Annotated in this window: 109 protein-coding genes, 2 tRNA genes, 2 pseudogenes and 1 riboswitch (2 of these 114 cut by a window edge); of the genes and pseudogenes, 69 read left to right on the top strand and 44 right to left on the bottom strand. The window is 71.7% G+C overall.

The annotated features are described in order from the left end of the window. The 6 genes from AB9M23_RS04595 to AB9M23_RS04570 form a co-directional block, all read left to right on the top strand. Positions 1–1,102, top strand: the 3' portion of a protein-coding gene (locus tag AB9M23_RS04595; RefSeq protein WP_372422897.1) for an O-antigen ligase family protein. The gene continues 185 nt to the left of window position 1, outside the view; 1,102 of the gene's 1,287 nt are visible here — the last part of the coding sequence; the start codon falls outside the window, past its left edge; the stop codon is at positions 1,100–1,102. Further along, the gene (locus tag AB9M23_RS04590) at positions 1,080–2,537 is read left to right on the top strand and encodes a GumC family protein (protein WP_372422895.1); all 1,458 of its coding nucleotides are present in this window, start codon (positions 1,080–1,082) and stop codon (positions 2,535–2,537) included. Before AB9M23_RS04595 ends, AB9M23_RS04590 begins: the two co-directional genes overlap by 23 nt. Positions 2,538–2,661: 124 nt before the next feature. Beyond that, positions 2,662–4,548: a sugar phosphate nucleotidyltransferase gene (locus tag AB9M23_RS04585; protein ID WP_372422894.1), complete on the top strand. Its 1,887-nt coding sequence runs from the start codon at positions 2,662–2,664 to the stop codon at positions 4,546–4,548. Then, positions 4,548–5,738: a DegT/DnrJ/EryC1/StrS family aminotransferase gene (locus AB9M23_RS04580; protein WP_372422892.1), complete on the top strand. Its 1,191-nt coding sequence runs from the start codon at positions 4,548–4,550 to the stop codon at positions 5,736–5,738. The genes AB9M23_RS04585 and AB9M23_RS04580 overlap by 1 nt, the downstream gene beginning before the upstream one ends. Further along, complete coding sequence (locus AB9M23_RS04575; protein WP_372422890.1) at positions 5,735–6,934, top strand: glycosyltransferase; 1,200 nt, start codon at positions 5,735–5,737, stop codon at positions 6,932–6,934. The genes AB9M23_RS04580 and AB9M23_RS04575 overlap by 4 nt, the downstream gene beginning before the upstream one ends. Beyond that, a complete protein-coding gene (locus AB9M23_RS04570) occupies positions 6,935–8,638 on the top strand; it encodes a glucosamine inositolphosphorylceramide transferase family protein (RefSeq protein ID WP_372422888.1) in 1,704 nt (567 codons plus the stop codon). A gap of 59 nt (positions 8,639–8,697) precedes the next feature. On the opposite strand, the gene AB9M23_RS04565 is transcribed toward AB9M23_RS04570, so the two are convergent. After that, positions 8,698–9,498 (bottom strand): WecB/TagA/CpsF family glycosyltransferase, encoded by an 801-nt coding sequence (locus AB9M23_RS04565; RefSeq protein ID WP_372422887.1) that lies wholly within the window; start codon positions 9,496–9,498, stop codon positions 8,698–8,700. Positions 9,499–9,635: 137 nt separating this feature from the next. On the opposite strand from AB9M23_RS04565, the gene AB9M23_RS04560 reads away from it, so the two are divergent. After that, the gene (locus tag AB9M23_RS04560) at positions 9,636–10,664 is read left to right on the top strand and encodes a right-handed parallel beta-helix repeat-containing protein (RefSeq protein ID WP_372422885.1); all 1,029 of its coding nucleotides are present in this window, start codon (positions 9,636–9,638) and stop codon (positions 10,662–10,664) included. On the opposite strand, the gene AB9M23_RS04555 is transcribed toward AB9M23_RS04560, so the two are convergent. Further along, positions 10,651–12,066, bottom strand: coding sequence for an exopolysaccharide biosynthesis polyprenyl glycosylphosphotransferase (locus tag AB9M23_RS04555; RefSeq protein WP_372422883.1), 1,416 nt, complete (start codon positions 12,064–12,066; stop codon positions 10,651–10,653). The two genes, AB9M23_RS04560 and AB9M23_RS04555, sit on opposite strands and share 14 nt — an antisense overlap. A gap of 416 nt (positions 12,067–12,482) precedes the next feature. Between AB9M23_RS04555 and speB the strand changes: the two genes are divergently transcribed. The 6 genes from speB to AB9M23_RS04525 all read left to right on the top strand — a co-directional run bounded on the left by speB (position 12,483) and on the right by AB9M23_RS04525 (position 17,857). Next, positions 12,483–13,526 (top strand): agmatinase, encoded by a 1,044-nt coding sequence (gene speB / locus AB9M23_RS04550; protein ID WP_372422881.1) that lies wholly within the window; start codon positions 12,483–12,485, stop codon positions 13,524–13,526. Positions 13,527–13,631: 105 nt separating this feature from the next. Then, positions 13,632–14,477 carry a transporter substrate-binding domain-containing protein gene (locus AB9M23_RS04545; protein WP_372422879.1) on the top strand — a complete coding sequence of 282 codons (846 nt, stop codon included), beginning with the start codon at positions 13,632–13,634 and terminating at the stop codon, positions 14,475–14,477. A 214-nt stretch (positions 14,478–14,691) separates the two neighbouring features. Next, positions 14,692–15,549 carry a transporter substrate-binding domain-containing protein gene (locus AB9M23_RS04540; protein WP_372422877.1) on the top strand — a complete coding sequence of 286 codons (858 nt, stop codon included), beginning with the start codon at positions 14,692–14,694 and terminating at the stop codon, positions 15,547–15,549. Positions 15,550–15,604: 55 nt separating this feature from the next. Further along, complete coding sequence (locus AB9M23_RS04535; protein ID WP_372422876.1) at positions 15,605–16,327, top strand: ABC transporter permease; 723 nt, start codon at positions 15,605–15,607, stop codon at positions 16,325–16,327. After that, positions 16,327–17,067 (top strand): ABC transporter permease, encoded by a 741-nt coding sequence (locus AB9M23_RS04530; protein ID WP_372422874.1) that lies wholly within the window; start codon positions 16,327–16,329, stop codon positions 17,065–17,067. The genes AB9M23_RS04535 and AB9M23_RS04530 overlap by 1 nt, the downstream gene beginning before the upstream one ends. 25 nt (positions 17,068–17,092) lie before the next feature. Then, positions 17,093–17,857 (top strand): ABC transporter ATP-binding protein, encoded by a 765-nt coding sequence (locus AB9M23_RS04525; protein WP_372422873.1) that lies wholly within the window; start codon positions 17,093–17,095, stop codon positions 17,855–17,857. Here the strand turns inward: AB9M23_RS04525 and AB9M23_RS04520 are convergent. Then, entirely contained in the window at positions 17,838–18,152 is a 315-nt protein-coding gene (locus tag AB9M23_RS04520) for a hypothetical protein (protein WP_372422871.1), read from the bottom strand. The genes AB9M23_RS04525 and AB9M23_RS04520 overlap by 20 nt on opposite strands. Positions 18,153–18,397: 245 nt before the next feature. Here AB9M23_RS04520 and AB9M23_RS04515 point away from each other — a divergent pair, with 245 nt between their 5' ends. The 3 genes from AB9M23_RS04515 to AB9M23_RS04505 all read left to right on the top strand — a co-directional run bounded on the left by AB9M23_RS04515 (position 18,398) and on the right by AB9M23_RS04505 (position 22,435). Further along, entirely contained in the window at positions 18,398–19,000 is a 603-nt protein-coding gene (locus AB9M23_RS04515; protein WP_372422869.1) for a YcbK family protein, read from the top strand. Positions 19,001–19,203: 203 nt separating this feature from the next. After that, positions 19,204–19,989, top strand: a complete 786-nt coding sequence (locus AB9M23_RS04510) for a DUF3750 domain-containing protein (RefSeq protein WP_372422868.1) — start codon at positions 19,204–19,206, stop codon at positions 19,987–19,989. A 46-nt stretch (positions 19,990–20,035) separates the two neighbouring features. Further along, positions 20,036–22,435 (top strand): ATP-dependent helicase, encoded by a 2,400-nt coding sequence (locus tag AB9M23_RS04505; protein ID WP_372423760.1) that lies wholly within the window; start codon positions 20,036–20,038, stop codon positions 22,433–22,435. A gap of 30 nt (positions 22,436–22,465) precedes the next feature. On the opposite strand, the gene argC is transcribed toward AB9M23_RS04505, so the two are convergent. Beyond that, positions 22,466–23,386, bottom strand: coding sequence for an N-acetyl-gamma-glutamyl-phosphate reductase (gene argC, locus AB9M23_RS04500; RefSeq protein WP_372422867.1), 921 nt, complete (start codon positions 23,384–23,386; stop codon positions 22,466–22,468). Between the two features lie 267 nt (positions 23,387–23,653). Between argC and AB9M23_RS04495 the strand changes: the two genes are divergently transcribed. Then, positions 23,654–24,163, top strand: coding sequence for a hypothetical protein (locus AB9M23_RS04495; protein WP_372422866.1), 510 nt, complete (start codon positions 23,654–23,656; stop codon positions 24,161–24,163). Positions 24,164–24,217: 54 nt separating this feature from the next. Here AB9M23_RS04495 and arsJ read toward each other — a convergent pair whose 3' ends face one another. The 5 genes and pseudogenes from arsJ to AB9M23_RS04470 form a co-directional block, all read right to left on the bottom strand. Beyond that, complete coding sequence (gene arsJ / locus AB9M23_RS04490) at positions 24,218–25,456, bottom strand: organoarsenical effux MFS transporter ArsJ (RefSeq protein ID WP_372422864.1); 1,239 nt, start codon at positions 25,454–25,456, stop codon at positions 24,218–24,220. Between the two features lies 1 nt (position 25,457). Further along, entirely contained in the window at positions 25,458–26,507 is a 1,050-nt protein-coding gene (locus tag AB9M23_RS04485; protein ID WP_372422862.1) for an ArsJ-associated glyceraldehyde-3-phosphate dehydrogenase, read from the bottom strand. 19 nt (positions 26,508–26,526) lie between these two features. After that, a complete protein-coding gene (arsB, locus tag AB9M23_RS04480; protein WP_372422860.1) occupies positions 26,527–27,588 on the bottom strand; it encodes an ACR3 family arsenite efflux transporter in 1,062 nt (353 codons plus the stop codon). A gap of 2 nt (positions 27,589–27,590) precedes the next feature. Beyond that, the gene (locus AB9M23_RS04475; protein WP_372423759.1) at positions 27,591–28,133 is read right to left on the bottom strand and encodes an arsenate reductase ArsC; all 543 of its coding nucleotides are present in this window, start codon (positions 28,131–28,133) and stop codon (positions 27,591–27,593) included. A gap of 96 nt (positions 28,134–28,229) precedes the next feature. Beyond that, positions 28,230–28,619: pseudogene (locus AB9M23_RS04470) on the bottom strand (metalloregulator ArsR/SmtB family transcription factor); the annotation flags it as partial. Here AB9M23_RS04470 and AB9M23_RS04465 point away from each other — a divergent pair. Then, a complete protein-coding gene (locus tag AB9M23_RS04465) occupies positions 28,612–29,142 on the top strand; it encodes a DUF6653 family protein (protein ID WP_372422858.1) in 531 nt (176 codons plus the stop codon). The pseudogene AB9M23_RS04470 and the gene AB9M23_RS04465 overlap by 8 nt on opposite strands. Here AB9M23_RS04465 and AB9M23_RS04460 read toward each other — a convergent pair. Together AB9M23_RS04460 and AB9M23_RS04455 are read right to left on the bottom strand one after the other, a co-directional pair. Next, positions 29,126–30,187, bottom strand: a complete 1,062-nt coding sequence (locus AB9M23_RS04460; protein ID WP_372422856.1) for an SDR family oxidoreductase — start codon at positions 30,185–30,187, stop codon at positions 29,126–29,128. The genes AB9M23_RS04465 and AB9M23_RS04460 overlap by 17 nt on opposite strands. 82 nt (positions 30,188–30,269) lie before the next feature. Then, on the bottom strand, positions 30,270–30,977 hold the full coding sequence (locus AB9M23_RS04455) for a thermonuclease family protein (protein ID WP_372422854.1): 708 nt from the start codon (positions 30,975–30,977) through the stop codon (positions 30,270–30,272). 218 nt (positions 30,978–31,195) lie between these two features. Here AB9M23_RS04455 and AB9M23_RS04450 point away from each other — a divergent pair, with 218 nt between their 5' ends. The 16 genes from AB9M23_RS04450 (at position 31,196) to AB9M23_RS04375 (ending at position 44,193) form a co-directional block, all read left to right on the top strand. Beyond that, the gene (locus AB9M23_RS04450) at positions 31,196–31,759 is read left to right on the top strand and encodes a hypothetical protein (RefSeq protein ID WP_372422852.1); all 564 of its coding nucleotides are present in this window, start codon (positions 31,196–31,198) and stop codon (positions 31,757–31,759) included. Positions 31,760–31,945: 186 nt separating this feature from the next. Further along, positions 31,946–32,155, top strand: coding sequence for a hypothetical protein (locus AB9M23_RS04445; protein ID WP_372422850.1), 210 nt, complete (start codon positions 31,946–31,948; stop codon positions 32,153–32,155). Between the two features lie 258 nt (positions 32,156–32,413). Beyond that, positions 32,414–33,694: a tyrosine-type recombinase/integrase gene (locus tag AB9M23_RS04440; RefSeq protein ID WP_372422848.1), complete on the top strand. Its 1,281-nt coding sequence runs from the start codon at positions 32,414–32,416 to the stop codon at positions 33,692–33,694. Next, on the top strand, positions 33,691–34,476 hold the full coding sequence (locus AB9M23_RS04435; protein ID WP_372422846.1) for a hypothetical protein: 786 nt from the start codon (positions 33,691–33,693) through the stop codon (positions 34,474–34,476). The genes AB9M23_RS04440 and AB9M23_RS04435 overlap by 4 nt, the downstream gene beginning before the upstream one ends. 61 nt (positions 34,477–34,537) lie before the next feature. Then, complete coding sequence (locus AB9M23_RS04430; protein WP_372422844.1) at positions 34,538–34,801, top strand: helix-turn-helix transcriptional regulator; 264 nt, start codon at positions 34,538–34,540, stop codon at positions 34,799–34,801. A gap of 1 nt (position 34,802) precedes the next feature. Then, on the top strand, positions 34,803–35,033 hold the full coding sequence (locus AB9M23_RS04425) for a hypothetical protein (RefSeq protein ID WP_372422843.1): 231 nt from the start codon (positions 34,803–34,805) through the stop codon (positions 35,031–35,033). Beyond that, positions 35,030–35,428, top strand: a complete 399-nt coding sequence (locus AB9M23_RS04420; protein WP_372422841.1) for a DUF6074 family protein — start codon at positions 35,030–35,032, stop codon at positions 35,426–35,428. Before AB9M23_RS04425 ends, AB9M23_RS04420 begins: the two co-directional genes overlap by 4 nt. Then, on the top strand, positions 35,425–36,000 hold the full coding sequence (locus AB9M23_RS04415) for a hypothetical protein (protein ID WP_372422840.1): 576 nt from the start codon (positions 35,425–35,427) through the stop codon (positions 35,998–36,000). Before AB9M23_RS04420 ends, AB9M23_RS04415 begins: the two co-directional genes overlap by 4 nt. A gap of 466 nt (positions 36,001–36,466) precedes the next feature. Then, positions 36,467–36,895 (top strand): hypothetical protein, encoded by a 429-nt coding sequence (locus AB9M23_RS04410; RefSeq protein ID WP_372422838.1) that lies wholly within the window; start codon positions 36,467–36,469, stop codon positions 36,893–36,895. Continuing rightward, the gene (locus AB9M23_RS04405) at positions 36,892–38,157 is read left to right on the top strand and encodes an AAA family ATPase (protein ID WP_372422836.1); all 1,266 of its coding nucleotides are present in this window, start codon (positions 36,892–36,894) and stop codon (positions 38,155–38,157) included. Before AB9M23_RS04410 ends, AB9M23_RS04405 begins: the two co-directional genes overlap by 4 nt. Positions 38,158–38,679: 522 nt before the next feature. Further along, complete coding sequence (locus tag AB9M23_RS04400; protein ID WP_372422834.1) at positions 38,680–39,207, top strand: hypothetical protein; 528 nt, start codon at positions 38,680–38,682, stop codon at positions 39,205–39,207. An 82-nt stretch (positions 39,208–39,289) separates the two neighbouring features. Further along, positions 39,290–39,802 carry a hypothetical protein gene (locus AB9M23_RS04395; protein ID WP_372422832.1) on the top strand — a complete coding sequence of 171 codons (513 nt, stop codon included), beginning with the start codon at positions 39,290–39,292 and terminating at the stop codon, positions 39,800–39,802. Beyond that, positions 39,799–41,436 (top strand): phage major capsid protein, encoded by a 1,638-nt coding sequence (locus tag AB9M23_RS04390; protein WP_372422831.1) that lies wholly within the window; start codon positions 39,799–39,801, stop codon positions 41,434–41,436. The genes AB9M23_RS04395 and AB9M23_RS04390 overlap by 4 nt, the downstream gene beginning before the upstream one ends. Positions 41,437–41,619: 183 nt before the next feature. Further along, positions 41,620–42,465, top strand: a complete 846-nt coding sequence (locus AB9M23_RS04385; protein ID WP_372422829.1) for an HK97 gp10 family phage protein — start codon at positions 41,620–41,622, stop codon at positions 42,463–42,465. A 124-nt stretch (positions 42,466–42,589) separates the two neighbouring features. Next, positions 42,590–42,868 (top strand): hypothetical protein, encoded by a 279-nt coding sequence (locus AB9M23_RS04380; protein ID WP_372422827.1) that lies wholly within the window; start codon positions 42,590–42,592, stop codon positions 42,866–42,868. A gap of 839 nt (positions 42,869–43,707) precedes the next feature. Continuing rightward, the gene (locus AB9M23_RS04375; RefSeq protein ID WP_372422825.1) at positions 43,708–44,193 is read left to right on the top strand and encodes a hypothetical protein; all 486 of its coding nucleotides are present in this window, start codon (positions 43,708–43,710) and stop codon (positions 44,191–44,193) included. Between the two features lie 154 nt (positions 44,194–44,347). Here the strand turns inward: AB9M23_RS04375 and AB9M23_RS04370 are convergent, their stop codons facing one another. From AB9M23_RS04370 to AB9M23_RS04345, 6 genes are all read right to left on the bottom strand, one after another. Beyond that, positions 44,348–44,623, bottom strand: coding sequence for a hypothetical protein (locus AB9M23_RS04370; RefSeq protein ID WP_372422823.1), 276 nt, complete (start codon positions 44,621–44,623; stop codon positions 44,348–44,350). Positions 44,624–44,721: 98 nt separating this feature from the next. After that, positions 44,722–44,798, bottom strand: a tRNA-Arg gene (locus AB9M23_RS04365). A gap of 71 nt (positions 44,799–44,869) precedes the next feature. After that, positions 44,870–45,175: an ETC complex I subunit gene (locus AB9M23_RS04360; protein WP_372422822.1), complete on the bottom strand. Its 306-nt coding sequence runs from the start codon at positions 45,173–45,175 to the stop codon at positions 44,870–44,872. Between the two features lie 31 nt (positions 45,176–45,206). Then, positions 45,207–45,283, bottom strand: a tRNA-Pro gene (locus AB9M23_RS04355). Positions 45,284–45,370: 87 nt separating this feature from the next. After that, positions 45,371–45,847 carry a DUF192 domain-containing protein gene (locus AB9M23_RS04350; RefSeq protein ID WP_372422820.1) on the bottom strand — a complete coding sequence of 159 codons (477 nt, stop codon included), beginning with the start codon at positions 45,845–45,847 and terminating at the stop codon, positions 45,371–45,373. A gap of 25 nt (positions 45,848–45,872) precedes the next feature. Beyond that, positions 45,873–46,532, bottom strand: coding sequence for a cold-shock protein (locus AB9M23_RS04345; RefSeq protein WP_372422818.1), 660 nt, complete (start codon positions 46,530–46,532; stop codon positions 45,873–45,875). A 192-nt stretch (positions 46,533–46,724) separates the two neighbouring features. Between AB9M23_RS04345 and AB9M23_RS04340 the strand changes: the two genes are divergently transcribed. After that, positions 46,725–47,714: a heparan-alpha-glucosaminide N-acetyltransferase gene (locus AB9M23_RS04340; RefSeq protein ID WP_372422817.1), complete on the top strand. Its 990-nt coding sequence runs from the start codon at positions 46,725–46,727 to the stop codon at positions 47,712–47,714. A gap of 62 nt (positions 47,715–47,776) precedes the next feature. On the opposite strand, the gene efp is transcribed toward AB9M23_RS04340, so the two are convergent. Beyond that, positions 47,777–48,346, bottom strand: a complete 570-nt coding sequence (efp, locus tag AB9M23_RS04335) for an elongation factor P (RefSeq protein ID WP_372422815.1) — start codon at positions 48,344–48,346, stop codon at positions 47,777–47,779. A gap of 145 nt (positions 48,347–48,491) precedes the next feature. On the opposite strand from efp, the gene epmA reads away from it, so the two are divergent. Beyond that, positions 48,492–49,562 carry an EF-P lysine aminoacylase EpmA gene (gene epmA / locus AB9M23_RS04330; RefSeq protein WP_372423757.1) on the top strand — a complete coding sequence of 357 codons (1,071 nt, stop codon included), beginning with the start codon at positions 48,492–48,494 and terminating at the stop codon, positions 49,560–49,562. Further along, the gene (locus tag AB9M23_RS04325) at positions 49,559–50,632 is read left to right on the top strand and encodes a lysine-2,3-aminomutase-like protein (protein ID WP_372422814.1); all 1,074 of its coding nucleotides are present in this window, start codon (positions 49,559–49,561) and stop codon (positions 50,630–50,632) included. Before epmA ends, AB9M23_RS04325 begins: the two co-directional genes overlap by 4 nt. Positions 50,633–50,636: 4 nt before the next feature. Here AB9M23_RS04325 and AB9M23_RS04320 read toward each other — a convergent pair whose 3' ends face one another. The 3 genes from AB9M23_RS04320 to AB9M23_RS04310 all read right to left on the bottom strand — a co-directional run bounded on the left by AB9M23_RS04320 (position 50,637) and on the right by AB9M23_RS04310 (position 53,613). Further along, on the bottom strand, positions 50,637–51,014 hold the full coding sequence (locus AB9M23_RS04320; protein ID WP_372422812.1) for an SH3 domain-containing protein: 378 nt from the start codon (positions 51,012–51,014) through the stop codon (positions 50,637–50,639). Between the two features lie 3 nt (positions 51,015–51,017). Next, a complete protein-coding gene (locus tag AB9M23_RS04315) occupies positions 51,018–52,724 on the bottom strand; it encodes a cation:proton antiporter (RefSeq protein WP_372422810.1) in 1,707 nt (568 codons plus the stop codon). 556 nt (positions 52,725–53,280) lie between these two features. Next, positions 53,281–53,613, bottom strand: coding sequence for a hypothetical protein (locus AB9M23_RS04310; RefSeq protein WP_372422808.1), 333 nt, complete (start codon positions 53,611–53,613; stop codon positions 53,281–53,283). A 138-nt stretch (positions 53,614–53,751) separates the two neighbouring features. Between AB9M23_RS04310 and AB9M23_RS04305 the strand changes: the two genes are divergently transcribed. Further along, a complete protein-coding gene (locus AB9M23_RS04305; RefSeq protein ID WP_372422806.1) occupies positions 53,752–54,081 on the top strand; it encodes a helix-turn-helix domain-containing protein in 330 nt (109 codons plus the stop codon). A 77-nt stretch (positions 54,082–54,158) separates the two neighbouring features. On the opposite strand, the gene AB9M23_RS04300 is transcribed toward AB9M23_RS04305, so the two are convergent. The 3 genes from AB9M23_RS04300 to AB9M23_RS04290 all read right to left on the bottom strand — a co-directional run bounded on the left by AB9M23_RS04300 (position 54,159) and on the right by AB9M23_RS04290 (position 61,179). Then, positions 54,159–56,462 carry a UvrD-helicase domain-containing protein gene (locus tag AB9M23_RS04300; protein WP_372422804.1) on the bottom strand — a complete coding sequence of 768 codons (2,304 nt, stop codon included), beginning with the start codon at positions 56,460–56,462 and terminating at the stop codon, positions 54,159–54,161. After that, positions 56,459–57,073 carry a hypothetical protein gene (locus AB9M23_RS04295; RefSeq protein WP_372422803.1) on the bottom strand — a complete coding sequence of 205 codons (615 nt, stop codon included), beginning with the start codon at positions 57,071–57,073 and terminating at the stop codon, positions 56,459–56,461. The genes AB9M23_RS04300 and AB9M23_RS04295 overlap by 4 nt, the downstream gene beginning before the upstream one ends. A gap of 380 nt (positions 57,074–57,453) precedes the next feature. Beyond that, the gene (locus AB9M23_RS04290) at positions 57,454–61,179 is read right to left on the bottom strand and encodes a vitamin B12-dependent ribonucleotide reductase (protein ID WP_372422802.1); all 3,726 of its coding nucleotides are present in this window, start codon (positions 61,177–61,179) and stop codon (positions 57,454–57,456) included. A gap of 721 nt (positions 61,180–61,900) precedes the next feature. Between AB9M23_RS04290 and AB9M23_RS04285 the strand changes: the two genes are divergently transcribed. From AB9M23_RS04285 to AB9M23_RS04250, 8 genes are all read left to right on the top strand, one after another. After that, positions 61,901–62,455: an SH3 domain-containing protein gene (locus AB9M23_RS04285; RefSeq protein ID WP_372422800.1), complete on the top strand. Its 555-nt coding sequence runs from the start codon at positions 61,901–61,903 to the stop codon at positions 62,453–62,455. 20 nt (positions 62,456–62,475) lie between these two features. Beyond that, positions 62,476–62,958 carry a DUF1643 domain-containing protein gene (locus tag AB9M23_RS04280; protein ID WP_372422799.1) on the top strand — a complete coding sequence of 161 codons (483 nt, stop codon included), beginning with the start codon at positions 62,476–62,478 and terminating at the stop codon, positions 62,956–62,958. A 170-nt stretch (positions 62,959–63,128) separates the two neighbouring features. After that, complete coding sequence (locus tag AB9M23_RS04275; protein ID WP_372422798.1) at positions 63,129–64,163, top strand: LacI family DNA-binding transcriptional regulator; 1,035 nt, start codon at positions 63,129–63,131, stop codon at positions 64,161–64,163. A gap of 104 nt (positions 64,164–64,267) precedes the next feature. Then, positions 64,268–65,545, top strand: a complete 1,278-nt coding sequence (locus AB9M23_RS04270; protein WP_372422796.1) for an ABC transporter substrate-binding protein — start codon at positions 64,268–64,270, stop codon at positions 65,543–65,545. A gap of 192 nt (positions 65,546–65,737) precedes the next feature. After that, positions 65,738–66,583 carry a carbohydrate ABC transporter permease gene (locus AB9M23_RS04265; RefSeq protein ID WP_372422794.1) on the top strand — a complete coding sequence of 282 codons (846 nt, stop codon included), beginning with the start codon at positions 65,738–65,740 and terminating at the stop codon, positions 66,581–66,583. 89 nt (positions 66,584–66,672) lie between these two features. Beyond that, positions 66,673–67,452 carry a carbohydrate ABC transporter permease gene (locus tag AB9M23_RS04260; protein WP_372423755.1) on the top strand — a complete coding sequence of 260 codons (780 nt, stop codon included), beginning with the start codon at positions 66,673–66,675 and terminating at the stop codon, positions 67,450–67,452. Positions 67,453–67,917: 465 nt separating this feature from the next. Beyond that, a complete protein-coding gene (locus AB9M23_RS04255) occupies positions 67,918–68,958 on the top strand; it encodes an ABC transporter ATP-binding protein (protein ID WP_372422792.1) in 1,041 nt (346 codons plus the stop codon). Between the two features lie 23 nt (positions 68,959–68,981). Then, positions 68,982–70,268 (top strand): MGH1-like glycoside hydrolase domain-containing protein, encoded by a 1,287-nt coding sequence (locus AB9M23_RS04250; RefSeq protein ID WP_372422790.1) that lies wholly within the window; start codon positions 68,982–68,984, stop codon positions 70,266–70,268. A 21-nt stretch (positions 70,269–70,289) separates the two neighbouring features. Here AB9M23_RS04250 and AB9M23_RS04245 read toward each other — a convergent pair whose 3' ends face one another. From AB9M23_RS04245 to msrB, 8 genes are all read right to left on the bottom strand, one after another. After that, a complete protein-coding gene (locus AB9M23_RS04245; RefSeq protein ID WP_372422788.1) occupies positions 70,290–71,096 on the bottom strand; it encodes a ferredoxin--NADP reductase in 807 nt (268 codons plus the stop codon). Between the two features lie 148 nt (positions 71,097–71,244). Next, complete coding sequence (gene phoB / locus AB9M23_RS04240) at positions 71,245–71,961, bottom strand: phosphate regulon transcriptional regulator PhoB (protein WP_372422786.1); 717 nt, start codon at positions 71,959–71,961, stop codon at positions 71,245–71,247. 22 nt (positions 71,962–71,983) lie between these two features. Continuing rightward, the gene (gene phoU, locus AB9M23_RS04235; protein WP_372422785.1) at positions 71,984–72,721 is read right to left on the bottom strand and encodes a phosphate signaling complex protein PhoU; all 738 of its coding nucleotides are present in this window, start codon (positions 72,719–72,721) and stop codon (positions 71,984–71,986) included. Between the two features lie 43 nt (positions 72,722–72,764). Beyond that, positions 72,765–73,616, bottom strand: a complete 852-nt coding sequence (gene pstB, locus AB9M23_RS04230; protein ID WP_443726243.1) for a phosphate ABC transporter ATP-binding protein PstB — start codon at positions 73,614–73,616, stop codon at positions 72,765–72,767. Between the two features lie 17 nt (positions 73,617–73,633). Further along, positions 73,634–74,923, bottom strand: a complete 1,290-nt coding sequence (gene pstA / locus AB9M23_RS04225; RefSeq protein WP_372422783.1) for a phosphate ABC transporter permease PstA — start codon at positions 74,921–74,923, stop codon at positions 73,634–73,636. Continuing rightward, the gene (pstC, locus tag AB9M23_RS04220) at positions 74,916–76,298 is read right to left on the bottom strand and encodes a phosphate ABC transporter permease subunit PstC (RefSeq protein WP_372422782.1); all 1,383 of its coding nucleotides are present in this window, start codon (positions 76,296–76,298) and stop codon (positions 74,916–74,918) included. Before pstC ends, pstA begins: the two co-directional genes overlap by 8 nt. Before the next feature lie 98 nt (positions 76,299–76,396). Further along, entirely contained in the window at positions 76,397–77,449 is a 1,053-nt protein-coding gene (locus AB9M23_RS04215) for a substrate-binding domain-containing protein (protein WP_372422781.1), read from the bottom strand. 205 nt (positions 77,450–77,654) lie between these two features. After that, a complete protein-coding gene (gene msrB, locus AB9M23_RS04210; RefSeq protein WP_372422779.1) occupies positions 77,655–78,197 on the bottom strand; it encodes a peptide-methionine (R)-S-oxide reductase MsrB in 543 nt (180 codons plus the stop codon). 102 nt (positions 78,198–78,299) lie between these two features. Between msrB and AB9M23_RS04205 the strand changes: the two genes are divergently transcribed. Further along, the gene (locus tag AB9M23_RS04205; RefSeq protein ID WP_372422777.1) at positions 78,300–79,442 is read left to right on the top strand and encodes an FUSC family protein; all 1,143 of its coding nucleotides are present in this window, start codon (positions 78,300–78,302) and stop codon (positions 79,440–79,442) included. A 7-nt stretch (positions 79,443–79,449) separates the two neighbouring features. Here the strand turns inward: AB9M23_RS04205 and AB9M23_RS04200 are convergent, their stop codons facing one another. Then, complete coding sequence (locus tag AB9M23_RS04200; RefSeq protein ID WP_372422776.1) at positions 79,450–80,679, bottom strand: hypothetical protein; 1,230 nt, start codon at positions 80,677–80,679, stop codon at positions 79,450–79,452. Between the two features lie 150 nt (positions 80,680–80,829). On the opposite strand from AB9M23_RS04200, the gene rimO reads away from it, so the two are divergent. After that, complete coding sequence (gene rimO / locus AB9M23_RS04195) at positions 80,830–82,149, top strand: 30S ribosomal protein S12 methylthiotransferase RimO (protein WP_372422774.1); 1,320 nt, start codon at positions 80,830–80,832, stop codon at positions 82,147–82,149. 35 nt (positions 82,150–82,184) lie between these two features. Here the strand turns inward: rimO and AB9M23_RS04190 are convergent, their stop codons facing one another. From AB9M23_RS04190 to cobD, 3 genes are all read right to left on the bottom strand, one after another. Beyond that, a complete protein-coding gene (locus AB9M23_RS04190) occupies positions 82,185–82,493 on the bottom strand; it encodes a type II toxin-antitoxin system RelE/ParE family toxin (RefSeq protein WP_372422772.1) in 309 nt (102 codons plus the stop codon). A 1-nt stretch (position 82,494) separates the two neighbouring features. After that, complete coding sequence (locus tag AB9M23_RS04185) at positions 82,495–82,806, bottom strand: ribbon-helix-helix domain-containing protein (RefSeq protein ID WP_372422770.1); 312 nt, start codon at positions 82,804–82,806, stop codon at positions 82,495–82,497. Between the two features lie 94 nt (positions 82,807–82,900). After that, positions 82,901–83,911, bottom strand: coding sequence for a threonine-phosphate decarboxylase CobD (gene cobD / locus AB9M23_RS04180; protein ID WP_372422768.1), 1,011 nt, complete (start codon positions 83,909–83,911; stop codon positions 82,901–82,903). Positions 83,912–83,924: 13 nt separating this feature from the next. Between cobD and cbiB the strand changes: the two genes are divergently transcribed. Further along, complete coding sequence (gene cbiB / locus AB9M23_RS04175; RefSeq protein WP_372422766.1) at positions 83,925–84,908, top strand: adenosylcobinamide-phosphate synthase CbiB; 984 nt, start codon at positions 83,925–83,927, stop codon at positions 84,906–84,908. Here the strand turns inward: cbiB and AB9M23_RS04170 are convergent. Genes AB9M23_RS04170 through cobU form a run of 3 tightly spaced genes read right to left on the bottom strand, consistent with a single transcriptional unit; the run spans position 84,883 to position 87,471 of the window. Then, the gene (locus tag AB9M23_RS04170; protein WP_372422765.1) at positions 84,883–86,361 is read right to left on the bottom strand and encodes a cobyric acid synthase; all 1,479 of its coding nucleotides are present in this window, start codon (positions 86,359–86,361) and stop codon (positions 84,883–84,885) included. The two genes, cbiB and AB9M23_RS04170, sit on opposite strands and share 26 nt — an antisense overlap. Further along, positions 86,361–86,972, bottom strand: a complete 612-nt coding sequence (cobO, locus tag AB9M23_RS04165) for a cob(I)yrinic acid a,c-diamide adenosyltransferase (protein WP_372422763.1) — start codon at positions 86,970–86,972, stop codon at positions 86,361–86,363. Before cobO ends, AB9M23_RS04170 begins: the two co-directional genes overlap by 1 nt. 1 nt (position 86,973) lies before the next feature. Next, a complete protein-coding gene (gene cobU / locus AB9M23_RS04160; RefSeq protein WP_372422761.1) occupies positions 86,974–87,471 on the bottom strand; it encodes a bifunctional adenosylcobinamide kinase/adenosylcobinamide-phosphate guanylyltransferase in 498 nt (165 codons plus the stop codon). A 71-nt stretch (positions 87,472–87,542) separates the two neighbouring features. Next, positions 87,543–87,731: riboswitch (cobalamin riboswitch) on the top strand. A 120-nt stretch (positions 87,732–87,851) separates the two neighbouring features. Between cobU and AB9M23_RS04155 the strand changes: the two genes are divergently transcribed. Genes AB9M23_RS04155 through cobJ form a run of 8 tightly spaced genes read left to right on the top strand, consistent with a single transcriptional unit; the run spans position 87,852 to position 96,873 of the window. Beyond that, a complete protein-coding gene (locus AB9M23_RS04155) occupies positions 87,852–88,484 on the top strand; it encodes a HupE/UreJ family protein (RefSeq protein ID WP_372422759.1) in 633 nt (210 codons plus the stop codon). An 8-nt stretch (positions 88,485–88,492) separates the two neighbouring features. After that, a complete protein-coding gene (locus AB9M23_RS04150; protein WP_372422758.1) occupies positions 88,493–88,909 on the top strand; it encodes a DUF1636 family protein in 417 nt (138 codons plus the stop codon). 11 nt (positions 88,910–88,920) lie between these two features. Then, on the top strand, positions 88,921–89,955 hold the full coding sequence (gene cobW, locus AB9M23_RS04145) for a cobalamin biosynthesis protein CobW (RefSeq protein ID WP_372422756.1): 1,035 nt from the start codon (positions 88,921–88,923) through the stop codon (positions 89,953–89,955). A 19-nt stretch (positions 89,956–89,974) separates the two neighbouring features. Next, positions 89,975–93,292 (top strand): cobaltochelatase subunit CobN, encoded by a 3,318-nt coding sequence (gene cobN, locus AB9M23_RS04140; protein ID WP_372422755.1) that lies wholly within the window; start codon positions 89,975–89,977, stop codon positions 93,290–93,292. Continuing rightward, positions 93,289–94,725 (top strand): precorrin-3B synthase, encoded by a 1,437-nt coding sequence (cobG, locus tag AB9M23_RS04135; protein ID WP_372422754.1) that lies wholly within the window; start codon positions 93,289–93,291, stop codon positions 94,723–94,725. Before cobN ends, cobG begins: the two co-directional genes overlap by 4 nt. Continuing rightward, the gene (locus tag AB9M23_RS04130) at positions 94,722–95,351 is read left to right on the top strand and encodes a precorrin-8X methylmutase (protein WP_372422752.1); all 630 of its coding nucleotides are present in this window, start codon (positions 94,722–94,724) and stop codon (positions 95,349–95,351) included. Before cobG ends, AB9M23_RS04130 begins: the two co-directional genes overlap by 4 nt. Next, a complete protein-coding gene (locus tag AB9M23_RS04125) occupies positions 95,348–96,097 on the top strand; it encodes a precorrin-2 C(20)-methyltransferase (protein WP_372422750.1) in 750 nt (249 codons plus the stop codon). Before AB9M23_RS04130 ends, AB9M23_RS04125 begins: the two co-directional genes overlap by 4 nt. Next, complete coding sequence (gene cobJ, locus AB9M23_RS04120; protein WP_372422748.1) at positions 96,094–96,873, top strand: precorrin-3B C(17)-methyltransferase; 780 nt, start codon at positions 96,094–96,096, stop codon at positions 96,871–96,873. Before AB9M23_RS04125 ends, cobJ begins: the two co-directional genes overlap by 4 nt. Here the strand turns inward: cobJ and AB9M23_RS04115 are convergent. Beyond that, complete coding sequence (locus tag AB9M23_RS04115; protein ID WP_372422746.1) at positions 96,855–97,604, bottom strand: cobalt-precorrin-6A reductase; 750 nt, start codon at positions 97,602–97,604, stop codon at positions 96,855–96,857. The genes cobJ and AB9M23_RS04115 overlap by 19 nt on opposite strands. Between AB9M23_RS04115 and cbiE the strand changes: the two genes are divergently transcribed. The 3 genes from cbiE to cobM are packed head-to-tail and all read left to right on the top strand — an operon-like array spanning position 97,603 to position 99,970. Beyond that, entirely contained in the window at positions 97,603–98,826 is a 1,224-nt protein-coding gene (gene cbiE, locus AB9M23_RS04110) for a precorrin-6y C5,15-methyltransferase (decarboxylating) subunit CbiE (protein WP_372422744.1), read from the top strand. The genes AB9M23_RS04115 and cbiE overlap by 2 nt on opposite strands. Further along, positions 98,823–99,203 carry a cobalamin biosynthesis protein gene (locus AB9M23_RS04105; RefSeq protein ID WP_372422742.1) on the top strand — a complete coding sequence of 127 codons (381 nt, stop codon included), beginning with the start codon at positions 98,823–98,825 and terminating at the stop codon, positions 99,201–99,203. The genes cbiE and AB9M23_RS04105 overlap by 4 nt, the downstream gene beginning before the upstream one ends. Continuing rightward, the gene (cobM, locus tag AB9M23_RS04100; protein WP_372422740.1) at positions 99,200–99,970 is read left to right on the top strand and encodes a precorrin-4 C(11)-methyltransferase; all 771 of its coding nucleotides are present in this window, start codon (positions 99,200–99,202) and stop codon (positions 99,968–99,970) included. Before AB9M23_RS04105 ends, cobM begins: the two co-directional genes overlap by 4 nt. Positions 99,971–100,131: 161 nt before the next feature. Here the strand turns inward: cobM and AB9M23_RS04095 are convergent, their stop codons facing one another. Then, positions 100,132–101,301, bottom strand: a complete 1,170-nt coding sequence (locus tag AB9M23_RS04095; RefSeq protein ID WP_372422738.1) for a cobalt-precorrin-5B (C(1))-methyltransferase — start codon at positions 101,299–101,301, stop codon at positions 100,132–100,134. A gap of 74 nt (positions 101,302–101,375) precedes the next feature. Here AB9M23_RS04095 and cobA point away from each other — a divergent pair, with 74 nt between their 5' ends. The 4 genes from cobA (at position 101,376) to AB9M23_RS04075 (ending at position 104,845) form a co-directional block, all read left to right on the top strand. Further along, entirely contained in the window at positions 101,376–102,173 is a 798-nt protein-coding gene (cobA, locus tag AB9M23_RS04090; protein WP_372422737.1) for a uroporphyrinogen-III C-methyltransferase, read from the top strand. Then, positions 102,170–103,501: a cobyrinic acid a,c-diamide synthase CobB gene (locus AB9M23_RS04085; protein ID WP_372422735.1), complete on the top strand. Its 1,332-nt coding sequence runs from the start codon at positions 102,170–102,172 to the stop codon at positions 103,499–103,501. Before cobA ends, AB9M23_RS04085 begins: the two co-directional genes overlap by 4 nt. Before the next feature lie 124 nt (positions 103,502–103,625). After that, positions 103,626–104,021 carry a VOC family protein gene (locus tag AB9M23_RS04080; protein ID WP_372422733.1) on the top strand — a complete coding sequence of 132 codons (396 nt, stop codon included), beginning with the start codon at positions 103,626–103,628 and terminating at the stop codon, positions 104,019–104,021. Between the two features lie 71 nt (positions 104,022–104,092). Then, positions 104,093–104,845 carry an NUDIX hydrolase gene (locus AB9M23_RS04075; protein WP_372422732.1) on the top strand — a complete coding sequence of 251 codons (753 nt, stop codon included), beginning with the start codon at positions 104,093–104,095 and terminating at the stop codon, positions 104,843–104,845. On the opposite strand, the gene AB9M23_RS04070 is transcribed toward AB9M23_RS04075, so the two are convergent. Both AB9M23_RS04070 and parA read right to left on the bottom strand, forming a co-directional pair. Then, a complete protein-coding gene (locus AB9M23_RS04070) occupies positions 104,842–105,264 on the bottom strand; it encodes a phasin family protein (protein ID WP_372422730.1) in 423 nt (140 codons plus the stop codon). The genes AB9M23_RS04075 and AB9M23_RS04070 overlap by 4 nt on opposite strands. Continuing rightward, entirely contained in the window at positions 105,261–105,905 is a 645-nt protein-coding gene (gene parA, locus AB9M23_RS04065) for a ParA family partition ATPase (RefSeq protein WP_372423751.1), read from the bottom strand. Before parA ends, AB9M23_RS04070 begins: the two co-directional genes overlap by 4 nt. A gap of 157 nt (positions 105,906–106,062) precedes the next feature. On the opposite strand from parA, the gene AB9M23_RS04060 reads away from it, so the two are divergent. The 4 genes and pseudogenes from AB9M23_RS04060 to modC form a co-directional block, all read left to right on the top strand. After that, positions 106,063–106,470 carry a winged helix-turn-helix domain-containing protein gene (locus AB9M23_RS04060; RefSeq protein WP_372422728.1) on the top strand — a complete coding sequence of 136 codons (408 nt, stop codon included), beginning with the start codon at positions 106,063–106,065 and terminating at the stop codon, positions 106,468–106,470. A gap of 57 nt (positions 106,471–106,527) precedes the next feature. Beyond that, complete coding sequence (modA, locus tag AB9M23_RS04055; protein ID WP_372422726.1) at positions 106,528–107,325, top strand: molybdate ABC transporter substrate-binding protein; 798 nt, start codon at positions 106,528–106,530, stop codon at positions 107,323–107,325. A gap of 6 nt (positions 107,326–107,331) precedes the next feature. After that, entirely contained in the window at positions 107,332–108,033 is a 702-nt protein-coding gene (modB, locus tag AB9M23_RS04050) for a molybdate ABC transporter permease subunit (protein WP_372422724.1), read from the top strand. Continuing rightward, a pseudogene (gene modC / locus AB9M23_RS04045) lies at positions 108,030–108,716 on the top strand (molybdenum ABC transporter ATP-binding protein); the annotation flags it as partial. The gene modB and the pseudogene modC, both read left to right, overlap by 4 nt. Positions 108,717–108,790: 74 nt before the next feature. On the opposite strand, the gene AB9M23_RS04040 reads toward modC, so the two are convergent. Next, positions 108,791–109,660, bottom strand: coding sequence for a substrate-binding domain-containing protein (locus AB9M23_RS04040; RefSeq protein WP_372422722.1), 870 nt, complete (start codon positions 109,658–109,660; stop codon positions 108,791–108,793). Positions 109,661–109,760: 100 nt separating this feature from the next. On the opposite strand from AB9M23_RS04040, the gene AB9M23_RS04035 reads away from it, so the two are divergent. Then, positions 109,761–110,158 carry the 5' portion of an ABC transporter permease gene (locus AB9M23_RS04035; RefSeq protein WP_372422720.1) on the top strand. 316 nt of this gene lie beyond the right edge of the window, so only the first 398 of its 714 coding nucleotides appear in the window; the start codon lies at positions 109,761–109,763; its stop codon lies beyond the right edge, outside the window.

Raw genomic sequence — 110,158 nt, 5'->3', positions numbered from 1 at the left:
GGCGGTGCTGCTCGCGACGGCGCTCCTGTCGATCGTCTGCGCCCGACGCGCGTACCTGCCCGGCGCGATGATCGCGCTGCCGATCCTCGCGAGCGTCTACATCGCCCTCTCCTACGCCGGCGCGCTGCCCGCGGCGTGGACGCAGGTCTACGATCGCGGTGCCATCGCGCAGCAGTCGGTCGGCTACATCGCCATGCCGATCCTCGTCTCCGCGAACGTCAACGCGCTGATCGTGCTCGCGCGCTACCCCGCGCTCGTCAAGCGCGTCCTGGTGCCGGCGGGCGTGATCGGCGGACTCGTGATCAACCCGCTCGTGCTCACCCTCTACGGCGAGCCGCTGGAGGGTGGGCACAGCTACTTCCTGCTCAACAGCTTCTCCGGCGCCGAGCTGATCCTCACCGCGCTGATCGGCTGGTGGGCCTTCCACTCGCTCTCGGGCATCGCGCCGCTCGTCGTCGTGCCGATCCTGATCGCGCTCACGACCCACCTCAACACCGCCCTCGCCTACCTCGCGCTCCTCGTCTTCCGGACGCGCCGCCTGCTCGTGCTCGGATCGCTGGCGGGGCTGCTGCTGTTCCTCGCGACCGGCTTCGTGGCGCCGCTGTTCTGGGAGCCGCTGCTGGCGCTCGACGCCAACAACGGCATCCGCGCGGTGTTCTGGGGCGACGCCTGGCTCGCGGTGCGCGACACCTGGGGCGTGGGCGTGGGCTTCGGGCGCGAGGCGATCCGCGGCGTCTACTATTTCTACGCCGAGCCCTGGTCCCTCAAGCGCCCGGACGAGCCGGACTTCCTGTTCATCGGGGTGCACAACTCCGTCGTCCAGGCCGGCTTCCGGCTCGGCATCCTCGGCGCGGTGCTCGTCGTCCTGCTCATCGCCCGCCTGCGGCCCCGCCGCAGCCCGCGCACGCCCACCGAGCAATTCGATGCCTGGCTGTTCTTCGTCTTCGTCATGATCGTCTGCTCGAACGTCGCGATCACGGGCATGTACCACCTGCCCGGCGTCACCGCCGTGTGGGCCTGGCTCGCCCTGCGCCACGACCCCGCCTGCATCCGCACCTTCGCCATCAAGGGAGAAGCCCATGTCGGCCCCACCGATCGATGAGCGTGACCGCGTGTTCTCGCTGCCCCGCCAGGTCGAGGCCGCGGACACCCGCTCGCTGGGCGACGACCTCGCGTCGGCGGTGCGCGACGCGGCCGGCCTCGTCGGGCGGCTGCGCCGGCGGCTCCTCCCGATCCTCGCGCTCGCCCTCGCGTGCGCCGCGATGGGTGCCGCATACGGCGTCCTGACGCCGCCGACCTACAAGTCCACGACGCGGGTGATGATCGATCCCCGCGAACAGGCGGTCGTGCCGGGCGCCTTCGCGCCGGGCGCGCAGACGCCCGACATCGTGCGCCTGGAGAGCCAGGCGGCGATCATCACCTCCTACAACGTGCTCGCCGCCGCGCACGCCGCGCTCGGTCCCGCCGCCGAGAGCCCCGGCCTCGTCGCCCGGCTGCGCGCCCTCGTCTCGGGCGAGGCGGCCCGGGAGGGCGGCTCCGCGGATCGCGCGGTCGAGGCGCTCGCGCGCGCGGTCGCCGTCGACCGGGTTCCCGGAACCTACGTGCTCGAGGTCTCCGCGCTCGCGCAGACGCCCGAGCGGGCGCAGGCGGTGGCGCGCGCCGTCGTCGCCGCCTACCTCGACGACCAATCCCGCACCGAGGCGGAGGAGCTCGGCCGCGCCGGGCGCCTCCTCGACGAGCGCCTCGACAGCCTGCGCACCCGGGTGCGCGAGGCGGAGGCCGCCGTCCAGGACTTCGCCCGACGAAACGGGATCGTGCGCGCCGGCGAGACCGAGATCGACGGCCAGCAGCTCGCGCTCCTGAACCAGGAATACGCCGCGGCCCGGGCGGACGCGTCCGCGGCGCGCGCGCGGCTGGAGGCCGTGGAGCGGGTCGCGCGCGGCGAGGCGGGAATCGACGCCCTGCCGCAGGCGGTCTCGTCCGGCACCGTCCAGAGCCTGCGCGCCGCCCTCACGGAGGCGCTCGACCGCGAGGCGGCACTCGCCAGCGAGCTCCTGCCGAACCACCCGCGCATGGTCCGCGCTCGCGAGCAGGTCGAGGGGCTGGAGGCGCAGCTGCGGCGCGAACTCGCCCGTGCCGCCCAGAGCGTGCGCGACGAGTTCCGCATCGCCGAGGACCGCGAGCGGGAGATGCTGGCGCGCGTCGAGGAGGCCGCCTCGCGGACCACCGCGCTCGACGAGCGGATGATCGAGCTGCGCGCCCTCCAACGCGAGGCGGTGGCGAGCCAGGGCGTGCTCAACGACTACCTCTCGCGCATGAACCAGGTCACCGAGCAGGTGGGCCTGCAGTTGCCGACCGCGCGGGTCCTCTCCCCCGCGAGCCTGCCGCGCCGCCCGGCGAGCCTGCCGCCCGTGATGCTGGCGCTGCTGGCGGCGATCGGCGGCGCCTGCCTCGGCGTCGCGATCGCGCTCGCGGCGGAGGTCCTCGCGCCGGCCCGCACGCCGCAGCCGCAGCAGCGGGCGCTACGCACCGCATGACGTAGAGGAATTTTGCGATCGAGACGCCGAAAATGGTGCTCGATTTGCACTGGTTCCGGCAACGGAGCGGCGAGTGTCGGATCTCGTATCGCCCTGGGACAGATCAGCGTGGGAGTTCGTACCAATGTGGACTAGCCAGACCCCGAGCGCCCCGTTCGCGCCGATCGGCGGGGACGAGCGCGCGCTTCCCGGCGACGTCGTGACCGCGATCGAGGCGGAGGAGGAGCGGCGTCGCGCCCAGCGTGGCGACGGCGGCGCCCGCACCGTGCTCGTCGTCGGCGGCGGCGGCTACGTCGGCATTCCCGTCATCGAGCACCTGCTCGCCCGCGGCTACCGCGTGCGCAACCTCGACCTCGGCGTCTACCGCAACGGCCCGGCCTCGATGGGGCTCGCGGCGCGCGAGGGCTACGCGTTTCTCCACGGCGATTTCGGCGATCGCGAGGTCGTCGCGCGGGCGCTCGAGGGCGTGAGCGACGTCGTCGTCCTGGGCGGCCTCGTCGGCGACCCGATCACCAAGAAGTTCCCCGACGAGTCCGCCGCGATCAACGAGCGCGGCATGCTCTCCTTCATCGCCGCACTCGACGGGCGCGCGCTCAACAAGGTGATCTTCGTCTCGACCTGCTCGAACTACGGCATGATCTCGGAGGACCGGATCGCCGACGAGAGCTTCGAGCTGCGCCCGCTGTCGCTCTACGCCAAGGCCAAGGTCGGCATCGAGCGTCATCTCGGTTCGCTGCGGGGCGAGGTCGACTACGACGTCACGATCCTGCGCTTCTCCACCGCCTTCGGGCTGGCGCCGCGCATGCGCTTCGACCTCACGGTCAACGAGTTCACCCGTGAGCTCTTCCTCGGCCGCGAACTCGCCGTCTACGACGCCACGACCTGGCGGCCCTATTGCCACGTGCGCGACTTCGCGCGCGTGATCGACCGCGTGTTGCGCATGCCGCGGGAGACCGTGAGCTTCGAGACCTTCAACGTCGGCGCGGACCGCAACAATCACACCAAGCGCAGCATCGTCGAGCTGATCCGCCAGCGCCTGCCGCAGGCCCGGGTGACGGAGGTCAGCGCCTCGAACGACCCGCGTAACTACCGCGTCAGCTTCGCCAAGATGCGCGACACGCTGATGATCGAGCCGATCCACTCCGTCGAGGACGGGATCGACGAGATCCTCGAGGCGCTCTCCAACCGTGTCTTCGAGGACGTCGAGGAGCGGCGCGACTTCTACGGCAACTACGCGCTTCCCGGCCTGCGCGGCGGGGCGGCGGCGATCGCCCGCGGCACGGCGGGCAAGCCCCGCGCGGTGATCCTCGCCGGCGGCAAGGGCGTGCGGCTGCGGCCCTACACCGCGAGCCTGCCCAAGCCCCTCGTGCCGCTCGGCGACAAGCCGATCCTCGAACTCGTGCTCCACCAGCTCGCCGCCTGCGGCTTCGGCCGCGCGACGCTGACGCTGGGCCACCTCTCGGGCCTCATCCGCGCCTTCGTCGACCAGCAGGCCTCGCTGCGCGCGAAGATCGACATCGACTTCGTCGACGAGGAGGCGCCCACCGGCACCGCCGGCTCGCTGGCGAGCGTCGGCGGGCTCGACGAGCCCTTCCTCGTCATGAACGGCGACGTGCTCACCGACATCGACTACGGCGCGGTGCTGCGCGACCACGCGGCATCGGGCGCGGCTCTGACGATCGCGGCACACAACCGCAGCATCAAGATCGACCTCGGCGTGCTCGAGGTCGACGACGGCGGCAACGTGGTCGGCTACCGCGAGAAGCCGGAGATGTCCCACGACGTCTCCATGGGCATCTACGCGTACAGCCCCCGCGTGCTCGCCCACATCCGCGCCGGCGAGTACCTCGACTTCCCCGATCTCGTGCTGCGGCTGATCGCGGCGGGCGAGACGGTGCGCGTCTACCGCAATGATGCGATGTGGCTCGACATCGGCCGCCCCGAGGACTACGCCCGGGCGCAGGAGCTCGTCGAGACCCGCGCGGCCGACCTCAACCTCGGAGCCGCCTGATGAGCGACTGGATCCATCCGCTCTCCACCCCCGACCTCGGACGGGCGGAGGAGGAGGCGCTCGTCGCCTGCGTGCGCTCCGGCTGGCTCTCGACGGGGCCGCGGGCCGCCGCCTTCGAGGCGCGCTTCGCAGAGCTCCACGGCGTGCGCCACGCGATCGCCGTGACGAACGGCACCGCCGCCCTCCATCTCGCCTACGCCGCGCTCGGGATCGGGCGTGAGCCCGGCGAGGAGGTGATCCAACCCTCGATCAACTTCATCGCCGCCGCCAACATGACGGTGGCGAGCGGGGCGACGCCGGTCTTCGGGGACATCGTCTCCCTCGACGAACCGACCCTCGATCCCGCCGAGGTCGAGGCTCGCATCGGCCCGCGCACCGTCGCCGTCGTCGCCATGCACTACGCCGGCTACCCGTCGCGGATGGCGGAGCTCGAGGCGATCTGCCGGCGCCGCGGGCTTCGGCTGATCGAGGACGCCTGCCACGCCCCGCTGCAGACGGCGCCGGACGGCCGATTCCTCGGCACGATCGGCGACGTCGGCTGCTTCTCGTTCTTCTCCAACAAGAACATGACCTGCGGCGAAGGCGGCATGGTCGTGACGAACGACGACGCGCTCGCCGCCCGTATCCGCTCCCTGCGGTCCCACGGCATGACCTCGCTGACCTGGGAGCGCCACTCTCGGCGGCTCGGGACCTACGACGTCGTCGACACCGGCTTCAACTACCGGATGGACGACCTGCGCGCCGCGCTCGCCACCGTCCAACTCGAGCGCCTGCCGGAGGCGAACGCCCGCCGGCGTGCGCTCGCGCGTACCTACGCCGAGGCGTTCGCGGCTGCCCCCGAGGGCGCGCGCTACGTCTTCGGCGCGGCGGCGCGGGACGGCGCCGGGGCGGCCCACGTCGCGGCGATCGTCGTCGACCCGGACGTGCGCGACGCGGTGCGCGCCGGCCTCGCGACGGCCGGTATCCAGACGAGCCTCCACTACCCGCCGGCCCACGAGATGACGGCCTTCGCCGGCGTCGCCTCGTCGGGCCTCGCGCGCTCGGAGGTGTTCGCGCGCAGCGTGATCACGCTCCCGCTCTACCCGACCATGCCCGACGCGGCCCCCGCCGAGATCGCGGCCGCGGTGTCGCGGGTGCTCGACGAGGCACGGGCCGCGGGCGCGCCCTTGAGGACCGGAACCGACGCATGAGCACGCCAGAGCATCGCCGGTCGAGCCGCGTCGGCAGGAAGGCGACGTCGCTCTTCCTCGTCCAGCTGCCGCCGCCGCGCCACGGCGCGACCCTCGTCGCGGACGCGATCCGGCGCCTGCTCGAGGCGGACGGACGCGTCGCCGTCGAGCACCTGTGGGGCGGCAGCGCGCGCACGATCGCCGACATCGGCAGGAAGACGCCCGGCAAGCTCCTCGGCTTCGCGGCGCTCCTCGCCCGCCTTCTCGCGCGCCGGCTCGTCGGCAGGCGCGCGGACACCGCCTATCTGTCCTTCACGCCCTGGGCGCACACGGCCGTGCGCGACGCGCTGGTCGCGGTGCTGGCCAAGGGCGTCGCCGAGCGCGTGCTCGTGCACGTCCACTGCGAAGGGCTCGACGCGACGATCGAGGGCACGAGCCGCAAGGACGCCTTCCTGCGCCGCGCCTTCGCGGGAACCGAGCTCGTCGCGATCACCGGCGAGACCGCCCGGATCGGTCGCGAGAGCGGGCTCTTCCGCGACGTGCATCTCCTCTACAACCACGCGCTCGATCCCGGCGAGCCGGTGCTCGCCCGCGAGGGTCCGCTGCGGGTCGGCTGGTTCGGGCGCTTCGACCCGCGAAAGGGCGTGCTCGCCGCCATCGACGCCGCCGCGACGGCGCGCGCGGCGGGGCACGACATCCGCCTCGCCATCGGCGGCAGCCCGACCGTCGAGCTCGACGAAGCGGCGCTCGAGGCGCGCCTGCGCGCCGCCGGCCTCTCGGACGTCACCGAGACCCGCTACAACCCCGACGAGGACGGAAAGGCCGAGTTCCTGAGCCGGCTCGACGTCTTCGTCTACCCGAGCGAGCACGACCACGCGCCCCTCGCCCTCATCGAGGCCCTCGCCCACGGGCTCGTGCCGATCGTGCTCACACAGGGCGGCATTCCCGAGATGGTCGGCCCACGCTTCGCCGACGACGTCGTCGACCGCGGGCTGCCTCCCGAGGAGCGCGTGCGGCTGATGGCGGCGCGAATCGCGGCGCTCGCCGCCGACCGGGACGGCCTCCTGGCCGACCGTCGCGCCGCTCGCACGCGCTACCTCTCCGCCTTCAGCGAGGAGGCGTTCGAGGCGCGGCTCCTCGACATCTTCGGCGTCGAGCCGGGTCCAGGCGCGGCACCGCACGAGACCGTGACCGGGGCGGAGCCGACGGAGGTATAGATGGCGCCCGACGATCGCCTGCGCGTCCTCCTCCTCGTCGACGCGCCGCGCATCCCACGCTGGCAGGGCGACGTGATCGAGCGGCTGCGCGCCGACGCGCGCGTCGCGCTGCACGTCGCGGCGTTCCCGGCCCGATCCGCGGGCCGCGGCCGGCGGCGCCGGCCGGGACCCGGCTTCCGTATCGCCGACGCGATCGAGCGCGTGGTGTCGCGTCGGGTCTGGCACCCGCCGCTCCTGCGCCAGGGCTACGACGGCGACGCCTTCGTGCCCGTGGCCCCCGGCGCCGGCGTCCCGCCCGCGCGGCCGGACGTCGTGCTGACGCTGAGCGCCAACGCCCCCGGGAACCGCGACGTCGCGCCGCGCTTCGGTGTCTGGACCCTCGAGGTCGATGGCGTCCCCGTGCCGGATGCCGGCCCCTTCGGCTACTATTCGGTGGCCTCCGACGACCCGCTCTCACGGCTCGCGATCGTCGCGACCGGCGGCGAGGCCGGCTCGGCGGCCGCGGGCATCACCATCGCTCAGGCGCTCTGCAAGACCTTCCGACCGTCCTGGAACGAGAACCGCCGGCGGCTGGAGGCCCGTGCGGCGACGCTCGTCGTCGATGCGCTGGTGGCCCTAGCCGCCGAGCGCCGCCTACCGGCTCCCGTCACGGGCGCCCCGCCGCCGGCTTGGCTGCGGCCGCGCCCGATCTACCCCTGGGTGCTGGCTCGCTGCCTCGCCCGGCTCGGCCTGCGGGTCGCCCAGAAGCTCGTCTACGACGAACGCTGGCAGCTCGCGCTGTTCGACCTCGACGAGACCGCGACGACGGGCGCGCCCCCGCGCCCGCGCTTCGTCACCGGCCCCTTCCGCGCAGACCCGTGCCTGGAGGAGGACGGGGAGGACGTCTACGTCTTCCACGAGACCATCGGCGGCACGCCGGAGAAGGGCGAGATCTCGGTCCTGCGCCTGCGCGACGGGGACATCGAGGATCTCGGCGTGGCGATCGCGCAGCCGTATCACATGTCGTTCCCGATGGTGTTCCGGGTCGACGGGGAGCGCTGGATGATCCCCGAGAGCAGCGCCAACGGCACGATCGAGCTGTGGCGCGCGGAGAGCTTTCCCCTGGGCTGGGTCAAGGACCGCGACCTGATGACGGGCGTTTCGGCGTCGGACACCGTGCTCTGGCGCGGCGCCGACCGCTGGTGGATGTTCACCAACGTCGACCGGCGCGCCGCCCCCGACCATTGCCACGAGCTGCACCTGTTCTGGTCGGACGACTTCCGAAGCGGCACGTGGCATCCACATCCGCTGAACCCGGTCGTGCGCGACGTCTCGCGCGCGCGCATGGCGGGGCGCATCTTCGAGGACGAGGCGGGCGGGCTGGTGCGCTGCGCGCAGGACAACCGGTTCTACTACGGCGACCGGCTGCGGTTCATGCGGATCGACGAGCTCTCTCCGCAGTCCTATCGCGAGCACGAGATCGACGCCGTCGACCTCGGCTGGGTGCCGGACGCCAACGGCCAGCACCACATCGACCGGCTCGGCTCCCTCGTGGTCACGGACGTGCGCTTCCGCCGGCCGCGCTGGCGCCGGCTGGGGCCGATCGCGCTCGACCAGGGGGTGGTCCGCCCGCTCGCCGCCCGCCTCGGTGGGCTCGAACCGTCGGGCTGCGGGCGCACCCCGGCGGGGCGCCGCCGACGTGGTCCGTCGCTCGGGTCGGCATAGCGCGCGCTTCACGCGGCGCTCTCCCCTTTCCCTCGCCGAGAGGGGAGCCTCTCCCGCCTTCACCCAGACATGCGCGGATCGGCCGGCGGCAGCCGCGCGCGGCCGCTGCGGGATTCCATCAGCGTCGCGAGCACGAAGCGCGGGGCGAGCACCAGGTAGCGGCGCCACAGCCGGCGCGGCTCGCTCGCGAGACGATGCAGCCATTCGAGCCCGAGCCGGCGCATCACGCGGGGCGCGCGGCGCACCCGGCCGGTGGCGAAGTCGAATGCGGCGCCGACGCCCAGGCAGACGATGCCCTCCAGCGCCGGGCCGTTGTCGTGGAGCCACTTCTCCTGCTTCGGGCAGCCGAGCCCGACCCACAGGACGCGCGCGCCCGATGCGCGGATGCGCGCGAGGGTCTCCTGCCGCTCCTCCTCCGAGAGCGCGCGGAACGGCGGTGTCTCCGCGCCCGCGACGACGAGGCCCGGCGCCTGCGCGGCGAGCCGCTCGGCGAGCGCATGCGCGACGCCGTCGGCGCCGCCGTAGAAGTAGTGCCCCCAGCCCTGCGCCGCGGTGGCGCGGCAGAACGCGGTCAGGAAATCCGGGCCGCAGACGCGCTCGACGCCCGCGTGGCCCCGCAGCCGGCCGGTCCAGGCGAGCGGCTGGCCGTCCGGCATGACGAGGTCCGCGGCCGCGAGCGCCGCCCGGTGCGCGGGGTCTTCCTGCGCGCGCATGATGGAGTGCACGTCGCTGAAGCAGACGGTGCGCGTCTCCCGGCGCGCGACGAAGCCCGCGACCTCGTCGAGGGCGCGGCGGACGTTGACCATGGCGACGTCGACGCCGAGGATGCGGCAGCGGGGCGGGGGCGTGTGCGTCTTCACGGCCGGAACCTCGATCGCGAGTGGGACGGGTGGGGGTCGAGACGATGGAACGGGGCGGACGGTCGAAGGCTCTCTGCGCCGCCGCGTTCGCGGCGCTCGCCGTGTGCGCCCTCCCCGCGCACGCGCAGACCGATCGCGTGAGCGCGCTCGCCGACGCGCTCCTGCGCGAGCGGCCGGCGAGCGGCTGCGGCGAGGCCTGCACGCGAGCCGGGCCGATCGTCGTCGCGGGCCGCCAGGACGTCGTCCTGCGCGACATCCGGATCGAGGGCGCGGACGGGGACTGCGTGATCGTGCGCGGCGCCGCGCGGGTCGTGCTCGAGCGCCTCTCGGTGACCGGCTGCGGCGGCGCGGGCGTGCGCATCGAGGGCGCGCGCACGGTCGTGCTGCGCGACCTCGCCATCGCCGACACCACCGAGAGCGGAGTCGTCATCGACGGCTCGACCGACGTGCATGTGCTCGGCGGCAGCGTCGAGCGGGCGGCGTCGGGCGTCTACGCGCACCGCTCGAGCGGCGTCGTCGTGCGCGGTGGCTGGTTCGTCGACGTGCAGGGGCCGATGCCGCGGGGCCAGGGCGTGCAGTTCGACAAGATCGCGGGACCCGGCAACGCGATCGCCTGCAACACGATCGTCTCGCGTCCCGGCCGCAGCGCGCCGGAGGACGCGATCAACCTCTTCCGCTCGGAGGGCACCGCGGCCTCGCCGATCCGCGTCGCGGGCAACCGCGTCCTCGGCGGCGGGCCGAGCCCGTCGGGCGGCGGCATCCTGGTGGGCGACCACGGCGGCGGGCGGGTGCGGGTCGAGGGCAACGTCCTCGTCGATCCCGGCCAGTACGGCATCGGCGTCGCCGGCGGCACGGAGGTCTCCGTCCGCGACAACGTCGTCGTGGCGCGCGCTCGGCCCTTCACCAACGTCGGGATCTACGTCTGGAAGGCGGCGGGGGACGGCGGCGCTTGCCGTGATCATCTCGTCGCCGGCAACCGCGTCGACTATGCGCGGGCCGACGGCGCCGCGAACCCGCTGTGGGTCGCCGAGAATTGCGCGCCGACAGAGGCCGACGCGGCGCTCGTCGAGGACCTGGCGCCCCTCGACCCTCGCATCGTGCTCGACGAACCGGCGCTCTGCTCCGGGGGCGCGGACGGCGCGGAGGGTCCCCTCAATAGGCATTGAGGAACGCCCGCGGCGAGAGGGTCATCAAGAGGATGCGCAGGTCGAGCAGGATCGAGTGGTTCTCGATGTAGTAGAGGTCGAAGGCGACGCGCCGCTCCATGCTGGCGACGGTCTCGGTCCGCCCGCGCAGGCCGTGCACCTGCGCCCAGCCGGTGATGCCCGGCTTGACGTTGTGGCGGCGCGCGTAGCGGGCGATCTGGCGCTGGTACTCGAGATCGTGCGCGACGGCGTGGGGGCGCGGCCCGACGAGGGACATCTCTCCCCTGAGCACGTTCACGAGCTGAGGGAGCTCGTCGAGATTGTAGCGCCGCAGCAGGCGGCCGAGCCGCGTCACCCGCGGGTCGTCGCGGGTGGCCTGGACGATCGTCGGCCCGTCCTCGAGCGCCGTCATCGTCCGGAACTTGAGGATGCGGAAAGACTTCTGGTTGAAGCCGTGCCGGGTCTGGGCGAACAGCGCCGGCCCGGGGCTGTCGAGCCGGATCGCGACGGCGATCGCGACGAGCAGCGGCGCGAGCAGGAACAGCGCGAGGCCCGACAGCACGACGTCGATCACGCGCTTGGTGGCATGCACGACGGGTCCCGCCGGCGCGCCGGCGACCCGCAGGTTCGGCAGCGGCTCGGCGTCGTAGCGCGCCGCGCGCGCGAAGGTCTCGAAGCCGGGCGGCGTCGCGACGTGGATCGTCGCCGGCGTGTCGAGGAAGGCCTCTATGCAGGCGTCCATCGCCGCCCGCTCCTCCCACGGCACGAGGATGAGCACGCGGTCGCAGTCGAAGGTCCGCACCATGGCGACGCCGGACGCGATGCGCTCGTCGAGCCGCCGGCGGCCGGCCGGCGTGTCGCAGCGATCGGCGTCGGCGAGCGGCAGGGAGACGCAGGAATAGCGCTGGGCCCGGTCGTCGGCGCCGAAGCGGGCGATCTGCGCGGGACTGCCGACGACGAGGACGCGCCCGCCGAAGTCCTGGTTGCCGAACGTGCGCGCGAGCACCGTGCGCAGCCAGGCGAGCGCGACGAAGCCGAGCGGCAGGAAGAGCAGCGTCGAGCCGCGCGAGACCTCGTCGAGCGACTTCGCGAGGAAGCCGATGCCGAGGTGCGCGGAGAAGGCGACCGCCCAGGAGGCCGCGAGCGCGGGGCCCGGCGCCTCCTCCCGGAGGATCGAGAGCGGGTAGCCCGGCGCGCGGCTCGACACGAGCAGGAACAGGATCGCCACGGAGGCGCCGTCGCGGGCGAACAGGTCGAGCGGGCCGATCCGGCCGTAGGCGGCGAGGTGCCAGGCGATGCCGGCGAGGAAGGAGGCCAGCACGATCACGAGCGTCTCGGCGGCGAGCACGCCCGCCGTCGCGGGTGCACGCCGCAACCGCTTGGGATATGGGGAAAGGACACCCTGCTCGTTGACGGTCGTCATCCGGAAGCCTCGCGCCACCTGTGCCGATCCGGGACCGGCACATTGCTCGTCGAATTCGACTAGAATTTTCCATGCCAGCCGGCGGCATCGCGGCGCGGCGACGGCGCGGGTTCGCATTCCCTTTCGGAAAGCTCATGTCCGGCAAGGAGTTGGACGCGTCACGGCGCCCGAGGCGACGGCGGTGCCGGGTACGCGGCCGCCGGCTCGCGGGGCGGCCCTGTCACGTTTCGGGCCAGAGCCGCCCGACACGCCGTGCCACCGCCTTCCCTAGAGGAAGCCGAGGTCCCGCCACGCCGGCATCGGCTGCGAGACCTCCGATCGACGACCGTCCCGGCCCCACGCGCTTCGCTTCCCAAGCGGCGCGCGCGGTGCTTTGATCGGGGCGGATCGATCGGGACGCGAGGGCGAGAACCGGGATGGACGACGAGAAGCTCGCGCGCCTGCGCGCCCGCTACGGCGAGGCCAAGGGCGGGGACATCCACGATCCCGCCTTCAAGACGGTGGCGGACACCCAGTTCCGCGACGGCGAGCGGCGGCGCTGGCCCTTCGCGGACGTCGCGACCTTCCTGGGCGCGCCGCACCGCCCGAACGCGCTCGCCGAAGGCTTCGCCGGTCTCGACGTGGCCATCTTCGGCGTGCCGATGGACCTCGGCGTCACCAACCGCACGGGCACCCGCTTCGGCCCACGCGCCGTGCGCGGCATCGAGCGCATCGGCCCCTACGAGCACGTGCTGAGGGCGCTGCCAACCTACGAGTTGCGCGTCGCCGACGTCGGCGACGTGCCGATGCACAGCCGCTTCTCGCTCGAGCGCTGCCACGCCGACATCGAGGCCTATGCCCGGCGCATCGTCGAGGCGGGCGTGCGCACGCTGGCGGTGGGCGGCGACCACTCGATCTCGCTGCCGATCCTGAAGGCGGTGGGCGCCGGGCGGCCCGTGGGCATGATCCACATCGACGCCCACGCCGACACGTCCGGCCCCTACGAGGACACGAAGTTCCACCACGGCGGCCCCTTCCGCCAGGCGGTGCTCGACGGCGTGCTCGACCCCGAGCGCACCATCCAGATCGGCATCCGCGGCTCGGCCGACTGGCTCTGGGAGTTCTCCACCGAGAGCGGGATGACGATGATCCACGCCGAGGAGGTCGACACGCTCGGCATCCCGGCGATCGTCGAGAAGGCCCGCGCCGTCGTCGGCGACGGCCCGACCTACCTCTCCTTCGACATCGACTCGATCGACCCCGCCTTCGCGCCCGGCACCGGCACGCCGGAGGTGGGCGGGCTCACCCCGCGCGAGGTGCTCGCGCTGATGCGCGGCTGCGCGGGGCTCGACATCGTCGGCGGGGACGTGGTCGAGGTCGCGCCGCAATGGGACGCGACCACCAACACGGCCCACGTCGCCGGGCAGATGCTGCTCGAGATTCTGTCGCTGATGAGCAGAGCGCCCTCTCTGCGCGATTGACCGCGGGCGCCCGAGCGGCTTGAGTTGCGCCATCCGCGGGCCGAGGGGGCCCGCCCGGCCCCTGGAAGGGGGCCGGAGAAGCAAGACATCCGAGGGAAGAACGACATGCGCTTTCTCAAGACGCTCGGCCTCGCGGTGGCGGCCTCCGCGTTCGCGCTCGGCGCCGCCACGGCGCAGGACGAGGTGACCATCGCGACCGAGGGCGCCTACGCGCCGTGGAACTTCTCGAACCCCGACGGCACGCTCGACGGCTTCGAGATCGACCTCGCCCGCGACCTGTGCGAGCGCATGGGCGCGGAGTGCGAGATCATCGCGCAGGACTGGAACGGCATCATCCCCGGCCTGACCTCCGGGCGCTACGACGCCATCATGGCCGGCATGTCGATCACCGCGGAGCGCGAGGAGGTGATCTCCTTCTCGAGCCCCTACACGCTCTCGCCCAACGGCTTCCTCGTGCCCAACGGCTCGGACCTCGTCGACATGCCGGGCACCGGCGAGCGCTTCAACCTCGACACCAACACCGAGGCCGCCATGGCCGCGCTGGAGGCGGTGAAGCCGCTGCTCGAGGGCAAGACGATCGGCGTCCAGGGCTCGACCACGCACGCCAACTTCGCGCGCGAGTTCCTCGCCGACGTCGCCGAGATCCGCGAGTACGGCACCACCGAGCAGCACGACCTCGACCTGCAGGCCGGCCGCCTCGACGCGGTGCTGGCGGACGCGCCGACGCTGCAGGCGACGATGCAGAAGCCGGAGTTCCAGGGCGAGTTCTCGATCGTCGGACCGGGCTACGTCGGCGGCATCCTCGGCCGGGGCGTGGGCGTCGGCATCCGCCAGGCGGACGAGGAACTGCGCGGGCGCTTCGACGAGGCGATCGCCGCCGCGGCCGCCGACGGCACCATCAAGGCTCTGTCGGAGAAGTGGTTCGGCACGGACCTGACCCCCGCGATGTGAGCCGATCGGGCCATGGCGCACGGTGGCGGGGCCTTCGGCTCCGCCACCTATGATTTAATTCGCTCGTTTTTTGGGCGGTTTGCCGCCTGTCCAGCAAAAAAGTAGTGCTTGCCAGCCCCGACACCCTGCCTGTTAGGTAGGCAGCAATGGACGCGGCAAGCGTCCGGGACAGGAGATCCGTACCAAGCGGATCCCTCCAGAGGGGAACGAGAGCATGTCGAAGACGAAGGCCTTCGGGCCGGGGCTCGCGGGCGCCGTCGTGGCGCTCGCGCTGGCGGCTCAGCCGGCCGCCGCGCAGGGCTGGGAGACGGTCCGCATCGCGACCGAGGGCGCCTACGCGCCGTGGAACTTCTCGAATCCCGACGGCACGCTGGCGGGGTTCGAGATCGATCTCGCGAACACCCTGTGCGAACGCATGGAGGTCACCTGCGAGATCGTCGTGCAGGATTGGGCGGGCATCATCCCCTCGCTCCAGTCGGGCAAGTACGACGCCATCATGGCCGGGATGAACATCACCGACCAGCGGCTCGAGGTGATCGGCTTCTCGATCCCCTACGCCGGCGGCCCGCACGGGCTCGCGGTGATGGCCGACAGCCCCCTCGCGGACCTGCCGGGCGAGGGCCGCCTCTCGCTCGACAGCGATCCGGACGCGGTCGCCGCGCTGATCGCGGAATGGACGCCGATGCTGGAAGGCAAGGTGATCGGCGTGCAGGGCTCGACCACGAACGCGAACTTCCTCACCGAGTATCTCGGCGACATCGTCGAGATCCGCGAGTACGGCACCACCGAGCAGCACGATCTCGACCTCTCCGCCGGGCGCCTCGACGGCATCTTCGCGGCGCACTCGGCCTTCAACGCGACGATGCAGAAGCCCGAGTTCGCGGACATGAAGATCGTCGGCCCCGGCCTGTCGGGCGGCGTGCTCGGCCGCGGGGTGGCGGTGGGCGTGCGCCAGGAGAACGAGGACCTGCGCGACATGTTCACCAAGGCGATCGAGGAGGCCAAGGCCGACGGCACCATCAAGGAGCTGTCGGAGAAGTGGTTCGGCCTCGACATGACCCCGGCGGGCTGACGCCGCCCAACGGACGTCCCGTCGGCGCACCGGCGCCGGGACGCTGCGGGACCACATGACGCCAATCGGTTTCTTCGAGATCGTGGGGTTCGGGGAGCGCGGCTGGGGGCCCGCGCTCCTTCTCGCGACGAGCGTGACGCTGGCGGTCGCGGTTTGCGGCTTCCTCGTCGGATCGGTGCTGGGCGCCCTCGCGGCGGCGGCGAAACTGTCGCGCTCGCGCCTCGCAGCGACGATCGGCGACACCTACACCACGGTGTTGCGCGGCATTCCCGACCTGCTCGTCATCTACCTGTTCTATTTCGGCGGCTCGCTGGCGCTCACCAACCTCGGCCGGATGCTCGGCTACGACGGCTTCCTCGGCCTGCCGGTCTTCGTCACCGGCGCGCTCGCGATCGGCGTCGTCAACGGTGCCTATCAGGCGGAGGTCTTCCGCGGCGCGTATCTCTCGCTGTCGAAGGGCGAACTGGAGGCGGCGCGCTCGGTGGGGATGAGCCGCGCCCTCATGTTCCGGCGCATCGTCGTGCCGCAGGTGATGCGCTACGCGATCCCGGGTCTCGGCAACGTCTGGCAGCTCGCGCTCAAGGAATCGGCGCTGATCTCGGTCATCGGCCTCGTCGAGCTGCTGCGCCAGGCTCAGATCGGCGCGGGCTCGACCCGCCAGCCGTTCTACTTCTTCCTCGCGGCGGCGATCCTCTACCTCGCGCTCACCACGATCTCGACCATCGCCTTCCAGAAGGCGGAGAACCGCGCCATGCGCGGCGTGCGGAGGGCGGCCTGATGGATCTCGCCTTCATGGGCCGCACGTTCCTGACGCTGATCGAGGGGGTGCCGCTGCTGCTGGAGCTGGCGGGCCTGTCGCTGACGATCGGCGCCGCCTTCGCGCTGCTGCTCGCCACGATGCGGCTCTCGGGCGTCGCCGTGCTCGACTGGACGGCGCAGAGCTACATCTTCGTCTTCCGCGGCACGCCGCTCCTCGTGCAGATCTTCCTGATCTACTACGGGCTGGGCCAGTTCCGCCCCGCCCTGCAGGACATCGGCCTGTGGTGGTTCTTCCGCGAGCCGTTCTACTGCGCGGTCTTCGCGCTGACCCTCAACACCGCCGCCTACGCCGCCGAGATCTTCCGCGGCGGCCTCCTCTCCGTGCCCCACGGGCAGATCGAGGCGGCCAAGGCCTGCGGCATGTCGCGGCTCCAGCGCTTCCGGCGCATCACGCTGCCCATCGCCGTCCGCCAGGCGCTGCCGGCCTACGGCAACGAGATCATCCTGATGGTCAAGGCCACCTCGCTCGCCTCGGTGATCACGCTGATGGAGGTCACCGGCCTCGCCCACCGGCTGATCGCGCAGAGCTTCCGCGCGGTGGAGGTGTTCGTCGTCGCCGGCGCCATCTACCTCTTCATCAACTTCGTCGTCACCCGCGTGATCCTCGCCGTCGAATGGCGCCTGTCGCCGCACCTGCGCCGGGCGCCGGACGTCGAGGCGCCGATGAAGCCCGCCCCCGCCCACGCCCGCGGGGCCTGACCCTCGAGGAGCCGAAGTAGCCGCCATGACAGACGTCGCCGTCAGCGTCCGCAACCTGCGCAAGAGCTTCGGCGCGCTCGAGGTCCTCAAGGGCGTCTCGCTGGAGGCGCGCGAGGGCGACGTGATCTCGATCCTCGGCGCGTCCGGCTCGGGCAAGTCGACGATGCTGCGCTGCATCAACATGCTCGAGATCCCCGACGACGGCGAGGTCACGATCGGGGGGGAGACCATCGCGCTCAAGAAGACCCGCCGCGGCGTCCAGCCGGCGGACGGGCGCCAGGTCGACCGCATCCGATCCGAGGTCGCCATGGTCTTCCAGAGTTTCAATCTCTGGTCGCACATGACGATCCTGGAGAACGTGATCGAGGCGCCGATCCACGTGCAGGGGCGCGACAAGGCCGTGGCGCACGACGAGGGCATGGCACTGCTCGAGAAGGTGGGCATCGCCGACAAGGCGAAGCACTACCCCTCCCACCTCTCCGGCGGCCAGCAGCAGCGCGCCGCCATCGCCCGCGCGCTCGCCATGCGCCCGCGGGTGATGCTGTTCGACGAGCCGACCTCCGCCCTCGACCCCGAACTCGTCGGCGAGGTGCTGCGCGTCATGCGCTCCCTCGCGGAGGAGGGCCGCACCATGCTCGTCGTCACCCACGAGATGGGCTTCGCGCGGGACGTCTCGAACCGGGTGATGTACCTGCACCAGGGTGTCGTCGAGTGCGAGGGCGAGCCGCAGGCGATGTTCGCGAACCCGGAGAGCGAGCGCTTCCGGCAGTTCATCTCCTCCCATCGCTGAAGCGCTCGCGGTCGCGCGTCGCCTTGCCGATCACCGCGGCGGCGCCGAGCGTGATGGCGCTCGCCACGAGCCAGATCGCGACGATGGCCGCGAGCCCGAGGTCGCGCAGCGTGTCGAACAGCCAGGCGATCCAGGCGACCTGCTCGGGGTCGCGCGCGGCCGTGTCCGCCCGGTCCACCGCGAAGCCGCCGACGAGGTCGACGGCACCCCAGGCCGCGAGCGCGACGAGGGAGAAGACCGCGACGAGGATCCACGCGATGCTCCAGGCGAGGCGGCGGATTCCTTGCGTCGTCATGATTTGGCCTCCCTCGGCGGGTTTGAGATGCGTGCCGGGCGAGAACGGTCGAGCGGAGACAATCGATCCGCGACGGCCGCACCGGCTCGACGAACGGCCCGCAGAGGCCGCGCCCACTCTCGGGGCGCCCCCACCAGGATGCCGACCGCATGCGATGTGCTCATCCCCATCGCAGGCGCGCGCGAACGCGTGCCCTGCTCCACCCCGCCGCCCTCGCCCTGACGGCAAGCCTGACGATCGCGCCCTTGTCGGCGCCGTCCGCCGAGGGGCTCTCCCACGTCTACGCGACGATCAAGCCGCCGGAAGATCCGTCGCCCGAGCCCGAGGCGGCCGGCGACGCCGCAACCGCGACCGCCGTCGAGGATACGGGCGCCGACGCGGCCACCGAGCCCGCCGAGACCCCAGCCGCCCCCGCAGCGGGAGACGGCGGTCTCGCGAACGTCTACGCCACGCTGAAGCCCGGGCAGGACCTCGACGTCGAGACGACCGGGTCCGTCGCCCGCGCGCAACCCGCCTTCGCGACGCAGGTCGCGCGCGGCGCCATCTGGGTGCGGGCGCGCACGCCGACGCGGTGCCTGCCGGGCGACCTCACCCGGGTCGTCGCCGAGGTGGCGGAGCGCTTCGGCGAGGTGCGCATCATGTCGACCCACCGCACCCGCGCGCACAACAGGCGTGCCGGCGGGGCGCGGCACTCGATGCACCTGTCCTGCCGCGCCATCGACTTCCGCGTCGGCGGATCGAGCGGCGCGGTGATGGCCTACCTGCGCGACCATCCCGCGGTAGGGGGGCTGAAGCGCTATCGCTCGGGCATCATCCACATCGACAACGGCGAGCGGCGCTCGTGGTGAAAACCGCAATTCTGCGCTCTTGCCGGCAGGAGCCAGCGCGAGCGTACACGCACGCTCCCACGGTCGATCGAGGCGTTGTCCTTCCCTGTGGGGGAAGGACGAGGGGCAGAACGGGCATCGCGTGACGGGGTCCGATGCGAGATCGAGCTGGATCGCGCCTTCGTGAGATGGACGCGGCCCGCGCCTGCCCTATCACCTCCCGCATGCGTCCCGTCCTCCGCCGCGCCGTCCGCCTCCTCGTCGGCGCGCTCGCCCTCGTCCTGCTCCTCTTCGTAATGCCGCTCGCCACCCACGCCGTGTGGTGGATGTCGCGCGACGCCATACCGGCGCGGTGGAGCGCGGCCGACTGGTCGAGCGCCGGCCTCCTCCCGGCCGACGCGCGCGCCGCGCCGCAGGCGCTGGTGCGGGTCTACGCGGCGCGCACCGGGCGCTGGCGCGGCATCGTCGCGCATCACACGTGGATCGTGATCAAGGAGGCGGGCGCGGGCGCCTACACGCGCTACGACAAGGTGGGCTGGGGCTCGCCGATCCGGGTGAACGGCTGGGCGGCGGACGGGCGCTGGTACTCGAACCCGCCGCAGGTCGTCCTCGCGCTCGACGGCGAGGCCGCGCAGGCGGCCATCCCCGGCCTGCGCGCCGCCGTCGAGGCCTATCCGTTCGGCGGCCGCGGCGACTATCGCGCCTGGCCCGGTCCGAACTCGAACACGTTCGTGGCCCACGTGCTCGACGAGGCGGCGCGGGGCCGCCCCGCGCTCGCCGTCGCGCTGCCGCCGACCGCGCTCGGCAAGGACTGGACGCCCCGCATCCTCGACGTCGGCCTCACGGCGAGCGGCACCGGTCTGCGCCTCGCGATCGCGGGCCGGGCCGGCGTGACGATCGGCTGGGTCGAGGGCGTGGAGATCGGCCTGATGGGCCTCGTCGCCGGCCTCGACCTGCGCCGCCCGGCGTTGAAGCTGCCCGGTTGGGGGCGCATCGGCGTCGCGCCCTGACCCGCCGGACTCGACGCCGTTCCCGATTTGCTCCATGGTCCAGCGCATGACTCGCAGCGAGGAAACCCGGCCCGAAACACCCGGCGATCGTGGGCCGAGCGGCGGATCGCTCTCCGCTCGCGCGCGCGCCGGCGCGGGGCCGCGCGCGGCCTATCTCGAGGGCCTCAACCCCGAGCAGCGCCAGGCGGTGGAGACGACCGAGGGCCCCGTCCTCGTGCTCGCGGGCGCGGGCACGGGCAAGACGCGCGTGCTCACCACCCGCATCGCCCACCTGCTGGCCACCGGAAGGGCGCGGCCGTCCGGCATCCTCGCCGTGACCTTCACCAACAAGGCCGCGCGGGAGATGAAGGAGCGCGTCGGCGCCCTCGTCGGCGGGGTGGCCGAGGGCATGCCCTGGCTCGGCACGTTCCACTCCATCTCCGCCAAGATCCTGCGCCGCCACGCGGGGCTCGTCGACCTGACGAGCGACTTCACCATTCTCGGCATGGACGACCAGCTGCGGCTCCTCAAGCAGGTGATCGGGGCCGACGGCGACATCGACGAGAAGCGCTGGCCCGCCCGCCAGCTCGCCGGCGTCATCGACGACTGGAAGAACCGCGGCCTCGAGCCCCACCGCGTTCCGAAGGGCGAGGCCGCCGCCTTCGCCTTCGGCAAGGGCATCGCGCTCTACGAGCAGTATCAGGAGCGGCTGAAGACCCTCAACGCCGCCGATTTCGGCGACCTGCTCCTGGAGGCGCTGCGCCTCTTCCGCGAGCACCCGGACGTGCTGGAGCAGTACCAGGAGCGCTTCCGCTACATGCTGGTGGACGAGTACCAGGACACCAACGTCGCGCAGTATCTCTGGCTGCGGCTCTTGGCCCAGAAGCGCGCCAACCTCGCCTGCGTCGGCGACGACGACCAGTCGATCTACGGCTGGCGCGGGGCGGAGGTCGACAACATCCTGCGCTTCGAGCACGACTTCCCCGGCGCCACGGTCGTGCGGCTCGAGCGCAACTATCGCTCGACGGGACACATCCTGAAGGCGGCCTCGCATCTCATTGCCTACAATCAGGGGCGGCTCGGCAAGACGCTTCGGACCGACGACGAGCCCGGCGAGAAGGTGATCCTCACCGGCGCCTGGGACTCCGAGGAGGAGGCGCGGCTCATCGGCGAGGAGATCGAGAGTCTGCACGGCAAGGGGCATTCCCTGTCGCAGATGGCCGTGCTGGTGCGCATCTCCGCGCAGATGCGCGAGATCGAGGACCGTTTCGTCCAGCTCGGCCTGCCCTACCGCGTCATCGGCGGCCCGCGCTTCTACGAGCGCGCGGAGATCCGCGACGCGCTCGCGTACCTGCGCCTCGTCGCCCAGCCGGCGGACGATCTCGCCTTCGAGCGGATCATAAACACGCCCAAGCGCGGCCTGGGCGACGCGACGGTCCAGCTCCTGCACAACCACGCCCGCGCCGCGCGCATGCCGCTGTTGCAGGCGGCGCGCTTCCTCGTCGAGACCGACGAGCTCAAGCCGAAACCCCGCGCCACGATCCGCGAGTTCGTCCGCCAGATCGACGAATGGGCGCGCGCCATCGACGCGCTGCCGCACGCGGAGCTGGCCCGACGCGTGCTCGACGAGAGCGGCTACACCGAGATGTGGCAGCGCGACAAGTCGGCGGACGCGCACGGGCGGCTCGAGAACCTCAAGGAGCTCGTGCGCTCCATGGAGGACTTCCCCGACCTCGCCGCCTTCCTCGAGCACGTCTCGCTCGTCATGGACGTCAACGACGGCGACACCCAGGACAAGGTGTCGCTGATGACACTGCATGCGGCGAAGGGGCTCGAGTTCGACACGGTGTTCCTGCCCGGCTGGGAGGAGGGCCTCTTCCCCTCGCAGCGCGCGCTCGACGAGAGCGGCCAGGCCGGGCTCGAGGAGGAGCGGCGCCTCGCGCACGTGGGCCTCACCCGCGCGCGGCGGCGGCTGATGATCTGGTTCGCCGCCAACCGCCGCATCCACGGGATGTGGAACGCGACCGCACCCTCGCGCTTCATCGACGAGTTGCCCGAGGGCTCGGTGGACGTCCGTGAGGCGCCCGCGCAGTTCTCCGGCGGCGGCTACGGGGGCTCGCGTTTCGACCAGATCGCGCCCTTCGGTTCGACCTATTCCACCCCCGGCTGGCAGCGGGCGCAGGCGAACACGCGGGCACAAGCCGAGTTCGGCGGCTCCGGCTACGGGCAGCCCCCCGGGCGCGGCCGCGGTGGCTTCTCGGAGGCGCGCCGCGGGCCGCTCGTGATCGAGGGCGAGCTCGTGGCGAAGTCGACGGGCGCCACCTCGGCCTACGAGGTGGGCACCCGCGTCTTCCACGTGAAGTTCGGCCCCGGCTCGGTGGCCGCCGTCGACGGCAACAAACTCACGGTCGATTTCGACAAGGCGGGCCGCAAGATGGTGCTGGATTCCTTCGTCGAGCCGACGTGAGGCGTCGCGGGGGCGGCGACGACCCCGCCCTCACCCGATCCCGAGCATCAGCCCGATGTTCTGCACGGCGGCGCCGGACGCCCCCTTGCCGAGATTGTCGAGGCGCGCGACGAGGAGCGCGTGGCGCATCGCCTCGTTGGCGAAGACGCGCAGTTCCAGCGCGTCGGTGCCGTTGAGCCCCTCCGGCTCGAGCCGCGTCTCGCCGGTCGTCGCGACGACGGTCACGAGGCCGCCCTTCGGGTAGTAGCCGGCGAGCACCGCCTCTAGGTCGGCCGCCTTCGGCGCGCCGGGGAGCGCGTCGAGGTGCAGCGGGATCGAGACCAGCATGCCCTGCCGGAAGCTTCCGACGGACGGGACGAAGATCGGCCGGCGCGCGAGACCCGAGTAGCCCTGCACCTCCGGCACGTGCTTGTGCTCGAGCGTCAGCCCGTAGAGTTCGAAGGCGGGCGCGGCGCCGGCCTCCCAGGCCTCGATCATCTGCCGCCCGCCGCCGGAATAGCCGGAGACGGCGTTGATCGTCACGGGGAAGTCCCGCGGCACGAGCCCCGCCTCGACCAGCGGGCGCAGGAGCGCGATGGCTCCCGTCGGGTAGCAGCCGGGGTTGGAGACCCGCCGCGCCGACGCGATCGCGGCGGCCTGGCCCGGCGCCATCTCGGCGAAGCCGTAGGTCCAGGCGGGGTCGACGCGGAACGCGGTCGAGGCGTCGAGGATCTTGGGTGCGTCCGCCCCGAGTTCGGACGCGAGCGCGACGGATTCCTTCGCCGCCGCGTCGGGCAGGCAGAGCACGACGAGGTCGACCGACGCCATCATGTCGCGCCGCGCGGCGGGGTCCTTGCGCAGGGCCGGATCGATGGAGCGGACCTCGATGCCGGGCACGCGCGCGAGCTTCTCGCGGATCTCGAGCCCGGTCGTTCCGGCTTCGCCGTCGATGAAGAGCGTGGGTGCGGGCATGGCGGTGGTCCCGTGACGGTGGTCGATGAGCGGAGGGGTGGAGACACGAAAAAGGCCGCGCAGGGGGCGCGGCCTCGCGGGCGTCGGCACGGCGGATGCGCGCGCCTATCGCCGCAGCGAGGCGGTGAGCGAACGTCGGGCGCGGGCGCGGATCGTGATCATGCCGCTTCAATGCGCCGCGACGGCGCGCCTGTCAACCATGGCGGAACCCCGCCCGCGAGGCCCCGTTCCGTTCGCCGAGAGAAATCCGCGAGAAGGAGTCCGCGCATGTCGGGGACCGCGAAGAAGACCGATCCGAAGCTCTGGGAGAAGGTGAAGACGGACGTCACCAAGTCCGGCAAGGGCGGGCGCCCGGGCCAATGGTCGGCGCGCAAGGCGCAGATGGCCACGCGAGAATACAAGTCCCGCGGCGGGGCTTACGAGGGGACGAAGTCCTCCGACAACCATCTCCAGCAGTGGACGAACGAGGACTGGGGCACGAAGTCGGGCGGGAAGAGCGAGGACACGGGCGAACGTTATCTGCCCGAGAAGGCGCGAGAGAGCCTCTCCGACGAGGACTACGCGCGCACGAGTCGCAAGAAGCGCGCGGACACGCGCCGCGGCAAGCAGCATTCCAACCAGCCCGAGGACGTGGCGAAGAAGACCGCTCGGCACCGCGACGGCGGCCGGTCCGGCGCCGAGCCGACCAAGGCGGAGCTGTACGAGAAGGCGAAGAAGCAGGACGTGCCGGGGCGCTCGACGATGTCCAAGGCACAGCTGGCGAAGGCGGTGGGCTGAGGCGGCGAGCCCTCGGCGCTCGCCCCTCCCCCCGACGGCGCGGTGGGGCGCGCCTCAGGTCACCTCCTGCCGCCCCGGCCCACGCGGGAGCGCCAACGTCACGGCGAAGCAGATCGCCAGCATCACCGCCGAGCCGAGGAGGCAGGCGAGGATGCCGCCCGCCTGGTAGAGCAGCCCGGACAGGAGTGTTCCCGTGAAGCGGCCCGCGGCGTTCGCCGCATAGTAGAAGCCCACGTCCTCCGCCGCCTTCTCCGAGCCGGCATAGGCGAGGATCAGGTAGGAGTGGACTGAGGAGTTCACCGCGAAGGCGAACCCGAAGATGCCGAGCCCGGCGACCAGGACGAGGTCGGGCCGGCCGACGTCCGCGGCGATCGCCGCCGCGATCAGCGCCGGGACCGCGGCGAGCGCGAAGGACCAGGCCCGCGCCCCGAGGACCTCGGCGCTCAGCCCGTCGGGGCTGCGCTTCACGAAGGCGGGCGCCGCCGCCTGCACCGCGCCGTAGCCGATCGTCCAGGCGGCGAGGAAGCCGCCGACCATCGTGAAGGTCCAGCCGTTCGCGTAGAGGAACACCGGCACGCCGACGACGAACCAGACGTCGCGCGCCCCGAACAGCGCCACGCGGGCGGCCGCGAGCAGGTTGACGCCCCGCGACTTGGCGAACAGCTCCTTCGCGCTCTTCGACGCCTTGGCCTTCCCCATGTCCCGCGGCAGCGCCAGGAAGACGCTCGCGAGCACGAGGGCGAGCGCGCCCGCCATGACCCACAGCGCCTGCGAGAAGCCGAGCGTCTGCAGCAGCACGCCGCCGAGGAAGAAGCCGAAGCCCTTCATCGCGTTCTTCGAGCCGGTGAAGAACGCGACCCAGCGGAACAGCCGGCTCTCGCCGGCGTCCTTGCGCGCCTGCGCCTCCGCCACCTTGATGGCGCTCTTCGAGGCGGTCTTCGTCAGGTCCTTGGCGACGCCGCAGACGCCCTGCGCGACGACGACCCAGGCGACCGAGAGCGCCGCCGCCCAGTCCGGCGAGACGGCGGAGAGCACGAGGAAGCCCGCGATCTGCGTCGCGAGCCCCGTCATCAGCATGCGGGTGATGCCGAAGCGGGTGGCGAGCCAGCCGCCGATCATGTTCGCGCCGATCCCCGCCGCCTCGTAGAGCAGGAACAGGAAGGCGAGCGTGAAGGGCGAGTAGCCGAGCTGGAAGAAGTACAGGAGCACCAGCATGCGCAGCGCGCCGTCGGTGAGCGTGAAGCCCCAGTAGCTCGCGGTGACGATGGCGTAGTTGCGCGCGCCGGCGGTCATGTCAGATCCCCGTCTTCGCCATGTGGGTGACGAGGTCGACCATGCGGCAGGCGTAGCCCATCTCGTTGTCGTACCAGGCGTAGACCTTCAGCAGCGTGCCGTCCGTCACCATGGTCGAGGGCGCGTCGACGATCGAGGAGCGGGTGTCCCGCGCGTAGTCGGCGGAGACGAGGGGGCGCTCCTCGTAGCCGAGGATACCCGCGAGCGGCCCCGCCGCGGCCTGCGCGAAGAGGCGGTTCACCTCCTCCGGCGTGGTCTCGCGGGCGAGCTCGAAGACGCAATCCGTCAGCGAGGCGTTCAGTACCGGCGCGCGGACGGCGTGGCCGTTCAGCTTGCCCTTCAGCTCGGGATAGATCAGCGCGATGGCGGTCGCGCTCCCCGTCGTCGTCGGCTGCAGCGAGAGCATGGCCGAGCGGGCCCGGCGCAGGTCCTCGTGCACCGCGTCGGTGACGACGTTGGTGTTGGTCGGATCATGGATCGTCGTGATCTGGCCGTGCCGTATGCCGATCGCCTCGTGCACCACCTTCACCACCGGAGCCAGGCAGTTCGTGGTGCACGAGGCCGCCGTCACGATCGGGTGGCGCGCGGGATCGTAGAGGTGCTCGTTCACGCCGACGACGACGTTGAGCACGCTGGGGTCCTTCACCGGCGCGGCGACGACGACGCGCTTGGCGCCGCGCGCGAGATGGCCCTCGAGCACGTCTGGCGTCAGGAACTTGCCCGTCGCCTCGATCACGACGTCGACGCCGAGATCGCCCCAGGGGATGTCGCCGGGCGCGCGGTGCTGCGAGAACGCGATCGAGGCGTCGCCGATCCGGATCGTACCTTCCGCCTCGGCCCGGATCGACGCGCGCCAGCGACCCTGCACCGAGTCGAACTCGATCAGGTGCGCGAGCGCCGCCGCCGAGCCCTTGAGCTCGTTGACGGCGACGACGTCGAGCCGGTTGCCGCGGCGCGGATCGTCGTCGGGCCGCTCGGCGCCGCCGAGCGCGGCGCGCAGCGCGAGCCTGCCGATGCGGCCGAGGCCGTTGATTCCGACGCGCAGGGTCATGGCAGATGTCCTTCGAAGGTCAGGGATCGTTCGAGGCGGCCTCGGCCGGCCGGCGTACGGCGCCGCGCTCGTACCAACCGCGCGAGCGGTTCACGATGGCGACGAGCGAGAGCATCACGGGCACCTCGATGAGCACGCCCACGACGGTCGCCAGCGCCGCGCCCGAGGAGAAGCCGAAGAGCGCGATGGCGGTCGCGACCGCGAGCTCGAAGAAGTTCGAGGCGCCGATCAGCGCCGAGGGGCCGGCCACCGCGTGGCTCTCGCCGAGCACGCGGTTGAGCAGGTAGCCGAGGCCGAAGGTCAGGTAGGCCTGCAGGAAGATCGGCACGGCGAGCAGCAGGATGACGAGCGGCTGCTCCACGATCTGCTCGCCCTGGTAGCCGAACAGCAGCACGAGGGTCGCCAGCAGCGCGACGAGCGAGACCGGCTGGAGCCGCGCCAGCAAAGCCTCGAGCGCCGCGGTGCCTCCCCGCGCGAGGAGCCGCCGGCGCACGAGCCAGGCCGCGATCACCGGCACGACGATGTAGATCACCACCGAGAGGAACAGCGTCTCCCACGGCACCACGATCGCCGAGAGCCCGAGCAGCAGCGCCACGATCGGCGCGAAGGCGAAGACCATCACGACGTCGTTGAGCGCCACCTGCGTGATCGTGAAGCGCGGCTCGCCCCGGCACAGGTTCGACCAGACGAAGACCATCGCCGTGCAGGGCGCGGCGCCGAGCAGGATGAGCCCCGCGATGTAGCTCTCGATCTGCGCCTCGGGGAGCAGCGGCCGGAACAGCCAGCCGATGAAGATCCAGCCCAGCACCGCCATCGAGAACGGCTTGATCGCCCAGTTCACGAAGAGCGTCACGCCGATGCCGCGCCATTGCCGCGTCACCTCGCCCAGCGCGCCGAAGTCGATCTTCACCAGCATGGGGAAGATCATCAGCCAGACCAGCGCCGCCACCGGCAGGTTGACCCGAGCCACCTCGATCGCCGCGAGACCCTGGAACAGCTCGGGGACGATGCGCCCCAGAGCCACGCCGACGACGATGCACAGGGCGACCCAGAGCGTGAGCCAGCGCTCGAACACGGACATGATCAGGCGCTCTCGCGCTGGAACGGGACGACGGCGCCGGTCGATGCGCCCCCGAGCGTGCCGATCTCGTCGAGCTTCCTCGACAGGGCGAGCCGGTCGAGGCTCGCGATCGGCAGGCTCATGAACACGCCGATGCGGTTCTTCAGGTAGCGGAAGGCCTGGCCGAAGGCGCGCTCGCGCTCGAAGGGCGTGCCCTCGATCGCCGCGGGGTCCTCGATGCCCCAATGCGCCGTCATCGGCTGGCCCGGCCAGACCGGGCAGGCCTCGCCGGCGGCGGCGTCGCAGACGGTGAAGACGAAATCGAGCTGCGGCGCGCCGGGATCGGCGAATTCGGACCAGGACTTCGAGCGCAGGTTCTCGGTGGGCATGTCGAAGGCCGCGAGCACCTTCAGCGCCAGCGGGTCGACGGCGCCCTTGGGCCGGGAGCCCGCGGAGAAGGCGCAAAAGCGCCCTCCGCCCTCCTTGCGCAGGAGGCTCTCGGCCATGATCGAGCGGGCGCTGTTGCCCGAGCAGAGGAAGAGCACGTTGTAGACGCGGTCCGGCATCGTGGCGGGCATGGGCAGGCTCCCCAGGATCGGCGCGCAGACCTCCGGGCGCCCCCCGCAGCACTCCTCCAGGAGGAAGCGCACGAGATCCGTCAGGCTGTCCAGCCGCGCCCGATAGACGATCGAGCGGCTCTCGCGCCGGCCCGCGACGAGGCCGGCGCGCTCGAGATGCGACAGGTGGAACGACAGGCTCGAGGACGACACGCCCACCGCCTCGCCGATGGCGCCGGCGGCCATGCCCGCCTCTCCCGCCCGCACGAGCAGCCTCAGCACGCGCAGCCGCGTTTCCTGTGACAGCGCCGAGAAGGCGGAGAGCGCGTCGCGTTCGAGCACGATTCCATATCTCCATATCTCTCGAAATCTCGTATCATATGTGCCGGCGCCTGTCGAGTCTCGACGGCCCGCGCCGGGCGGGATACGTGGTGACGGCCCGCAGCGCCCTGCGTGGCGAGGCGCGTCTTCGCGGAGGACGGCGGTGATGGACATCTTCGAGGCGTCCGAGCGCCTGATGGCGATGGACGATGCGGCCTGGGAGCGGCACGCGCACCCCGCGAGCGTCTACACGCGCATGCTGCTGGGCCTGCCGCTCCTCGTCGCGGCGATCTGGTCGCGGACCTGGATCGGGTGGTGGGCGCTCGCGGCGGTCGCGGCGGTGGCGGCGTTCACCTGGGCGAACACGCGCATGACGCCGCGCCCGGCCTCCACCGACAATTGGGCATCGAAGGCGACGTTCGGCGAGCGCGTGCTGCTCGCCCGCGACGCGGTACCGATCCCGGCCCATCATCGGGTCATGGCGAACCGGCTGACGGCTCTGGCCGCCGCGGGCGTGCCGTTCCTCGCCTGGGGGCTGTGGGCGCTCGACCCGTGGCCGACCGCGTTCGGCATGGCCCTCGTCTACGCCGGCAAGCTCTGGTTCCTCGACCGGATGGTGTGGCTCTACGACGACATGCGCCGTGTCGAGCCACGATACGAGGCCTGGCTGCGCCGCCCCGTCAGTGACGGTGGATGACGGCGCGCGGGGTCGCGCGGCCCGACGGCCCGCGTCCGCGCCGCCCGCCCGCGGCGTAGACGAGCGCCGCGATCCCGGCCCCTGCCGCCACCGCGGCGGCGGTGGCGAGACCCGGGTGCATCATCGCCTGGGTATAGGCGGAGGTCTTCAGCGTGAACGGATACGCGCTGCGCTCGGCCCCGTCGCGCCCGGGCCGGTAGAGGCTCGTGTCGTGGCGCGGCCCAGCCGGGCGGTCCGACTGCTGGAGACCCGGCATGATGCGGCCCATCAGCCGGTCGGCCGCGCGCGGCGCGAGGCTCGCGCCCCATGCGATCAGCCGCCCGCCGCCACCGACGACGAGATCGCGCACGTCGTGGGTGCAAGCGTGGAGGATGGCCCGCGCCACCGTCTCCGGCTCGTAGACCGGGGGCGGGTTCTGCGGCGCGTGGTCGAGGTAGTTCTTCGCGTGCTCCTTGTAGGGCGTGTTGATCGCGGACGGCTTGATCAGCGTGATGGAGACCCGTGCGTCGGTAGCGTCCATCTCCGACCGCAGCGCCTCGGTGAAGCCGCGCACCGCGGCTTTGGAGGCGGAATACGGCCCCTGCAGCGGGATCGCCCGGTCGCCGAGCACGGAGCCGACGTTGACGATCTTGCCCCCGCCCCGGGCGCGGAAATGCGCCACCGCCACGCGGCAGCCGTAGACGGTGCCCCAGAAGTTCGTGTCGAACAGACGGCGCATGTCCTGCGTCTCGACCTCGTCGATACGCCCGTAGATCGCAACGCCCGCGTTGTTGATCCAGGTGTCGAACCCGCCGTAGGTGCGGACCGCCTGGTCGCCGATGCGCATGACGTCGCGCTCCTCGCCGACGTCGGCGACGCAGGTCGCGACCCGCGTGCCGCCCTCGCGCAGCTCGCGAGCGACACCCTCGAGCGCGTCCACGTTGCGCGCGGCGAGCACCAGGCTCGCACCCTCCGCGGCCAGCCGGCGCGCGGTGACGAGTCCGATGCCGCTCGTGGCGCCGGTGAGGACGATGACCTGCTCGTTCAGGGGCTTCAGCCGCGCCATGATGGTGCTCCCGTTCGTCTCTCGCGATGAGGCGACGGGAACGGAGCGCGGCGCCGGGGGTTCCGCCGGCCGCCGTGGCGCCTCAGCGATGCGCTGGCGCGAAGCCGGCGGCGCGGGCCTCCGCCTCGCTACAGAACCAGCGCTCGCCGCTGGCCTCGTCGATGCGGGTCTCGGCGAAGCTCGGGCTCGCCGGCGTGTGGTAGAGCCGCCGGCCGGAGCGGCTGATGTTCCCCTTGATCGTGCAGCCGTTCGGCCCCACGAGCACGGTCGAGCCCGTGCGCTGCGCCGCGCGGTGCTCCCACGGCGCGAGCGCTCGCCCGGCGAAGACCCCGCGCCGGTCCCGGCGTGCCGCGCGCTCCTGCGCGACGTATCGCTCGCTGAATTCCCGGTAGGCGAAGGCGAAGCCCTCCTCCACCATCGTGCCGTTCAGGTCGAGCCCGCCCACGCGGCAGATCGCGACGATGCGCTCGTATCGATCGCGGTCGCGTTCCTCGCAGGCGACGACGCGCCCCTCGGCGAGCTGCGCGAGCCGCCCTGCGGCGAAATCCCCACACGGCCAAGGGCGCCCGCGCGCGTCCGTACAGGTCTGATCGCCCTCCGGCGCGTCGATTCCGAAGAGGCGGATGCGCAGGTCGGGCGCACGCCCCTCCCGGGCCAGCACGATCGTGTCCCCGTCGACGACGCGGGCGATCCCGCGATGGACGTCACCGTCGGCGGCGCCGGCAGGTGCGGCGGCGAGGAGCATCAGGGCGAGGACGCCGAGAATCGGCGGGAGAGCGGGGCAACGCATCCCCCGATATCAGGGGATGGCACGGCGCGATACAACTTGAAAACTCGCAGACGACACTACTCTCGATGGCTTCGGAGCGTTTTCATCGCATGGGCACGCGCGTGACGCGGCGGCCGCGACGAAGCTTCACTATCCGCGGTGATGTCGCGTGGCCGCGATAACGTAGGGTTAACCATATTCGTCCAGCGTTCCCGTGCACGACACAGGACCGCGACGGCATGATCACCAAGCGCATCTTCGGGCTGCTCCTCGTCGCTCCAATCCTCGCCGGGTGCGGAACCGCCGACCGCGAGCTCCTGCGCACGTCCGACACGGTGCGCAACCCCTTCCTGGCTCAGCTCTACCGCTGGAGCCATCCCCTCCCGGAGGCCGAGCTCGCACGCGCTCCGGCGCCCGCGCCGCCGCCCGCAATGTCCGTGCCTCCGGCTGCTCCGACGTCCGTCAGGATCGAGGCGCCGCGCACGACGCCGCCACCCGGACGGGGCACGCCAGCGGATGAACCCGCCGCCGCGCCGGAGGAGCCGTCGGCGCGGCCGAGCATCCTCGTTCAGCCGGGAGCGCAGGTGCGCGTCACGCACTCGGATGCCACGCCCGAAGCCGCGACGCCCGACGCCACGGCCGCGACGCCGGGAGCCGAGGCGGCGCGCGCGGCCGCAGCCGGTCCCAGGCCGCCACCCGCCGCTCGGCAGCCGGCGGCCACGCACGACGCCGACGCCACGCGCGACGATTCGACCGGCACGCGGCTGCGGCGGATCGAGGGGCGCGGCTGGGAGGTCCTGTAGGCCGGCGGGCCGACGCGCCCCGCCGGCCCGACGCCGTTCCGCGCGTGTTAACCGCCCGTCGCGTCGGTAGGGACGGTTCACGCGAACCCGAGACGATCGTCGCCGCCCGCCCTCCGCCGGTCGACGACTGCGGCGATCGCACGCATACTGCGGCACATCGGGTCGCCGACGAGACCGAAGGTCAGGATGAAGCGCGCGCGCGGGACCATCAAGGGTCGGATCGGGCTGCTCCTGTACTGGACCGGCCTCGCATGCACGGTCGCTTTCCTCGTGCTGGCCTCGACGGCGCTCATCGGCGCTGCAGACATGGGTGCCGGGCTCGTTCTCGGAGGGCTCGCCGTCGGCTCCTATCAATTCGCCCGTATCGCCCTGCGGCTGAGGGAGGACGAACCCTGACCGGCCCGTCGCGGGCGTGCGCGCGCTCCAGCGGCCCGCGGAACGTGGCGACCCCGGCAGGGCTCGAACCTGCGACCTAGTGCTTAGAAGACCCTCCAGAGGCCCTATCAGACCCCCTCATCACACTGCATCCCCGATCATCGATCCCTTGACACGCCGAGCGTTCCGGCGCATTTGAGGGGACACGATGCCATCACGGGGTAACGCGAGAAATCACCCTCGCGTGTTACCCCGGGCGTTACCCCGGGGGCCGACTCCATGGCGACGACCACCACGACGAAGCGGACGCGCACCCTCACCGACGCGGCCGTTGCCGCGGCGAAGCCGAAGAACGGCGAGCGCACCGAGATCCCCGCCGGCGGCGGGCTCTATCTCGTAGTGGGCAAGTCCGGCGCCAAGAGCTGGGCCTACCGCTACCGCATGGGCGGGAAGCCCCGGAAGTGGACCCTTCCGAAGAGCTATCCCGAGATCGGCCTGCGCGCCGCCCGCGCCATGGCGAACGAAGCCGCGGCGAAGGTCGAGCGCGGGATCGATCCCGCCGGCGAGCGGGCCGAAGAGCGCGCCGCCGAGCGCGCGGACCGCTTCCGGTTCTCGACCGTGGCGGGGGAGTACCTCGACCGCGTCGTGCGCCCGCGGATGCGCACCGCCGACGTCGTGGCGCGCTACCTCACGGCCGGCGACGTCGGCGCGGCATGGGGCGCGCGGGACGTGCGCACGATCACCCGGCGGGACGTCCGCGACCTTCTCGACGGGGTTGTGAGCCGCGGCGCCCCGATCATGGCGAATCGGCTCCTGGACCGCATGAAGCCGTTCTTCGCGTGGTGCGTCGAGCGCGAGATCATCCCCGCGTCGCCCGCGGCCGGCATCTCCAAGCCGAGCGCCGAGACGTCCCGTGATCGGGTCCTCACCGACGCCGAGCTGCGCGCGATCTACCGGGCCGCCGAGCACGTCGGGTACCCGTTCGGGCGCGCGGTCCAGATGCTCATCCTCACCGGTCAACGCCGCTCCGAAGTGCTCGAGGCGCGATGGTCCGAATTCGATCTCGACGCGGGGACCTGGACCATCCCGCGCGAGCGCAGCAAGACGGACCGGGCGCATGTCGTGCACCTGTCGGCGCCGGCGCTGGAGATCCTGCGCGGTCTTCCGCGGATCGCCGCGGAAGGCGAGACGCGCGCCGTCTACCTGTTCACGACGACGGGCGCCTCCCCCTTCTCTGGCGTCACGAAGGCCCTCGCGCGGCTCGAGGAAGCCGCGGGCGACTTCATGCCCGATGGGGAGGCCCTGGCACCGTGGCGGCTCCACGACCTGCGCAGGACCTTCGCCAGCGGGTGCGCCCGGCTCGGCGTCCCCGTGCACGTGACCGAGAAGGCCCTCAACCACACCGGCGGGAGCATGGGCGGCATCGTCGCCGTCTACCAGCGGCACGCCTTCCTCGACGAGCGCCGGGACGCGCTCGAGACGTGGGGCCGGTTCGTCGCCGGTCTGGTGGGCGATCGGCCGGCGGGGAACGTGGTCGAGCTGCGGAGGGCCGGGGCGTGAGCGACGACAGCCTGAGCGACTTCATTGGCGAATGGGATAGCGAGGAAGAGGCCGCGGGCATCCCGATCCGCTTCCCGGGCTACACCGAATCGGAGTGGGCAGAGATCGAAGCCGCTGTGCGGGCGATCCGCGCCGATGGGCTGTTGCCTAGCAGCGTTCGGCTCAGCGTAATGCTTACAACCGTCTATGAGATCGGCTATGATCCGCGAATATCACTAGAGATTTGCTCGTCTCTCGAAGACGAAATGTTGCAGATATACAATACAATTAAAAATCTGGATGATCTGTTACGGCCGAGAATAGATGAAGGCGATTTCTGCGAAGGGCGATGGGATCGCGATCCATTCGGCGCCTATTACGAGAAGGCCCGACCTTTTCTTGTTGCGGCTGCTCATCTCGCCGTCAAGGAAGGCTCGCGGCACGCTGACGCGTTCGACAGAGCCAAGGTCGCCATCATGCGATCGTCGAACCGAAAGAACTGGTTTCGTAAATCGTTTTTTCATCGCGTTGCACGCCGATGGGAAACATTCGGCGGCGTCGTGAGGCAGTCGCGCGAGTATAGACGCTTCTTCGAAGCCGTTGTACGGCCGATGTACTACTCAGATTTCGGAAAGCGCCACGGCCTGGACGGCTGGCCGGATGCGGTCTGGCCCGATGGGAACCCGATCTTTCGTGAGCACGCCCGCGCGTACATGAGGATGCGCGGGACGAAGCCGAGCCGCGGGCCGGCATCGGCCGAAACGTCGGATAGGAGTCCGGGCGACCCGCCCAAATCCACATAGCCGGGCCTCACGTCCACGCGCCACCTTGCTCGCGAGTTCAACACGCCACGCGAGCAAGCACATGACGAACCCCAGCCCCGCCGACCCGAACGGCTTCATCGGCCTCGCCAAGGTCAAGGCCCGGTACGACATCTCGGATGCCACGGTCGACCGGCGCGTGAAGCGCGGCGACCTCCCGGCGCCGGTCTACTTCGGCCGGTTCCGCTACTGGCGTCTCGCCGATCTCGACCGCCTCGACGCCGCGAAGGCCGCGGCCCCGGCGCCCGCCCCGATCGGCGCCGCGGCAGCCGCCCGGCACCGCGCCGGCGCGACGGCGGGGGCCTGAGATGGCACCCCGTCGCCCCCTCCCCTCTCCCGAGATCGGCACGGCCTTCGAAGCCGGCACCACGTGCGTCTACGCCGGCACGACCCGGCTCGGGACCATCATCCCGAGAGGGCGCCGCCTGGAGTGCTTCACGGCCTCCGGCGAGTACCTGGCCAGCTTCGGCGAGAAGGAGCGCCGCGCAGCCGTCGAGGCCGTGCACCGGGCCGCGCAGCGTGAGGGAGCGCCGTCGTGACGGACGACCTCCCCCCGCTCCCCCTGTGGCGCGTCGCCGATGCGCAGGCCCGCCGCGCCGGCCTGGAGCCCGTGCCGAGCCCCACCGCGGCCCCGGCACCGAAGAAGGCCCGCGCCCCTCGACGGAAGCGCCCGGCGCCGGCATGGTCCGCGAGCGTCCACGTCTTCCCGATCGCGCGGCGTCGGGACTTCGTCGCGCGTCACGCGGCCCGCATGGCGGAGCTGTCGCCACGCGCAGCCGAGAAGCATCTCGAGACCCAGATGCGCATCCAGCGCGAGACCATGCAGCGCCGCGGCGTCGCTCCCGATGTGATCGATCGCGAACTCGCCAGCATGGCCGGCGCGATCCGTGCGGCCCTCATCGGCATCGGCGGCTCGGAAGGCGGCGCCGCATGACGAAGAGACGCGAGAAGCAACTCGACGGTCCGTGGGTCGCGCACTCGCTGGAGATGCGGGAGTCCCCGGCTTGGCACGCGCTCACCGACAACGCCCGCCGCGTCCTCGACCGCATGGAAGTCGAGCACATGAGCCAGGGCGCCGTCGAGAACGGTCGGCTCATCTGCACCTACGACCAACTCGAGGCAGCCGGCATCCGGCGGAAGTCGATCGCTCTCGCTGTGCGACAGTGCATCGCGCTCGGCTTCGTCGAGATCACCGAAGCCGGCGGCCGATCGATCTCCGGCCTTCGACGCCCCACGCGCTACAGGCTCACCTACGTCATCAACCGCAGGCGTCCCGGCGAGCTGCGAGCCGCGGTCCCCACCCACGAGTGGCGCAAGATCGCGAGCCGCAACGAAGCCGAAGCCGCGCTCGCTTCGGTGCTCCACGAGAGGAACCACGGCACCCAACCGGTCCGGCGAAACCAGAATACCGGGGGCGGTAGCGCCACCAGGACCGGGGGCGGTAGCGCCCCTGGTGAGGCGCCATCCCCGGGGGCGGTAGCGCCCCTACAGGCCCGGGGGCGATAATGCCCCTGCTATCTATATCTCGCTCCACGCCAGCCGACCGGACGGGACCGACACACGACGTGTCCGGGAGCGGGCGCCTCAGCGCGCCCGCGCCTCTCTCGACCCGTACCGGAAGCAGGTTCCGCAGGGCGTACCGGAAAGAGGTTCCGAACGGGTGGAAGGACGTTCCGGTAGGGGGCGCCCCCGTCCCCACACCCCTTCCACGCTCTCATCGACGCAAGACCATCGCGACCTTGCCAAGTATGAGCTTGCAAGAATGCACGAACACCAGCGTATGCGGGAAGACGGATCGCATGTGCGGCGCGCATCGGCTCCGGCACGCCCTTTGCCGCGGCGGGACGATCACGGTGGACCCTGTGCTTTGCAGGCACGGACACGATACGATCAACACCTTGCTGCGCATGGGCTTGTGGCCCTCACGCACGCCGGGGGTAACGCCACAGGGTAACGAGAGAGGCCGGAATCCATGATCGAAGAGCACACCGACCACGGCGGGGACGCGTCCGCGACGTCACCCGGAAGCGCCGCGGGTGGCAAGCGGAAGCGGACGAAGCGCAATCGGCGGGTCCCGATCGATCGCCGAACCCGGGCGGCTCGCCGTCTCGCCGAGCTGGAGGCCGCGTACCTCGCGCCTCTCGGCGACGACGTGACGGAGGGCGACCGGACACAGGCGCGCCTCGCCGCAACGCTCGCGGTGCAGGTCGAGCGCATGCGCGAGCGCGTCGCCCGGGGGGAGGACGTGGACGGTGAGGAAGCCACCCGGCTCGCGAACGCCACGCAACGGGCTCTCGCGCCGCTCCAGCGCCGGGTGAAGGCGAAGGCGAAGGGATCGAAGATGGCCGGCCTCACGGCTCGCCAGCGGCTCGAGGCGCGGCGCAACGGAGGTGAGGCATGACGACGATCTCAGAGGCGATGACGGCGCCGGACGTGTTCGGGCCGGTGCTCCGCGTCACCCGGCAGGGCGTTCAGAAGGCCATCGGCGAGTTGAAGGACGGCGGGCATCTCGTCATCGATCCGTCGCCGGGGCGCGGCCGATCGAACCGCTACTTCCTCCGAACGAAGCTGCGCGCCGTGCCCGGCTCGACGCTCGACGCGTCGGCGCTCTTCGGCAAGCCCGTCCCGCCGCGGGCCTGGCACGTCGACGGGCTCATTCCCAGCGGCACTGTGACCATCGTCAACGGCGACGGGGGAACCGGCAAGAGCCTCATCGCGAAGCAGCTGGGCGCCGCGACGATCCTCGCGCGCCCGTGGCTGGGCAGGCCATGCGTCGGCGGCCGTGTGCTCTACCTCTCGGCCGAAGACGATCGGGACGAAATCCACCGCCGGCTTGTCGACATCGCCAGGGCCGAAGACGTGAGCCTCGCGGATCTCGACGGTTTCGTGATCGCGCCTCTCGCGGGTGAGGATGCCGTGCTCGCTGCGCCGGACGGACGCAACGGGCTCATCAAGGAAACGCCCCTGTGGCGTGGGCTGCGGTTTCAAGCCGTGACGCTCGAGCCTGCACTGATCATCCTCGACAACAGCGCCGACGTCTTCGGGGGAGACGAGAACAACCGCGCACAGGTGCGGCAGTTCGTCGGCATGCTGCGCGGCCTCGCGATCGAGACCGGCGCCGCGATCGTCCTCCTATCGCATCCGTCCGTCGCCGGCATCGCGAGCGGGTCGGGCACGTCCGGCTCGACGGCCTGGAGCAATTCCGTCCGCTCCCGCCTCTACCTCAAGCGCGTGACCACGAACGAAGGCGGCTCGACCCTCGAGCCCGATCCCGACTTGCGCACGCTCTCGACCATGAAGGCGAACTACGGCCGCACCGGAGAGACGATCCCGCTCCGATGGCGAGACGGGGTGTTCGTCGCCGAAGAGACCGCGACGCCCTCGACCCTGGACCGGATGACACTCGCCGCCCGTGCCGAGCGCGTCTTCCTCGACCTGGTAGACGCCTACGATCGCGAGGGCCGCACCGTCTCGCCGAGCCCGAGCGCGTCCTACGCTCCCGCGCAGTTCGTGCGCGATCCTCGCGCCAACGGCATTCCGAAAGGCGCGCTCATCGCCGCCATGAATGCCCTCTTCGCCGCGGGCATCCTCACCGTCGCTGAGACGGGACCGCCTTCGAAGCGCCGTCACCGCATCGTGCGCGCTACCAATCCGGAGGCGTAACGATGGCTTCCAACGCCCTTCCAACGTCAGCAGAGGTTGCGTTCCAACGCCCTACCGACGACCTTCCAACCGGGTTCGAACGGGGTTCCAGCGGCTTCCAACCCCCTGTGTGTTCCAACCCCCATACCCCCTACACGCGGGCGCGCTCTTTCGAGCGAGCCGCGCCGCGTGATCCGGTGACGACGACGCACCCCGCGCCGGCTTCGTCGTGTCCAGATCCTTGCACGAACGCGGACGTGATCCGCTCACGGGACGCCGCCTCTTGCGAGGGCGCCCGCCGGCCTTCCCCGAAGGGTAGGGGGGGTGCGAGACATTCGAGGGGCGCCGCTTTCGGACCGGCGGGGGTAACCATGCGCGGATTTTTTCTTCCGCGGTCGAATATCCGGGGCCGTAGGCGGGTCTGCTCGCCCGGGACAAGCGCTTGTCTTGCATGGGGAATTCGCGCCAAGTCGCGCCGTTTGATTTTTTCGCGGGAAATCGAACGACCCGGCGCGCCGCACTCCAGCGATCGGAGGCGGCGACGTGACGGCGCCCGATGACGATCTTCTGGACCTGCTTCGGCGGATCGATCCCACCGCGCCCGTGTCGGCGCCGCTGGCGAGCGCGGCGCGGGCGGCTCGGGTCGCGGCCATCCTGGAGCGTCTGGACGATCCCGACGCCCGGGCGCACGCCCGGGGCCTTCGCAGCTTCCTCATCGACGCCTCGCGCGGCGTGGATCTCGACCTCGCGCTCGGCGTCTCTCCCGCGCCCGGGTGTCGCGCGTGGCACGAGGAAGCCCGGCGGATGCGGCGCGACGACGCCCTGCGCGCGCTCGCGGCGACGGTGGACGGCTCGACGGCACGGCGCGCCGAGCTGATCGCCGAGCGTCTGGAGCGCTACGCCGCCTCGACCTTCCGGCACGATCGGCGAGCCGGCATGCCGGCGACGACCCGGGAGGCGCGGCGCCTGGAGTTCGCGGCGCTCGTGGAGAACGGCGGGCAACCGCCATCGGCCCGAACCATCCGCCGGGCGCTCGGCGAGCGCATCGGCGTCGAGGCGGATCCCGGGTGACCGGGTCGCGAGCTTGGCCACGAGCGGCGCGGGGCGCTGGCCAGCGGGTCGTGGCACGGTGAAGCTCACGGAGGTTCACCCGATGCCCTTCCTCGACTGGTTCCGCTCCGCTCGACCCGAGACCGAATCCGCCGGCGCGCTCGCGCGCCGGCTCGACGAAGCCCGTGCCGAGCGACGCGCCGCGGAAGATCGCGTGCTCGAGCTGCGGCGCGAGCGCGAGGCGCGGCTTCTCGACCTCGACGACGACGCCGTGCTCGCGATGGATGACGAGCGGGCGCGCCTGTCGCTCGCGCTGGAGCGCCTGGACGTCGCCGTTCCCCGCCTCGAGGAAGCCCACGCGGCGGCCGTGGCGCGCGAGACGGCAGCCGAGCGCCGCTCGGTTCGCGAAGCCTACGCCGATCGCCTGGAGACCCTGGAACACGCCCTCGTCGAGTTCGAAGCGGCGCTCGCCGAGTGCCGCGAGTTCCGGGAGCGCCCGGAGCACGCGCCGTTCTTCATGGCCAACGGCGACTTTCCGCCGAACCGAACCCACGAGCGCGCCGCGGAAGCGCTGCGCGAGATGATCGCGACCATGCGCTCGGAGGGCGGCCGATGAGCCTCGTTCGCAAGGCGGTTGGGCGGCTGGAGAAGGCCGGCGGCGACGAGCGACAGATCCGCATCGTCGTCTCGACGAGCACGCCCGATCGCGATGGCGACGTGATCGATCCGCACGGCCTCGACCTCGAGCACTTCAAGGCGAACCCCGTCGTCCTGTGGCAGCACGACCCGCACCAACCGATCGCCCGGGCGAAGCACATCTACGCCGTCGGGAACCGCGTCGAGGCGACGGTCACGTTCCCCCCGGTCGGCGCATCGCAGCGCGCCGACGAAGTGCTCGCGCTCGTCAAGGCCGGCATCGTCAACGCGGCCTCGATCGGCTTCCGAGCGATCGAGCGGAAGCCGCGGGCGGGCGAAGGCGGCTGGCACTTCACGCGCGCCGAGCTGTGGGAATTCTCCCTCGTCAGCGTCCCCGCCAACCCCGAAGCCCTGATCATCGAACGCGCCGCGTCGCGTCACCCCTCGTCCCCCATCGGCGCGAGCGCGCCGGCGATCCCGGAGGCCGCACCCATGAACGATCTCTCCCGTGAAGCACTGGCGAAGGCCGGCCTCGCCCTTCTCGCCGCGAAGGCGATCGATGCCGACCTGCGGGACGATCTCGGCAGCACGTCGCCGGGCGTGCTCGCCATCGTCGAGAAGGCGTACCCCGCCGACGTCGTGAAGACGGTGAAGGCGATCGGCGACGCCCTCGCGGCCCGCAAGAGCACGCACGCGCTGTCGGATTTCGCCAGCGGCGGCGCGCTCTCGCTTCCCGACTTCGCCTCGACGCTGATCGCCGGCCTGGAGAACCGGACCGTGATTCGGCAGATGCAGCCGCAGATCTACAACGTGGCGGGCTCGCTGATCATGCCGCGCGAGGCGTCGGCGCCGGCGGGGTCCTGGCTCGGCGAGAACGATCGCCCGACGCCCGGCGCCTTCGAGTTCGGCGACACGCGCCTGGATCCGCGGCGTCTCGCCGTCGAGATCGTCGTCTCGCGCTCCCTCGTTCGCCAGAGCACGTCCGGCATGTCGGCGGTGCGGAACCTCGAGCAGGTGCTCATGTCGCGGCTCGTGGATCGGCTGCGGGTCAACGAGGATGTCGGCTACCTGCGCGGCGGCGGCACCGCCTATGTCCCGCTCGGTCTGCGCTCGCAGGTCGCCCCGGGGCACGTCACGGCGATCACCGGCACGAGCTCGACGCACATCGAGGCGGACCTGTCGCGGGCGACGGTCGCCCTGCGCAACGCCAACATCCCGGTGACCCGCGAGACGGGGTTCTGGATCATGGCCTATCGGACCCGTGAGCATCTGGCGAACCTGCGCGACGCCAACGGCAACAAGGTGTTCCCGTCCATCGAGATCAACGGGACGCTCAAGGGTCACCTGATCCTCGACACCAACCAGGTGCCGAGCAACCTGGGCGGTGGCGGCAACGAGGCGGAGATCCTGTTCTTCCACGGGCCTTCGATCGTCATCGCGCAGGGCGGCGACGCGGAGGCGCGGATCTCGACCGAGGCGACGTACATCGACGCCAACGGCAACGCCCGTTCCTGCTTCCAGCACAACGAGATGCTCTTCCACGTGGAGATGGCGGGTGACGTCCGGCTGGAGCGCGCCGCGGCCGGCTCCGTCATCACCGGCGTCACCTACTGACCGGCTCCCCCGAGGGGGTACGACGGGGCGTAGGACCGGCCCCGAAACCGCGCGGGCGCCCTCGGGGTGTTCTCTCAATGCCGTCCGCGCGGACGGTCCAGGCGGGCGGGTTCGCCAGGCACACGGCGCCCCCGCCGTGAGGACCCGCCCGCCGCTCCCTCTCCCGCTTGAGGAATGCTGATCATGGCGAGCAACGCGGTAATCGGCGCCCTGCGCGTCGACCTCGGAATGGACAGCGCGCAGTTCGGCCGCGACGCCAAGAAGGCGCAAGGGGCGCTCGCGGGGCTCGGGAAGTCCTTCGCGAGCGTGGGGACCATGCTCGCCGGCGCGCTCTCGACGGCGGCGCTCGGCGCGGGCATCCAGAACGCCGTCGCCGCCTTCGCCGAGTTCGATCGCGCACCCGTCCGTGTCCGATCCCGCGATGCGGCGTGCCATCGAAGACGCGACCCGCGCCGAGATCCGCCGGACGTTCGCGGACGCGCGGGCTCGCATCTCGGCAGCCGACGACGCCGCGGGCCGGCGGCCGAACTGAGGGGCCGGGACGATGGCGCAAGACGGCATGTTCCGCATGAAGGTCGAGGGCCTGCGCAACGTCGACCGCGCATCGCCGCGCTGGGGAAGAACCGGGCGCGAGCGATCATGCGCCGCGCGCTCGTGGCGGCGGCCAAGCCCATCGCCGACGAAGCCGCGAGCCTCACTCCCGAGTTCCGGGGCGACCTGCAGGAGTCGATTCGCTACGGGTCGCGCCTCAGCCGTCGCCAGGCCGCGCAGCAGCGGCGAGAGGATCGCGCGGCGGGCCGGCGCGACTTCGTCAAGCTCTACGTCGGCGCCGGGCCTCTCCCGCAAGCCCACATGCGCGAGTTCGGGAACGCGGACGCCCCGCCGTCGCCGTACATGCGCCCCGCCTGGGACAAGCACGGCGGCTCGCGCGCCCTGTCCACCGTCTTGCGCGAGCTGCGCGCCGGCTATGTCCGGGCGCTCGCTCGCGAGGCGCGGAAGGCTGGCGGCGGGACCCGACGGCGCCGCTGACCCTGCGATCGCACTTCACCATTCGGCCCCGTGCCGATGCCGGCGCGTCCGGCCCGACGCCCGATGTACGGGCCGCTCCGGGCGCGCCTTCCCCATCACCAAGATGACCATGAGGAACCCCGCCATGCCCCGCGCCGCCGCCATCCCCGAAGACGACTATGTGCCGCCCGCGCTGGAGCAGTTCGCCGCCGCGCTGGTGCTGCTCGGCTGGGACGTGAAGCGCGTCGCCGCGGAAGCCGGCATCCCCGTTGCCCGCGCGCGCCGAGCCCTCGCCGGCGATGAGAGCGGGAAGAGCGTGGGGGACCGACGCGTCATCGCCCGCTCGCTTCGCGGCGTCCACGTCGAGTTCATCCCCGCGGCCGGGCGGTTTGGCCCTGGCGTTCGCACCGTCGCTCGCCGCTAGCACCACGCCGGGGCTCATCCTGCGCAGGACAGGCGACAGGCGCGAGCGGCTAGGCAATAGCCCTCGACGCGTACGGCCGCTGACGGGCCTCTCAGGGGCTCGGGAGGAACCCGCGCTCGCGCAGCCACTCCCCAAGGGCGCGGCGGATCATCTCCGGGCGCGACGGCTTCGGGTCCGGCTGCGAAGACAGGGCGACGTCGAGGGGCGCGAGCATGTCCGGCGGGACGCGCACCGTGATCGGCGTTGCATCCACCCGCGGGCGACCGCCTCGGCTCTTCGGTGTTTCCGACATTGACAACCTGCTTTCTCGTGACTAGGTTTACGATGTCAGAAACGACGCGGGCTGACAAGGTGCTCGCAACACCCCGCCAGCCCTGACCACACCCGATCCGTAGGAGATCACGCTCGTTGAGGTAGAAGGCCAAAGCCGGCCTCCCCCGCTTCCCAGAATTTGCACGCGCCGAATGCAAATCCCCCAGCTCGGTCAGTTCGGCCCGGTTCGCTTCAATGAGCGAACGGATGTTCGTCGGGCGCGCCATCCCGAGGGCGGCGGCGAGGTCGGTGTCGAGCACGCGGGGCTCGTCGTCGATCATGTGGACGGGGAGGTTCGTGGTCATCGCCCCTACTCCGCTGCCGGCGACGAGCGGGTTCGCGGCGAGCGAGGTCGCCATGCCGCGAATCGCGTCGAGATCGTCCGGCACGAGCACCGTGAAGCCGGCGGCTTCCATCTCTACCCGCGGAGAGGCCGCATGAGCCCCGCGAGCCTGTGCAGCCCGATTTCTTCGGCGGGGAGGGCTGATCATGCGCCCGCCCGCCCAGGCCGGGCGGGCCTGGAGCGCATGTTCGGTCGCACGCCGAGCGCCGAGCCGGACACCTCGGCGCTCGCGCTCGACGACACGTCGTCGCTCCAGGAGCTGGAGCGCGCGGGCGTGCTCGGGATCGATGCGCCGGCCCTGGTCGCGACGCTCGGCGACGACGTTCCGGGCCTCATCGCCCTGCACGAGATCGGCCGCGGGCTCGAGGCCATGGCGCTCGGGCTCCTCAACCGCCCGAACGTGAAGAAGCGAGCGACGCTCACGGCCGTCGAGGGGTTCGAAGATCTCGGCGCGCGTCTGGCGAACGCGGTCGCGGACCGGCTCGCGGCCATCGCCGAAGAGCGGTGCGACATGCTCGACGACGGGGACCTCAGCGACCTCGCTCCGATCATCCTCCCCCGCGCCATGTCCAGGCACGCGAGCAGGTACGGCGGGCCGGCGGCGCTTGCGCTCGTCTCGCGGCTCGTGTCCCGCTTCGCCGACCTCGCGGCGCCATCGTCGGCGCGCTGACGATCCCGCCGACCTGTCACCCGCCCCGCCCGGCTCACCGTGGCGGGGCTCTTCGTTCGCGGGGGCTGTCACGATCGGGCGCGATCCTGTCACGGCGGGGCTCCAGGACGTCACGCCCCGGGCGCCGCTCGCTAACCGAGACACCCGGTCGCCCCTAGCCCGTCTCGTTCCGAAAGAGGACGCTGACGTTCGGCCCGCTTGGTTCTTCGGTGTCCTCGGCTCTCTCAAGGGCGAGTCGATCCTGGAAGATGTTAGCAGCGGGCGGCGAGAAGAAGATCCGCGTTTCCCTCTCCGGGAGCGACGTTTCCTCCAGGACGACCGCGCCCCTAGGTTGGCCCGCTGCGACGTAGACGAGGAAGAACGCCTCCTGCAATTCGATCATCTTTGCAGGAGCGGCGTCCAAAGATGCACGAACGATTTTCCAGCCCATCCACCCCTCCGTTACCCCAGCCGTTACCCCGAAGCCCCCTGAGCAGCTTGTTACTCCAGCCCGCTCTAGGCTAAAACCCTTACCTTGCTTGGATTTTTTGGCGACCCCGGCAGGGCTCGAACCTGCGACCTAGTGCTTAGAAGGCACTTGCTCTATCCGGCTGAGCTACGGGGCCGTGCGCGAAGGGATAGCAAGAGCGGTGGCGCCGCGCAAACCGTCTCGGCGCGGGGGGCCGCGATCCGCGGCTCAATGCGTCCAGGGCCCGACGCGGTTGTGCTTGAAGTTGTCGGAGTAGGAGATGACCTTGCGGGTCGGCTCCTCCGGCTCGTCCACCACGTAGGCGATGCCCTCGCGCTCGGCGTAGGCGACGGCCTGCTCCCTCGTGTCGAAGGACAGCTGCACCTGCTGGCGGGTGTCGGTGGAGGCGGTCCAGCCCATCAGCGGCTCGATCCGGCGCGGGCTCGCGGGGTCGAAGCGCAGCACCCAGCGCCTGGTCCGCGCCTTGCCCGAGGACGTCGCCCCGCGCGAGGGCTTGAAGATGCGTGCCGTCATGTCTCTCGCCTCGATCGCTCGGCCGTGCGGCTGGTCGGGGCGGCCGGATTCGAACCAGCGACCCTCTGCTCCCAAAGCAGATGCGCTACCAGGCTGCGCTACGCCCCGACACCGCCGGCACACCCCGCGAGATAGAAGCTCGCGCACGGCCGCGCAAGCTCTTTGTCGGCGTCGCCGCCCTCCCCGCGCGCGCCCTCAACGCGCGAACAGCGGGTGCTCCACCCGGTCGCCCGCCGCGATCCCGAGACGGCGCGCCGTGCCGCCATTGAGCTCGAGCACCGAGAGCACCGGCTGGCCGGAGCGGATCGAGCGCTCGGAGAGCGGCTCGGTATCCTGCGCGATGCGCACGATCGTGCCGTCGGCATCGATGAACAGCATGTCGAGCGGGATGTAGGTGTTGCGCATCCACATCGAGACCGGCCGGATCCGCTCGAAGTCGAACAGCATGCCGTGGTCCGCCGGCATCGAGCGGCGGTACATGAGGCCGCGGCTGCGATCCTCCTCCGTGGCGGCGAGTTCGACCTGGAAGTGGTGCTCGCCGTCGTCGGTGACGATGGTCAGCGGCTGCAACTCCTGAGCCGCCGCCGGCGGCACGGCGAGCGCCGAGAGCCCGACGAGCGCCATCAGCGCGAAGACGGCGGCCGCGAGGCCGCGCACGGAGGGATCGACCATGAAACGCCTCACACCGACCCGCCCCTCAGTGCGAGGACGGCAGGGCGCTGTCGACCATGCGCACCTCGGCCGCCATCAGGCCCTTGGGACCGTCGCCGTAGCGCACGTAGACCTGCTCGCCGGGCTTGAGCTCGGCGATGCCGTAGCGCCGCAACGTCTCCATGTGGACGAAGATGTCCGCCGTCCCGTCCCCGCGAGTCAGGAAGCCGAACCCGCGCAGGCGATTGAACCACTTGCAGACCGCGAGTTCGAGCCCGCTCGTCGCCGCCACGTTCACGTGCGTGCGCGCCAGCGGCAGCTCGGACGGGTGGACGGCGGAACTCTCGTCGAGCGAGAGGATGCGGAAGGCCTGATAGCCGCGGGGGCGCTGCACGGCCTCCACCACGATCCGCGCGCCCTCGGCCGCCGTCTGGTAGCCGTCGCGGCGCAGGCAGGTGACGTGGAGCAGCACGTCGGGCAGGCCGTTGTCGGGGACGATGAAGCCGAAACCCTTGGCGACGTCGAACCACTTGATGACGCCGGCGATCTCGGTCAGCTCCAGCGGGCGTTCCACGGCGCGATCGGCGACGACCTCGACACCACGTGCGGACGCGATCCGGGAGACCGTGTCCTGCCCGCCCTCGCTCTTGCGATCGACGCTCACGCTCCGCGCGCCCGCCGATCCCGGGTCGAATTCGTCAGACATGCACTGCACCGATCGAACCACGCCGCTTGATTCTTAAAGAGAGGATAACACTCAATTCCGAGAACGAAAGCCCGAAAGATCGGCAATTGCCGCGACCGTTACAAAGATGTAGCGAAACAACAAGGATGTCATGGACTTGCGCGCGAGTGCCGAGACGGCGATTCGGCCCGGGCGGCATCGAGGAGGGACGCGATGAAGGTGGTCGGCGCGGGCGGGACGACGGGTGCGGGCCGCGCCCGCTTCGCGGCGGTCGACGTCGCGCGCGGCGCGGCGCTCGTCGCCATGATCGCCTACCACCTCGCCTGGGACCTGTGGTTCTACGGGCTCGTCGCCGTCGACATCCCCTTCGATCCCGGCTGGCGGGCCTTCGCGCGGTCCATCGCGGCCTCGTTCCTGATCCTGGTCGGGGTGAGCCTCGTCCTCGCGCACGACGCGGGGCTCGACGCGCGCGCCTTCCTGCGCCGGCTCGCCAAGGTCGGCGTCGCGGCGGCGCTCGTGACGGCGGCGACCGTCGTCGCCTTCCCGCAGAGCTTCATCTTCTTCGGCATCCTGCACATGATCGCGGTGGGCAGCGTCCTCGCCTTGCCCTTCCTGAGGCTCCACCCGGCGATCACGGCGCTCGTCGCGGCGGCGGTGCTCGCCGCGCCCCGGCTCTACTCTTCGGCGGCGTTCGACACGCGCTGGCTCGCCTGGATCGGCTTCTACGAGACGGCGCCGGACACGAACGACTTCGAGCCGGTCTTCCCCTGGCTCGCGGCGGTCCTGGCGGGGGTCGCGGCCGGGCGCGTCCTGCTCGACACGGGGCTGCGCGCCCGCGTCGCCGCGCTCGCGGTGCGTGGCCGGCTCGGCCGCGGTCTCGTGTGGATGGGGCGCTGGAGCCTCGTGATCTACCTCCTGCACCAGCCGATCCTGCTCGGCGCGCTCTACCCCGTCGCCCTCGTCGTCGGCGAGCGCGCGCGTGCGGAGCAGACGGCGAGCGCCTGCCGCCGGACGTGCGAGGAGAACGGGCGGGGAGCCGATTTCTGCGTGCGCTACTGCGACTGCGCGCTCGGCACGCTCGACGCGGAGGGGCTGATGGCCGCGCTCGACGGCGCCGCGACGCCCGAGCAGGACGCGCGCATCGGGGAGATCGCCAACGCCTGCGTCGCACGGACGCTGCGGGAGAGCCCCGCGCCGGAGTGAGCGGGGCGCGTCCTCCGCCCGCGCGTCCCGCGCGGACACCTCTCCTCCGGGGAGGACGAGCCTCAGTCCTTGGCGCGCTCGACGTAGGAGCCGTCCTCGGTCATCACGACGATGCGCGTGCCCGCCGAAATGTGCGGCGGCACCATGGTGCGCACGCCGTTGTCGAGCATGGCCGGCTTGTAGGACGAGGACGCCGTCTGGCCCTTCACCACCGGCTCCGTCTCGACGACCTCGAAGATCACGCGCTGGGGCAGCTCGATGGCGATGGCGAGGCCCTCGTGCAGCTTCAGCGAGACGGTCATGCCCTCCTTGAGGTAGGCCGCCTGGTCTCCGATGTCGTCGCGCGACATCGTCACCTGATCGAACGTCTCGGGGTTCATGAAGTGGAAACCCTCGCCGTCCTCGTAGAGGAACTGGTGGTCGCGATCCTCCACCGTGGCCTTCTCGACCTGCTCGGTCGTGCGGTAGCGCTCGGAGACCTTGGTCCCGTCCGAGATGCGGCGCATGTCGACCTGGGTCACCGGCGTGCCCTTGCCGGGGTGGATGTTCTGCGCGGTGAGGACCACGTAGAGCTTGCCGTCGACGTCGACGACGTTGCCCTTGCGCAGGGAGCTCGCGATGACCTTGGCCATGTCTCTTCCACTTCGTGTGCGCCGCGTGCCGCGGCCGATCGCTGTCGCCAGGCTTGAACCTGCTCGGCGTGGGCATTACCCCACGGGGCGCGCCCGGTCTAGTGAGCCGGCGGCGAAGACCCCGCAGGAGCGCAGACCCGTGAGCATGCAGGCCCCCTCCCCCTTCTGGGACGCCCGGCGTCACGCCGACCGCCGGCCGTTCCTGGTCGGCCGCGGCGCGGTGACGGACGCCGTGCGCGCGCATTTCCGCACCGAGGGCTTCCTGGAGGTGGAGACCGCCTGCCTCCAGATCTCGCCCGGAAACGAGGCGCACCTGCACGCGTTCCGCACGCCGCTCAGCGCGGCGGACGGGCGTGCGCGGGAGATGTACCTGCACACCTCCCCCGAATTCGCCTGCAAGAAGCTGCTGGCGGCCGGCGAGACGCGGATCTTCACCCTCGCGCGGGTCTTCAGGAATCGCGAGCGCAGCCCGCTGCACCATCCCGAGTTCACGATGCTCGAATGGTACCGCGTCGGCGCGCCCTGGGAGACGCTCTGGGCCGACTGTGCCGCGCTCCTCTCCGCCGCGGCGGACGCGACCGGCGCGCGCGCCTTCTCCTGGCGGGGGGCGACCTGCGACCCCCGCGCCGAGCCCGAGATTCTCACCCTCGCGGAGGCCTTCGACCGTCATGCGGGCATCGACCTCCTCGCGAGCCTCGATGCCCGCGGCGCCGGCGATCGCGAGACGCTGGCGGCGGGCGCCCGCGAGGCCGGTATCCGGGTGGCCGACGACGACGGGTGGTCGGACGTGTTCTCGAAGGTGCTTGTGGCGCGCATCGAGCCGCATCTCGGCATCGGGCGTCCCACCATCCTGTGCGCGTACCCCGCATGCGAGGCGGCGCTCGCCCGCGCGAGCGCCCGCGACCCGCGCGTCGCCGAGCGCTTCGAGCTCTACGCCTGCGGCGTCGAGCTCGCCAACGGCTTCGGCGAGCTGACCGACCCCACCGAGCAGCGCCGGCGCTTCACGCTGGAGATGGACGAGAAGCAGCGCGTGTGGGGCGAGCGCTATCCGCTCGACGAGGACTTCCTCGCGGCGCTCGCCGCGATGCCGGAGGCCGCAGGCTGCGCGCTCGGCTTCGACCGGCTGTCCATGCTCGCCACCGGCGCGCGGCACGTCGAGGACGTGCTCTGGGCGCCCGTGGCGGACCCGTTCGACGACGACCGCGAGGCCCCATGACCGCACGCACCCTCAACCGCGTCGACGCGCTGATCGCCGCCGGCCTCGCGCCCGCCGACGCCCGGGCGGACCTCGACGCCGTCGCCGCGCGCTACGCGGTCGCCGTCACGCCGGCCGTGGCGGCGCTGATCGATCCCGCCGATCCGCACGACCCGATCGCGCGCCAGTTCGTCCCCTCCAGGGCCGAGCTCGAGACGCGGCCCGAGGAGCGGGCCGACCCGATCGGCGACGACGTCCATTCCCCCGTCCCCGGCATCGTCCACCGCTACCCGGACCGCGCGCTGCTCAAGGCGGTGACGATCTGCCCGGTCTATTGCCGCTTCTGCTTTCGCCGCGAAAGCGTCGGGCCGGCCCACGGCGGGCTCCTGCCGGAGGCGGAGCTCGAGGGCGCCTTCGCCTATCTCGCCGCGCATCGCGAGATCTGGGAGGTGATCCTCACCGGCGGCGACCCGCTGGTGCTCGCCCCGCGGCGGCTCGAGGCGCTGATGCGCCGGCTCGCGGCGCTCGACCATGTGAAGGTCGTGCGCCTCCACACCCGCGTCCCCGCCGTCGATCCGGACCACGTCGACGCGGCCCTGGTCGCCGCGCTGAAGGCCTGCGGCAAGACGGTCTACGTCGCGCTCCACGCCAACCACCCGCGCGAACTCGGCCCCGCCGCCCGCGCCGCCTGCGCGCGGCTCGTCGAGGCGGGGATCGTCATGATCTCGCAGTCGGTGCTGCTGCGCGGCGTCAACGACGACGTCGAGACGCTGGCTTCCCTGATGCGCGGCTTCGTGGAGGCGCGGGTGACGCCCTACTACCTGCACCACCCGGACCTCGCGCCCGGCACCGCCCATTTCCGCCTCTCGATCGCCGAGGGCCAGGCGCTGGTCCGCGCCCTGCGCGGGCGCGTCTCGGGCCTGTGCCAGCCCACCTACGTCCTCGACATCCCCGGCGGAGCCGGCAAGAGCCCGATCGGGCCGGAGTACCTGCACGCGGGCGAGGAGGGTGCGGAGATCGAGGACTGGCGCGGACGCCGGCACGCGTACCCGCCCGCTCCCGCCCCCTCGGGGCGGGGACGATCCGCGTAGCGGATCAGGGGCGGGGTTCCACCGCGAGCACCGCGTCGGGCACCCAGGCCGCGCTCCCGTTCACCGTGGCCCAGACGAAGCCGCTCTCGGAATGGTGCAGCGTGGCCCGGTCGCCGCGCCGGACGGTGTGCTCCAGGGCCGAGAAGTCGCGGATCATCCTCAGCCGGCCGTCGGCGGCGGGCGCCGTCCAGGCCGTCGGCGTCCAGCCGGCGCGGCCGTCCGGCCCGGTGCACCAGGTCCAGCCGAGGATGTCGGTCTCGGCGCTGCGCACGGCATCGGGGACGACGAGGTCGCCGGCCCGCACGGCGATCGGGTCGGGATAGGGGCGCTCGTAGTCGGCGATCACCGTCGCCGTCGTGCCGGGGGGAAACCGGTAGAGCACCGCTCAAGCCTCCATCGTGCGCGCGCCCGCCGGTCTCGCCTTCTCCACCGGCTCCACCGCATAGCCCAGCCGCTCCGCGGCGCGCTCGGCGGCGTCGGCGAAGGGGCGCAGCACGACGTCGGCGCCGGCGTGGTGGAGACGTCGCGCGTCCTCCGGGTCGTGGCTGCGCACGGCGATGCGGCCCCCGAAGCCCAGCGCGCGCACGGCCTCCATCAGCACGATGCGCCCGTCGCCGTGGACCACGCTCGGCCCCGCCGGCGGGGGCGTGGCGAGGATGAGCCACGACACGCCGGCGAGCGGCAGGCTCTCGGGGAACTCGGGGTCGGCGGCGTCGCCGTAGAGCCCGTCGTGGCCGCGCTTGCGCCAGCGCTCGAGCGCCTCCGGGTCGAAGTCGACGCCGAGCAGCCGCGCGTCGTTGGCGACGAGCACGCGGGCGATCTCGCGCCCGTAGCGCCCCACCCCGAAGACGATCGCGTCGTAGGGCCGCGTCGAGGTCGACGCGTCCTCGGTCTCGCGATAGGGGTTCCTGCGCTCGGCCCAGCCGAGCACGGGCTCGAGCCAGCCGTAGAGCGTCTGCGAGTAGAGGATCATGTAGGTCGAGAGCGTGATGGTCACGAGGCCGACCAGCGTCACGAGCCCGATCGAGGCCTCGCCGACGTGCCCGAGCGTGACGCCCATCGCCATGAAGATGAGCGAGAACTCGGAGATCTGCGCCACCGTCAGCCCGGCCAGGAAGCCGGTGCGCTTGCGGTAGCCCATCACGCCCATGATCACGAGCACGATCAAGGGGTTGCCCAGGAGCACGAAGACCGAGAGCACCAGCGCCGGCACGACCTGGTCCCCCAGCGTGCCGAGCTGGAGCGAGGAGCCCAGCGCCACGAAGAAGAAGAGCAGCAGGAAGTCGCGCAGCGACGCGAGCCGCGAGCCGATCGCCTCCCGGAAGGAGGTCGAGGCCAGCGACACGCCGGCGATGAGGCCGCCGAGCTCCTTGCCGAGCCCGATCACGTCGCAGAGCGCGGCGAAGAGCACGGCCCAGGCGAGCGCGAAGGCGACGAGCAGCTCCGGCAGGCTCGCCACGCGCCGCAGGAGCGGCTCGGCCCCGTAGCGGATGAACACGCCCACCACCGCCAGCAGCACGACGCCCGCCCCGAGCGTGCCCGCGATCCCGAGCCCCGCCGGGCTCCCCTGCGCCCCGACGCCGAGCGTCGAGAGCACGATCATGGCGATGACCACGACGATGTCCTGCACGATCAGGAAGCCGATGGCGATGCGCCCGTGCAGGGCGTCGACCTCGCGCTTGTCGGAGAGGAGCTTCACGATGATGATCGTGGAGGAGAAGGTGAGCGCCACCGCCACGTAGGTGCTCGTCGTGAGGTCGAGCCCCAGCGCGAGGCAGATCAGGAAGCCGACACCCGCGGTGAACCCCACCTGGCCCAGCCCCGTCGCCAGCGAGACCGCGCCGAGGCTGCGGATCACCTGGAAGTCGAGCTTGAGCCCCACGAGGAAGAGCAGCACCGCGATGCCGATCTCGGCGAGGAGATCGACGTATTCGGCGTCGTGCACGATCCCGAGCACGTCCGGCCCCGCGACGATCCCCGTCGCGATGAACGCGACGATGAGCGGCTGCCGCAGCAGATGCCCGAGGAGGCCGATGCCGGCGGCGAGCGCGAGCAGTAGCGCGATGTCGTAGAAGGCGGAACTGTCGTGCATGGGCGGGCGGGGCCTCTCGCGGAGTCGCGTGACGGGATGCGGGTGCGGGGGACTATCGCCGAGCGGGGACACGGCGTGTAGCCGCGGGGAATGCGTAGGGCGCGCCAGGGGCGGGGTCCGTGAGGGGCGCGACGGCCGATGAACGCCGCGACGTTCTCCCCTCTCCCTCGTGGAGAGGGGCCGGGGGTGGGGGGCGTGCAGGACTGGGAACGACGCCGATGCAGCGCACCGAGCCCCGCCGTCCGTTCCTGCCAGCGTGCCGTAGGCACGACGGCTCCGGGGGGATGACGGGTCCCCGACCCACCAGGGGGATGCGCATGGACCGCGGGCGCGACGTCACGTGCGGTGCCCAACCGAGGAGCCCCCCTGTTCCCCTGGAGAGTCGGGCGCCGACGTGTTCCCCCGGAGCCGTCGTGCCCCGCACGCGCCGGCGCGCGCAGCGCAGGTCACCGCGAAGCGGCCGGAACGAAGTGGAGGAGGGCGAAGCCCTTGGCCGGAGCGAGCACGCCGGCAGGCTGGCAGGAAAGGACGGCGCGCCCCTCGCCGCCCCCTCGCCTCAGCGATACCTCCACCCGCCCCCGCGCCCCTCGAGCCGCTCCACGGCCGCGGCGGCGATGTCGTCCTCGTCGAGGGGCGGCGGCGCGCCGTCGCCGTGGTGGCCGCCGCTGTGGAGCCGCGGCCGCGGTGCGACGCCCTCGCGCAGCCGCGCCGCCCAATAGGCCTCCGTTCGCGCCTGCCAGGCCCGCTCGGACGCGATCCGCGCCGCCACCGCCCGCGCCACGAGCCGGGGACGGGTGCGGCGCCGATGCCGGACGAGAAGGGCCGCGAGGACGCTCCCGAGGAGGGCGACGGCGAGAAGGGCGAGCGCGAGGGAGAGGGGGGTGGGCATGGGTGGGCCCCAAGTCTGCGAGCGTCGACTGACAGACCGACACAGTACGACAGACGGATAGATACCGCAACTCGCGCAGTTCATCGGCCTTCCGTGCAGGCCGCCTTTTCTCGCAGCTTGCGCCTGTGGAGGCGCGGCGTGACACTCAAGGAAATCTTCGGCTCGAACGTCCGCGCCGCGCGCGAGGCCCGGGACTGGTCCCGCCCCGACCTCGCCGAGCGCTCCGGCCTCGCCGACAACACCATCGCCCGCGTCGAGCGCGGCGAGATGGGCCTCTCCTTCGAGAACATCGAGGCGCTCGCCCGCGCCTTCGGCATCGAGCCCATCGCCCTCTTCTCCGCCGAACCGCCGATCGAGTCGGCGACGGAGCGTACGCGGCTGCTTCAGCGCATCGACGTGATGCTGCGCCGGCTGGAGGAGAAGGAACTGGCGCGAGTCGGGCGTGTGATCAAGGCGATGGAGGGGTGAGATTTATACGTCAGCACTGTATTCTCCTCCCATTCGTTGGAAGAGGTCTGAAACCGCGACTTAACCGCCAACTGTGATCAAGTGCTTTCGTTTCGAACGATGAACCTGTCCGCGAAGGCACCATCGAGGATCGAACTCGCTCCGCGAGAACTAACTCCAAGCACCTCTATCCGGAGCCTCGCCCTTGTGATTGCAACGTATAGGCGATTATGAGAGGCGTACGACGCAAAATTTCGGCTCTCTGCAAAGCCGGATGTCGATGCTGGCGGAACTCTCCCTTTGTCAACCCCCACCAGGATCACAGCCGCAAACTCCAGGCCGCCGACATAATCGGGCATTGAAAGAATGAAGAGCCCGCGCTGCTTAGCAGTCTCTACTGTGTCTGTGTCTCCGCGCCTCTTTATCGAAAGATAGGGGCGGCTACGCTCCGCCACCATACTCATCGCCGAATCGAAGAGTTCGTTGGTGAACACAACGATCGCGATTTCAGACCGTGAGCAGTCTAGTTCGGAACGTAGTTGATCCGCCCGGCTGAAAGCGGCTTCTAACATCTCGGCATCATCGATGTGCTCTCGATAGGTTGGCACTCGCGCCAGCTTCTCCTCCTCAAATGATATACCACTACTGACCGCAGCAAGAGGATGATCAAAGTTAGTAAACAGCTTCGCGCCCGATGACGTCACGGAAAACGCGAAGTTTATGATTTCTGCAGAAGATCGGAAAATCGATGCAATACGCGTACGCTCGATGTCGCTATCTGCAGCTCCCGGCACTAACGCCGCCACGTCAATATCGTCATTCCATCCCTGGTCACCAATAGCCTGGGCCCTGTCTACAGCAAATGAAATCGGAAAACGATCTGTCTTTTTCGAAAGATGATGAAAAATTGACAATTCATTCAAATTGAACAAATGGGTTTCGTCGATCATCAGGAAATCAAAGCCTTCACGACCACGTCGGCGGCGCCAGATCGGCGTTGATAAATGGCTTCCTGCGCTGATGACAACATCGTCTGTATCAAACAGACTGATATTACTAAGTTGATCTGCATAATTCTGATAAATTGCCCATATGAATGCTTTATCGCCTGCGGTGCGAATCGGTAGACCAGTTGAGAGGGCAGGGACGGACTTATAGGTTTCAAAGGATTCCGCGCACCGTCCTTTAATGACAACGCCAATTTCGTGCCTCACCATCTCGACTACTTCCTCGTCGATGTCAGATGAGAACAGCTCTATCATTCGCTCCGACATGATTTTCGCGTATCCAGATAGCTTTTGCTTAATTGTTTTCGTCGCCTCGTCAACATACATACTCTGGTAAAATTTCGCGCTATGTGCATCGACATCGACAAGCTCAACCGCCGAGAGGTCCCTATTCAGAAGTTCAGCGCAGTACCCCTGCAGTGTTTCAACAATTAATTTTTGAAACCCACCAGTCTCGCCAAGATACTCGGACGCGCCCATCGCATGCATTACGGATTCTATATATCTTTTGCTTGCCTCACTATGCGTTATGAATAATCCAGAGATTTCGTTCTCTTGTTCGGTCGCGTCTTTCAGTATCTTCAGCGCTCGCAGTGCTAGACACAGCGTTTTTCCCGTTCCAGCAGGCCCTTCAAGTCTGCACGGTCCTCCCACGGGAAGATCAACAAAACGCCTTTGTTCATCGGAGATGATACGCATCCATTTATCGTAATCCTGATGCATATCGATCCTACCCGGCGGAAGTTCAAGCGAAACTGCCTCCAAAGGGACGCCGTTCTCGGTCGTGGTGACGCGCTTTGGTGGAGCTGAAATAAAACTCTCCGCTTCGAACACCCCGTCGAAAAACCGCCGGAAATTTGCTGCGGGGGCTTCTTCGAGAGGTCCTCCACCGTCATCAGTGCTAATTCGGTAGGCCAATATATACTGGCCTGCGCGTCCCCGCTTTGATACACGCTCCGCATCTGGACTAAGATCAAGGGAGATCCGCACACTCGTTTTCTGGCTTAGCGGATGCGGAAAGATCACTACCTTACGAGGGCTTACCAAGCGCTCGGCGGGTGTGAGTACTCCTTGATCCCAGCGCTTCAGAGCCAGCCTAAAACATTTCTGAAGATACAAAATCGAGTCTTGCAGCGACCATGTGCCGTCATTTAAACGACAAGCCTCAAGATCAATGACCAAGAACCGTCTATGGCCACTCTCGTGTCCTAGGAAGAGCAAGCCGCCTTCGCTTGACTTCACGTGGATGCGGTGCCCGAGGCTTTCATCACAGTCTTGCGTTTCCGATCGCATCAGATGGATCAATCGGAGCGCGGCGGCATGCTCTGCGCCTTGGAACGCACGGTCGCGAACCAACTCGTCGATAGCATCTCGGCGAAAAGCTGCGTACTTCACTTTGATCCCTCCTCAAGTTTTAGGGCACCAACAATCAGAGAAATGGTATTGTGCGGCAAGTCTGTCACACCGACACGAGAGAATAAGGCGGAAAAGCGCTGCATTATCAACTCGATATAAGGCGAGTCGATTATCCCAATTGAACACGCAAGTTGCTCTTCGCATATCTCTAAGTAATCTTCCATCCGGTTGTTCTCGGAAACTAGCCGCTTGTATTCGTCGGGAGTAATCCCATCATGTATTCTTGCACCAATCTGACGTGGTAGATGTCGCGCTTCCCGTAGCAGAACCACATAACCAGCGCATACTTCTTTCGGATACGAATTTGGCAGATAATGAAAGTCACTTATACGAGCTTCGACCAACTCTTTGATCAGGTTAGTACATTTTTTTCTATTCTCGTGAGCGAATGACTCCCAATTCAAAGGCGCGATTCTGGCTTCAACACCATCATCGGACGCACGATGAAACATCTGCCGGGCCTTTTCGAAAGCGACGCGCCGTCTTGGGTCCTGTCCTAACTCATCATAATAGTGTTCGTACACACCATCGACCCCAACTGTATTTAAAAGATCGTCAGGTATTTCAAGAGCACGAAGAATCGATACCATTTCTCGTCTGGCCTCCGACAGTGTTCGGCTCCTTAGTATGTGAGCGGCATGAACTTCGACCCAGTCTTCAATGCGAACAATCGGCAAGTACGTATACAGGTTCGCCTTCTGATGTGCCAGGTCGCATCGTGCTGTAATGATTAGCCCGCATACGGAGCGACCTGGATAATCCTCTGCACGAGCGCACGTGAAGATTGCACCTTGCGTCAGTCCTCGATCAAAAGGATGTGTGATCATAGGTGCTCTTCGCTAGCACTCACCGGAGATTTGATAATCTTAGCTTCAGCCACAGTTGCTGTAAATGCGGAATCACGATTAGGGGCGGAGCGCCCCAGCACCCCGCCCCCGCATCACGCCAGCGTCGTGAGCACTACCTCAGATCACGAACACCCCGTCGTCCCCCCACACGTATCACACTTCAAACAAGTCCCATTCCGCACCAGCGTGAAGTTCGCGCATTCCGGACACGCCTCCCCCTCGTACCCCTTCATCCGCGCCTCCGCCCGCCGATCGGCGACCGGGGCGACCGCCGGCCCGACGGCACCCGCGGAGAGCTCCCGCTCCACCACCGGCTCCGCCTTCAGCGCCGTCGCCGTGCGCGCACCCCCGCCGGCCGGCATCCCCGCGTCGCGGGCCAGGGCCATCACCAGCGGCTGCGGCACCGCGCCCCCGGCTCCGCCGGGGATCAGCATCAGCTTATCGGTCTTGCCGCGGGTGAAGCCCTTCGAGACGAAGCGGACCGGGCTCGCCGGGGCGGCGTGGCCGGGCTCGCCGTCGGCGCGGGGGGGCTCCTCGGGGGCGAGCTCGCTCGGCTGGACGTGGGCGAGCTCGTAGCGGCCGAGATAGGAGATCGCCAGCTCGCGGAAGATGTAGTCGAGCACCGAGGTGGCGTTCTTGATCGTCTCGTTGCCCTGCACGAAGCCCGCCGGCTCGAACTTGGTGAAGGTGAAGGCGTCGACGTACTCGTCGAGCGGCACGCCGTACTGGAGCCCGAGCGAGATGGCGATGGCGAAGTTGTTGAGGAGCGCGCGGAGCGTCGCGCCCTCCTTGTTCATGTCGATGAAGATCTCGCCGAGCCGTCCGTCCTCGTACTCGCCGGTGCGCAGGAACACCGTGTGGCCGCCGATCTTCGCCTTCTGGGTGTAGCCCTTGCGGCGCTGCGGCATCTTCTCGCGCTCGCGCACGCGCTCGACGCGCTCGATCACCCGCTCGACGATCTTCTCCGCGACCTCGGCCGCGCGCGCCGGCGCCGCCTTGGCGAGCAGGGCCTCGACGGCGTCCGCCGCCTCGTCCTCGTCGGCCTCGTCCTCGATGAGGGAGGCGTTGAGCGGCTGGGAGAGCTTGGAGCCGTCGCGGTAGAGGGCGTTCGCCTTCAGCGCCAGGCGCCAGGAGAGCATGTAGGCGCTCTTGCAGTCCTCCACCGTGGCGTCGTTGGGCATGTTGATGGTCTTGGAGATCGCCCCCGAGATGAAGGGCTGCGCCGCCGCCATCATGCGGATGTGGCTCTCCACCGACAGGTAGCGCTTGCCGACGCGCCCGCACGGGTTGGCGCAGTCGAACACCGGGTAGTGCTCGCGCTCGAGGTGCGGCGCGCCCTCGAGCGTCATCGCCCCGCAGACGTGGATGTTGGCGGCTTCCACGTCCTTCTTCGAGAAGCCGAGATGGGCGAGCAGGTCGAAGGACGGGTCGGCGAGGCGCTCGGCCGGGATCTTCAGGGCGCCCGTGAGGAAGTCCTCGCCGAGCGTCCACTTGTTGAAGACGAACTTGATGTCGAAGGCGGACTTCATGCCCGCCTCGAGGGCGGCGATCTTCTCGTCGGTGAAGCCCTTGGCCTTGAGCGCCGGCGGGTTGATCGCGGGCGCCTGGGCGATGGAGCCGTGGCCGAGCGCGTAGACCTCGATCTCGGCGATCTCGTGCTCCCGGTAGCCGAGCGTGCGCAGCGCATCGGGGACGGCGCGGTTGATGATCTTGAAGTAGCCGCCGCCGGCGAGCTTCTTGAACTTGACGAGCGCGAAGTCGGGCTCGATGCCGGTCGTGTCGCAGTCCATGACGAGGCCGATCGTGCCGGTGGGCGCGATCACGGTCGCCTGGGCGTTGCGGTAGCCGTGCGTCTCGCCGAGCGCGAGGGCACGGTCCCAGGCCGCGGTGGCGCGGGCGACGAGGTCGGGCTGCGGGCACGACGCATGGTCGAGGGGTACCGGCGTCGTGTGCAGCTCCTCGTAGCCCGCGGTCTCGCCATGGGCCGCGCGGCGGTGGTTGCGCATGACGCGCAGCATGGGCTCGGAATTGTCCGCGTAGCCCGGGAACGGCCCGAGCTCGGAGGCCATCTCGGCGGACGTGGCGTAGGCGACGCCGGTCATGATGGCGGTGAGCGCGCCGCACAGCGCCCGGCCCTCGTCGGAATCGTAGGGAAGGCCCATGGTCATCAGTAGGCCGCCGATGTTGGCGTAGCCGAGCCCCAGCGTGCGGTAGCGGTAGGAGAGCTCGGCGATCTCCTTCGACGGGAACTGCGCCATCGTCACCGAGATCTCGAGGACCATGGTCCACAGCCGGCACAGGTGCTCGTAGCCCTCGACGTCGAAGGTCTTGGCGTCGCGGTGCCAGAACTGCAGCAGGTTCGCGGAGGCGAGGTTGCAGGCCGTGTCGTCGAGAAACATGTACTCCGAGCACGGGTTCGAGCCGCGGATGCGGCCGGACGCCGGGCAGGTGTGCCAGTCGTTCATCGTGGTGTTGAAGTGCAGGCCCGGATCGGCCGAGGCCCAGGCGGCGTGGCCGATCTTCTCCCACAGGTCGCGGGCGTCGAGGGTCTTCTTCACCTTGCCGGACTGGCGCCAGGTGAGGTCCCAGGTGCCGCCGCGCTCGACCGCCCGCAGGAAGTCGTCGGTGATCGACACGGAGTTGTTGGAGTTCTGCCCCGAGACGGTGAGGTAGGCCTCGGAATCCCAGTCCGTGTCGTAGACGGGGAAGTCGATGTCCGTGTAGCCCTGGCGGGCGAACTGGATCACGCGCTTGATGTAGCTGTCGGGCACCATCGCCCGGCGCGCGGCCTTGATCTCGCGCTTGAGGACGGGGTTCCTCTCGGGGTCGAAGCAGGCCTCGCCCGCGCCGTCGCCCTCGACCTCGCAGTTGACGCAGGCCTTGAGCACCGCCTTGAGGTGCCTGGAATTCAGCTTGGAGCCGGTGACGAGGGCGGCGACCTTCTGCTCCTCCTTCACCTTCCAGTCGATGTAGTTCTCGATGTCCGGGTGGTCGATGTCGACGACGACCATCTTGGCCGCGCGGCGCGTGGTGCCGCCGGACTTGATCGCGCCCGCCGCGCGGTCGCCGATCTTGAGGAAGGACATCAGGCCCGACGACTTGCCGCCGCCCGAGAGCCGCTCGCCCTCGCCGCGCAGGCGCGAGAAGTTCGATCCGGTGCCGGAGCCGTACTTGAACAGGCGCGCCTCGCGCACCCACAGGTCCATGATGCCGCCCTCGTTGACGAGGTCGTCCTGGACGGACTGGATGAAGCAGGCGTGCGGCTGCGGGTGCTCGTAGGCGGTGGCCGACTTCGTCAGCTCGCCGGTCTTGTAGTCGACGTAGTAGTGGCCCTGGGAGGGGCCGTCGATGCCGTAGGCCCAGTGCAGGCCGGTGTTGAACCATTGCGGCGAGTTCGGCGCCACCATCTGGCTCGCCAGCATGAAGCGCAGCTCGTCGTAGAACGCGGACGCGTCCTCTTCCGACCCGAAGTAGCCGCCCTTCCAGCCCCAGTAGGTCCAGCAGCCGGCGAGGCGATCGAACACCTGGCGCGAGGAGATCTCCGAGCCGTAGCGCTCCTCCTCGGGCAGCTCGGCGAGGGCCTTCTCGTCGGCGACGGAGCGCCACAGGAAGGAGGGGACGTCGTTCTCCTCGACCTTCCTCAGGCGGGCGGGGACGCCGGCCTTGCGGAAGTACTTCTGCGCGAGCACGTCGCTGGCGACCTGCGACCAGGCCTCCGGCACGTCGATGCCCTCCAGCCGGAAGACGATGGAGCCGTCCGGATTGCGGATCTCGCTCGTCGCCTTCCGGAAGGTGATCCCGGCATAGGGATCCCGACCCGCACTCGTGTATCGCCGCTCGATCCGCATCGTCCCGTATCCTCAGGTCTCTCGCTCCGGCCGCCGTGCGCGAGCCGGGATGTCCGCCCCGGACGGCCCCAAGGGCCGCCCCCTCCTCGTCACCATCGTCACCTCGCGCGGACGCCGACCGGACGCGCGCACCCGTTCGCCGGGCCGCGTGGCCGTGGCGTGGAGGTGGATGCCGCGCTCCGTTCTGGATGTCGCCCGACGTGAGGCCTTCTGGCCCGCCGCCGCTCGTGTCGGTGGGACGGGAGAAAGCTGTCACCAGCCGGGGCGGACGTCAACACCTAGTGCTCGGCATCGTCCCCAGCCCTAGATATGGTGTGGGCTGTTAAGATTGTGGAGAACTTCGACACCGTCTCTCAAGCCCTTCGAGTCGCTTGAATTTTCAGGCGAGCGGCCACGCTCGGGGCGGGTGTGGCCGGGATGCTTCGCCGGCGGACCATCCACAAGAGCCGTCCGAGCGCTCCCGCGGGGCGGGCGCGGACCACGGCGGCCGGGTGCCTCCCACCGGTCCTGCGCAGGGCCGGCGAAGCGGCTGGAGACTATGGGATTCACCGTAATCCGCCCGTGGCCCGGCGCCGGAGAATCACATCGGCGGAAAGCGAATCGAATCCCGCCATCAATTCGGCCCGATCGGGGTGCGTTCAGGCTTCGCTCAGCATTTCCCCGGCATGGTCGATCCGTCGATCAGCCGAAAGCGCCCATCCCCCGCCCGCGAGCCCCCGCGATGTCCCTCCCCGCCCCCCGCCGCTTCCGCCCGGCCGCCCTCGCCTCCCTCGCGCGCCTCGCGCTGTGCGGCGTCGTCCTCGGCGGCATGGGCGCCGCGAACGCGATCGCCCAGCGCGCCCCGATGGCGGACGTCGTGCCGGGGGTGGAGCATTGCGTGGTGAACGTGCGCGCCGACGACGCGCTGAACCTGCGCGGCGGGCCGGGCGCGGGCAACGCGATCGTCGCCCGCCTGCCTTACGGCGCCTGTGGCGTCGTCGTGAGCGGACCCTGCTCGGGGAACTGGTGCCCGGTCGAGGACGGTCACCATGCCGGCTTCGTCCACGCCCGCTACATCGCCCAGGTCTCGCCGGCGCTCTACTGCACGGAGGGCGTGGCGAAGGGCGATCGGCTGACGCTGCGCGCCTTCCCGTCCTTCGAGTCGCGGGCGCTCCACACGCTCGGCCCCGCGACCTGCTCCATCGCCTTCCTTCCCTTCGCCCGCGAGGGCTGGCAGAAGGTTCGCGTCGCCGGGTACGAGGGCTGGGTGCCGCGGGCGAACCTCTCGGGGCAATGATCGGGGCAATGATCGGGGCGATGAGCGCCGTCTTCTCCGCCTGCGGCACGTATCGCTATCGGCTGGAGCGGCCGGGGGACGACGCCTCGGCGGGCGCGCCACCCATAGCCTTCGTCATGCTCAACCCCTCTACGGCCGACGCGGAGCGGGACGACCCGACGATCCGGCGCGTGCGCGCCCTCGCCCGGGGCTTCGGCTACGGTCGCGTCGTGGTCGCGAACCTCTACGCCCTGCGCGCGACGGACCCCCGCGCGCTCGCCACCCATCCCGATCCCGTCGGACCGGAGAACGCGGCGCATCTCGCGGCGCTCGCCGGGGAGATCCGCGACGTCGTCTGCGCCTGGGGAAACCCCGCCGATCCGGAACATGCCCGCGCCGCGCTGGCGCTGCTCGCGGGGGCAGGCGCGCGGCTTTGGCACCTCGGCCTGACGAGATCCGGCGCCCCGCGCCATCCGCTCTACGTGCCGCGCGACGTGCGGCTGGCGGCTCTCGCCGCCGCGTAGCGCGATCCGCCCCTTGACAGCCCGGAAACGTGGCGGCACTCTTCCAAAACGTTTCGGGAAACCCGCTCCTCGAGAGCCGCACGACAAGCGCCAGCCGGAAACGTCCGTCGCCGTCGATCCGAAACGTTTCGGGCGCCGGTCTCGGGAGGAACGCGTCGGAGGAAGACGTCATGGAGCGCCGCCAGCCGCGGCTGAAGGAATTGTCGCGCGAGCTCGGCCTGTCTATCACGACGGTGTCGCGGGCGTTGGCCGGCTATTCCGACGTCTCCGCGACGACCCGCGAGCGCGTGCGCGAGGCGGCGACCCGCTCCGGCTACGTGCCGAACCGCGCCGGGCGCGCGCTGAAGTCCGGCCAGACGGGCTTCGTCGGCCTGGTCGTGCCGGTGCGCGACGCGCAGTTCATCGACGCCTTCCTGGGCGAGTTCGTGATGGGGCTGGGCGAGGCGCTGGCCGAGGCGGGGCGCGACCTCGCGCTCACCACCGCGACCCGCCGCCAGGTGGAGATGGACGTCCTCGCCCACGTCGTGAACGCCGGGCAGGTCGACGGCATGGTGGTGAGCCGCGCCACCTGCGAGGACCCACGGGTCGGCTACCTCATCGATCGCGGCGTGCCCTTCGTCCTGCACGGGCGGGTGCTCGGCGAAACGCGCCCCCACGCCTGGCTCGACACCGACGGCGCGGCCGCCTTCGGCGAGGCGGCGCGCCGGCTCCTGGCGCTGGGGCACCGGCGCTTCGGGCTCCTCACCTATTCCGACCCGATGACCTTCGCGCACTACCGCCGCGCGGGGCTCGAGGCCGCGCTGGCGGAGGCGGGCCTCGCGCTCGCGCCGGAGGCGATCGCCGCCGCGCCGCGCGGCGATCCGGACGCCCTGCGCGCGGCCGCCGGCCGGCTGCTCGAGGTGCCCGAGCGACCCACCGCGATCCTGTGCGCCACCGATACGCTCGCGATCACGCTGATGGAGGAGGCCGCCCGGCGCGCGATCGCGATTCCGCGCGACCTCTCGGTGGTGGGCTTCGACAACCTGCCGGTCTCGTCCTACGCGAGCCCGGGCCTCACCACCTTCGACGCCCGCATCCAGGAATGTGGCGTCGCCGTCGCGCGCATGCTGCTCGCGGTGATCGAGACCGGCCCCGCCGCGGTCGAGCCGAAGCTCGTCGCGGCGGACTTCATCCCCCGCGCGAGCCATGGCCCGGCCCCCGCCTGAGCCGACCCGCGACCCGCGCCACCAGAGCTCCGAAGAGGAAGACCCGGAGAAAGAAGAAACCGAGAAAGAGACCTTCACCAGACACGAAAACGGGAGGACAGGACATGAGACGCCACACGATGACGACATCCGCCCTCGCGCTCATCGCCTTCGCGGCGACGAGCGGGCCCGCGCCCGCGAACGCCCAGGAGCTGCTGTTCTGGTCGACCCAGGCGCGGCCCGTCGAGGAGGCGCAGGGCATGCGCGAGCAAGTGCTCTCGGGCTTCGAGGGCGGCAGCGTGGACTACCAGCCGCAGGACGCGGGCCCCTTCATCACGCGCCTGCGCGCCGAGACCGAGGCGAACCGGGGGACGATCGCCGTCGTCGGAGCGCTCCACGGCGAGCTCACCGCCTTCGCCGACGCCTTCATGGACCTCTCGGCCGTCGACGTCTCCGCCGCGAGCCCGGCGCTCGTCGAGCTCGGCCGGCTCGGCACCGACGAGCAGCGCTACGTGCCCTGGATGCAGGCGACCTACCTGATGGCGGCGAACCGCGCCGCGCTGGAGCACCTGCCCGAGGGCGCCGACGTGAACGCGCTCGGCTGGGACGAGCTGATCGCCTGGGGCCGTGCCATGGCGGAGGCCACCGGCTCGCCGAAGATCGGCCTGCCCGCCGGCCCGCAGGGGCTGCGCCACCGCGTCGTGCAGGGCTACTTCTATCCGTCCTTCACCGATTCGATGGTCACCCGCTTCCGCTCGGACGACGCGGTGGCGATGTGGGAGACGGTGAAGGAGCTGTGGGAGGTCACGAGCCCGCGCTCGACCTCCTACAATTTCATGCAGGAGCCGCTGCTGGCCGACGAGGTCTGGGTCGCGATCGACCACACGGCGCGCCTCGCGGACGCGTTCAACCAGCGCCCGGACGACTTCATCGCCTTCCCGGCCCCCGCCGGCCCGACCGGCCGCGGCTTCATGCCGGTCGTCGCCGGCATCGCGGTGCCGTCGACGGCGCCGGATCCGGAGGCCGGCATGGCGCTCGTCTCCTACATGCTCCGGCCGGACACGCAGATCGCGACGCTGCGGGCGACGAACTTCTTCCCCGTCGTCGACGTCGAGCTCCCCGAGGACATGCCGCCCTCGGTGCGCGCGGCGGGCGCCGCGATCGCGCTGCAATCGGGCGCGCCCGACGCCAATCCCGGCCTCCTGCCGGTGGGGCTCGGGGATCTCGGCGGGCAGTTCAACCAGGTCTACATCGACACGTTCGAGCGCATCGTGCTCGCCGGACAGCCGATCGAGCAGGTGCTGGACGACGGGGCGGCGGAGCTGCGCCGCATCGTGAACGAGGCCGGCGCGCCGTGCTGGGCGCCGGACGCCCCCTCCGAGGGCCCCTGCCCGGTGGAGTGAGCTTCCCTGTCACACCGGGTCGCGAAGCGGGCCCGGGGCCCAGAATCGCAGGTGTTCGAACAGCGTGCGCGAAAGCGCGCGCGTCCACGAAACGCCGATGGAGGCGTCTCGCGCCGCTCATCGAAGACCTGTGGTTCCGGGTCCCGGACTTGCTTCGCAATCCGGGATGACGAACAAAACGAGTGAGGTCCGATGCCCTCGCGCACCCTGCCCTACCTGCTGCTCGCGCCCGCCGCGCTGTTCCTGGCCGCCTTCTTCGTCTACCCGGCGGTGCAGGTGGCGCTGATCGCGTTCAGCCGGGGGGACGAGCTCACGATGGCGAACTTCGCCCGCATGGCCGGGCACTGGAAGTTCGACACGGCCTTGTGGAACACGATCCTGCTCGCGGCCGTGGTCGTGCCGCTGCAGCTGGCGCTCGCGCTCTTCATGGGGCAGATCGTGACGCGGATGGGCCGCGGGCGCGACCTCGTGCTCTACGTCTTCACAATCCCCCTCGGCATCTCGGACCTGGCGGCGGGCATCATCTGGCTCGCGATCCTCGAGCAGAACGGCTTCCTGAATTCCTTCCTCTACCACCTCGGCCTGCTCGACAGCCCCGTCGCGCGGCTCTCCTACCAGAACACGCTCGGCCTCTTCGTCGCGGTGGCCATCGCCGAGATCTGGCGCGCGACCGCGATCATGCTGGTGATCCTGGTCGCCGGCATGGGGCTGATCCCGAAGGAGTACGACGAGGCCGCGCAGGTGTTCGGCGCGTCGCCCTGGCAGCGCTTCGTCAAGGTGACGCTGCCGCTGCTCAAGCCCAGCCTCCAGACGGCGCTGATCCTGCGCACGATTCTCGCCTTCGAGGTCTTCGCCGTCGTCGCCGCGCTCGCCGGCACCTCGATGCCGATGCTGATGGGCGAGACCTACGCCTGGGAGTTCCAGCTCCAGGACCGCGGCGTCGCCGCGTCCTACGCGCTGGTCATCCTCGGCATCTCGATCGCCTCCACCCTCGTCTTCCTGTGGTGGCTGCGCTCCCCGAAGGAGGCGCGCGCATGACCGCGACCGCTCCCCTGCCCGCCCCCGCCCCCGCCGCCTCGCCGGAGGAGACCCGCGCCCTCGACCTCGCCGCGGCGCGGCGCTGGCTGATGGCCGCCGTCGTGACGATCCTGTGCCTGTGGGTGCTCGTCCCGATCTGGCTCGTCCTCGTCAACGCGCTCTCGACGCCCGCGGAGGTGTCCGGATGGCCGAAGAGCTTCGTGCCCTCCTTCGCCACCGACAGCCTCGCCTTCTTCATCGGCTTTCGCGGCGTCGCGGACGCGCTCCTCAACTCGGTGATGGTGGCGGCGATCACGATGGTCCTGTCGATCGCCATCGGCGCACCCGCGGGCTACGCGCTCGCGCGCTTCGACTTCGCCGGAAAGAACGCCTTCCGCATCCTCGTGCTGATGACCCGCGCCTTCCCGCTGCCGCTGCTCGCGCTGCCGCTGGCGGTCGCCTACATCCAGGTGGGGCTCGACGACACGATCCTGGGTCTCGCCTTCGTCCACACGATGCTGGCGATGCCCTTCGCGGTGCTGATCACCGCCTCGCTCTTCATGGGCGTGCCCGTCGAGCTGGAGGAGGCGGCCTGGACGCTCGGCTGCACGCGCCTCCAGGCCTTCGTCAAGGTTGTGCTGCCGCTGGTGAGCCCGGGCATCGCCGCCTCCGCCATCTTCGCCTTCGTCGTTTCCTGGAACGAGGTCTTCGCCGCCGCCGTGCTGACGATCGAGAACCGCACACTCACCGCCTTCCTGCTCCAGAGCCTCGACGTCAGCCCGCTCCATCTCAAGTTCGCCGGCGCGGCGGTCCTCGTCCTGCCCGCGCTGCTCTTCCTGTTCGCGGTGAGGAAGTACCTCTTCGCCATGTGGGGGATCGCCAACCGATGAGCACGCCGACCCTGGAGCACGATCCGCAGCTGCCGGCTCTCCCCTCGTCGATTCACACATCTGCGACCTGTCGGGTCGAACGACAGCCCCTGCGACGCGGGGTGCAGGCCTTCTCCTTCCCTGTAGGGGAAGGTGGATCGGCGAAGCCGAGACGGATGGGGCGCGCGGGACGCGCGTTCGGCGAAGCCGAAGAGCGACGGCGGCAGCGGAAACCGAGGCTTCCGCTTCGCGGAACGCGTCGCGCGCGCGCCGCGCCCCATCCGTCTCGTCGGCTTCGCCGCCGATCCACCTTCCCCTACAGGGAAGGACAGGGGTCGCCGCCGTTTCTCGTCCGCCTTTCCGGCACAGGTCGTCCAGTGCCGCGAGAGGCGCAAAGCGGTCCATGCCCCGCTTCCCCGCGCCGACCGCCGCCGATCCGGTGCGCGATCCATCCCCTCCCGCGCGAGACTGCAGAGGAGCCCGCCCATGGCTGAGATCACCGTCACCGGCGTGGAGAAATCCTACGGCTCCTTCACCGCGCTCCACGAGATCGACCTGCACGTCGAGGACCGCGAGTTCCTCGTGCTGCTCGGCGCCTCGGGCTGCGGGAAGACCACGCTCCTGCGCTGCATCGCCGGGCTCGAGACCGCGAGCCGCGGCGAGATCGCCATCGGCGGGCGGCGCGTCGACCGGCTGCCGCCGCGCGCGCGCAAGATCGCGATGGTGTTCCAGAACTACGCGGTCTTCCCGCACCTGACCGTGTTCGAGAACATCGCCTTCGGCTTGCGCATGAAGAGGATGCCCAACGCCGAGGTCGAGGAGAAGGTGCGGCGCGCGGCCACGATGATGCACATCGAGCAATTGCTCGCGCGCTATTCCGGCCAGCTCTCCGGCGGCCAGCGCCAGCGCGTGGCGGTCGCCCGCGCGCTCGCCATGGAGCCGGAGGTGCTCTTGATGGACGAGCCGCTGTCCAACCTCGACGCGCTCCTGCGCCTCGAGATGCGCGCCGAGCTGAAGGGCGTGCTCCAGGAGAGCAAGACCACGACGATCTACGTCACGCACGACCAGGTCGAGGCGATGAGCCTCGCCGACCGCATCGCCGTGATGCATGGCGGGCACATCGTCCAGCACGCCTCCCCCCTCGACGTCTACCGAGACCCGGCGACCCGCTTCGTCGGCAGCTTCATCGGCAACCCACCGATGAACTTCCTGCCGGCGACGCGCACGGCGGACGGCTGGGCGGTCGCCGGGATCGTCCTGCCCGGGCCGGATGCGGCGCCGGACACGATCGAGCTCGCCGTGCGCCCCGAGGACCTCGCCCCCGCCCAGACCGGCCTCTGCGGCCGGGTCAAGGTCGTCGAGCCGCTCGGCGCGCACCAGCTCGTGACCATGGACGTCGCCGGCCACCTCTTCCGCGCGGTGCTCGAGAGCGATCTGCCCGTGCGCCCCGGCGAGACCCTCACGCTGGCGCCGCGCCCCGAGCGCGTGCGCTGGTTCGACCCGAAGACGCAGGCGGCGATCGCCTGAGCCACCAGCCGAAGAAGCCAAGCATGACGAACCCCGGCATCGACGAAGACCGCCTGCGTACCGAGGCCCGCGCCATCCTGCGGGAGAACGATCTCGGCGGCTACACCATCCCGACGAAGGGCCTCTACCCGTTCCAGTGGAACTGGGATTCGTGCCTCGTCGCGCTCGGCCTCGCGCACGTGGACGAGGACCGCGCGCTGACCGAGATCGAGACGCTCGTCGCTCATCAGTGGCCGGACGGGATGATCCCGCACATCGTCTTCCACGCCGACCACGAGAGCTACTTCCCCGGGCCGGACGTCTGGGGCACCGCGCGGGCGACGCCGACGAGCGGCATCACCCAGCCGCCGGTGCTGGGCTACGCCCTGCGGCGCCTCCTCGACGGTGCGCGCGACCGGGCGATGGTCGCGCCGCGGGTGGCGGCGCTGCTGCCGAAGGTGGCCGCATGGCACCGCTGGTTCGCGAGCGCCCGCGACCCGGAGGCGACCGGCCTCGTCGCCATCCTCCACCCCTGGGAGAGCGGCCGGGACAACGCCATCGATTGGGACGACGCGCTCGCGCGCGTACCGACCGACGGCATCGGCAGCTACGTGCGCCGGGACACGACCCACGTCGACGCGGCGCAGCGACCGACCAAGGAGGAGTACGACCGCTATCTCTGGCTCGTGCAACGCTTCCGCCGGCTCGGCTGGAACCAGGCGGCGCTGCACGACGCCTCGCCGTTCCGGGTGGTCGACCCGGGCTTCAACGCGATCCTGATCCGCTCGGCGGAGGACCTCGCGGCGATGGCGCGGGCGCTCGGCGCGCCGGAGATCGCGGCGGAGGCGGAGGGCCAGGCGGGGCGCGGGCGCGCGGCGCTGGACGGCCTCTGGCACGAGGGGCTCGGGCAATACGCAGCCTTCGACCGGGCGGCCGGGACCCTCGTCGAGAGCGCCTCGATCGGCGGCCTCCTGCCGCTCATGGCGCTCGAGCCCGGCCATCCCCGCGCGGACGCCCTCGTCGGACGCGTCGCGGGCCTGCGCTCGGCGGTGCGCCACCCCGTCCCGAGCCACGATCCCGCCGATCCCCGCTTCGATCGCCTGCGCTACTGGCGCGGTCCGCTCTGGCTCATCGCCAACCGCCTCGTCGCCGACGGGCTCGGGCGCCACGGGCGGTCCGATGCGGCCGCGGACATCGCCCGCGACGGCCTCGCGCTCGTGGCGCGGAGCGGCTTCGGGGAGTACTTCGACCCGCTCGACGGCCGCGCGCTGGGCGGCAAGCGCTTCAGCTGGACCGCCGCGATGGTGCTCGAGTTCCTGGAAATGGCCTGAGAGGTGGCCCGAGGGGCAGGATCAGCCGACGAAGGCGCGCTCGACCACGAAATGCGCGGGCTTGGCGTTCGAACCCTCATCGAGCCCGGCCGCGGCGCACAGCGCCCGGCAGTCGCGCGTCATCTCGATCGAGCCGCAGATCATCACCCGGTCCGTCGCCGGATCGAGGGGCGGCACGCCCAGATCGGCGAAGAGCCGGCCCGACGCGATCGCGTCCGTGATCCGGAAGGAACGCGGGTGCGGCTCGCGGGTGACGGTGGTGTAGAAGGTCAGCCGCGGGGCGGCGATCTCGCCCACGAGCGGATCGTCGACGAGGTCGCGCACGGTGTTCTCGCCATAGGCGAGCTCGGCCACCCGCCGGCAGGACTGGGTGAGGATCACCTCGTCGAACTTCTCGTAGGTCTCGGGGTCGCGGATCAGGCTCGCGAAGGGCGCGATGCCGGTGCCGGTGGAGAGCATCCACAGCCGCCGGCCCGGCGCGAGCGCGTCGAGCACCAGCGTGCCGGTGGGCTTCTTCTTGATCAGGATCTCGTCGCCCACGGCGATGCGCTGGAGCCGCTCCGTGAGCGGGCCGCCCGGGACCTTGATGGAGAAGAACTCCAGCTCGTCGTCCCAGCTCGGGCTCGCGATCGAGTAGGCGCGGAAGACGGGCTTCTCGCCACCGGGAAGGCCGATCATGACGAACTCGCCGGAGCGGAAGCGAAGACTCGCGGGGCGCGTGGTGCGGAAGCGGAAGAGCCGGTCGGTGAAGTGCTCGACGAGCGTCACGCGCTCGACGTGGCAATCGACGGGCGCGGCGATCGCGCCGGCGGCGGCTGAATCCGACATCGTGGTCCTCTCGTGCGGCCCCTCTACCCGGACTCGCCATGGCCGAGCTCCGGCGACGCACGTGCTCTACCACATCGCCGTTTCGCAGCGCACCACGTACGAAACCGAACCCGGTTGCGCGTGGGAGGCGGCCCCTGCGGCGGCGGGGTCAGGCGCCGAGCGCGCCGTCGCTCTTGGCGAAGGTCTCGTCGAAGGAATAGCCCGCCCCGCGCACGGTGCGGATCGGGTCCAGCGTCTCGCGGGTGTTGATGGCCTTGCGCAGGCGCCCGACATGGACGTCCACCGTGCGCTCGTCGATGTAGACGTCGTGTCCCCAGACGCCGTCGAGGAGCTGCTCGCGGGTGAAGACGCGGCCCGGGCTCTGCATCAGGAACTCGAGCAGCCGGAACTCGGTCGGGCCGAGATGCAGCTCGCGCCCCGCCCGGCGCACCCGATGGGTCTCGCGGTCGAGCTCGATGTCGCCGGCGACGAGCGTGTTGGCGATGTGGGCGGGCTTGGTGCGGCGCAGGAGCGCGCGCACCCGCGCCAGCAGCTCGGGCACGGAGAAGGGCTTGACGATGTAGTCGTCCGCCCCGGTCGCGAGCCCGCGCACCCGGTCGCCCTCCTCGCCGCGGGCGGTGAGCATGATGACCGGGAGCCGCTCGGTCTCGCGGCGCGCGCGGATGCGCCGGCACAGCTCGATGCCGGAGAGCCCGGGCAGCATCCAGTCGAGCAGGACGAGATCGGGGATGCGCTCGCGCAGCCGCACCTCGGCCTCGTCGCCGCGCGCCACCGCGTCGACCTCGTAGCCCTCGGCCTCCAGGTTGTACCGCAGGAGGAGCGTCAGGGACTCCTCGTCCTCCACGACGAGGATACGCGTGCTCATCGGTCGCTCGCCTCGCGCTCCCTCACGCGCCGGGGGCGCCCGGCGCGGTCTCGCCGGGCTGCCCGGTCTCGTAGGCCGTGCGGTCCATCTTCGGCCGCTCGGCGGTGATCGGCTGGCCGGTGACGAGGTAGTGGATCGTCTCCGCGACGTTGGTGGTGTGGTCGCCGATGCGCTCCACGTTCTTGGCGCAGAACAGGAGATGCGTGCAGAAGGTGATGTTGCGGGGATCTTCCATCATGTAGGTGAGCAGCTCGCGGAAGAGCGAGTTGTAGAGCGCGTCCGTCGCGCCGTCGCGCCGCCAGACCTCCAGCGCCTTGTCGACGTCGAGCTGGGTGTAGGCGTCGAGGATGTCCTTGAGCTGGCCGAGCACCATGTCCGACATGCGCTCGACGCCGAGCACGACGCGCTGCGGCTCGAACTGGCCGGAGATGGCGAGCGTGCGCTTGGAGATGTTCTTGGCCATGTCGCCGATCCGCTCGATGTCGGAGGCGATGCGGATGGCGGAGATCACCTCGCGCAGGTCCACCGCCATCGGCTGGCGCCGGGCGATGGTGAGGATGGCCTTCTCCTCGATGTCGCGCTGGATCGTGTCGAGGCGATAGTCGGTGGTGACCACCGACTGGGCGAGGCCCACGTCGCGGCGCACCAGCGCGACGGTGGCGTCGGCGAGCATCTTCTCGGCGATGCCGCCCATCTCCATGATCGAGCGGCGCAGCTCCTGGAGCTCGGCGTCGAACGATGCGACCGTATGTTCGGACATGGGTCCGTCTCCTAGAGAGCGCTTCCTGCGGCGATGCGCCGGCTCAGCCGAAGCGGCCGGTGATGTAGTCCTGGGTGCGCTTGTCGCGCGGGTTGGTGAAGATCTGGTCGGTGGGACCCTCCTCGACGAGGTAGCCGAGGTGGAAGAAGCAGGTCTTCTGCGAGACGCGGGCGGCCTGCTGCATCGAGTGCGTGACGATGACGATCGTGTAGTTCTGCCGCAGCTCGTCGATCAGCTCCTCGATGCGCGCGGTGGCGATCGGGTCGAGCGCCGAGCACGGCTCGTCCATGAGGATCACCTCGGGCGACACCGCGATGGCGCGGGCGATGCACAGGCGCTGCTGCTGCCCGCCGGAGAGGCCGGTGCCGGTCTCGAGGAGCCGATCCTTCACCTCGTCCCAGAGGCCGGCCTTGCGAAGCGCCGCCTCGACGATCACCGCGAGCTCCGCCTTCGACTTCGCGAGCCCGTGGATGCGCGGGCCGTAGGCGACGTTCTCGAAGATCGACTTCGGGAAGGGGTTGGGCTTCTGGAAGACCATGCCGACGCGGGCGCGCAGGGTGACGACGTCCAGATCCGCGTCGTAGATGTCCTTGCCGTCGATCGTGATGTCGCCCTCGACCCGCGCGCCGTCGATCGTGTCGTTCATGCGGTTGAGGCAGCGCAGGAAGGTGGACTTGCCGCAGCCCGACGGGCCGATGAAGGCGGTCACCGCCTTCTCCGGAATGCCGATCGTGAGGTCGTAGATCGCCTGCTTGGCGCCGTAGAAGACCTTCACGTCGCGGGCGTCCACCTTCGACGCGTTGCCGATCTCCAGCGGGATGCGGACGGTCTCGCGCTTGTCGAGAACGGGCGCCGGGGCATCCGGCGCAGCGGTGGGGGCATGCATGGCGGTCATCTCGTCTCCTCGCTCGCTCACCACTTCCGCTCGAGGCGGTTGCGCAGAAAAATCGCGATCAGGTTCATCAGGATCAAGAAGCCGAGCAGAACGAGAATGCCGGCGGAGGTGCGCGCGACGAAGCCGCGCTCGGGGCTGTCCGCCCAGATGAAGATCTGGGTCGGGAGGGCCGTCGCCGGCTCCAGCAGGCCGCCGGGCGGGCTCGTGATGAAGGCGTTCATGCCGATCAGCAGCAGCGGCGCGGTCTCTCCCAGCGCCTGGGCGAGACCGATGATCGTGCCGGTCAGGATTCCGGGCAGCGCCAGCGGCAGGACGTGGTGCATCACCACCTCGTGCTTGGAGGCACCAACCCCGAGCGCCGCCTCGCGGATCGAGGGCGGAACGGCCTTGAGCGCCGCGCGGGTCACGATGATCATGGTGGGCAGCGTCATGAGCGCGAGCACCATGCCGCCGACGAGCGGCGCCGAGCGCGGCATGCCGAACCAGCCGAGGAAGATGGCGAGGCCGAGCAGGCCGAACACGATCGATGGCACGGCGGCCAGGTTGTTGATGTTCACCTCGACGATGTCGGTCCACTTGTTCTTCGGCGCGAATTCCTCGAGATACACCGCGGCGGCGATGCCGATCGGGAAACTCAGGACGAAGCACACCACCAGCGCGAAGAACGATCCGACGACGGCGCCCGAGAGGCCGGCGAGCTCGGGGAAGCGGCTGTCGGCATTGAAGAAGAGGGCCGCGTTGAAGCGCTGCTCGACGCGTCCCTGCTCGGCGAACTGGTCGTAGATCGCGATGCCCTGGTCATTGACCCGCCGACGGCTCTCGGGCAGGTCGCGATCGATGATGCCCTTGGCGAGCTGGTCGAACGGGTCCGACGCCGGGATCTGGATGCGGATCGTCTCCCCGATCACGCTCGGATCGCGCACGACGTGGTCACGCAGGATGAAGTGGACGTTGCGGGTGACGATGTCACGCGCGGCGCGCAGCTCCGCATCGTCCGCCCCCGGGAGAACGGAGGCGATCGAGGCCGCGACGAGCCCGCGATAGTCACCGCGGCTCGGGTCCTCGACGTCGATCTCCGCCGGGTCCACATAGACGTCGAGCGCGATCTGCGTCTGCGTGAACGCCCGGTAGCCGTTCAGGACGAGCGAGCCGACGAGGATCGCGAGCAGCCCGAGTGCCACCGCGATCGCAGCGAGCCCGTAGTAGCGCAACCGCGTCTCGGCCGCGCGGCGACGACGCCGGCGCCCGTCGGCCGCGGACGACGTCCAGTCGACGGGGCTGGCCCCTCTCTGCGCGATGTCAGTCATACTTCTCTCGATATTTCTGGACGATCCGCAGGGCGATCACGTTGAGTGCCAGCGTCGCGACGAAGAGCGAGAGCCCGAGGCCGAACGCGGCGAGGGTCTTCGGATTGTCGAAGGCGGTGTCGCCGATCAGCAACGTCACGATCTGCACGGTAACCGTCGTGACCGAGTCGAGCGGGTTGAAGTGCAGCGAGGCGATCAGGCCCGCCGCCATCAGCACGATCATGGTCTCACCGATGGCGCGGCTGACGGCGAGCAGGATGCCGCCGGCGATGCCCGGCAGAGCCGCCGGGAGGAGCACCTTGGTAATCGTCTCGCCCTGGGTCGCGCCCATGGCGAGCGAGCCGTCGCGCATCGTCCTGGGCACGGCGTTGAGCGCATCGTCGGTCATGGAAGAGATGAACGGGATGATCATGATCCCCATCACGCCGCCGGCGACGAGCGCCGTGTTCGGCGCCACCGGGATGCCCACCGCGTCGCCGGCGGCACGAACCGCCGGAGCGACGACGAGGACCGCGAAGAAGCCGTAGACGACGGTCGGGATGCCGGCCAAGATCTCCATCATCGGCTTGACGAAGGAGCGGACCCGCCGGCTCGCGAACTCCGTCAGGTAGATGGCGGAGAACAGCCCGACCGGGACCGCCACGGCCATCGCGATGGTCGCGATCAGGATGGTGCCGACGAAGACGGGGACCGCGCCGAACGCGCCGGCGCCGGCGACCTGGTCCGCGCGGATCGCGATCTGCGGCTCCCAGTTGAGGCCGAACAGGAACTCCGTGACCGGAACGAGCTGGAAGAACAGCCAGGATTCGAACACGAGCGCGCCGATGATCCCGACCGTCGTCAGGATCGCGACGACGGACGACGCGATCATGGCGATGCTGAGGAAGCGCTCGAAGCCCTGACGCGCACGGAAGCGAGGGGCGAGGCGCGCGCGCGCCAGGAACAGACCGCCGATGGCGAGCGAGGCGGCGACCGCCACCATCGCCCAACGCGCGATGTCGCGCCACGCGGAATAGCGCTCGGCCGCGGCGAGGATCTCGGGGGACGGCTCGCCGAAGAACTGGCCGGCCGCGGCATTCTGAATTTGCGACAGGAGCAGCTGCTGCTGCGCCGGCGATGCGTTTTCGGTCAACGCCTCCGGCAGGCTCGCGAGGATCAGCCGGTCGACCACCGCGCCCTGGAGGAACAGCCAGAGAACGACGAGGACCAGGGCCGGCACCCCGACCCAGACGGCGACGAAGGCCCCGTGATAGACGGGCCGCGAATGGACGTCGACGTCCGCTCCGGCGAACACGAACTTCCTGCCCTGAGCCTGCCCCACGAAGTAGGCGACGAGAGACAGGACGAGGATGACGAGGATCAGGTTTCCGGCCATGCCGATGAGGTCCGCCTGGCGACGCGTACGCCGATCGTTTGTCGAGGACGGGTCGCGGCGGGGATGCCGCCGCGACCCGCGTTCGAAGCGTGTCTAGCTCAGCCGTCGTAGCGCGTGAAGGCCGCGCCGTTGACGACGTTCTCGCGCGTCTGCTCGCGACGCGCCTCGGGCAGCGGAACCATGCCGCGCTCGGAGAGAAGGCCGCCGGAGCCCATCACGTCCTCGCTGACGTAGAGCTCGACGAACTCCTGCAGGCCGGGGATCACGCCACGGTGGGCGTTCTTCACGTAGAAGAACAGCGGACGGGAGACCGAGTAGGAGCCATCGGCGATGGTGTCGAAGGTCGGGTCGACGCCTTCGACGGAGACGGCCTTCAGCGTGTCCTGGTTCTCGTAGAGGAACGAGTAGCCGAAGATGCCGAGCGCGTTGGTGTCCTGCTGGAGACGCTGAACGATCAGGTTGTCGTTCTCGCCGGCCTCGACGAACGGGCCGTCCTGGCGCATGCGCGAGCAGACTTCTTCCCAACGATCCTCGTCGGCGTCCTCGAGCGCCGCGATCGTCTCGAACTCGTTGCAGCCCTCGTGCATCACGAGCTCGACGAAGGCGTCACGGGTGCCGGAGGTCGGCGGCGGGCCGAGCACCACGATCTCCATGTCCGGGAGCGAGGAGTCGATCTCGTTCCAGCGGGTATAGGGGTTTGCGACGATCTCGCCGTCGACCTCGACCTCGGAGGCGAGCGCCTGGAAGATCTGCGCCTTGGTGAGGTTCATGCCGTCCGCGTCGACCGAATGGGCGAGCGAGAGACCGTCCGAGCCGATCAGCGCCTCGGTGATGTCGGTCACGCCGTTCGACTTGCACAGGTCCCACTCGGACGCGGTCATGGCGCGCGAGGCACCCGTCATGTCGGCCGTCTGCGGGCCGACGCCCTCGCAGAAGATCTGCATGCCGCCGCCGGTGCCGGTCGACTCGACGATCGGAGCCGGGCTGCCGGTCTGCGCGGCGTATTCCTCGGACGCGGCCTGGGAGTACGGGAACACCGTGGAGGAGCCGACGATGCGGATCTGCTCGCGGGACTGGGCGTTGGCGGCGCCGGCGGCCAGCACGCCGGCGGCGGCGATCGCGAACGCGCTCGTGTAGGTGAAGAACTTCACGGGTGATCTCCCTGTCGAGATGATGCTTCGGCCATGATCCCGAGACGTGGGACCGCGGTTGCGGCTGCGGGCGACGCCGATTGCGCCCCCCCGACGCGTGGCGGACCCTAGGAGTGCCCCGTGACACTCATGTGACGTTTCCGCGAAGCCCCGCGCACCGTCTCCACCCTTCGAAAACCATCACGCCGGCGCGCGCGCCCCATGCTCAGCCCGCCGCCTCGTCCGCCGGCGCGAAGCGCAGGGCGACACCGTTGTTGCAGTAGCGCAGCCCCGTCGGCGCCGGGCCGTCCTTGAAGACGTGGCCCTGGTGCCCGCCGCAGCGCGCGCAATGGTACTCGGTGCGCGGCAGGATCAGCTTGAAGTCCCGCTTCGTGCCGACGGCGCCGTCGATCACGTCGTAGAAGGACGGCCAGCCGGTGCCGGAATCGAACTTCATGCCGGAGGCGAACAACGGCAGGTCGCAGCCGGCGCAGTGGAACGTGCCGGTGCGGTACTCACGGTCGAGCGGGCTCGAGCCGGCGCGCTCGGTGCCTTCCTTGCGCAGCACGTGGAACTGCTCGGGGGTCAGGCGCTCGCGCCACTCGGCCTCCGAGAGGCTCCAGGCTTCGGTATCGGACACGCTCACGGTCGCTGCTCCCTCGCTCGCTTCGTCCCTGGTCCGCCCGACGCCCTCGCCGCACCCGGCGAGGGCGAGGGCCGCGACGCCGCCCAGGAACAGGCGGCGGTTCGGCATGGTGCTGTGGGTCATGCGCCACATATGGCGATCGCGCCGGCCGCGGCAAGCCGACGAGCCGTCCGCGGCGAAACGAGACGGGGGGAGCGACGTTGTCGAGCCTGGAGGTACCCTCCCGTGATCCGGCTGCCGACGGGCGTCCTGCCCCGCATCGACCGAAAACGCGCGCGCGATCTCGCTCGCGTCGGCCTCCAGACCGGCGCGGCGGTGACGCTCGTCTACGTCGTCATGCGCTGGTACGGCATCGATCACCTCTCCTGGGCGATCATCTCGGCTCTGTTCTCCATCCGCCTCGCTTCGGATTCGACCGTCTCGGTCGGCGTCTACCGCGTCACCGCGGCGCTGATCGGCACGGCGCTGGGGCTCGCGACCGTCGTGCTCTTTTCGGACGTGCTCCCGGGAGGCTGGTCGATCCTCGCCTCGGTCGTCGTCGCGAGCATCGTCGCGAACCTGATGACGACGCTCTGGCCCAACCTCAACTACATCGCCGTCGCCGCGGCCATCGTGGCGCTCAACGCGGACGCCGACGTCATGACGTCGCTCGAGCGGGCGCTGGCCATCATGATCGGCTCCGTGGGAGCCGCGCTCGCCTCGGCGATCGTCTGGCCGGAGAGCGCCCGCTCGCGCGCGGTGCGCAACATCTCCTATGCCCTCGACGACTGCCGGCGGCTCGTCGACGCCTCGCTCCGCGGCCTCGCGGGCGCGGACGCGGAGGACACGCGGCGCATCGACCAGGACTTCCAGCGACACATCGGCACCGCCCGGGAGATCGCCGGGGACGCCCGCTTCGAGACGGGGCTCGAGGGCGGCCATTCCCTGGCCGACGGGCTGATCGCGATCGAGCGGCTGTGGCACGCGACGATCGTGCTCGACCGCGCGGCGGAGGAACGCCGCTCGAGCCTCAGGCGCGACGACCCGGGCGGCGTCCACCTGCCCATCGACCGAATCAACGACGAGGTCGCGGCCTATCTCGGAGATCTCGTCGCGCACCTGCAGGGACGAGCCGGCGAGCCGCCGCGGGCCGAGGCCGTGGTGCGCCGCCTGTGCGACGCGGAGGACCATTTGCGCCACGCGCCGACCGAGACGGCGCTCACCGACGACGCCGATCGCGAGCGGGCGGTCTCGGCGTTGCGCTTCGCCGTCGACGAGCTGCGCAAGAACATCGTCGAGGTCGCCGACCTCGTGGCGCCGGGCCGCGAGGCGCTGCGGCGCGGCGAGCTGGACGGCGGGAGGCGGGCGTCGCCCGATCGCGCCGCATGATCCGGGCTCAGCCGCCCGCGTCGCGCATGTCCGGCACCGGCGCATGCCGCGCGGCGAGCGTCGTCGGGCCGGAGAGGATGCCGTAGAAATCGTACCAGTGGACCCGCTCGTTCGCCCGCAGGAAGCGGAAATGCGTGCGGAAGAAGAACAGCCGCTCGCGGAACAGCCCGAGCCGGCCGGGCGCCACGAGCTGCGGCATGGACAGCCGCAGCGTGCGCGGCCAGAGCGTGCGCGCAGCGAAGAGCCCGCTCAGCGCGGCGGGGTCGACCGGGCAGACGTTCATCGCATCGTGCCGGGTCTGGACCTCGTGCCAGACGACCGACGGCTCGTCGGCGAGCCGCCCCACCGCCGCGCGGTAGCGCATGCAGGTCTCGTCGACGAGCATCAGCGGCGCGACCGTGCCGAGCGTCAGGAGGGACACGGCCGGCCCGCGGCGCCCGAGGTCGGGATCGCGCGCCAGCGCCAGCGCCAGCGTTTCCGGCGCCAGGAAAGCGCCCGAGGAATGGCCGACGAGGAGCACCTCGTCGATCCCGGGATCGCGCGCGGCGGCGACGACCGCGTCGGCGAAGACCGCGAGCCGTGCGTGCAGCACGTCGGTGCCGCCGCGCTCGTGGGCGAAGGAGAACAGCCAGTCCTCCAGCAGGTACCGCAGGAAGAGCGGGCGATCGAGCCGCAGCGCCAGCCATGCGGCGAGCGCGCCCGCCGCGAGCGCCGCCGGCGGGGCCGCCAGCGGATGGATCCGCCAGCCGAGCGCGCCGGCGCCGAAGGCCGCCGCGAGGACGGTGAGCGCGAGCAGGAGCGTCCCCGCATAGGGATAGAGGACGAAGGCGGCGAACTGCCGGTCGATCCGCGCGAGCCGGGAGACGACGCCGCGGCGCACCAGGTCCGCACCCACGCGCAGCAGCTTGGCCAGGCGCAGTGCGAGCGGCGCGCGGAAGGCCGGACGGGCGAGATCGTCCCAGCGCAGGATGGTCACGTCGGTGCGGGTGTCCCAGGCGCCGAGGGGATCGCGGGCCTCGATCGCGAAAGCCGGCGTCGGTCCGTCCTCGCCGTCGAGAGGGCTCGCCTGCGCCACGAAGCCGCGAAGGCGCGCGGCGGCGGCGAGCTCCCCGGCGAAGAGCGCGTGGTAGACGCGCGGGCGGCGCGGGTCGTAGCCCGGCAGGTAGAAGGCGGCGCGGCGGCGCACCGGGCGCGCGTCCCGGCGCACGCCGACCGGCTCGTCCTCCCCGTCCCGCATGCGGCCCGCTCCCCGTCGCCCCCGATCCGGGGCGGTGCGCGCCTAGCACGCGGGCGGGGGCGTGTCGACGCGCCACTGGCGTGCGGGCGCGTTCTCGCTTATGTGACACTCTCCCCGGCAACCTTCCGCATTCTCGGCGACCCTCTCCGCATGACCGCACCCGCGCGCAAGATCTCGTTCGTCTCCCTCGGCTGCCCGAAGGCCCTCGTCGACTCGGAGCGGATCATCACGCAGCTGCGGGCGCAGGGCTACCAGCTCTCGCGCGAGCACGACGGATCGGATCTCGTGATCGTCAACACCTGCGGCTTCCTCGACAGCGCCAAGGCGGAATCGCTGGACGCCATCGGCGAGGCCATGGCCGAGAACGGCAAGGTGATCGTCACCGGCTGCATGGGCGCCGAGCCCGAGCAGATCCGCGAGCGCTTCCCGGACGTGCTCGCCATCACCGGCCCGCAGGCCTACGAGAGCGTGCTCTCGGCGGTGAACGCGGCGGTGCCGCCGGCGCACGACCCGTTCCTCGATCTCGTTCCGCCGCAGGGCGTGAAGCTCACGCCGCGCCACTACGCCTACCTGAAGATCTCGGAGGGCTGCAACAACCGTTGCTCCTTCTGCATCATCCCCAAGCTGCGCGGCGATCTCGTGTCGCGCCCCGCGGGCGACGTGCTGCGGGAAGCCGAGCGGCTGGTGAAGGCGGGCGTGCGCGAGCTGCTGGTGATCTCACAGGACACCTCCGCCTACGGCGTCGACGTGAAGTACGCCTCCTCCACCTGGCAGGGCCGGGAGGTGCGCGCACGCTTCCTCGACCTCGCCCGCGAGCTCGGAACGCTCGGGGCCTGGGTGCGGCTGCACTACGTCTATCCCTACCCGCACGTGGACGAGGTGATCCCGCTGATGGCCGAGGGCAAGGTGCTGCCCTACCTCGACATCCCGTTCCAGCACGCCTCGCCGAAGGTGCTGCGCGCCATGAAGCGCCCCGGCAACGTCGAGAAGACGCTGGATCGGATCAAGGCCTGGCGCGCGGTCTGCCCCGACCTCGCCATCCGCTCGACCTTCATCGTCGGCTTCCCCGGCGAGACCGAGGCGGACTTCCAGCTCCTGCTCGACTGGCTGGAGGAGGCCGAGCTCGAGCGCGTGGGCTGCTTCGAGTACGAGCCCGTCACCGGCGCGCCCGCGAACGCCATCGCGGAGCCCGTGCCCGACGAGGTGAAGGAGGAGCGCTGGCATCGCTTCATGCAGGCGCAGGCGGCGATCTCCGCGCGCATCCTCGCCCGCAAGGTGGGCCGCACCATCCCCGTCATCCTCGACGAGGTCGGCCCGACGGTCTCGGTCGGCCGCTCGCAGTGGGACGCGCCGGAGATCGACGGGAACGTCTTCGTGCGGACGCGCTCGACCAGGATCAAGCCGGGCGACGTGGTGGACGTGATGGTGAAGCGCGCGGACGCGTACGACCTGCATGGGGTGCTGGCGTAGGCGCATTCAGCCCCCGAACATGTCCCGCGAAGGCTTCAGCTCGAGAAGAGGTCCTCGTACTTTCGTCCGCGCATGAAGATCTTCGCGATCTCTACATGATCATCGCGGATGGTGTACGCGATCACCACGGAGCGCTTGTACGCGATCGTGCGCAGCCCCGGCCTCAGCTCGTCGCGTGCACGACCGCCGAACGGTGCATCGCCGATCCGTTCGCAGCGCTCGCGCAGACGCTTGGTGTAGGCCGACGCGACCTGGGCGCTCGCACTGCTCTCCGCTATCGCCACGGATATGGCGTGCAAGTCGCGGAGGGCTTCCGGTCGGAAGCGGACCGGCAGTCGCCGCATCTCACCGGCCGAGATCCGCGTCCGCGACTCGCTCGTCCACCTCCCGGAGCAGCGCCTCCAGGTAGGCGTCGACCTCCTCGCCGGAAAGGCTCGGGCGTGGATCGTCGATGGAGCGGGATATCTCCGCCTTGATCGCCTCGAGCCGCTCCTGACGATCGGCACGCTCGCGCTGCCACAGCCGAACGGCGTCGACGACCGCCTCCTCGACGGAGCGATACTTGCCCGCCTCGACGCTGTCTTCGATGTCGCGGAGCATCTCCTGCGAGAGCTCGACCCGGACGGCGGCCGGGCTGGTCGTGGGCTGATCGGTCATGCGTTCACCTCGACGCCAATGTAGCACCCGCCCCGGCAACCCGTAAACGCGCTTGTGGTTGTCTTTGAAATTCACTTCTGAATTGCATTACCCGTCATGCCCCATTACCGAGAACCGCGTCCAGCCGCTCCCACGCCCCGTCCCCGCCCGGCAGGCCGAACCTGAGACGCCGCTCGTCGTCCGCGAAGCGGCGCACCCAGATCCCCGCCTCGCCGAGCCGGCGGAAGAGGGCGGGCGCGGCGTCCGTCTCGATCGTGCGGAAGAGCGTCGTGCCGCGCACGCCGCTCGGCGCGTGTCGGGCGAGGAGCGCGTCGAGGCGGGCAGCGTCGACGGCGCGGGCACGGCGCGCCTCGGTGCGCCAGCCCGCGTCCGAGAGCGCCGCGCGGCCGATCGCCAGTGCCGGCCCCGAGACCGACCAGGGCCCGAGCGCCGCACGCAGCCGCTCGGCGAGAGCGCCGCGGGCGAGCGCGAACCCGAGGCGAATGCCGGCGAGGCCGTACGTCTTGCCGAAGGAGCGCAGCACGATCGCATTCCCGGGCAGGTCCGCCGCGAGGCTCTCGACGGGCTCGAGGTCGGCGAAGGCCTCGTCGACGACGAGCAGGCCCGCCCGCCCGGCGAGGTCGGCCGCGCGCGCGCGCAGCGTCGCGGCCGGCCAGGTGCGGCCGTCGGGATTGTTGGGGTTCACCACCACGACGACGTCGGCCCCTCCACCCTCGTCCGAAGCGGCGACCGCGCGCACGCGTGCGCCAGCCGCCCGCCAGGCCTGCGCGTGCTCGCCGTAGGTCGGCGTCACGATCGCGACCTCCCGCACCACCGCCCGCGCCGGCACGACGAACGGCAGCAGGCTGATCAGCACCTGCGTCCCCGGGGCGGCGACCACGCAGGCGGGATCGACCCCGCCGTAGGCCCGCGCCGCCGCCGCCTCGAGCGCCGCCTGGTCGGCGGGCTCGGGCAGGCGCGCGAAGGCGGAGGCTGGCAGGGCGGGCAGCGGATAGGCTATGGGGTTGATCCCCGTCGAGAGGTCGATCCAAGGCGCGGGCGCATGCGGGAACAGCGCGCGCGCCTCGCCGAGGTCGCCTCCGTGCCAGATCCGCGTCTCGACCATCCGGCCGCTCCCCATGCTCGCCGACCCGCTCGCCCTCCTCGTGCTCGCGCTCCTCGTGGAGGCGGCGGTCGGCTATCCCGCGCGTGTCTACACGGCGATCGGCCACCCCGTCACCTGGATCGGCGCGCTGATCGCCGCGCTCGACCGCGACCTGAACCGCGAGGACGCGTCCCCCGCCGTCCGCCGCGCCATGGGGGTTGTGGCGCTCCTGGCGATCCTCGCCGTGCCCGGCGCGCTGGCTGTCGCGCTGCAGACGATCCTCTCCGGTCTCGGGCTCCTAGGCCTGCTCGCCGCGGCCATCCTCGCCTCGACGCTCATCGCCCAGCGCTCGCTCTTCGAGCACGTCGCCGCCGTTCGCGACGGGCTGCGCGCGGAGGGGCTGGCGGGCGGGCGCCGCGCGGTCTCGATGATCGTCGGGCGCAACCCCGAGAGCCTCGACGAGGCGGGGGTCTCGCGCGCCGCCATCGAGAGCCTGGCCGAGAACTTCTCCGACGGCATCGTCGCCCCCGCCTTCTGGATCGGCGCCGGGGGTCTCGTCGGCGGCGTGCTCTACAAGGCGGCGAACACCGCGGACAGCATGATCGGCCACCGAACGGCGCGCCATGCCGCCTTCGGCTGGGCTGCGGCGCGGTTCGACGACGCCATCAACCTCCCCGCCTCGCGGCTGACCGCTCTCCTGATCGTCGCCGCCGCGGGCCTGCATCCGCAGGCGTCGGCGCGGAAGGCCTGGGCCGCGGTCCGCCGCGACGCGGGCAGGCACCGCTCCCCCAACGCCGGCTGGCCCGAGGCGGCGATGGCCGGCGCGCTAGGCCTGCGGCTCGCCGGCCCGCGCATCTACGGCGACACGGTCGTCGTCGACGCCTGGATGGGCGACGGCCGCGCCGAGGCGACCGCGGACGACGTCGACCGCGCGCTCGCCCTCTACAGCACCGCCTGCGCGCTGCTGATCGGGCTCGCCGCCGTGCTCGCCGTCACGGCGCTCGCGCTGTCTCGCTGATGGCGAGGAGCCGGTCGCAGTCCGCATGCGCCGCGAGATGGTCGGCGAAGCGGTCGAGGATGTCCTCGACGAGCGCCTCGTAGGCGAGACCGCTCGTCTTCGCGCCGAGCCGGTCGAGCCAGGCGGCGCGCTGCGCATCGTCGGCGAAGAGGCCGTGGACGTAGGTGCCGACCACCCGCCCATCGCGAGAGACCGCGCCGTCGGGCCGCCCGTCGGCGAGGTGGGCGAAGGGCCGCACGGCGTCGGGGCCGGTGGTCTCGCCCACGTGCATCTCGTAGCCGGAGAACGGCGCGCCGTCGGCGAGCGCCGTCCCGCTGACGGCTTCCAGCGTCTTCACGCCGGTGAGCCGGGTCTCCAGGTCGAGGAGCCCGAGCCCCGGCACGACGCGGCCCGGAGGCCCCTCGATCCCGTCGGGATCGGCGATGGAGCGGCCCAGCATCTGGAAGCCGCCGCACAGCCCGAGCACCCGCCCGCCGCGGCGCACGTGCGCGGCGATGTCGATGTCCCAGCCCTGGGCGCGCAGGAAGGCCAGGTCGTCGATCGTGGTCTTCGAGCCCGGCAGCAGCACCAGCGCCGCCTCGGCCGGGATCGGTGTCCCGGGCTCGACGAGGACGAGGCGCACGCCGGGCTCCTCGCGCAGGGGGTCGAGATCGTCGAAGTTGGAGATGCGCGGCATCACGGGCACGGCGATCGTCACCCCCTTCCCCGTCTCGTCCCGCGGCTCGCGTTCGAGGCCGAGCCGGTCCTCCGCCGGCAGCCGCCCGGCGTCGGCGAAATGCGGCACGAGGCCGAGCGGCGCCCAGCCGGTATGGGCGGCGATGAGCCGCATGCCGTCGGCGAAGAGCGACGGGTCGCCGCGGAAGCGGTTGACGACGAAGCCCGCGACGAGCGCCGCGTCGGCGGAGTCGATCACCACCTTCGTCCCCACCAGGCTCGCGATCACGCCGCCCCGATCGATGTCGCCGACGATGATCACCGGCGTGCCGGTGGCGCGCGCGAAGCCCATGTTGGCGATGTCGCCGGAGCGCAGGTTCACCTCCGAGGCCGAGCCCGCGCCCTCGACGACGACGAGATCGGCCTCTCGGCGCAGCCGGCCGAACGAGTCGAGCACGGCCTCCATCAGCCGCGGCTTCCAGGCCTGGTACTCCCGCGCCTTGGCGGTGCCCACCATGCGCCCCTGCACCACGATCTGCGAGCCGATCTCGCTCTGCGGCTTGAGGAGAACCGGGTTCATGTGCACCGACGGTGCGACGCAGGCGGCGCGCGCCTGCAGCGCCTGGGCGCGGCCGATCTCGCCGCCGTCGGCGGTGACGGCGGCGTTGTTCGACATGTTCTGCGGCTTGAACGGCCGCACCACGAGGCCGCGGCGCGCGAAATGGCGGCACAGGCCGGCGACGAGCAGCGACTTGCCGACGTTCGACCCGGTCCCCTGCACCATCAGCGCACGCGCCATCAGAACTCGATCCCTTCCTGCGCCTTCACGCCGGCGGCGAAATGGTGCTTCACCAGCGCCATCTCGGTGACGAGATCGGCGGCCTCGATCAGCTCGGGCTTGGCGTTGCGGCCGGTGACCACGACGTGGAGATCCGGCCGGCGCGCGCTCAACGTGGCGACCACCTCGTCCAGCGGGAGATAGGAATAGCGCAGCGCGATGTTGAGCTCGTCGAGGATCACGAGCCGGATGCCGGGATCGTCCATCAGCTCGCGCGCCTTGGCCCAGGCGCGCTCGGCGGCGGCGACGTCGCGCGCCTTGTCCTGCGTCTCCCAGGTGAAGCCCTCGCCCATCGTGTGCCAGGAGATCTGGTCGTCGAAGCGCGCGAGCGCGAGCTTCTCGCCGGTCTCCCAGGCGCCCTTGACGAACTGCACGACGCCCACCCGGAAGCCGCGACCGAGCGCGCGCAGCATCAGCCCGAAGGCGGCCGTCGACTTGCCCTTTCCGGGGCCGGTGTTGACGACGAGAAGCCCCTTCTCGAGCGTCTTTCCCGCCACTTCCGCGTCCTGCACGGCCTTGCGCTTGGCCATCTTCTCGCGATGGCGGCGGGCCTCGTCGTCCTCGATCGTCATGTCACTTCACCTTCATCGGGAGACCGGCGACCATGAAGGTCACGGCGTCCGCCCGCGCCGCCAAACGCTGGTGCAGCCGGCCGGCCTCGTCGCGGAACCGGCGCGCCAGGGCGTTGTCGGGCACGATGCCGAGCCCGACCTCGTTCGACACGAGCACGACCGGCCCCGGCGCGTCCAGGCAGGCCGCCTCGAGCGCGGCCCCGGCCGCGGCGACGTCGCGCTCGGCGAGGATCAGGTTCGTCACCCACAAGGTGAGGCAATCGACCAGGATCGGCGCCCCCGCCGGCCCCTCGCTCATCGCCTCGGGCAGGGCGAGCGGCGCGTCGCGGGTGATCCAGCCCTCGGGGCGCCGCGCGCGGTGCTCTTCGATGCGCGCCTCCATCTCCGAATCGAAGGCCTGCGCCGTCGCCACGTAGACCCACGGCGGCGCGTACGCCTCCACGAGCGCCTCGGCATGCCGGCTCTTGCCGGAGCGTGCGCCGCCGAGCACGAACGTCAAGCGAGGCGAGGCGCCCCGTACGGGCTTCTCCGGGGTCATGCGCGAGGCCGTTGAAGTTCGTTGGCGCGACGGCTAATCATGGTGGCGACGGTGCCCCGGAGACGGGGTGAAAAGGGAATGCGGTGAGACACCGCAGCTGCCCCCGCAACTGTGAGCGGAGAGCCCGTCGCTCTCATAGTCCACTGGGCTCGTCCCGGGAAGGCTGAGCGACGAGGCCGCGACCCGCGAGCCAGGAGACCTGCCGTCGACCGCTTTCATGGGCTTTCCGGCCGGGGTGCGCCGGGGGGTTTGCCGGCCGCACGGTGTTCTCCGTCGGCCGCCTCTCTCCGTGGAAGCACGAAGCACGGGCGCCCTCGGGCGCAGACGGAGAGAGAAGAGACATGACCGGACCAGGCTCCACCGAAACGCGAATCCTCGTCGCCCTCGCCGGCGTGCTCGCCGCGACCCCGGCCCTCGCCCACCACCCGCTGGGCGGGGACGTCCCCGGAACGCTCGTGGACGGGCTGATGTCCGGCCTCGCCCACCCGATCCTGGGCGTCGATCACCTCGCAGCCCTCGTCGCCGTCGGCCTGATCGCGGCGCGCGGCGCGGGGCTGCTCGCGGCGCCCGGCGGCTGGGTGCTCGGGATGCTCGCCGGCGTCGCGCTGCACATGGCGGGCGTCGGCCTGCCGTTCGGCGAGGCGCTCGTCGCCGGCACGGTGCTCGCGCTCGGCCTCGCGCTCGTGGCGCCCGGCGCGCTCTCCCGCCCGGCCGTGCTCGCCCTCGTCGCCGCGGGCGGCTTCATGCACGGGCACGCGCTGGCCGAATCGATCATCGGCGCGGAGGCGACGCCGCTCGTGGCCTATCTCGCGGGTCTCGCCATCGTCCAGATCGCGCTCGCAGCCGGCATCGCGCTCGTCGCGCGCGGCCTCGGCCGCGAGCCGGCCCAGCCGGCCGGCCTGCGTGCCGCGGGCCTGGCGCTCGCCGTGGTCGGCGCCGGCTTCCTCGTCTCCGGCCTCGTCGGGTCCGCGTGAGCACGGCCATGACCGCCGCCCCCGTGGACGTCGTCGTCCACGTCTGCACCACCTGCCGTCCGGCCGACGGGCCGGACGCGGCCGACGAGAGGCCCGGCGCGATCCTCCTGCGCATGCTGGAGGACGCGCTCGCCGCCCGCGCGGCGGCGGGCGCGCCGCTGCCGGTGCGCCTCGCGCCGGTCGCGTGCCTCTCCGTCTGCAAACGCCCCTGCACCGTCGCGGCGACCGCGCCGGATCGTTGGACCTACGTCTGGGGCGACCTCGACCCGGCGACGCAGGTCGACGAGATCCTCGACGGCCTCGCCCGATACGCCGCGAGCGCCGACGGGATCGTGCCCTGGCGCGAGCGTCCGCGGATCTTCAAGACGGGCGTCGTCGCCCGCATCCCCCCGCTGCCGGGCCTCGCCCCGGCGGCCGCCGAATAGGAGCCGTCCCCATGGCGAGCCTGTCGAAAATTCCCTGCACGGTCCTCACCGGCTTCCTCGGCGCCGGCAAGACCACCCTCGTGCGCCACCTCGTCGAGAACGCCGGCGGGCGCCGCATCGCCGTGCTCGTCAACGAGTTCGGCGATCTCGGCTTCGACGGCTCGTTCCTGGAGGGCTGCGGCATCGCGGGCTGCACCGCCGAGGACATCGTCGAGCTGCCCAACGGCTGCATCTGCTGCACGGTGGCCGACGATTTCGTCCCGGCGCTGGAGAAGCTCCTCGACCAGGCGAACCCGCCCGAGCACATCCTCATCGAGACGTCGGGACTGGCGCTGCCCAAGCCGCTCGTGAACGCCTTCAACTGGCCCGCCATCCGCTCGCGCGTGACCGTCGACGGCGTCGTCGCCGTGGTGGACGGTCCCGCCGTGGCGTCCGGGCTGTTCGCGCACGATCCCGCGAAGCTCGCCGCCCAGCGCGCCGGCGACGCCTCGGTCGACCACGACGACCCGCTGGAGGAGGTGTTCGAGGACCAGCTCCTGTGCGCCGACGTCGTCGTCCTCAACAAGGTCGACGCGATGAGCGTCGACGAGCGCCGCCGGGTCGCCGCCGACATCCGCGGGCACCTGCCGCGCGCCGTCGAGATCCTCGAGGTCGCCCACGGCCGGGCGGATCCCGCCGCCCTGATCGGGCTCGGCGCCGCGGCGGAGGGAGACCTCGCCGCGCGGCCATCGCATCACGACGACGCCGGCGAGCACGATCACGAGGACTTCGACAGCGTCGCCATCCCCGTCGCCGCGGTCGAGAGCCCCGACGTCCTGATGCGGCGCGTCGCCGAGGCCGCCGAGGTCGCGGGCGTGCTGCGCATCAAGGGCTTCGTCGAGGTGACCGGCAAGCCGATGCGCCTCGTCGTCCAGGGCGTGGGCACGCGCGTGTCGCAGAACTACGACCGGGCGTGGAAGCCGGGCGAGCCGCGGGCCGGCTCGCTCGTCGTGATCGGGCTGCACGACTTCGACCACGCCGCCGTCGCGCGCGCGCTCGCCGGCTGAGGGACGCGGTCCGCCCGCCATGCACCTTCTCCCCGCGAGCACGGTCTCCCTCGACGAGGGTGAGAGCGCCGTCGACCTGGCCCAGCCGCCGGGCGACGTCGTCGTGCTCTCCTTCGCCGATTCGGACCTCGCGGCGCTCGCCGCCGCGAGTGCCGCGTCGCGCGGGGGTGCGGCCGACGGGCCCTCGATCCGCCTCGCCTCGCTGAGGCGGCTCAAGCACCCGCTCTCGGTCGACCTGTGGGTGGAGAACACCGCGGCGAAGGCCCGCTTCGTGCTGGTGCGCTGCCTCGGCGGGCTCGACTATTGGCGCTACGGCGTCGAGCGTCTCGCCGATACCGCGCGGGCGAACGGCATCGCGCTGGCGGTGATCCCCGGCGACGACCGGCCGGATCCGCGCCTCGCGGATCTCTCGACCGTGCCGAGGGCCTGCTGCGACGCGCTCGAAGCCTATTTCATCGCCGGCGGGGTCGAGAACATGGGCCGGCTGCTCGCCGGCATCGACGCCTGGCTCGCCGGCCGGCGCGCGGCGATCGCACCGCCGATCCCGACGCCGCGGGGCTTCGCCTGGTCGCCGGAGCACGGGCCGGAGACGCCCGAGGCGGCGCTGGCCCGCCTGCCGACGGAGCGGCCGCTCGCGCCGATCCTGGTCTACCGCTCGGCCGTTCTCGCCGGCGAGACCGGCCCGGCCCGGGCGCTTTCGGAGGCGCTGGCGGCACGGGGGCTCGCGCCGCTCGTGCTCGCGGTGTCGAGCCTGAAGGACCCCGAGGCGGTCGGCGTCGTGCGCCGGGCGCTCGCGGCCCGCAAGCCGGCCGTCATGCTCGCCACCACGGCCTTCTCCGCCCGCGAAGGCACGGCCTTCGTCCTCGACGCCGCCGATTGCCCGGTGCTCCAGGCGATCCCCGTCGGCACGACGCGGGACGCCTGGGCGGCGTCCGAGCGCGGGCTCTCGGCCGCCGATCTCGCCATGCAGATCGCGCTGCCCGAGTTCGACGGCCGCATCGTCGCCGGACCGATCGCCTTCAAGGCCGAGGCCGCGCCGGACCCGGCGCTGGCCTTCGCTCGGCGCGAGAGCGCGCCCGATCCGGCCGGGATCGCCGCCGTGGCGGACCAGGCCGCCGCCTGGGCGCGGCTTTCCGCGACGCCGCGGTCCGAGCGCCGGCTCGCGATGGTCCTGTCGGACTACCCCGCCCGCGGCGGCCGCACCGGCTTCGCCGTGGGGCTCGACACGCCGGCGAGCACGGCGGCGATCCTCGAGCTCCTCGCGGACGCCGGCTACGACATCGCGCGAGCGGTGGACGCCAAGGCGCTGATCCCGCTTCTTCTCTCCGGGGCGGAGGCGATGCGGGTCCCCCTCCCCGTCTACGAGACCCGGCTCGCCCGCCTCCCCGCCAGCCGCCGGGCGGAACTCGCCGAGACCTGGGGCGCACCGTCCGACGACCCCGCCTGCGACGGCGACGCCTTCGTCTTCCGGGTCGTGCGCGCCGGGAAGGTGCTGATCGCGCTCCAGCCGGATCGCGGGCGCGGTGACCGCAAGGCGTCCTACCACGACCCGAATCTGCCGCCGACGCACGCCTATTGCGCCTTCTACGCGGCCCTTGGGCAGGAGCCCGAGCGCATCGATGCGCTGATTCATCTCGGCACGCACGGCACCACCGAATGGCTCCCCGGCAAGGCGGTGGCGCTGGCCCCCGACGACTGGCCGCGGCTGCTGACGGGCGCGACGCCCGTCGTCTACCCGTTCGTGGTCGACGACCCCGGCGAGGCGGCGCCCGCGAAGCGCCGGATCGGCGCGGTGACGATCGGCCACCTGACGCCGGACGTCGTCGAGGCGGGGCTCGACGGGGAGACGGCGGCGTTGAAGGAGCGGGTGGAGGAATTCTCCTCCGCCCAGGTGCTCGACCCGCGCCGCGCAACCCTCGTCGCCGCCGACATTCTGGAACGCGCCCGCGCGAGCGGCCTCGCCGAGGCCTGCGGCGTCGACGCGCAGACGCCCATGGACGAGGCCCTCACCCGGCTCGACGCCCATCTCTGCGATCTCGCCGAGACCGCCTTCCGCGACGGGCTCCACGTCTTCGGCGTGTCGGGTGACCCCGCGAGCGCCGCGGGCGAGCGCGCGGGCCTGCTCGCAGCCCTCGACGGCCGCTTCGTCCCGCCCGGGCCGGCGGGCTCGCCCTCGCGCGGGCGCGTCGACGTGATGCCGACGGGGCGCAACCTCACCACGCTCGACCCGCGGGCCATCCCCACCCGCGCCGCCGCCGAGCTGGGGAGGCGCGCAGCCGCCGAGATCGTGCGACGGCATCTGCAGGAGGAGGGTGACCATCCGCGCCGGATCGTCATGGACCTGTGGGCCTCGCCGACCCTGCGGACGGGCGGCGAGGACATCGCCCAGGCGCTCGCGCTGATGGGCGTCGCGCCCGTGTGGGACCCCGCGACGACCCGGGTGACCGGCTTCGAGATCCTGCCGATCGCGAGGCTCGACCATCCACGCGCCGACGTCACCGTGCGCGTCTCCGGCGCCTTCCGCGACACGTTCCCGGACCAGCTCGCGCTCCTCGACCAGGCCGCCCGCGCGGTCGCGGCGCGCGACGAGGCCGAGGACTGGAACGCGCTCGCCGCCGCCCGCCGCGCCGGCGCGTCGCTCGCGCGAGTCTTCGGGCCGGCGCCCGGCGACAACGGCGCGGGCGTCGCGAGCCTGGCGCTCGACGGCAGCTGGGAGACCCGCGCCGATCTCGGCCGGGCCTATCTCGCCAACACCTCGCACGCCTACGGGGCGGGCGGCGCCGGGGCGGCGGAGCCCTCGTTCGACGCCCGCGTCGCGGCGGCCGACGCCTTCGTCCACACGACGGACGTCGCCGAGCGCGACCTCCTCGACGGCGACGCCATACCCGATGCGATCGGCGGCTTCGCGGCCGCCGCGCAGACGCTCGGCGCCGCGCCCGCCCTCTACAGCCTCGACACGACGCGCGCGGCCCCGAAGGCCCGCACGCTCGCCGAGGACATCGACCGGATCGTGCGCGGGCGGCTGACCAACGCGCGCTTCATCGCGGGCTGCCTGCGCCACGGCTGGCGCGGGGCCGCGGAGCTGGCACAGGGCGTCGACGCGCTCTACGCCTTCGCCGCGACGACGGACGCGGTGTCCTCCCACGCCTTCGAGGCGGTGTTCTCGGCACTGGTCGCGGACGAGGCGGTGAACGCGCGGCTGCGCGAGGCGAACGCCCCGGCGGAAGCCGCCATCCGCGAGCGGCTCGAGGACGCGCTGCGGCGCGGCCTGTGGGAGACGCGCTCCAACTCGGTCGCCGCGGCGCTCGCCGACGGTGCGCGGGAGGCGGCGGAATGACGGCGCTCCCGCTCAGGCGCGGCTGGTGCCCCGGGGCGCGCCGGCCGATGGAGACCGGCGACGGGCTCCTCGTGCGCGTCCACCCGCCGGGCGGGAGTCTCTCCGCGGTGCAGGCGCGGGCGCTGGCGGAGGCGGCGGAGGCCTGCGGCAACGGCCTCCTCGACGTCACCGCGCGGGGCAACCTCCAGATCCGCGGCGTGAACGAGGTGACGCATCGCGCCGTCCTGGAACGGCTTTCGGGTATCGCCCTGCTCGAGGCGGCGGAGGACGGGCCCTACCGCCTGACGCTCGTTTCGCCTCTGGCGGGCATCGACCCTGCGGAAGCCTTCGACGCAGCGGCCCTGGCGGCCGGGATCGAGGCGCGGGTCGGGGATGTGGCGTCCGCCTTGCCGGCGAAATTCTTCGTCGCGATCGACGGCGGCGGGGCGCTGCGGCTCGAGCCGGGTGCGGACGTGTGGGTCGCGCCGGCGGAGGGCGGCGTGGCGATCGGGCTCGCGGTGGAGGACGGGTATGTGTGGTATGGGCCCGTTCCGTTGGAGACGGCGGCGGAGACCGTGGCTGCGGCCCTCGTCGCCTTCCGCGAGAAGCGCGGCGACGCCCGCCGGATGCGCGACATCTCCCCCGACGCCGCCGGCATGATCGCCACAGCGATGGCGCACGCGACGCCCCTCTCCTTCCCTGTAGGGGAAGGTGGCACCGGCGGAGCCGGTGACGGATGGGGCGCGGCGCGAAGCGACGCGTTCCGCGCAGCGGAAACCGCCGTGTCCGGCCTCGCACCGTCCACTTCGGCTTCGCCGAACGCGCGTCCCGCGCGCCCCATCCGTCTCGGCTCCGCCGAGCCACCTTCCCCTACAGGGAAGGAGAATTACGTCGCGGGCTTCATCACCGAATCCGCCCTCCTCCTCGCCCTGCCCTTCGGGCGCGCTACCGCCGCGCAGCTGCGCCTGGCCGCGGGGTGGGCCGAGGCGCACGGCGCGGGCGAGATCCGCCTCTCCTTCACCCGAGGCATCCTGATCCCGCACCTGGGCCTCGCGGCCGCGGATGTCGTCGCCCGCGCGGCCGAGGCCGCGGGCTTCGTCACCGACCCCGCCGACCCGCGCCTCGCGCTCGTCGCCTGCCCCGGCGCGCCGGCCTGTGGGCGCGGGAACACCCCCGCGCCGCAGGACGCACTCACCCTGGCGGACGCCGTGCGCGACCTCGCGGAGGCCGGTGCTCGCATCCACGTCTCCGCCTGCCCGAAGGGCTGCGCGCATCCGCGGGCGTCGGATCTCACACTGGTCGGCCGTGCGGACGGGCGCTACGACGTGATCCCCGGCGGCGCGGCGGGGGACGCGCCCATGACCGCCCTCCCCCTGCCCGCCGTCGCCGGCGTCCTGCGGCACACGAGCGACCCGCGCGGCCTCGCCGCCGCCTTCGGAGACCATCGGACGTGAGTGCCCACGACTACATCCGCGACGGCGGCGCGATCTACGCCCGCTCCTTCGCCATCATCCGCGAGGAGGCGGATCTCGCCCACTTCGAGGGCGCGGCCGAGCGGGTCGTGGTGCGCATGATCCACGCCTGCGGCATGACCGACCTGCCGAAGGACGTCGAGATGTCGCCGGATTTCGCGCAGGCCGGGGTCGCGGCGCTGGCGCGGGGCGCGCCGATCCTCTGCGACGCCAAGATGGTGGCGAACGGCGTCACCCGATCGCGGCTACCCGCGGGCAACGACGTGATCTGCACCCTCGACGACCCGCGAACCCCGGGTCTCGCCGAGGCGATCGGCAACACCCGCTCGGCCGGTGCCATGGAGCTGTGGCGCGCGCACATCGAGGGCGCCCTCGTCGCCATCGGCAACGCGCCGACCGCGCTGTTCCGGCTCCTCGAGCTGCTGGATGCCGGCTGGCCGCGGCCGGCGGCCGTGATCGGCATCCCCGTGGGCTTCGTCGGCGCGGCGGAATCGAAGGAGGCCTTGGCGAGGGACGGGCGCGTGCCCTTCGTCGTCGTCCACGGCCGTCGCGGCGGCTCGGCCATGACGGCAGCGGCGATCAACGCGCTCGCGAGCGCCACGGAATGACCGAGAGCATGAGCGCGCTCACCCCCATCCTCGGCATCGGCCTCGGCCCGGGCGATCCGGACCTGACGAGCGTGCGCGCCCGCACGGCCCTCGAGCGCTGCGACCGGCTCGCCCATTTCTGCAAGGGCGGCCGACGTGGCAACGCCCGCACCATCGCCGACGCGATCGTGGGCGCCGATCCCGCCCGCGAGATCGCGATGGTCTACCCGGTCACGACCGAGATCGCGGTGGAGGACCCCGCCTATGCGCAGGCGCTCGCCGGCTTCTACGAGGCGTGCGTCGCACGTCTCCTCGCCGAGCGGGAGGCCGGGCGCACGGTGGGCGTGCTCTGCGAGGGCGACCCCTTCTTCTACGGCTCGTGGATGCATCTGTGGCGGCGGCTGCGCGAACGCGTCCCCGTCGAGACGATCCCCGCGATCACCGCCATGTCCGGCGCCTGGACCGCCGCGGACGCGCCGATCACCTGGGGCGACGACGTGTTGACCGTTCTCCCCGGCACGCTCCCCGCGGCCGAGCTGGCGCGCCGCCTGCGCGACACCGACGCCGCGGTGATCATGAAGCTCGGCCGCAACTGGCCGAAGGTCCGAGACGCGCTGGCCGAGGCAGGGCTGACGGGCCGGGCGGTCTATGTCGAGCGCGCGACCATGGCGGGCGAGCGGGTGATCCCCGTGGCGGAGGTGCCCGCCGGGCATGTCGCCCCGTATTTCTCGCTCGTGATCGTGCCGGGCGACGGGAGGCGGCCGTGACCGATCCCCTCCCGAATGGACGCCTCACCATCGTCGGCCTGGGTCCCGGCGATCCCGACTGGATCACCCCCGCCGCCCAGCGGGCGCTGGACGAGGCGACCGACGTCGTCGGCTACGGCCCCTACGTCGCGCGCCTCCCGGACCGCCCCGGGCGGACGAAGCACGCCTCCGACAACCGCGTCGAGCTCGACCGCTCCCGCCGGGCGCTCGGGCTCGCCGCCCAGGGCCGGCGGGTCGCGGTCGTGTCGGGTGGCGACCCGGGGGTCTTCGCCATGGCCGCAGCCGTGCTCGAGGCGCTGGAAGCGGGCGAGCCCGGCTGGCGGGCGCTCGACGTCCGGGTGGAGCCCGGCATCTCCGCCATGCTCGCCGCCGCCGCCCGGCTCGGGGCACCGCTGGGCGGGGACTTCTGCGTGATGTCCCTCTCCGACAACCTCAAACCCTGGGACATCGTGGAGAAGCGGTTGCGGCTCGCGCTCGAGGCCGATCTCGCGATCTGCCTCTACAACCCGATCTCGAAGGCCCGCCCCTGGCAGCTCGGCCGCGCCTTCGAGATCGTGCGCGAGGTGCGCGCGCGCGAGCACCTGATCCTGCTCGCCCGCGCCGTCGGCCGCCCGGACGAGCGGCTGACGATCCGCACCGTCGCCGAGGCCCGCGCCGAGGAGGCCGACATGGCGACGCTCGTGATCATCGGCGCCTCGACGACACGGCTGATCACCCGCTCCGGCGACGCACCGCCCTTCGTGCTCACGCCGCGCAGCTACGGAGCCGGCGCATGAACCCGCTCGAGCCAGGCGAGCGCCTCTGCGGGGGCGGCAACCGTCTCGACTCCGTCCGGGCGCGGCGGGCGCGCGATTACGATGACCGGCAGGCCGAGCGCGCGCGCGGCGTCGAGCTTCGGGCGGGTCGCGGCGGCGCCGGAATTCTTGGTGACGAGCACGTCGATGCGCTCGGCCTGCATCAGCGCGCGCTCCGCCGCCTCGTCGAAGGGCGGGCGATGGCGGATCTCGGCGAGGTTGGGCAGGGCGACATCCCCGATGGGATCGATGGTGCGCACGAGATAGGCGTGCTGCGGCGCGGCCTCGAAGGCGGAAAGCTCGAGGCGGCCCACCGTGAGGAACACGCGCTTCGGCGCCGCTCCGAGCGCCGCGACCGCGCCCGCCATGTCCCGAACGATCGTCCAGCGGTCGCCGGGGCCGGGCGTCCATTCCGGGCGCACGAGGGCGAGGAGCGGCACGCCGGCGCTGCGGCAGGCCTGCGCCGCGTTGAGGGACATCCGCGCCGCGAACGGATGCGTCGCGTCCACCACCGCGCGGACGCCCCCCCGCCGCAGGTGTTCGACGAGTCCCTCGACGCCGCCGAAGCCGCCGATCCGCGTCGGCAGCGGGGCGGTCCGCGGGGTGCTCGTGCGGCCGGCGAGGGAGAGGATCGCGGGCAGGTCCGGGCGCGCGGCGAGGCGATGCGCGAGTGCGGTCGCTTCCGTGGTGCCGCCGAGGAGGAGGATCGTCATGCCCGACATATCCTCTGACGCACGCTGGCTGTCCATCGTCGGCATCGGCGAGGACGGCCGCGCCGGCCTCTCCCCCGCCGCCGTCGCGGCGCTCGACAGGGCCGGGCTCGTGGTGGGTGGCGCGCGCCATCTCGCGCTGGCGGCGCCGCTGCGCGCGGAGACGATGACCTGGCCGAGCCCGATCGCCGAGGGCTACGCCGCCATCGAGGCCCGCCGCGGCCGGCCGATCTGCGTCCTCGCCACCGGCGACCCGTTCCATTACGGCATCGGCGCGGAGCTGGCGCGCCGCATCCCGGCCGACGAGATCGCGGCCTATCCGCAGCCCTCGGCCTTCTCCCTCGCGGCCGCGCGGCTCGGCTGGTCCCTGCCGGAGGTCGCCTGCGTGAGCCTGCACGGCAGGAGCTTCGAGCGGATCGTGCCGCATCTCCAACCCGGCGCGCGGGTGCTGGCGCTGTCCTGGGACGAGACCACGCCGGCGCGGCTCGCGGCGCTGCTCGCGGACCACGGCATGGGCGGCTCGGAGATCGTCGTGCTGGAGGCGATGGGCGGGCCGCGGGAACTGGTGCGCCGGACACGCGCGCAGGGCTTCGCGCTGGACGCGATCGACCCGCTCAACACCGTGGCCATCGCCGTGGCCGGCGGCCCGGACGCCCGGGTCGTCCCCCTCGTCCCCGGGCGCGACGACGCCTGGTACGACACCGACGGCCAGCTGACCAAGGCCGAGATCCGCGCCGTCACGCTCGCCGCGCTCGCGCCGCGCGCAGGCGGGCTGCTGTGGGACGTCGGCGCGGGCGCGGGCTCGATCGGCATCGAATGGATGCTCGCGCACCCGGCGAACCGCGCCGTCGCCATCGAGGCGCGGGCGGACCGTGCCGAGCGGATCGCCACCAACGCCGCGCGGCTGGGCGCGCCCGACCTGCGCGTCGTCGCCGGCCGCGCGCCCGACGCCCTCGCCGGCCTGCCCGCGCCGGACGCGGTCTTCATCGGAGGCGGGGCGACCGTTACGGGGGTGTGCGAGGCCGCCTGGGCGGCACTCCCTGCCGGCGGGCGGCTCGTGATCAACGCGGTGACGCTGGAGACCGAGGCGCGCCTCGCCGCGCTCTTCGCCGCGCATGACGGGACGATGCGCCGTCTCGCGGTCTCGCGGCTGGAGCCCGTCGGCGGCATGCACGGCTGGCGGGCGGCGATGCCCGTGACGCAGTGGATCGGGGTGAAGCCGTGATCGTGGCGGGCGTGGGCTTCTCCTCCGCGGCGAGCGCCGCCGAGATCGCGGACCTGGTGCGCCAGGCGCTGGCGCGCGCCGACGCCCGCGCGGATCGGCTGGCGACGGCGCAGCCGCGCGCGGCGCTCCCCGCCTTCGGGGAGGCGGCGGCGCTGCTCGGGCTGGCGGTCGAGGTCGTCCCGCCCGAGGTCCTGCGCAGCGCGTCCGGCGGGGTCGTCTCCTGCTCCACCCGCGCGCAGGCGGCCCACGACGTCGGCTCCGTCGCCGAAGCGGCGGCATTGGCCGCCGCCGGCGCGGGGGCGACGCTGCTTCTGCCGCGCGTCACCGGCGCGCGGGTCACCTGCGCGCTGGCGCGCTCCCGGGAGGCCGCGCCGTGACGGTCCATTTCATCGGCGCCGGCCCCGGCGCGGCCGACCTCGTCACGGTGCGCGGGCGCGCCCTCGTCGAGCGCTGCCCGGTCTGCCTGTTCGCCGGCTCGATCGTGCCGCCGGAGATCCTGGCCTGGTGCCCCGCGGGCGCGCGCGTCGTCGACACCGCGCCGCTCGACCTCGACGCCATCCTCGCCGAGATCGCGGCGGCCCACGACGCCGGCCACGACGTGGCGCGGCTGCATTCGGGGGATGTCTCGGTGTGGTCCGCCATGGGAGAGCAGATCGCGGCGCTGGACGCCCGCGGCATCCCCTGGACGGTCACCCCCGGCGTCCCCTCCTTCGCCGCCGCCGCCGCCGCGCTCGGGCGCGAGCTCACCGTGCCGGAGGTGGCGCAGTCCGTCGTGCTCACCCGCACGCCCGGCCGCGCCTCGAAGATGCCGGAGACCGAGCGGCTCGCGACCTTCGCGCAGACGCGGGCGACGCTCGCGATCCACCTCTCGATCCATCGCATCGAGGACGTCGTCGACGACCTGCTGCCCGCCTACGGGCCGGACTGCCCTGCGGCGGTCGTCTGGCGCGCCTCCTGGCCCGACGAGCGCGTGATCCGCGCACCCCTCGCGGCGCTGGCCGCGGCGGTGCGCGCGGCGAAGCTGGAACGCACCGCGCTGATCCTCGTCGGCCCGGCGCTGGCGGGCGCGGGCGAGGCCCGCTCGCGGCTATACGCAGCGGACTACGACCGGCGGTTCCGGCCGGGATGGGAGAGCGGGGAGTGACGTCGATGCCGCGCTCGACCCCGCGTCCTCCCCGGAGGGGAGGAGTCCGCGCGCAGCGCGGGCGGTGGGGCCGTTCGACCAGTCTTGCGAACCGCATCGCCGCCCGCCCCACCCTCCGGCCTGCGGCCTCCGTCCTCCCCTGCGGGGAGGTGGCGCGCGCCCTAGACCACCGGGTGGAAGGGCATCCGCCCCACCAGCGCGCCGTCGCGGTCGAACACCACGACTTCCAGCGCGATCGGCGCGCCGCGCAGGGCCTTGGCGGCGGTCTTCCAGGCGTGTGCGGCGACGACGTCGCCGAGGGGCAGGGCGAACCCCTGCGCGAGGCGCAGGACCTCGAGCGTGGTGTTCGCCTCCCTCGCCCGCGCGACGACGTCCTCCGGCGCCCCGGCCTCGGCGAGGCGCTCGGCGAGCCAGGCGAGATCCACCGGCCCGGCGCGGGAATGCAGGTCGAGCATGCCCTGGCCGAGCTTCGACAGCTTTGCGATGCCTCCGGCGATCGTCACCCGCGGCACGGGGTTCCTGCGCAGGTATTTCAGCATGCCGCCGGCGAAATCGCCCATGTCGATGAGCGCCTGATCGGGAAGCCCGTGCAACCGCGCGACCGCCTCCTCGGAGGTGGCGCCCGTCGCGCCCGCGACATGGACGAGGCCGCCCGCGCGGGCGACGTCGATGCCGCGGTGGATCGAGTGGATCCAGGCCGCGCAGGAATAGGGCACGACGATGCCCGTGGTGCCGAGCACCGAGAGCCCGCCGAGCACGCCGAGCCGCGGGTTGAGCGTCTTCAGCGCGATCGCCTCCCCGCCCGGGATGGCGATCTCGACCTCGACGTCCGGGGGGGCCTCCCCCAGCGTGGTGGCGGCCTCGGCGAGGTTGGTGCGGATCATCTGCCGGGGCATCGGGTTGATGGCCGGCTCGCCCGGTGGGATCGGCAGGCCGGCGCGGGTCACGGTGCCCACGCCCTCGCCGGCGCGAAACACGACGCCGCTGCCCGGCGCGCCCGGGCGTACCGTGACGCGCACCTCGACGCCGTGAGTCACGTCGGGATCGTCGCCGGCGTCCTTGATCACCCCCGCGACCGCGCCCCCCTCCACCGTCTCGTGGCGCGCGAGCGCGAACGCGACGCGCGCCCCGTGCGGCAGAACGATCTCGACGGGATCGGGGAACGCCCCCGTCCGCAACGCGACGAAGGCCGCCCTCGCCGCCGCGGTCGCGCAGGCTCCCGTCGTCCAGCCGCGCCGCAGCGGCCCCGGGGGCGGCGCGCCGAGGGCCGCGTCGGGATCGGAGGGGCTCTGCGCGGCAGTCTCCCCGGTTCCACGGGATGGATCGCTCATCCGCGGTCCTGTACACGAAGCAGGGCGGGACTTCACCGCCGAAATCAGCGCACGCAGCCGGTCCGGAGGCCCGCATGACAGACCTCTCGCGCCTCACCCCCGTCTTCTCGCCCGGGACCGTCTGGCTCGTGGGCGCCGGCCCGGGCGATCCGGGCCTGCTCACCGTGCACGCGATGAACGCCCTCGCCCAGGCCGACGTCGTCGTCCACGACGCGCTGATCGGCGAGGGCGTGCTCGGCCTCGCCCGCGAGGGCGCGGTCCTGGAATACGCCGGCAAGCGCGGCGGCAAGCCCTCGGCGCGCCAGGACGCGATCTGCGATCGGCTGATCGCGCTCGCCCGGTCCGGCAAGCGGGTGCTGCGGCTCAAGGGCGGCGACCCGTTCGTATTCGGGCGCGGGGGCGAGGAGGCGCTCGCGCTGGCGCAGGCGGGCATCTCCTTCCGGATCGTGCCCGGCGTCTCCTCGGGCCTCGCGGCGCTCGCCCAGCACGGCGTGCCCGCGACGACCCGCGACACGAACCACGCCGTGATCCTCGCGACCGGCCATTGCGCGGAGGACGACGAGAGCGTCGACTGGGCGGCGCTGGCCCGCGCGGGCGTGCCGATCGTGCTCTACATGGCGGTGGCGAACCTCTCGCCCATCGCCCGCGCTCTGATCCGCGGCGGGCTCTCGCCGGCGACGCCGACCCTCGTCGTCCACGGCGCGACGACCCCGCGCGAGACGCTGCTCGAGGCTCCGCTCGCGGAGCTGCCGTCCCTGGCGGAGGCCGGTGCCGTCGCCTCCCCGGCGATCGTCGCCGTCGGCGCCATCGCGGCCTTCCGGCAGGCGATCGCGGCGCATCTCGAGGACTTCCGCACGGCGGTCGGCGGATGACCGCGCAGGCGCCCCGCGGCCTCCTCGTCGCCGCCCCGCGCTCGGGCTCGGGCAAGACCACCGTCACGCTCGGCCTCCAGCGCGCGCTGGCGCGCCGCGGCCTCGCCGTGCGCGGGATCAAGAACGGGCCGGACTACATCGACCCCGCCTTCCACGCCGCCGCGACGGGTGCGCCGAGCGTCAACCTCGACTCGTTCGCCATGACGGACGCCACGATGGCGGCGGTCGCCGCGCGGGCCCTGGCGGGAGCCGAGATCGTGATCGCCGAGGGCTCGATGGGCCTGTTCGACGGCGTGCGCGGCGAGACCGGCCGCACCGGCGCGAGCGCGGACCTCGCCGCGCTGCTCGGCTGGCCGGTCCTGCTCGTGCTCGACGTCTCGGGCCACGCCCAGTCCGCCGCGGCGACCGCGCTCGGCTGCGCGCGGCTCGATCCGCGCATCGCGATCGCGGGCGTCGTCCTCAACCAGGTCGCGAGCGCGCGGCACCGCCGGCTCGTCGAGGACGGGCTTTCGCGCATCGGCATGCCGGTGCTCGGCGCGCTCGCCCGCGACACGGGGCTCGCGCTCCCGGAGCGCCATCTCGGCCTCGTCCAGGCGCACGAGACCGCCGATCTCGCGGCGCGGCTCGACGCGCTCGCGGACGCGATCGAGGCGGCGGTCGACCTCGACGCGGTGCTGGCCGCGGCCACGCCGACCCGCGGTCTCGCCGTCGCCGCCGACGCGGCCGCGATACCCCCGCCCGGGCAGCGCATCGCACTGGCCCGCGACGCCGCGTTCTCCTTCGTCTACCCGCACCATCTCGCCGCCTGGCGGACGGCGGGCGCCGAGATCGTGCCGTTCTCGCCGCTCGCCGACGAACCGCCGCCGACGGATTGCGACGTCTGCTGGCTGCCCGGCGGCTACCCCGAACTCCACGCGGGTCGCCTCGCCACGGCGGAACGCTTCCGTGCCGGCGTGCGGGCCTTCGCGGAGACGAAGCCCGTCCACGGGGAGTGCGGCGGCTACATGACGCTGGGCCGCGCGCTGACGGGCGCCGACGGCATCGCCCACGCGATGCTCGGGCTGCTCCCCGTCGAGACGAGCTTCGCCAGGCGCAGGTTCAACCTCGGCTACCGGATCGCCACCCTGATCCACGACGCCCCCCTCGGCGCGGCCGGCTCCCGCCTCGTCGGCCACGAGTTCCACTACGCCTCGGTGGTGGCCCGCGAGGAGGCCCGCGAGGCGGCGTTCGCGGACATGGTGGACGCCGAGGGCACGGATCTCGGAGCGGCCGGTCACCGCGTCGGTACCGTCAGCGGGACGTTCTTCCACGCGATCGCCCGGCGGTGAGGGGATGAGCACACCGCGAGAGGCCGCAGCCCGGCGGCGCGCGACCTCGCGACGCATGGCGCCGCCCGGCGCACGGCGGTTCTCTGCCGGTCGCATCGGATGCGAGGCGACCCGGAGGATCGGCATGGCGAAGGCGATACACGCGATGATCCGCGTGCTGGACGAGGCGCGCTCGGTGGAGTTCTACCGTACGGCGTTCGGGCTCGAGGTCGCGGACCGCTTCCCCTTCGACGACTTCACCCTGGTCTACCTGCGTAACGGGGAGGCCGATTTCGAGCTCGAGCTGACGATCAACCACGGCCGCACCGAGCCGTACCAGATCGGCGACGGATACGGCCACGTCGCCTTCGCGGTGGACGACCTCGACGCGGAGCACGCGCGCTTCGAGGCTCGGGGCCTCGCGCCGCGCAGGATCGTGGCGTTCGAGCGCGACGGCGCGCTGATGGCACGCTTCTTCTTCGTCGCGGACCCCGACGGCTACCAGATCGAGGTCCTCCAGCGGCACGGCCGCTACCGCTGAGCCGGCGGCCGGAGCCGGAACGTCGACGATCGGGCGCGTCGCGCGTTTGGGTCTGCGAAGAGGACCGCGCCATGCAGCTGCCCGAAGGCTACGCACCGCTCTTCGTCGACGGCGTGACGGAGCCCGTCGGCGCCGTAACGACCGCCGCCGCCGGGGTGCTGTCGCGGCTGGTCGCGTCCCGGCCGGACGGCTTCGCCCTGCCCGCTCGCGACCTGCGAGGCGCGCTCGACGCGGCGCTCGCGCGGCTCCTCGAAGCGGGCCTGTGCCCGCCGTTGCGGGGCGAGGCGATCGGCGTGCGGGCGGGGCGCGACGGGGCGGAGCTGGCGCGGATCGATCGGGCCGCCGCCGGGCCGCTGGGGCTCCTGGTGCGCAAGGTCTGCCTCGTCGGGCATGTCGCGGGTGAGACGCCGCACGTCTGGCTCGCGCGGCGCGGGACGGGTCAGCGCACCGCGCCGGGGCTCCTCGACACCACCGTCGCCGGCGGCGTGCCGGCGGGCACGACGCCCGAGGAGACGCTGCGGGAGGAGGCGCGCGAGGAGGCCGGCCTCACCCCCGAGCGCCTGCGCGACGCCCGCCCCGCCGCCCGGCTCGACCGCGTCGCGCCGGGGCCGGACGGGCTCTCCCGCGAGGATCTCCTCGTCTGGGACCTCGCGATGACGCCCGACGAGCGGCCGATGCCGCAGGACGACGAGATCGCGGGCTTCGAGCCCTGGCCGGTTCCCGATCTGGCGCGCGCGCTCGTGACGGCGGAGGATTTCAAGCCGGGCGCGGCGATCGTGCTGCGGGACGCGCTGGCGCGCTGGGACGCCGCGCACGGAGGCTAGAGAATCCCGCCCATCCACGCCCGCGCCACCGCGCGATGCACCCGCGCCCAACTCTCGGCGACACGCGCCGCATCCTCGAAGCCGCGGGCGGCCGCCTCCGTCGCCAGGGCGATCTGCGCCTCGGCTAGGTCCTGGGGCGTGCGGCAGGCGGCGAGGCGGGAGAGGCCGGAGACGTGACGCTCGGCAGGCGCGCGGAGCGCGCCGACGCAGTCGCGCTGAAGGCGGCCGACGCATTCGGACAGCGTGAGCGGATCGTGCCGCGGGCCTCCGGTCTGGGCCGACGACGCGGCCGCGGCGGCGACCCAGGCATCGGCCGCGGCCTCGGCCGGGCGGCGCCGGCGCGCCTCCGCGGGCGCGGTCCGGCGGGCGGCGGCCGCGCGCCGCGCGGCGGCGGGACCGAACTCGACGACGGTGCTCACGCGGCGTCCTTTCGCAGATGACGCCGGGCGATCTCGGCGACGAGGGCGGCGATCTCGCGGGCGGCCTCGCTCGACGGCGCGGCCTCGGCGACGGAGAGCCCCTGCGCAGCGCTCTCGGCATAGACGACCCGCTGGCACAGCGCCGACTCGAGCACCGGCATCTCGAAGGGCTCGAGCGCGCCCGTCACGTCGCGGCCGATCGCGGTGTTGGCGATCTTGCGGTTGATGACGAAGGCGCCCGTGAGCGTCTCCTTGTAGATCTGCGCCTCGCGGATCAGTTCCACCGTCTCCCGCGCGGCCCAGATGTCGTAGGGCGACGGCTGGACGGGGATGAGCACCGTCTCGCTCGCCAGGATCGCGGCGCGGGCGAGGTCGTTGGCGCGCGGCGCGCCGTCGATGACGACGGCGTCGTAGCCGGCGGCGAGGCTCGGCAGGTCGCGATGGAGGGTGGGCTTGGCCATGCCGACCACCGGAAACAGCGGATCGCGCTCGCGCGCGCTCGACCAGGCGAGGGCCGAGCCCTGCGGGTCGGCGTCGACGAGCAGCACGCGCCGCCCCTGCGCCGCGAGGCCCGCGGCGAGGTTGACGGCGATCGTGGTCTTGCCCACGCCACCCTTCTGGTTGAGCACGCCGACGATCACGGGATCGCGCATCCTTGTCCGGACAGTTCGGGGGACGATACCAGACCCGCGCCCCCCCGTCAGGGTAAAAGCCGCCGCACGTGCGGGCAGGACGGGTGAACTTTCGGTCCACACGCCTCTATGCTGGGCAGGCGGACGCGTGAGGGACGAGGGCGAAATGGCGCGGGACACGAACGCGATCGACGAGGGCGGGCGACCCGGCGCGTTCCTGCGCATCCGGCTCGACCCGGACATCGCGGTCGGCCCCGGCAAGGCGGACCTGCTCGAGGGCATCCGCGAGACGGGTTCGATCGCCGCCGCCGGGCGGCGCATGGGCATGAGCTACAAGCGCGCCTGGATGCTCGTCGAGACCATGAACCGCTGCTTCGAGGCCCCGCTCGTCGAGACGAGCCGTGGCGGGCGCGAGCAGGGCGGCGCACGGCTGACCGCCGAGGGGACGCGCGTGCTCGGGCTCTACCGGGCCATGCAGGAGAAGACCGAGCGCGCGGTCGCCGCCGACATGGAGGCCATGCGCGCCATGCTCCGCGATCCCGCCGCGCGGGGCGATATGTCCGGGCGAAAATAACGCTGGACGCGACGGCGCGCGTCGATATGTTCTCTCGAACCAATCGAGGAGGAGACGGTGACGAGGCACGCCCCGAGGCTCGCGCTGCTGGCGACGCTCGCCGCTGCGCTTACCTTCGCAGCCCCCGCCGCGTGGTCGCAGGACACCCGCTCCCAAACCGCCGTGGTCTTCGCCGCCGCGAGCCTGAAGAACGCGCTCGACGACGCCGCCGCCGCCTTCCGGGAGCGGACCGGGGCCGAGATCGCCCTCTCCTACGCCGGCTCCTCCGCCCTCGCGCGCCAGATCGAGCAGGGCGCGCCGGCCGATCTCTTCGTCTCCGCCAGCGTGGAATGGATGGACCACCTCGCCGCGGCCGGGCTGATCCGCGAGGAGAGCCGCGTCGATCTTCTGGGCAACCGCATCGCGCTCGTGGCGCCCGCCGCCTCCGAGGTCGAGATCGCCATCGCGCCGGGCTTCGACCTCGCCGGCGCGCTCGGCCCCGACGGACGCCTCGCCATGGCCGAGACGACCGCCGTGCCCGCCGGCGTCTACGGCCGCGCGGCGCTCGAGCATCTCGGCGTGTGGGGGAGCGTCGCCGACCGCCTCGCCCAATCGGAGAACGTGCGCGCGGCCCTCGCCCTCGTCTCGCGCGGCGAGGTCCCGCTCGGGATCGTCTACACGACGGACGCCACCGCCGACGACGACGTGCGGGTCGTCGCGCTCTTCCCCGAGGAGACCCACCCGCCGATCGTCTACCCGGCGGCGCTCACGCGCGAGAGCGAGAGCGCGGTCGCCGCCGACTTCCTCGCCTTCCTGCGCACGCCCGAGGCCCGGCCGCTCTTCGGGAGCCAGGGCTTCGCGGTGCTGGTCGACTAGGCTCCCATGGACTGGCTCGCGCTCTCGCCGCAGGAATGGGACGCGGTCCGCCTGTCCCTCCTCGTCTCCTTCTGGGCGACGATCGCGAGCCTGCCCTTCGGCATCGCGGTCGCGTGGCTGCTCGCGCGCGTGTCCTTCCCGGGCAAGGCGCTGGTGAACGGGCTCGTCCACCTGCCCCTCGTCCTGCCGCCCGTCGTCACCGGCTACGTGCTGCTGCTGCTCTTCGGCCGGCGCGGGCCGATCGGCGCCTTCCTGGAGGAGACGTTCGGCATCGTCATCGCCTTTCGCTGGACCGGCGCGGCGCTCGCCTGCGCGGTGATGGGCTTCCCGCTGATGGTGCGCGCCATCCGGCTCGCCATAGAGGCGGTCGACCCGAGGCTCGAGGCGGCGGCGGGGACGCTCGGCGCCGGGCGCGTGGCGACCTTCCTCGTCGTGACGTTGCCGCTGATCCTGCCCGGCATCATCGCCGGCATGATCCTGTGCTTCGCCAAGGCCATGGGCGAGTTCGGCGCGACGATCACCTTCGTCTCCAACATCCCCGGCCAGACGCAGACGCTGCCGTCCGCGATCTACACCTTCACGCAGGTCCCCGGCGGCGAGGCGGGCGCGCTGCGGCTCACGCTCGTCTCGGTCGCGATCGCCTTCGGGGCGCTGCTGGTGTCCGAGTTGCTGGCGCGGCGGGCGCAGGCGCGGGTGGGCATCGCATGAGCGAAGACCACGCGCCTACGCTGGAGATCGCGCTCGGCCATACGCTCGGCGCCTTCGCGCTCGACGTCGCCTTCGCGAGCGACGCGGGCGTCACCGCGCTGTTCGGCCCGTCGGGATCGGGCAAGACGACGGTGGTGAACGCGATCGCCGGGCTCGTGCGCCCGCAGGCGGGGCTCGTGCGCATCGGCGGCGAGACTCTCACCGACACGAAGGCGGGGGTGGTCGTGCCGCCGCACCGCCGGCGCATCGGCGTCGTCTTCCAGGACGCGCGGCTGTTCCCGCACCTGTCGGTGCGCGCGAACCTGCTGTTCGGGCGCTGGTTCGCGCCGCGATCGGCGCCGCGGCCGGCGCTGGAGCCGGTCGTCGAACTCCTCGGCATCGGCCATCTCCTGAGGCGCCGGCCGGGCGGGCTGTCCGGCGGCGAACGCCAGCGCGTCGCCATCGGCCGCGCGCTGCTCTCGTCGCCGCGCCTCCTCGTCATGGACGAGCCGCTGGCCTCCCTCGACGACGCCCGCAAGCAGGAGATCCTGCCCTATCTCGAGCGGCTGCGGGACGAGGCGCGGGTGCCGATCGTCTACGTCAGCCACTCGCGCGCGGAAGTGACGCGGCTCGCGGGCACCGTCGTGCTGATGCGCGAGGGGCGTATCGTGGGGCGGGGGACGCCGGGGGAGATGCTGGCACGCGACGCGACGCGAGGGACGGCGCCCGCCCGAAGCGCGGAACGGGCGCGGCGCCTCGGCCGCTGGGCGGCGCCGAGTCAGGCGTTGAAGACGACGCGCCCCGCCTCCGAGAGATCGTAGCCCCCCTGCCGCTCCGCCGCCGCCGCGAGCGCGGGGTCGCGCAGGAAGCGCATCAGCGCCTGGACCGGCGGCTCGAAGAAGTCGCGCCGGCGCATCACCAGGTCGAAAGGCTCGACCACGCCGACCGGCACGAAGCCGAGCCCCGCGGCGGCGGCGGCCGCGCGCACCCCGAAGCCGGCGTCGGCCTCGCCGGCGGCGATCAGGCCCGCGAGATCTCCTTGAGTCTGCGCCGGCCTCTCGGCGCGCGGCAGCGCATCCGCCGGGATGCCGGCGCGGGCGAGCAGCGTGTCGGTGAGGAGCCGCGTACCCGCACCGTCCGGGCGCTGGGCGAGGCGCGCGCCGGAGGCCGCGAGATCGGCCACGTCACGGATGCCCAGCGGGTTGCCCGGAGCGACGACGAGGCCCTGCTCGCGGGTGCAGAAGCGCACCATCACGATGTCCGGGAACGGCAGGGCCCGGCGCACCGCATCGACGTTGTAGGTCCCCGTGTCCGGCTCCAGCAGGTGGATGCCGGCGAGCGCCGCCTCCCCGCGTGCCAGCCGCTCGAGCCCGTCGGCCGAGCCGCGGGCCAGCACCGCGAGGCCGCATTCGGAGGTGCGCAGCGCCCATTCGAGCAGCGGATCGGACGAGCCCGCGTAGATCGCCGGCGGCGGGGCCGCGAATCGGCTCGGCGCCTCCGTGTGCGCCTCGAGCCAGCGATCGACGAGCCGGCGCGAGAACAGGAGCTTGCCGGTGGCGCGGGTGCAGGGGATCTGCCCGCGCGCGGCCATCTCGTAGACCGTCCGCTCCTTGAGCCTCAGGTAGGCGGCGACCTCGGCCGTCGTCATCAGATCCACTGCGTCCTTCTCCGTTTTCTTGCGAGGATTCCGTTCTTGCCGATTTCTGCGGCGGAATCCAGAATGAGAGGCACCCTACGCAGAGTTCCCGATGTCCGAGTCCCCCTTCGCCGCCGCCTTCGGCCTCGTCCTCGCGCGCGATCCGGCGCTCGTCGAGATCGTCGCGCTGTCGCTGCGCGTGACGCTCAGCGCCGTGGTGATCGCCTGCGCGATCGGCCTGCCGCTCGGCGCCGGCCTCGCGCTGGCGCGCTTCCCCGGCCGCGGCGCGGTGATCGTGCTCGTCAACGCGCTGATGGGGCTGCCGCCGGTCGTGGCGGGGCTCGCGCTCTACCTCCTCCTCTCCCGCTCGGGGCCGCTCGGCGATCTCGGGCTCCTGTTCACGCCCACCGCCATGATCCTCGCCCAGGCGGCGCTGATCCAGCCGATCGTCACCGCGCTCACCCGCCAGACGGTGGAGGACCTCTGGGGGGAGTATCGCGAGCAGCTCAC

Origin of the sequence: Salinarimonas chemoclinalis (assembly GCF_041514305.1) — a bacterium.
Classification (GTDB): domain Bacteria; phylum Pseudomonadota; class Alphaproteobacteria; order Rhizobiales; family Beijerinckiaceae; genus Salinarimonas; species Salinarimonas chemoclinalis.
The sequence above is the reverse complement of the archived record's forward strand: the minus strand, read 5'-3'. Positions and strand labels throughout refer to the sequence as shown.

What these genes read in the sequence shown, in the direction of transcription:
- AB9M23_RS04340 (WP_372422817.1), top strand. Translation starts at nt 46,725, where the DNA reads ATGAAGGTGGTCGGCGCGGGCGGGACGACGGGTGCGGGCCGCGCCCGC.
- speB (WP_372422881.1), top strand. Translation starts at nt 12,483, where the DNA reads ATGGACGACGAGAAGCTCGCGCGCCTGCGCGCCCGCTACGGCGAGGCC.
- AB9M23_RS04285 (WP_372422800.1), top strand. Translation starts at nt 61,901, where the DNA reads ATGTCCCTCCCCGCCCCCCGCCGCTTCCGCCCGGCCGCCCTCGCCTCC.
- cobG (WP_372422754.1), top strand. Translation starts at nt 93,289, where the DNA reads ATGACGGCGCTCCCGCTCAGGCGCGGCTGGTGCCCCGGGGCGCGCCGG.
- AB9M23_RS04525 (WP_372422873.1), top strand. Translation starts at nt 17,093, where the DNA reads ATGACAGACGTCGCCGTCAGCGTCCGCAACCTGCGCAAGAGCTTCGGC.
- AB9M23_RS04495 (WP_372422866.1), top strand. Translation starts at nt 23,654, where the DNA reads ATGTCGGGGACCGCGAAGAAGACCGATCCGAAGCTCTGGGAGAAGGTG.
- cobO (WP_372422763.1), bottom strand. Translation starts at nt 86,972, where the DNA reads ATGACGATCGAGGACGACGAGGCCCGCCGCCATCGCGAGAAGATGGCC.
- AB9M23_RS04260 (WP_372423755.1), top strand. Translation starts at nt 66,673, where the DNA reads ATGGCCGCCGTCGTGACGATCCTGTGCCTGTGGGTGCTCGTCCCGATC.
- AB9M23_RS04505 (WP_372423760.1), top strand. Translation starts at nt 20,036, where the DNA reads ATGACTCGCAGCGAGGAAACCCGGCCCGAAACACCCGGCGATCGTGGG.
- AB9M23_RS04530 (WP_372422874.1), top strand. Translation starts at nt 16,327, where the DNA reads ATGGATCTCGCCTTCATGGGCCGCACGTTCCTGACGCTGATCGAGGGG.
- AB9M23_RS04280 (WP_372422799.1), top strand. Translation starts at nt 62,476, where the DNA reads ATGAGCGCCGTCTTCTCCGCCTGCGGCACGTATCGCTATCGGCTGGAG.
- AB9M23_RS04520 (WP_372422871.1), bottom strand. Translation starts at nt 18,152, where the DNA reads ATGACGACGCAAGGAATCCGCCGCCTCGCCTGGAGCATCGCGTGGATC.
- AB9M23_RS04265 (WP_372422794.1), top strand. Translation starts at nt 65,738, where the DNA reads ATGCCCTCGCGCACCCTGCCCTACCTGCTGCTCGCGCCCGCCGCGCTG.
- AB9M23_RS04540 (WP_372422877.1), top strand. Translation starts at nt 14,692, where the DNA reads ATGTCGAAGACGAAGGCCTTCGGGCCGGGGCTCGCGGGCGCCGTCGTG.
- AB9M23_RS04325 (WP_372422814.1), top strand. Translation starts at nt 49,559, where the DNA reads ATGACCGCACGCACCCTCAACCGCGTCGACGCGCTGATCGCCGCCGGC.
- cobD (WP_372422768.1), bottom strand. Translation starts at nt 83,911, where the DNA reads ATGGTCGAGACGCGGATCTGGCACGGAGGCGACCTCGGCGAGGCGCGC.
- AB9M23_RS04545 (WP_372422879.1), top strand. Translation starts at nt 13,632, where the DNA reads ATGCGCTTTCTCAAGACGCTCGGCCTCGCGGTGGCGGCCTCCGCGTTC.
- AB9M23_RS04115 (WP_372422746.1), bottom strand. Translation starts at nt 97,604, where the DNA reads ATGACGATCCTCCTCCTCGGCGGCACCACGGAAGCGACCGCACTCGCG.
- phoB (WP_372422786.1), bottom strand. Translation starts at nt 71,961, where the DNA reads ATGAGCACGCGTATCCTCGTCGTGGAGGACGAGGAGTCCCTGACGCTC.
- AB9M23_RS04350 (WP_372422820.1), bottom strand. Translation starts at nt 45,847, where the DNA reads ATGGTCGATCCCTCCGTGCGCGGCCTCGCGGCCGCCGTCTTCGCGCTG.
- AB9M23_RS04535 (WP_372422876.1), top strand. Translation starts at nt 15,605, where the DNA reads ATGACGCCAATCGGTTTCTTCGAGATCGTGGGGTTCGGGGAGCGCGGC.
- epmA (WP_372423757.1), top strand. Translation starts at nt 48,492, where the DNA reads ATGCAGGCCCCCTCCCCCTTCTGGGACGCCCGGCGTCACGCCGACCGC.
- AB9M23_RS04450 (WP_372422852.1), top strand. Translation starts at nt 31,196, where the DNA reads ATGATCACCAAGCGCATCTTCGGGCTGCTCCTCGTCGCTCCAATCCTC.
- AB9M23_RS04380 (WP_372422827.1), top strand. Translation starts at nt 42,590, where the DNA reads ATGCCCCGCGCCGCCGCCATCCCCGAAGACGACTATGTGCCGCCCGCG.
- AB9M23_RS04315 (WP_372422810.1), bottom strand. Translation starts at nt 52,724, where the DNA reads ATGCACGACAGTTCCGCCTTCTACGACATCGCGCTACTGCTCGCGCTC.
- AB9M23_RS04460 (WP_372422856.1), bottom strand. Translation starts at nt 30,187, where the DNA reads ATGGCGCGGCTGAAGCCCCTGAACGAGCAGGTCATCGTCCTCACCGGC.
- AB9M23_RS04360 (WP_372422822.1), bottom strand. Translation starts at nt 45,175, where the DNA reads ATGACGGCACGCATCTTCAAGCCCTCGCGCGGGGCGACGTCCTCGGGC.
- AB9M23_RS04410 (WP_372422838.1), top strand. Translation starts at nt 36,467, where the DNA reads ATGATCGAAGAGCACACCGACCACGGCGGGGACGCGTCCGCGACGTCA.
- AB9M23_RS04390 (WP_372422831.1), top strand. Translation starts at nt 39,799, where the DNA reads ATGAGCCTCGTTCGCAAGGCGGTTGGGCGGCTGGAGAAGGCCGGCGGC.
- cobW (WP_372422756.1), top strand. Translation starts at nt 88,921, where the DNA reads ATGGCGAGCCTGTCGAAAATTCCCTGCACGGTCCTCACCGGCTTCCTC.
- rimO (WP_372422774.1), top strand. Translation starts at nt 80,830, where the DNA reads ATGACCGCACCCGCGCGCAAGATCTCGTTCGTCTCCCTCGGCTGCCCG.
- argC (WP_372422867.1), bottom strand. Translation starts at nt 23,386, where the DNA reads ATGCCCGCACCCACGCTCTTCATCGACGGCGAAGCCGGAACGACCGGG.
- AB9M23_RS04245 (WP_372422788.1), bottom strand. Translation starts at nt 71,096, where the DNA reads ATGTCGGATTCAGCCGCCGCCGGCGCGATCGCCGCGCCCGTCGATTGC.
- AB9M23_RS04200 (WP_372422776.1), bottom strand. Translation starts at nt 80,679, where the DNA reads ATGCGGGACGGGGAGGACGAGCCGGTCGGCGTGCGCCGGGACGCGCGC.
- AB9M23_RS04510 (WP_372422868.1), top strand. Translation starts at nt 19,204, where the DNA reads ATGCGTCCCGTCCTCCGCCGCGCCGTCCGCCTCCTCGTCGGCGCGCTC.
- AB9M23_RS04080 (WP_372422733.1), top strand. Translation starts at nt 103,626, where the DNA reads ATGGCGAAGGCGATACACGCGATGATCCGCGTGCTGGACGAGGCGCGC.
- AB9M23_RS04170 (WP_372422765.1), bottom strand. Translation starts at nt 86,361, where the DNA reads ATGGCGCGTGCGCTGATGGTGCAGGGGACCGGGTCGAACGTCGGCAAG.
- AB9M23_RS04270 (WP_372422796.1), top strand. Translation starts at nt 64,268, where the DNA reads ATGAGACGCCACACGATGACGACATCCGCCCTCGCGCTCATCGCCTTC.
- AB9M23_RS04440 (WP_372422848.1), top strand. Translation starts at nt 32,414, where the DNA reads ATGGCGACGACCACCACGACGAAGCGGACGCGCACCCTCACCGACGCG.
- AB9M23_RS04255 (WP_372422792.1), top strand. Translation starts at nt 67,918, where the DNA reads ATGGCTGAGATCACCGTCACCGGCGTGGAGAAATCCTACGGCTCCTTC.
- pstA (WP_372422783.1), bottom strand. Translation starts at nt 74,923, where the DNA reads ATGACTGACATCGCGCAGAGAGGGGCCAGCCCCGTCGACTGGACGTCG.
- arsJ (WP_372422864.1), bottom strand. Translation starts at nt 25,456, where the DNA reads ATGACCGCCGGCGCGCGCAACTACGCCATCGTCACCGCGAGCTACTGG.
- AB9M23_RS04580 (WP_372422892.1), top strand. Translation starts at nt 4,548, where the DNA reads ATGAGCGACTGGATCCATCCGCTCTCCACCCCCGACCTCGGACGGGCG.
- AB9M23_RS04475 (WP_372423759.1), bottom strand. Translation starts at nt 28,133, where the DNA reads ATGCCGGACCGCGTCTACAACGTGCTCTTCCTCTGCTCGGGCAACAGC.
- AB9M23_RS04250 (WP_372422790.1), top strand. Translation starts at nt 68,982, where the DNA reads ATGACGAACCCCGGCATCGACGAAGACCGCCTGCGTACCGAGGCCCGC.
- phoU (WP_372422785.1), bottom strand. Translation starts at nt 72,721, where the DNA reads ATGTCCGAACATACGGTCGCATCGTTCGACGCCGAGCTCCAGGAGCTG.
- AB9M23_RS04155 (WP_372422759.1), top strand. Translation starts at nt 87,852, where the DNA reads ATGACCGGACCAGGCTCCACCGAAACGCGAATCCTCGTCGCCCTCGCC.
- AB9M23_RS04190 (WP_372422772.1), bottom strand. Translation starts at nt 82,493, where the DNA reads ATGCGGCGACTGCCGGTCCGCTTCCGACCGGAAGCCCTCCGCGACTTG.
- AB9M23_RS04060 (WP_372422728.1), top strand. Translation starts at nt 106,063, where the DNA reads ATGGCGCGGGACACGAACGCGATCGACGAGGGCGGGCGACCCGGCGCG.
- AB9M23_RS04455 (WP_372422854.1), bottom strand. Translation starts at nt 30,977, where the DNA reads ATGCGTTGCCCCGCTCTCCCGCCGATTCTCGGCGTCCTCGCCCTGATG.
- cbiB (WP_372422766.1), top strand. Translation starts at nt 83,925, where the DNA reads ATGCTCGCCGACCCGCTCGCCCTCCTCGTGCTCGCGCTCCTCGTGGAG.
- AB9M23_RS04310 (WP_372422808.1), bottom strand. Translation starts at nt 53,613, where the DNA reads ATGCCCACCCCCCTCTCCCTCGCGCTCGCCCTTCTCGCCGTCGCCCTC.
- AB9M23_RS04295 (WP_372422803.1), bottom strand. Translation starts at nt 57,073, where the DNA reads ATGGTATCGATTCTTCGTGCTCTTGAAATACCTGACGATCTTTTAAAT.
- AB9M23_RS04555 (WP_372422883.1), bottom strand. Translation starts at nt 12,066, where the DNA reads ATGACGACCGTCAACGAGCAGGGTGTCCTTTCCCCATATCCCAAGCGG.
- AB9M23_RS04415 (WP_372422840.1), top strand. Translation starts at nt 35,425, where the DNA reads ATGACGAAGAGACGCGAGAAGCAACTCGACGGTCCGTGGGTCGCGCAC.
- pstC (WP_372422782.1), bottom strand. Translation starts at nt 76,298, where the DNA reads ATGGCCGGAAACCTGATCCTCGTCATCCTCGTCCTGTCTCTCGTCGCC.
- AB9M23_RS04075 (WP_372422732.1), top strand. Translation starts at nt 104,093, where the DNA reads ATGCAGCTGCCCGAAGGCTACGCACCGCTCTTCGTCGACGGCGTGACG.
- AB9M23_RS04570 (WP_372422888.1), top strand. Translation starts at nt 6,935, where the DNA reads ATGGCGCCCGACGATCGCCTGCGCGTCCTCCTCCTCGTCGACGCGCCG.
- arsB (WP_372422860.1), bottom strand. Translation starts at nt 27,588, where the DNA reads ATGTCCGTGTTCGAGCGCTGGCTCACGCTCTGGGTCGCCCTGTGCATC.
- AB9M23_RS04345 (WP_372422818.1), bottom strand. Translation starts at nt 46,532, where the DNA reads ATGTCTGACGAATTCGACCCGGGATCGGCGGGCGCGCGGAGCGTGAGC.
- AB9M23_RS04395 (WP_372422832.1), top strand. Translation starts at nt 39,290, where the DNA reads ATGCCCTTCCTCGACTGGTTCCGCTCCGCTCGACCCGAGACCGAATCC.
- AB9M23_RS04095 (WP_372422738.1), bottom strand. Translation starts at nt 101,301, where the DNA reads ATGAGCGATCCATCCCGTGGAACCGGGGAGACTGCCGCGCAGAGCCCC.
- AB9M23_RS04125 (WP_372422750.1), top strand. Translation starts at nt 95,348, where the DNA reads ATGACCGAGAGCATGAGCGCGCTCACCCCCATCCTCGGCATCGGCCTC.
- AB9M23_RS04085 (WP_372422735.1), top strand. Translation starts at nt 102,170, where the DNA reads ATGACCGCGCAGGCGCCCCGCGGCCTCCTCGTCGCCGCCCCGCGCTCG.
- cobA (WP_372422737.1), top strand. Translation starts at nt 101,376, where the DNA reads ATGACAGACCTCTCGCGCCTCACCCCCGTCTTCTCGCCCGGGACCGTC.
- cobN (WP_372422755.1), top strand. Translation starts at nt 89,975, where the DNA reads ATGCACCTTCTCCCCGCGAGCACGGTCTCCCTCGACGAGGGTGAGAGC.
- AB9M23_RS04445 (WP_372422850.1), top strand. Translation starts at nt 31,946, where the DNA reads ATGAAGCGCGCGCGCGGGACCATCAAGGGTCGGATCGGGCTGCTCCTG.
- pstB (WP_443726243.1), bottom strand. Translation starts at nt 73,616, where the DNA reads ATGACCGCCATGCATGCCCCCACCGCTGCGCCGGATGCCCCGGCGCCC.
- AB9M23_RS04370 (WP_372422823.1), bottom strand. Translation starts at nt 44,623, where the DNA reads ATGGGCTGGAAAATCGTTCGTGCATCTTTGGACGCCGCTCCTGCAAAG.
- AB9M23_RS04590 (WP_372422895.1), top strand. Translation starts at nt 1,080, where the DNA reads ATGTCGGCCCCACCGATCGATGAGCGTGACCGCGTGTTCTCGCTGCCC.
- modB (WP_372422724.1), top strand. Translation starts at nt 107,332, where the DNA reads ATGGACTGGCTCGCGCTCTCGCCGCAGGAATGGGACGCGGTCCGCCTG.
- AB9M23_RS04425 (WP_372422843.1), top strand. Translation starts at nt 34,803, where the DNA reads ATGGCACCCCGTCGCCCCCTCCCCTCTCCCGAGATCGGCACGGCCTTC.
- AB9M23_RS04185 (WP_372422770.1), bottom strand. Translation starts at nt 82,806, where the DNA reads ATGACCGATCAGCCCACGACCAGCCCGGCCGCCGTCCGGGTCGAGCTC.
- AB9M23_RS04585 (WP_372422894.1), top strand. Translation starts at nt 2,662, where the DNA reads ATGTGGACTAGCCAGACCCCGAGCGCCCCGTTCGCGCCGATCGGCGGG.
- AB9M23_RS04465 (WP_372422858.1), top strand. Translation starts at nt 28,612, where the DNA reads ATGGACATCTTCGAGGCGTCCGAGCGCCTGATGGCGATGGACGATGCG.
- AB9M23_RS04385 (WP_372422829.1), top strand. Translation starts at nt 41,620, where the DNA reads ATGGCGAGCAACGCGGTAATCGGCGCCCTGCGCGTCGACCTCGGAATG.
- efp (WP_372422815.1), bottom strand. Translation starts at nt 48,346, where the DNA reads ATGGCCAAGGTCATCGCGAGCTCCCTGCGCAAGGGCAACGTCGTCGAC.
- AB9M23_RS04485 (WP_372422862.1), bottom strand. Translation starts at nt 26,507, where the DNA reads ATGACCCTGCGCGTCGGAATCAACGGCCTCGGCCGCATCGGCAGGCTC.
- AB9M23_RS04275 (WP_372422798.1), top strand. Translation starts at nt 63,129, where the DNA reads ATGGAGCGCCGCCAGCCGCGGCTGAAGGAATTGTCGCGCGAGCTCGGC.
- AB9M23_RS04290 (WP_372422802.1), bottom strand. Translation starts at nt 61,179, where the DNA reads ATGCGGATCGAGCGGCGATACACGAGTGCGGGTCGGGATCCCTATGCC.
- AB9M23_RS04405 (WP_372422836.1), top strand. Translation starts at nt 36,892, where the DNA reads ATGACGACGATCTCAGAGGCGATGACGGCGCCGGACGTGTTCGGGCCG.
- AB9M23_RS04040 (WP_372422722.1), bottom strand. Translation starts at nt 109,660, where the DNA reads ATGACGACGGCCGAGGTCGCCGCCTACCTGAGGCTCAAGGAGCGGACG.
- AB9M23_RS04430 (WP_372422844.1), top strand. Translation starts at nt 34,538, where the DNA reads ATGACGAACCCCAGCCCCGCCGACCCGAACGGCTTCATCGGCCTCGCC.
- cbiE (WP_372422744.1), top strand. Translation starts at nt 97,603, where the DNA reads ATGCCCGACATATCCTCTGACGCACGCTGGCTGTCCATCGTCGGCATC.
- msrB (WP_372422779.1), bottom strand. Translation starts at nt 78,197, where the DNA reads ATGACCCACAGCACCATGCCGAACCGCCGCCTGTTCCTGGGCGGCGTC.
- AB9M23_RS04375 (WP_372422825.1), top strand. Translation starts at nt 43,708, where the DNA reads ATGTTCGGTCGCACGCCGAGCGCCGAGCCGGACACCTCGGCGCTCGCG.
- AB9M23_RS04575 (WP_372422890.1), top strand. Translation starts at nt 5,735, where the DNA reads ATGAGCACGCCAGAGCATCGCCGGTCGAGCCGCGTCGGCAGGAAGGCG.
- AB9M23_RS04150 (WP_372422758.1), top strand. Translation starts at nt 88,493, where the DNA reads ATGACCGCCGCCCCCGTGGACGTCGTCGTCCACGTCTGCACCACCTGC.